Origin of the sequence: Shewanella sp. c952, assembly GCF_019654975.1 — a bacterium.
GTDB lineage: Bacteria > Pseudomonadota > Gammaproteobacteria > Enterobacterales > Shewanellaceae > Shewanella.
In genome coordinates this window covers 1-97,786 of sequence record NZ_BPEW01000017.1, presented here as the reverse complement: position 1 = coordinate 97,786, position 97,786 = coordinate 1, and the positions used below count along the sequence as shown (strand labels likewise).

At 43.0% G+C, this 97,786-nt stretch carries 90 protein-coding genes, 1 tRNA gene and 1 pseudogene; 14 read left to right on the top strand and 78 right to left on the bottom strand.

Features of this window, described 5'->3' with window-relative positions; genetic code table 11:
* From K5R16_RS12870 to rfaH, 14 genes and pseudogenes are all read right to left on the bottom strand, one after another.
* Positions 1 to 384: pseudogene (locus K5R16_RS12870) on the bottom strand (hypothetical protein); the annotation flags it as partial.
* Positions 385 to 388: 4 nt separating this feature from the next.
* Entirely contained in the window at positions 389 to 1,492 is a 1,104-nt protein-coding gene (locus K5R16_RS12865) for a DegT/DnrJ/EryC1/StrS aminotransferase family protein (protein WP_220737962.1), read from the bottom strand.
* On the bottom strand, positions 1,493 to 2,458 hold the full coding sequence (locus tag K5R16_RS12860; RefSeq protein ID WP_220737961.1) for a GNAT family N-acetyltransferase: 966 nt from the start codon (positions 2,456 to 2,458) through the stop codon (positions 1,493 to 1,495). It lies immediately after the preceding gene.
* Positions 2,451 to 2,930 (bottom strand): DapH/DapD/GlmU-related protein, encoded by a 480-nt coding sequence (locus K5R16_RS12855; protein ID WP_220737960.1) that lies wholly within the window; start codon positions 2,928 to 2,930, stop codon positions 2,451 to 2,453. Before K5R16_RS12855 ends, K5R16_RS12860 begins: the two co-directional genes overlap by 8 nt.
* Positions 2,917 to 3,852: a DegT/DnrJ/EryC1/StrS family aminotransferase gene (locus K5R16_RS12850; RefSeq protein ID WP_220737959.1), complete on the bottom strand. Its 936-nt coding sequence runs from the start codon at positions 3,850 to 3,852 to the stop codon at positions 2,917 to 2,919. Before K5R16_RS12850 ends, K5R16_RS12855 begins: the two co-directional genes overlap by 14 nt.
* Positions 3,842 to 4,246: an FdtA/QdtA family cupin domain-containing protein gene (locus K5R16_RS12845; protein WP_220737958.1), complete on the bottom strand. Its 405-nt coding sequence runs from the start codon at positions 4,244 to 4,246 to the stop codon at positions 3,842 to 3,844. The genes K5R16_RS12850 and K5R16_RS12845 overlap by 11 nt, the downstream gene beginning before the upstream one ends.
* A complete protein-coding gene (gene rfbC, locus K5R16_RS12840) occupies positions 4,246 to 4,788 on the bottom strand; it encodes a dTDP-4-dehydrorhamnose 3,5-epimerase (protein ID WP_220737957.1) in 543 nt (180 codons plus the stop codon). The genes K5R16_RS12845 and rfbC overlap by 1 nt, the downstream gene beginning before the upstream one ends.
* Before the next feature lie 4 nt (positions 4,789 to 4,792).
* On the bottom strand, positions 4,793 to 5,674 hold the full coding sequence (rfbD, locus tag K5R16_RS12835; protein ID WP_220737956.1) for a dTDP-4-dehydrorhamnose reductase: 882 nt from the start codon (positions 5,672 to 5,674) through the stop codon (positions 4,793 to 4,795).
* Entirely contained in the window at positions 5,674 to 6,561 is an 888-nt protein-coding gene (gene rfbA / locus K5R16_RS12830) for a glucose-1-phosphate thymidylyltransferase RfbA (RefSeq protein ID WP_220737955.1), read from the bottom strand. The genes rfbD and rfbA overlap by 1 nt, the downstream gene beginning before the upstream one ends.
* 54 nt (positions 6,562 to 6,615) lie before the next feature.
* A complete protein-coding gene (gene rfbB, locus K5R16_RS12825) occupies positions 6,616 to 7,692 on the bottom strand; it encodes a dTDP-glucose 4,6-dehydratase (RefSeq protein ID WP_220737954.1) in 1,077 nt (358 codons plus the stop codon).
* A 208-nt stretch (positions 7,693 to 7,900) separates the two neighbouring features.
* Positions 7,901 to 8,863 (bottom strand): Wzz/FepE/Etk N-terminal domain-containing protein, encoded by a 963-nt coding sequence (locus tag K5R16_RS12820; RefSeq protein WP_220737953.1) that lies wholly within the window; start codon positions 8,861 to 8,863, stop codon positions 7,901 to 7,903.
* A 90-nt stretch (positions 8,864 to 8,953) separates the two neighbouring features.
* A complete protein-coding gene (locus tag K5R16_RS12815) occupies positions 8,954 to 9,331 on the bottom strand; it encodes a four helix bundle protein (RefSeq protein ID WP_220737952.1) in 378 nt (125 codons plus the stop codon).
* 238 nt (positions 9,332 to 9,569) lie between these two features.
* Positions 9,570 to 12,344 carry an SLBB domain-containing protein gene (locus tag K5R16_RS12810; protein WP_220737951.1) on the bottom strand — a complete coding sequence of 925 codons (2,775 nt, stop codon included), beginning with the start codon at positions 12,342 to 12,344 and terminating at the stop codon, positions 9,570 to 9,572.
* 758 nt (positions 12,345 to 13,102) lie between these two features.
* Positions 13,103 to 13,627, bottom strand: coding sequence for a transcription/translation regulatory transformer protein RfaH (gene rfaH, locus K5R16_RS12805; protein WP_220737950.1), 525 nt, complete (start codon positions 13,625 to 13,627; stop codon positions 13,103 to 13,105).
* A 429-nt stretch (positions 13,628 to 14,056) separates the two neighbouring features.
* On the opposite strand from rfaH, the gene K5R16_RS12800 reads away from it, so the two are divergent.
* Positions 14,057 to 15,526 carry a peptide MFS transporter gene (locus tag K5R16_RS12800; RefSeq protein ID WP_220737949.1) on the top strand — a complete coding sequence of 490 codons (1,470 nt, stop codon included), beginning with the start codon at positions 14,057 to 14,059 and terminating at the stop codon, positions 15,524 to 15,526.
* 500 nt (positions 15,527 to 16,026) lie between these two features.
* On the opposite strand, the gene K5R16_RS12795 is transcribed toward K5R16_RS12800, so the two are convergent.
* Together K5R16_RS12795 and K5R16_RS12790 are read right to left on the bottom strand one after the other, a co-directional pair.
* Positions 16,027 to 17,133, bottom strand: a complete 1,107-nt coding sequence (locus K5R16_RS12795; protein WP_220737948.1) for a response regulator — start codon at positions 17,131 to 17,133, stop codon at positions 16,027 to 16,029.
* A 101-nt stretch (positions 17,134 to 17,234) separates the two neighbouring features.
* A complete protein-coding gene (locus tag K5R16_RS12790) occupies positions 17,235 to 17,999 on the bottom strand; it encodes a VacJ family lipoprotein (RefSeq protein ID WP_220737947.1) in 765 nt (254 codons plus the stop codon).
* A gap of 231 nt (positions 18,000 to 18,230) precedes the next feature.
* Here K5R16_RS12790 and K5R16_RS12785 point away from each other — a divergent pair, with 231 nt between their 5' ends.
* Together K5R16_RS12785 and K5R16_RS12780 are read left to right on the top strand one after the other, a co-directional pair.
* Entirely contained in the window at positions 18,231 to 19,832 is a 1,602-nt protein-coding gene (locus tag K5R16_RS12785) for a hypothetical protein (RefSeq protein WP_220737946.1), read from the top strand.
* An 86-nt stretch (positions 19,833 to 19,918) separates the two neighbouring features.
* Positions 19,919 to 20,227 (top strand): EscU/YscU/HrcU family type III secretion system export apparatus switch protein, encoded by a 309-nt coding sequence (locus K5R16_RS12780; RefSeq protein WP_220737945.1) that lies wholly within the window; start codon positions 19,919 to 19,921, stop codon positions 20,225 to 20,227.
* A gap of 189 nt (positions 20,228 to 20,416) precedes the next feature.
* Here the strand turns inward: K5R16_RS12780 and K5R16_RS12775 are convergent, their stop codons facing one another.
* The 50 genes from K5R16_RS12775 to K5R16_RS12530 all read right to left on the bottom strand — a co-directional run bounded on the left by K5R16_RS12775 (position 20,417) and on the right by K5R16_RS12530 (position 72,493).
* Positions 20,417 to 20,818 (bottom strand): DUF2802 domain-containing protein, encoded by a 402-nt coding sequence (locus tag K5R16_RS12775; RefSeq protein WP_220737967.1) that lies wholly within the window; start codon positions 20,816 to 20,818, stop codon positions 20,417 to 20,419.
* A 158-nt stretch (positions 20,819 to 20,976) separates the two neighbouring features.
* On the bottom strand, positions 20,977 to 21,468 hold the full coding sequence (locus K5R16_RS12770) for a chemotaxis protein CheW (protein ID WP_020911709.1): 492 nt from the start codon (positions 21,466 to 21,468) through the stop codon (positions 20,977 to 20,979).
* Between the two features lie 360 nt (positions 21,469 to 21,828).
* Complete coding sequence (locus K5R16_RS12765; protein ID WP_220737944.1) at positions 21,829 to 22,728, bottom strand: chemotaxis protein CheW; 900 nt, start codon at positions 22,726 to 22,728, stop codon at positions 21,829 to 21,831.
* Positions 22,712 to 23,503, bottom strand: a complete 792-nt coding sequence (locus K5R16_RS12760) for a ParA family protein (protein ID WP_220737943.1) — start codon at positions 23,501 to 23,503, stop codon at positions 22,712 to 22,714. The genes K5R16_RS12765 and K5R16_RS12760 overlap by 17 nt, the downstream gene beginning before the upstream one ends.
* Positions 23,504 to 23,566: 63 nt before the next feature.
* The gene (locus K5R16_RS12755; protein WP_220737942.1) at positions 23,567 to 24,256 is read right to left on the bottom strand and encodes a hypothetical protein; all 690 of its coding nucleotides are present in this window, start codon (positions 24,254 to 24,256) and stop codon (positions 23,567 to 23,569) included.
* The gene (locus tag K5R16_RS12750; RefSeq protein WP_220737941.1) at positions 24,249 to 25,391 is read right to left on the bottom strand and encodes a chemotaxis response regulator protein-glutamate methylesterase; all 1,143 of its coding nucleotides are present in this window, start codon (positions 25,389 to 25,391) and stop codon (positions 24,249 to 24,251) included. Before K5R16_RS12750 ends, K5R16_RS12755 begins: the two co-directional genes overlap by 8 nt.
* Before the next feature lie 93 nt (positions 25,392 to 25,484).
* Positions 25,485 to 27,671, bottom strand: a complete 2,187-nt coding sequence (locus K5R16_RS12745) for a chemotaxis protein CheA (protein WP_220737940.1) — start codon at positions 27,669 to 27,671, stop codon at positions 25,485 to 25,487.
* A 13-nt stretch (positions 27,672 to 27,684) separates the two neighbouring features.
* Positions 27,685 to 28,422 carry a protein phosphatase CheZ gene (locus tag K5R16_RS12740; protein ID WP_220737939.1) on the bottom strand — a complete coding sequence of 246 codons (738 nt, stop codon included), beginning with the start codon at positions 28,420 to 28,422 and terminating at the stop codon, positions 27,685 to 27,687.
* Between the two features lie 13 nt (positions 28,423 to 28,435).
* Positions 28,436 to 28,819, bottom strand: a complete 384-nt coding sequence (gene cheY / locus K5R16_RS12735; RefSeq protein WP_012143382.1) for a chemotaxis response regulator CheY — start codon at positions 28,817 to 28,819, stop codon at positions 28,436 to 28,438.
* Positions 28,820 to 28,859: 40 nt separating this feature from the next.
* Entirely contained in the window at positions 28,860 to 29,579 is a 720-nt protein-coding gene (locus tag K5R16_RS12730) for an RNA polymerase sigma factor FliA (protein ID WP_220737938.1), read from the bottom strand.
* The gene (locus K5R16_RS12725; protein WP_259649874.1) at positions 29,572 to 30,453 is read right to left on the bottom strand and encodes a MinD/ParA family protein; all 882 of its coding nucleotides are present in this window, start codon (positions 30,451 to 30,453) and stop codon (positions 29,572 to 29,574) included. Before K5R16_RS12725 ends, K5R16_RS12730 begins: the two co-directional genes overlap by 8 nt.
* Positions 30,454 to 30,457: 4 nt before the next feature.
* Complete coding sequence (flhF, locus tag K5R16_RS12720; RefSeq protein WP_220737937.1) at positions 30,458 to 31,858, bottom strand: flagellar biosynthesis protein FlhF; 1,401 nt, start codon at positions 31,856 to 31,858, stop codon at positions 30,458 to 30,460.
* Between the two features lie 11 nt (positions 31,859 to 31,869).
* Positions 31,870 to 33,969, bottom strand: a complete 2,100-nt coding sequence (gene flhA, locus K5R16_RS12715; protein ID WP_220737936.1) for a flagellar biosynthesis protein FlhA — start codon at positions 33,967 to 33,969, stop codon at positions 31,870 to 31,872.
* Positions 33,970 to 34,779: 810 nt separating this feature from the next.
* Positions 34,780 to 35,913: a flagellar biosynthesis protein FlhB gene (gene flhB, locus K5R16_RS12710; protein ID WP_220737935.1), complete on the bottom strand. Its 1,134-nt coding sequence runs from the start codon at positions 35,911 to 35,913 to the stop codon at positions 34,780 to 34,782.
* 54 nt (positions 35,914 to 35,967) lie between these two features.
* On the bottom strand, positions 35,968 to 36,771 hold the full coding sequence (gene fliR / locus K5R16_RS12705) for a flagellar biosynthetic protein FliR (RefSeq protein WP_220737934.1): 804 nt from the start codon (positions 36,769 to 36,771) through the stop codon (positions 35,968 to 35,970).
* 68 nt (positions 36,772 to 36,839) lie between these two features.
* The gene (locus tag K5R16_RS12700) at positions 36,840 to 37,109 is read right to left on the bottom strand and encodes a flagellar biosynthetic protein FliQ (RefSeq protein ID WP_220737933.1); all 270 of its coding nucleotides are present in this window, start codon (positions 37,107 to 37,109) and stop codon (positions 36,840 to 36,842) included.
* Between the two features lie 7 nt (positions 37,110 to 37,116).
* Positions 37,117 to 37,866 carry a flagellar type III secretion system pore protein FliP gene (gene fliP / locus K5R16_RS12695; RefSeq protein WP_220737932.1) on the bottom strand — a complete coding sequence of 250 codons (750 nt, stop codon included), beginning with the start codon at positions 37,864 to 37,866 and terminating at the stop codon, positions 37,117 to 37,119.
* The gene (gene fliO / locus K5R16_RS12690; RefSeq protein WP_220737931.1) at positions 37,863 to 38,237 is read right to left on the bottom strand and encodes a flagellar biosynthetic protein FliO; all 375 of its coding nucleotides are present in this window, start codon (positions 38,235 to 38,237) and stop codon (positions 37,863 to 37,865) included. The genes fliP and fliO overlap by 4 nt, the downstream gene beginning before the upstream one ends.
* Before the next feature lie 11 nt (positions 38,238 to 38,248).
* The gene (gene fliN, locus K5R16_RS12685; RefSeq protein WP_020911691.1) at positions 38,249 to 38,629 is read right to left on the bottom strand and encodes a flagellar motor switch protein FliN; all 381 of its coding nucleotides are present in this window, start codon (positions 38,627 to 38,629) and stop codon (positions 38,249 to 38,251) included.
* 12 nt (positions 38,630 to 38,641) lie between these two features.
* Positions 38,642 to 39,670: a flagellar motor switch protein FliM gene (fliM, locus tag K5R16_RS12680; protein WP_220737930.1), complete on the bottom strand. Its 1,029-nt coding sequence runs from the start codon at positions 39,668 to 39,670 to the stop codon at positions 38,642 to 38,644.
* Between the two features lie 55 nt (positions 39,671 to 39,725).
* The gene (gene fliL / locus K5R16_RS12675; protein ID WP_220737929.1) at positions 39,726 to 40,244 is read right to left on the bottom strand and encodes a flagellar basal body-associated protein FliL; all 519 of its coding nucleotides are present in this window, start codon (positions 40,242 to 40,244) and stop codon (positions 39,726 to 39,728) included.
* A 92-nt stretch (positions 40,245 to 40,336) separates the two neighbouring features.
* Entirely contained in the window at positions 40,337 to 41,905 is a 1,569-nt protein-coding gene (locus K5R16_RS12670; RefSeq protein ID WP_220737928.1) for a flagellar hook-length control protein FliK, read from the bottom strand.
* A gap of 185 nt (positions 41,906 to 42,090) precedes the next feature.
* Positions 42,091 to 42,537 carry a flagellar export protein FliJ gene (gene fliJ / locus K5R16_RS12665; RefSeq protein WP_220737927.1) on the bottom strand — a complete coding sequence of 149 codons (447 nt, stop codon included), beginning with the start codon at positions 42,535 to 42,537 and terminating at the stop codon, positions 42,091 to 42,093.
* A 30-nt stretch (positions 42,538 to 42,567) separates the two neighbouring features.
* Positions 42,568 to 43,908 carry a flagellar protein export ATPase FliI gene (gene fliI / locus K5R16_RS12660; protein WP_220737926.1) on the bottom strand — a complete coding sequence of 447 codons (1,341 nt, stop codon included), beginning with the start codon at positions 43,906 to 43,908 and terminating at the stop codon, positions 42,568 to 42,570.
* A complete protein-coding gene (gene fliH / locus K5R16_RS12655) occupies positions 43,877 to 44,839 on the bottom strand; it encodes a flagellar assembly protein FliH (protein WP_220737925.1) in 963 nt (320 codons plus the stop codon). Before fliH ends, fliI begins: the two co-directional genes overlap by 32 nt.
* Entirely contained in the window at positions 44,839 to 45,894 is a 1,056-nt protein-coding gene (gene fliG / locus K5R16_RS12650) for a flagellar motor switch protein FliG (RefSeq protein ID WP_220737924.1), read from the bottom strand. The genes fliH and fliG overlap by 1 nt, the downstream gene beginning before the upstream one ends.
* Positions 45,884 to 47,581, bottom strand: coding sequence for a flagellar basal-body MS-ring/collar protein FliF (gene fliF, locus K5R16_RS12645; protein WP_220737965.1), 1,698 nt, complete (start codon positions 47,579 to 47,581; stop codon positions 45,884 to 45,886). Before fliF ends, fliG begins: the two co-directional genes overlap by 11 nt.
* 34 nt (positions 47,582 to 47,615) lie before the next feature.
* On the bottom strand, positions 47,616 to 47,948 hold the full coding sequence (gene fliE, locus K5R16_RS12640; RefSeq protein WP_220737923.1) for a flagellar hook-basal body complex protein FliE: 333 nt from the start codon (positions 47,946 to 47,948) through the stop codon (positions 47,616 to 47,618).
* Positions 47,949 to 48,246: 298 nt separating this feature from the next.
* The gene (locus K5R16_RS12635; RefSeq protein ID WP_220737922.1) at positions 48,247 to 49,602 is read right to left on the bottom strand and encodes a sigma-54 dependent transcriptional regulator; all 1,356 of its coding nucleotides are present in this window, start codon (positions 49,600 to 49,602) and stop codon (positions 48,247 to 48,249) included.
* Positions 49,603 to 49,605: 3 nt separating this feature from the next.
* Complete coding sequence (locus tag K5R16_RS12630; RefSeq protein WP_220737921.1) at positions 49,606 to 50,685, bottom strand: PAS domain-containing sensor histidine kinase; 1,080 nt, start codon at positions 50,683 to 50,685, stop codon at positions 49,606 to 49,608.
* 227 nt (positions 50,686 to 50,912) lie between these two features.
* Positions 50,913 to 52,346 (bottom strand): sigma-54-dependent Fis family transcriptional regulator, encoded by a 1,434-nt coding sequence (locus tag K5R16_RS12625; protein ID WP_308440822.1) that lies wholly within the window; start codon positions 52,344 to 52,346, stop codon positions 50,913 to 50,915.
* A gap of 287 nt (positions 52,347 to 52,633) precedes the next feature.
* The gene (gene fliS, locus K5R16_RS12620) at positions 52,634 to 53,035 is read right to left on the bottom strand and encodes a flagellar export chaperone FliS (protein WP_220737920.1); all 402 of its coding nucleotides are present in this window, start codon (positions 53,033 to 53,035) and stop codon (positions 52,634 to 52,636) included.
* A gap of 6 nt (positions 53,036 to 53,041) precedes the next feature.
* The gene (locus tag K5R16_RS12615; protein WP_220737919.1) at positions 53,042 to 53,395 is read right to left on the bottom strand and encodes a flagella biosynthesis chaperone for FliD, FliT; all 354 of its coding nucleotides are present in this window, start codon (positions 53,393 to 53,395) and stop codon (positions 53,042 to 53,044) included.
* Positions 53,396 to 53,595: 200 nt separating this feature from the next.
* Positions 53,596 to 54,960 carry a flagellar filament capping protein FliD gene (fliD, locus tag K5R16_RS12610; RefSeq protein ID WP_220737918.1) on the bottom strand — a complete coding sequence of 455 codons (1,365 nt, stop codon included), beginning with the start codon at positions 54,958 to 54,960 and terminating at the stop codon, positions 53,596 to 53,598.
* 83 nt (positions 54,961 to 55,043) lie between these two features.
* The gene (locus K5R16_RS12605) at positions 55,044 to 55,496 is read right to left on the bottom strand and encodes a flagellar protein FlaG (protein ID WP_220737917.1); all 453 of its coding nucleotides are present in this window, start codon (positions 55,494 to 55,496) and stop codon (positions 55,044 to 55,046) included.
* A gap of 248 nt (positions 55,497 to 55,744) precedes the next feature.
* Positions 55,745 to 57,133 (bottom strand): flagellin, encoded by a 1,389-nt coding sequence (locus tag K5R16_RS12600; protein ID WP_220737916.1) that lies wholly within the window; start codon positions 57,131 to 57,133, stop codon positions 55,745 to 55,747.
* Positions 57,134 to 57,636: 503 nt separating this feature from the next.
* The gene (locus K5R16_RS12595; protein WP_220737915.1) at positions 57,637 to 59,028 is read right to left on the bottom strand and encodes a flagellin; all 1,392 of its coding nucleotides are present in this window, start codon (positions 59,026 to 59,028) and stop codon (positions 57,637 to 57,639) included.
* A gap of 335 nt (positions 59,029 to 59,363) precedes the next feature.
* Positions 59,364 to 60,566 (bottom strand): flagellar hook-associated protein FlgL, encoded by a 1,203-nt coding sequence (gene flgL / locus K5R16_RS12590; RefSeq protein WP_220737914.1) that lies wholly within the window; start codon positions 60,564 to 60,566, stop codon positions 59,364 to 59,366.
* Between the two features lie 33 nt (positions 60,567 to 60,599).
* Positions 60,600 to 62,522 carry a flagellar hook-associated protein FlgK gene (gene flgK, locus K5R16_RS12585; protein ID WP_220737913.1) on the bottom strand — a complete coding sequence of 641 codons (1,923 nt, stop codon included), beginning with the start codon at positions 62,520 to 62,522 and terminating at the stop codon, positions 60,600 to 60,602.
* Between the two features lie 43 nt (positions 62,523 to 62,565).
* Positions 62,566 to 63,600 carry a flagellar assembly peptidoglycan hydrolase FlgJ gene (flgJ, locus tag K5R16_RS12580; RefSeq protein ID WP_220737912.1) on the bottom strand — a complete coding sequence of 345 codons (1,035 nt, stop codon included), beginning with the start codon at positions 63,598 to 63,600 and terminating at the stop codon, positions 62,566 to 62,568.
* A 28-nt stretch (positions 63,601 to 63,628) separates the two neighbouring features.
* A complete protein-coding gene (locus K5R16_RS12575) occupies positions 63,629 to 64,720 on the bottom strand; it encodes a flagellar basal body P-ring protein FlgI (RefSeq protein WP_220737963.1) in 1,092 nt (363 codons plus the stop codon).
* Between the two features lie 111 nt (positions 64,721 to 64,831).
* Entirely contained in the window at positions 64,832 to 65,506 is a 675-nt protein-coding gene (gene flgH, locus K5R16_RS12570; RefSeq protein WP_220737911.1) for a flagellar basal body L-ring protein FlgH, read from the bottom strand.
* Positions 65,507 to 65,600: 94 nt separating this feature from the next.
* Entirely contained in the window at positions 65,601 to 66,389 is a 789-nt protein-coding gene (flgG, locus tag K5R16_RS12565; RefSeq protein WP_220737910.1) for a flagellar basal-body rod protein FlgG, read from the bottom strand.
* 10 nt (positions 66,390 to 66,399) lie between these two features.
* Positions 66,400 to 67,143, bottom strand: a complete 744-nt coding sequence (gene flgF, locus K5R16_RS12560; RefSeq protein ID WP_220737909.1) for a flagellar basal-body rod protein FlgF — start codon at positions 67,141 to 67,143, stop codon at positions 66,400 to 66,402.
* A 196-nt stretch (positions 67,144 to 67,339) separates the two neighbouring features.
* Entirely contained in the window at positions 67,340 to 68,701 is a 1,362-nt protein-coding gene (gene flgE, locus K5R16_RS12555) for a flagellar hook protein FlgE (RefSeq protein WP_220737908.1), read from the bottom strand.
* 75 nt (positions 68,702 to 68,776) lie between these two features.
* The gene (gene flgD / locus K5R16_RS12550) at positions 68,777 to 69,580 is read right to left on the bottom strand and encodes a flagellar hook assembly protein FlgD (RefSeq protein ID WP_220737907.1); all 804 of its coding nucleotides are present in this window, start codon (positions 69,578 to 69,580) and stop codon (positions 68,777 to 68,779) included.
* Positions 69,581 to 69,604: 24 nt separating this feature from the next.
* Positions 69,605 to 70,021 (bottom strand): flagellar basal body rod protein FlgC, encoded by a 417-nt coding sequence (flgC, locus tag K5R16_RS12545; RefSeq protein WP_220737906.1) that lies wholly within the window; start codon positions 70,019 to 70,021, stop codon positions 69,605 to 69,607.
* Between the two features lie 2 nt (positions 70,022 to 70,023).
* Positions 70,024 to 70,422: a flagellar basal body rod protein FlgB gene (gene flgB / locus K5R16_RS12540; RefSeq protein ID WP_220737905.1), complete on the bottom strand. Its 399-nt coding sequence runs from the start codon at positions 70,420 to 70,422 to the stop codon at positions 70,024 to 70,026.
* A 175-nt stretch (positions 70,423 to 70,597) separates the two neighbouring features.
* Positions 70,598 to 71,431 carry a protein-glutamate O-methyltransferase CheR gene (locus K5R16_RS12535; RefSeq protein ID WP_220737904.1) on the bottom strand — a complete coding sequence of 278 codons (834 nt, stop codon included), beginning with the start codon at positions 71,429 to 71,431 and terminating at the stop codon, positions 70,598 to 70,600.
* A gap of 141 nt (positions 71,432 to 71,572) precedes the next feature.
* Positions 71,573 to 72,493 (bottom strand): chemotaxis protein CheV, encoded by a 921-nt coding sequence (locus K5R16_RS12530; RefSeq protein ID WP_220737903.1) that lies wholly within the window; start codon positions 72,491 to 72,493, stop codon positions 71,573 to 71,575.
* Between the two features lie 282 nt (positions 72,494 to 72,775).
* On the opposite strand from K5R16_RS12530, the gene flgA reads away from it, so the two are divergent.
* The 3 genes from flgA to K5R16_RS12515 all read left to right on the top strand — a co-directional run bounded on the left by flgA (position 72,776) and on the right by K5R16_RS12515 (position 74,360).
* A complete protein-coding gene (gene flgA / locus K5R16_RS12525) occupies positions 72,776 to 73,489 on the top strand; it encodes a flagellar basal body P-ring formation chaperone FlgA (RefSeq protein WP_220737902.1) in 714 nt (237 codons plus the stop codon).
* Positions 73,490 to 73,565: 76 nt separating this feature from the next.
* A complete protein-coding gene (flgM, locus tag K5R16_RS12520; protein WP_220737901.1) occupies positions 73,566 to 73,889 on the top strand; it encodes a flagellar biosynthesis anti-sigma factor FlgM in 324 nt (107 codons plus the stop codon).
* Positions 73,890 to 73,934: 45 nt separating this feature from the next.
* The gene (locus tag K5R16_RS12515) at positions 73,935 to 74,360 is read left to right on the top strand and encodes a flagella synthesis protein FlgN (RefSeq protein WP_220737900.1); all 426 of its coding nucleotides are present in this window, start codon (positions 73,935 to 73,937) and stop codon (positions 74,358 to 74,360) included.
* A 168-nt stretch (positions 74,361 to 74,528) separates the two neighbouring features.
* On the opposite strand, the gene K5R16_RS12510 is transcribed toward K5R16_RS12515, so the two are convergent.
* Positions 74,529 to 74,987, bottom strand: coding sequence for an LPP20 family lipoprotein (locus K5R16_RS12510; protein ID WP_220737899.1), 459 nt, complete (start codon positions 74,985 to 74,987; stop codon positions 74,529 to 74,531).
* Positions 74,988 to 75,617 carry a FlgO family outer membrane protein gene (locus K5R16_RS12505; protein WP_220737898.1) on the bottom strand — a complete coding sequence of 210 codons (630 nt, stop codon included), beginning with the start codon at positions 75,615 to 75,617 and terminating at the stop codon, positions 74,988 to 74,990. It abuts the gene before it with no gap.
* A 264-nt stretch (positions 75,618 to 75,881) separates the two neighbouring features.
* Here K5R16_RS12505 and K5R16_RS12500 point away from each other — a divergent pair, with 264 nt between their 5' ends.
* Together K5R16_RS12500 and K5R16_RS12495 are read left to right on the top strand one after the other, a co-directional pair.
* The gene (locus tag K5R16_RS12500) at positions 75,882 to 77,051 is read left to right on the top strand and encodes a flagellar assembly protein FlgT (RefSeq protein ID WP_220737897.1); all 1,170 of its coding nucleotides are present in this window, start codon (positions 75,882 to 75,884) and stop codon (positions 77,049 to 77,051) included.
* An 83-nt stretch (positions 77,052 to 77,134) separates the two neighbouring features.
* Positions 77,135 to 77,210 (top strand) — tRNA-Arg (locus K5R16_RS12495).
* 288 nt (positions 77,211 to 77,498) lie between these two features.
* Here K5R16_RS12495 and K5R16_RS12490 read toward each other — a convergent pair.
* The 5 genes from K5R16_RS12490 to K5R16_RS12470 all read right to left on the bottom strand — a co-directional run bounded on the left by K5R16_RS12490 (position 77,499) and on the right by K5R16_RS12470 (position 83,894).
* Complete coding sequence (locus tag K5R16_RS12490; protein WP_220737896.1) at positions 77,499 to 77,801, bottom strand: hypothetical protein; 303 nt, start codon at positions 77,799 to 77,801, stop codon at positions 77,499 to 77,501.
* A gap of 2 nt (positions 77,802 to 77,803) precedes the next feature.
* On the bottom strand, positions 77,804 to 77,989 hold the full coding sequence (locus K5R16_RS12485; protein ID WP_220737895.1) for a hypothetical protein: 186 nt from the start codon (positions 77,987 to 77,989) through the stop codon (positions 77,804 to 77,806).
* Positions 77,986 to 80,583, bottom strand: a complete 2,598-nt coding sequence (locus tag K5R16_RS12480) for a hypothetical protein (protein WP_220737894.1) — start codon at positions 80,581 to 80,583, stop codon at positions 77,986 to 77,988. The genes K5R16_RS12485 and K5R16_RS12480 overlap by 4 nt, the downstream gene beginning before the upstream one ends.
* Positions 80,580 to 81,470: a hypothetical protein gene (locus K5R16_RS12475; RefSeq protein ID WP_220737893.1), complete on the bottom strand. Its 891-nt coding sequence runs from the start codon at positions 81,468 to 81,470 to the stop codon at positions 80,580 to 80,582. The genes K5R16_RS12480 and K5R16_RS12475 overlap by 4 nt, the downstream gene beginning before the upstream one ends.
* A 441-nt stretch (positions 81,471 to 81,911) precedes the next feature.
* Positions 81,912 to 83,894, bottom strand: coding sequence for a methyl-accepting chemotaxis protein (locus K5R16_RS12470; RefSeq protein ID WP_220737892.1), 1,983 nt, complete (start codon positions 83,892 to 83,894; stop codon positions 81,912 to 81,914).
* A 497-nt stretch (positions 83,895 to 84,391) separates the two neighbouring features.
* Between K5R16_RS12470 and K5R16_RS12465 the strand changes: the two genes are divergently transcribed.
* On the top strand, positions 84,392 to 84,871 hold the full coding sequence (locus tag K5R16_RS12465) for a DUF2947 domain-containing protein (RefSeq protein ID WP_220737891.1): 480 nt from the start codon (positions 84,392 to 84,394) through the stop codon (positions 84,869 to 84,871).
* Positions 84,872 to 84,893: 22 nt separating this feature from the next.
* The gene (locus K5R16_RS12460) at positions 84,894 to 85,454 is read left to right on the top strand and encodes a chalcone isomerase family protein (RefSeq protein ID WP_220737890.1); all 561 of its coding nucleotides are present in this window, start codon (positions 84,894 to 84,896) and stop codon (positions 85,452 to 85,454) included.
* A 21-nt stretch (positions 85,455 to 85,475) separates the two neighbouring features.
* Here the strand turns inward: K5R16_RS12460 and K5R16_RS12455 are convergent, their stop codons facing one another.
* On the bottom strand, positions 85,476 to 86,360 hold the full coding sequence (locus K5R16_RS12455) for an autotransporter outer membrane beta-barrel domain-containing protein (protein WP_220737889.1): 885 nt from the start codon (positions 86,358 to 86,360) through the stop codon (positions 85,476 to 85,478).
* A gap of 109 nt (positions 86,361 to 86,469) precedes the next feature.
* Entirely contained in the window at positions 86,470 to 87,084 is a 615-nt protein-coding gene (locus K5R16_RS12450; protein ID WP_374758398.1) for a TetR/AcrR family transcriptional regulator, read from the bottom strand.
* Positions 87,085 to 87,247: 163 nt separating this feature from the next.
* On the opposite strand from K5R16_RS12450, the gene K5R16_RS12445 reads away from it, so the two are divergent.
* From K5R16_RS12445 to K5R16_RS12430, 4 genes are all read left to right on the top strand, one after another.
* Complete coding sequence (locus K5R16_RS12445; RefSeq protein ID WP_220737887.1) at positions 87,248 to 88,360, top strand: efflux RND transporter periplasmic adaptor subunit; 1,113 nt, start codon at positions 87,248 to 87,250, stop codon at positions 88,358 to 88,360.
* Between the two features lie 5 nt (positions 88,361 to 88,365).
* Positions 88,366 to 91,455, top strand: coding sequence for an efflux RND transporter permease subunit (locus tag K5R16_RS12440; RefSeq protein WP_220737886.1), 3,090 nt, complete (start codon positions 88,366 to 88,368; stop codon positions 91,453 to 91,455).
* A 244-nt stretch (positions 91,456 to 91,699) separates the two neighbouring features.
* Entirely contained in the window at positions 91,700 to 93,703 is a 2,004-nt protein-coding gene (locus K5R16_RS12435) for a methyl-accepting chemotaxis protein (protein ID WP_220737885.1), read from the top strand.
* A 262-nt stretch (positions 93,704 to 93,965) separates the two neighbouring features.
* Positions 93,966 to 94,289 carry a hypothetical protein gene (locus K5R16_RS12430; RefSeq protein WP_220737884.1) on the top strand — a complete coding sequence of 108 codons (324 nt, stop codon included), beginning with the start codon at positions 93,966 to 93,968 and terminating at the stop codon, positions 94,287 to 94,289.
* Positions 94,290 to 94,395: 106 nt separating this feature from the next.
* On the opposite strand, the gene cydX is transcribed toward K5R16_RS12430, so the two are convergent.
* The 3 genes from cydX to K5R16_RS12415 are packed head-to-tail and all read right to left on the bottom strand — an operon-like array spanning position 94,396 to position 97,238.
* Entirely contained in the window at positions 94,396 to 94,512 is a 117-nt protein-coding gene (gene cydX / locus K5R16_RS12425; protein WP_220737883.1) for a cytochrome bd-I oxidase subunit CydX, read from the bottom strand.
* A gap of 14 nt (positions 94,513 to 94,526) precedes the next feature.
* On the bottom strand, positions 94,527 to 95,666 hold the full coding sequence (gene cydB, locus K5R16_RS12420; protein ID WP_220737882.1) for a cytochrome d ubiquinol oxidase subunit II: 1,140 nt from the start codon (positions 95,664 to 95,666) through the stop codon (positions 94,527 to 94,529).
* A gap of 15 nt (positions 95,667 to 95,681) precedes the next feature.
* Positions 95,682 to 97,238, bottom strand: coding sequence for a cytochrome ubiquinol oxidase subunit I (locus K5R16_RS12415; RefSeq protein WP_220737881.1), 1,557 nt, complete (start codon positions 97,236 to 97,238; stop codon positions 95,682 to 95,684).
* Positions 97,239 to 97,786 lie beyond the last annotated feature (548 nt).

Sequence of the window (97,786 nt, the reverse complement as noted above, 5' to 3'; positions counted from 1 at the left end):
ATACAGATGAAAAAAAGGATAAACTAAAACTAAAAGAATATAGAGAAAGTTAAAGTCAGTTTTCTTAAAAAGAAAATTTGAAATATCCAAGCTGTAAAAACAAGTTATAAGAAGCAATATGTAAATAATGAAACACATCTGTATTGAAGAAAACCACCATGATAAATATGATATATTTGACTCATCTTTAACTGCAGCAGTATTACTAATAACACCATTAGATATTCCATTGGGTATATTTTGGAATAATGAAACTAACGATTGCAATTGACCAAATAACGCTACTCCACTAGGTCCCATATTCATCGCTACATATTTTGTTAAAATAAACCCAAAAGCCATTTTAAGGAGTACAACAATCACATTTAAAATAGAAACTAGCATATCTCTAGTAACTATTGATGATTTTAATTACATACTCAACTTCGGAACTGCTCATTACAGGCGAAATCGGAATTGATATTATTTCATTTTGAAGACTTTCTGTCACATCTAATGAGGTAGTTAATAGCTTATTAACATATGGTTTCTGTAAGTGTGGGGCCTTAGGGTAATGAACTACTGTTTCAATCCCATGTTCATCTAGGTAGGTTTTGAAATCATCTCTTTCACACGTTTTTATAACAAACAAATGCCAGCTATGATATGAAAGATCACTTTTTGAAGGCAATTTAACTTTTGGATTAGTAATATTATCTAGATATTTATTTGCAACCAAATTCCTCAATGCTATATCATCATCTAGTCCTTTCAGCTTTACAGATAAAATTGCAGCTTGTATTTCATCTAAGCGACTATTAGTTCCAATTAATTCATGTACATATTTTATGCTTGAACCATAGTTTCTTATTTTCAATAAGGCATCTTGCAGTTCGTCATCATTTGTACAAACAGCCCCTCCATCCCCTAATGCTCCAAGGTTTTTCCCTGGGTAAAAACTAAATGCACTAGCATCTCCATAAGAACCAAGTTTTTTATTTGCCCAAAGGCCACCATGTGCCTGAGCTGCATCTTCTAAAACTAATAAATTTGATAATCTAGCAATTTTCAATAACTCGTCCATATCACAAGACAAACCATATAAATGAACAGGACAAACCACTGTTGATTTTTTAGTTATTTTATTTTTCAAATCTGTTAACGATATTTGAAACGTAACCGGATCAGGTTCAACTAGTATAGGATTCAAGCCGCTTTCTGTAATCGCCATTATTGTTGCAATAAATGTATTAGCAGGTACCAAAACATCGTCCCCTATCGATATTTTACCTAAGTACAACCAAGATTTAAGCGTTAATGAAATAGCATCTAATCCGGTACCTACACCTACAGTATGTTTAACGCTAATGTATTTAGAAAAATCGGACTCAAATTCATTAACTTTATTTCCAAGTATATACCAACCGGAATCGATAACATCTAATACAGCTTTTTCAATTTTACTTTTGTATTTGCTATTAATTTTTTTTAAATCTAAAAATTTAACCTTCATTTATTGACACCCTTTTGTTAATGTTAGCTTTAAACTTTCAATGCACCCTAATTGTTTTTTAAAGTTCATCAACCCATAGTTTGGCTTTGAATTCTCTGTCGATATACCTATATCCAAATATCTTATTTTATTTTCTTTACAATATAGAGTTATACCTTCCGCTAATGCCAATATTGGTGACTCAGCCCTTTTGTCAGGAAGTTCAGCCCAATAAAAAACATATAGGGTATCTTCATTTATGTTTAAGCATATTGCACTCGCAACAATAACGTCATCTTTATGCACACAAAATAACTTTACATCGTGTCTAAAATGTTCTGATAAATCTACGACTGAATCTTCCGTCATTGTGACAGGATAACCTAATGCAGTTCTATTAATAGAGATAATATTATAAACACTCTTAACATTAAATTCATTCAACTCTAACGAATCAAAGCTATAATTATTTCTATTTAATTTATTTAAACATTTTCTTTTTGATGAGCTTATTAAACTTCTAAACTCAAAATTGTCACATATGTCAAAATGATAATTAACATCGTACTTTCCCGGAATCCAACCAAGATTAATTAGACAATTAATAACACTTGAGCTGTTAGCAAAATACAATGGAGGCAAAGCAATACTCAAGCTAATATTACCGTAAACATCTTTTAAATACTGTTCTATATCTATAAAGCATTCATTCAACATATTTGGTGTTAAAGAAGCATCCTGAAATACATCTGAGAATGCACCAGTCATTGGAGAGAAAAACAAGTTATTATCACTCCTAAAGCAAAATACACATTCAAAAATAATTTTATTTTTATTAGCATTTTTTAGTTTAAATGATAAATATTTTTTCTTCTGAGTTTTACTTTGATAAAACAAAAAGTCATTTCTTGAAAATAGATTATTAGATAATGAAGTATCAGATACTTCGAAAGTACGATCTGTGTATCTTTTAATAACTTCAGACATAGTTAATAACCTTAGCAGTTCTTGCTGGGCAACCCACAATAACACTACCTTCTTCGAAATGACCACTCACAACGCTATTAGCACCCACAACACAATAATCCTCTAATTTAGTTCCTGGTAAAATAACAACTCCAGCTCCAATCCAGCAATGCTGTCCAATATGAATTTCTTTTTTTTCTATTGGGAATACCGCTTGTAAAACCAAGCTCGCATTAGGCCCAGAATCACTCATAATATTTACATTTTGTGCAATACTTACATTATTTCCAATTGATATTTTCGCACTAAAACCATTAATAATAGTATTCATGCCTATATAAGTATCATGTCCTATAGTGAGTTGTTCTTTTTCAGAACCAAAAATAGAACAGTTTTTTGATATCTTTACATTGTTGTGTAGTTTTACATTATTAACTGATGTACTTGAATCCCAGTAAACATCACCTAATATTTGAATGTTAGCATGCTTCATTGTTAACCTTAATATTCACAAAAACATCGTAGATATACTGCATATCAACATAATCCAAAGTGTGGTTCACTGGAATAAAAAAAGATTGTTCCCCGTAAAAAATACTTGATTCAATTCCCATTGCTTGCATTTCATTTTTCAACAAATCAAGTTTCAACTCTTCACATTCATTATTTTTGAACATAAAAACAGATGGTGTTTCATTTTCACTATAATTGAACCTTGGGAAGAAGCCCACGTTTGAAAATAGTTCAGCTAATCTTTTAAAGTTCCGTTTCCTTAATGAGGAAAACTCACCAATATAGTCCCAATAATAATTTAAAACAGTACGTAAATATTGATTGCTATTTTCATTCAAAATATCATGAGCTTTGGGTAACTTGTTTTTAGATAGAACAAAACCACCATATTGAATAGGGAAGAATTTTGGTAGACTATATATTAAATAATCGCCTTTAACGGTTCGCTTATCATATGAATCAAATGAATGAGCATAATCCTCTATTATTGGAAGATTGTAGACAGAAAGTTCATCTATATTCTCATATAGCTTACCGAACTCATGAACTATAAATATAGCTTTAGTTTCTTTATTTACAACCCGATTCCACTTACAAAAGGTCTCAATTTCCTTTGTTACGCATCCACTTACATAGTTATTATTAGACGGTGTCAATATTGTAATAATATCGTCATGCTCAAGCGCTAAATCTGTCAATGCTACATTTATTGCAGATCGACCTCCTGACGTCATTAAAAAATTCCATCCGACACCATGCTTTTCTAGTATTTTAGTATCCAGCTCATCCTTAGACTTGGGGATATCTGCGTTAAACTTTATATCTCTTGTTGAAAATGGACTAATTCTATAACTTGGTATCATAAAAAAATCAGGATTTAAAATATATTTTTCATTTTTCATTTTTCATTTTAACCAAAAATTCAGAATAGTCCCTTATGTAATCATTTTCATCGTAAATATTATCGGCAAGCACAAGCAAAACACAATCCTCGGTGAAATTAGCCATTTCTCTCCAAATACAAGAGTCAATATAAAGGCCTTGTGCTGGATTATTTAATGATATAGTTACTCGTTCATTTCCATCATCCAATGTGAAATCACATGAGCCACTAACTACAATTACAAATTGCTTTAACTTTTTGTGCGCATGATAGCCTCGTATCACCCCAGCTAAAGTATTAAAAATGTAATAAACTCTTTTTATTTCAAAAGGAATATTTTCATCATGTTCAAGAGCAACTAAAGCTCCTCTGTCATCACAATGGTTTTGCAGTGGTATCAATTTAATATTCATTATAAATATATTCCGTTAAACTTAGAACCCAATTTATCTTTTTCTGACAGTTGAGGCTCACCATGTATTGGCCAATTTATCCCTAATAAAGGATCGTTCCACAAAATTGTTTGTTCAAATTTTGGATTGTAGTAATTAGTACATTTATATACTAATTCAGCATGCATGCTCGTAACATAAAATCCATGAGCAAAACCTTCTGGAACCCAGAGCTGAAGTTTATTCGTCTCTGATAAATAAACCCCAACCCATTCACCAAATGTTGGGGAACATTTTCTTATATCAACAGCAACATCGAATACTTCACCTGATATAACGCGAACCAATTTCCCTTGAGTATTCTCAGTTTGGTAATGTAGACCTCGTAAAACTCCTTTTGTCGATTTAGAATGATTATCTTGAACAAACCGTGTTTGCTTTCCAGTTACTAAATCTTCAAATCGTTCTTGGTTCCAAGTTTCCATAAAAAAACCACGTTCGTCACCAAACACTCTTGGCTCTATAATTTTAACATCAGGAATACTGGTATTTGTGACTTTCATGTTCTTATCCTGTGTATGCTTGAATATTGTTTAATGCAATCTTCCAATCACTAGGTTCAATTAAGAATACATTGTTTATTTTTTCATTACTTAAACAAGAGTTACTTGGTCGTTTTGCTAGCGTTGGATATTGCTCAGTTGCAATACTAGTAAGATTAAGTTTTTTCTTCATCACACCTTGCTCGAATGCTGTATCAAAAATAGTTTCTGCAAACTCATACCAACTGACATGGGGTAAACCCGAAAAATGATAAACACCATATTCAATCGCATCACCCTGAGCAATACGCTCAGCAATTTGAATCAACGCTTTAGCGATATCACCTGCGTATGTTGGTCCACCAAACTGGTCTCCAACAATATTCAATGTATCTCTGGTTGCACCTAGACGCAGCATAGTTTTTACAAAATTATTACCATTTTCACCAAACACCCAAGCAGTTCGAAGAATGATGTATTTATCGCACGCCTCTGCGACGACAACTTCGCCGGCAAGCTTGCTTTCGCCATAAACGCCTTGGGGATTTGTGGTATCATTTTCTGCATATTCACCAACTTTATTACCATCAAAAACATAATCCGTTGAAATATGAAGTATTGCAGCTCCCAGATCTTGCGCGGCTTCTGCCAAGTATTTTGGTCCATCACGATTAATCGCATAAGAAAGTTCAACTTCCTCTTCTGCTTTATCAACCGCAGTATGTGCTGCAGCATTAATAATGATGCTTGGTTGAAATTCAGTAACAGCAGCTTTAACTGCAGCTTGATTAGTTATATCAAGACAATCTCTATCAAGTGCTAATACTGTAGTGTCTTTGTTTTTAGTTAGCTTCTCACTGAGGCTGTGTCCAACTTGTCCATGACACCCCGTAATCAACACGCGCATTAACTTACTGCCTTTTTCTGGTTTTCATTCACTAAACGAGTCAGATATTGACCGTATTCGTTCTTCATCATAGGCTTTGCAAGTGTTAACACTTGATCGCTACTCAACCAACCATTACGCCATGCAATTTCTTCTAAGCAGGCAACTTTTAAGCCTTGAACGTTTTCAATGGTTTGGACAAAAGAAGACGCTTCATGAAGGCTTTCGTGAGTGCCAGTATCTAGCCAAGCGAACCCTCGACCTAATAACTCGACGTTCAAACAGTCATCATTGAGATACATTTCATTTAATGTGGTAATTTCAAGTTCACCACGATGAGAAGGCTTAACTTTTTTTGCCATTTCAACTACTCGGTTATCATAGAAATACAAACCAGTAACTGCATAATTTGACTTCGGTGCCTCAGGCTTCTCTTCAATGGATACCGCTTTCATATCGTCATCAAACTCGACCACTCCAAAACGCTCAGGGTCTTTAACTTGATAACCAAATACTGTGGCCCCAGATTCACGTGAAGCTGCATTTTTTAGCGTTTTTGAAAAAGATTGACCATAGAAGATATTGTCACCAAGAACTAAACAAACACTGTCATCACCAATAAACTCTTCACCAATGATAAATGCTTGCGCTAAGCCATCAGGGCTTGGTTGAATGGCATACTCAAGGTTAATACCAAAATCTGAACCATCGCCCAATAAGCGCCTAAAGCCAGCATTATCTTCTGGAGTTGTGATGATTAAAATATCTTTAATGCCTGCTAGCATCAGAGTTGAAATAGGATAAAACACCATTGGCTTATCGTATATAGGTAACAACTGCTTTGATACTCCACGCGTTAATGGATACAAACGTGTACCTGAACCACCCGCCAAAATAATACCTTTCATAAATCCTCAACTTTAATATAGTAGACATACTTGAAAATAAAATAGCTTAATAAGCTAAATTTTAATGCCTAATCGCTCTCTTTGATAGCTGCCATCTTGAACATGCTTACACCATGTTTCGTTACTTAAATACCACTCGATAGTTTTACGCAAGCCGGTTTCAAAAGTTTCTTCTGGATCCCAATTTAGCTTGTTACTCATTTTTGTTGCATCAATAGCATAGCGACGGTCGTGGCCTAGTCTATCTGTCACATAAGTGATTTGTTTTGCATAAGCAGACTCTTTGGGCACTAAGGTGTCTAAAATATTGCAAATTGTTTTTACCACTTCAATATTTTGTTTTTCATTGTGACCACCAATATTATAGGTCTCACCAACTTTACCGATAGTAACAACTTTATATAATGCACGAGCATGGTCTTCAACATATAACCAATCACGAATTTGATCGCCTTTACCATAAATCGGTAAATCCTTGCCCTCTAATGCATTAAGAATAACCAATGGAATTAGCTTTTCAGGGAAATGGTAAGGACCGTAGTTGTTAGAGCAATTAGTGACAATAGTTGGTAAGCCATAGGTACGTAACCAAGAGCGAACTAAGTGGTCGCTAGACGCCTTAGAAGCTGAATAAGGACTGCTTGGTGCATAAGGGGTTGTTTCAGTGAATAGAGTTAAGTCTTCTGCACTTATAATATCATCAGGATGAGGTAAATCACCATATACTTCATCTGTTGAAATATGATGAAAACGAAAGGCTATTTTAGCTTCGACAGACAATTCGTTCCAATATGCACGAGTGGCTTCAAGAAGGGTATAGGTGCCAACAATGTTAGTTTGAATGAAGTCTGACGGACCTGTGATGGAACGATCTACGTGAGACTCTGCTGCGAGATGCATAACTGCATCTGGTTGATGTTCTTTAAATACACGTTCAAGTTCAACTGCATCACAGATATCAACTTGTTCAAATGCATATCTATCGTCATTTTTGATGCTAATCAAAGACTCTAGATTACCCGCATAAGTTAATTTATCAACATTAACTACGCTATCCTGAGTGTTTTTTATAATATGACGAACAACTGCAGAGCCAATAAAGCCTGCACCACCTGTAACTAGAATTTTCATTTTTTACTACCAAAATCGATGAAGATAACCACAATAAATGGTTATCTTTGAGTGACAAATACTGAAGGATTTCACTTCTGCATCTCAGCCTTTAAAACCCTGCTGAGACACTTTTCATCCGTTTTGAGACAGCTCTATTGCCGCTATCTACTATAAAGCCTCGGTTTCACTGTTTTTCGTTAAACAGTCCCAATAGGCCTTTTTATTTTTAATCTTCTTTTCTCATAAAATGTCTTACTAAAACTAGCATGACTGCCAGCATTCCACCGAGCATTGTTCCTAATACACAAATCAACGCGCGCTTAGGCCCCGCTTTTTCTTCAGGTACAAGTGCTGGATCGATTGTTTTAAAAACATACTCATCGCGAACTTCGGCAAACATAATGGTTTTTGTTTGTTCTTCTATAAGTTGGTAGAGAATAGTTCGAATATCAGCAACATTAGTTTGAGCTATTTGTTTCGACAAAAATTCACTACTACTATTCGCCTCTGCTACATCGCGCTCTTTCATCACCGTGTTGATATCTTCAACTAACCAAGTCACCCACTGTTGCGCGACCGCTGGCGATAAATGCTCTACAGATACGGTCACCATACTGGTATCTTTTGCTGAGCTGACTGAAACCACTTTAGTAAACTCTTTATAGGCTTCTTGCATTGAAGGTTGAGGCTTAAAGGGAGCCTTAGCTTTACGCTGCCATGTTTGTGTTTTTCCATCGTACAGCTCAGAGTCATAAGTTAGTGAGTTGTCACCTAGATTCCACTTTTTGACCGCCATTAACTCTGGAAGTATGTTGTGCTTTTGAATAAATTGGCTGGCGAATTGACGTGATTTCATCACCTCGATCGCCATTTGAGTTTTATCAACACCACCGCCGCCACCTAGGTTTATCCCTGCCATACTGGCAAGGCCACCAAACTGGCCAGCTAACGCACTTAGCCCTCCGCCTTGCTCTTCACTTGCTGGGGCTAATAAAGCTTCTGACTTATAAGTATTCGGTTGTGATAATGCGAATATTACAGAACCGATAGCGAAAATGGCTGTAATGGCGATGATTAGCCATTTACCTTTCCAGATGACGGAAAATAGTTCGCGGAGGTCGATTTCGTCGTCCGGTGCTGTTTGTAGGAACTGTGCATCAGTGTAGTTTTGTTGTATGTTTTTAGTCATTATTTTCTTCAGATTCGAGATTCTAGGACGCTTCGCAGATAGATCGCTACGCTGCTATAAGGGCAAGATTCGAAAGCTCTCGCCTGTAAATCAATCAACTTTGTAATCAGCGTTTTCTTCTTTAATCTGTGATTCCTTATTTTCAATTAGAGAACCTATGATTTTGGCTAACTCTTTAGCTTCTTTTATCATATCCATCGAAGACTGCCGATTTAGGTAGCCGATTTCAATTCCAATGTACAGCAGGGTAACCAACTCTCCGAGTGAGCCTTTTGCATAATACAAGAAGCGTACTTTCTCTTTGATAGTTTCACGCTCTTCACCTTCAGCAATATTCAAAGGCACCGATAAACCTGAGCGTGTAATTTGATCTTTAAAGCCCCAATTTTGTACGGCCTCTGTGGCTTTATATATTTCGCACGACAATCTTGAGGCTCTTTTCCAAACATCCAGTTGTTCGAATCGCATTAGCAACTCCCTTGCTTTGTGCCAGAGCGCTGTGCTTCTAAGACGTAACTTTTTCACGGCGAGAACGTCGCTTCGCTCCTTCTAGACTCAATACAATCAAGAGATAAAAGCTGCTCAACTTTTGCTTTCACCTTTTGACTTTATAGCAGACCGAAGTCAGCTCTATCAGAGTAGCGCTCTAGCCGTGAGCTTGCGAACGTTCTAGCAAGCCAACGGCGTTCTATGTCCGCTTTGCGGTCTAGAGATTTGCGACTGTGGCGAATGCGACTGCGGTGTTGTATATGATACTGGTAACTTGAGTCCAGAGCGTTAGGTTATCTTTATACTCTGTATCAAGCGGTACGATGATAGTATCGCCTGGTTGTAAGCTTGACTCACTGCTAAACCACATAGACTTATTTGGGAGCATTACAGAGCCATCGGCTTTAATGATATAAGTTCTATCATCATCAGCACGCTCTCTAGCGCCGCCAGACATCGCTAGGTATTGGTCAACAGTTTGGCCATCTTTGAATCTATGCGTTGCAGCATGTTGCACTTCGCCCATTACAGCAATGGTTTGTTTAGTAGATGGTATATAGAGTACATCTTTGTCTTCAAGTTGAAGATCCGCCTGAGAGATACCAATTGAAATTGCAGAAAGGTCAACCACTAAACGGCCTACTGCTTGGATGGTCTCAAGGTCTGTCAGCATCATCTGAGCATCGCTGTAATTTACAACGTTGCCATCTTTCGATACACCACGTGTTGCAATATCTCGACGAAGTTGATCAGCAAGCTTTTTAATCTCTAACTGTTCTTGTTGACGCACTGACTCGCGTACAAAAACGGTTGAAGGGAGGTATGCATACTCGGTAAAGCCACCCGCGCGGGTAAGCACGTCACCTAATGTCTCTCCACGGCGAATGTTATAAGTGCCAGGGAACTTCACTTCACCACGAATTTCTACTGACTTATTTTCTTGCCAATCAGGCGTAGTCATAACAGTAAGAATATCGCGGCCTTTAAGTAGCAGGTTTTGTGAAACATCACCTTGCAGAGCGACATCCAGTGCGATGTTTTTGTGGCTAATTGAAGAGCCATCGACAGTTGTGTGTGTACTAGTCAATTCTGCTCGGGTCGTGTAAGCACCTTCTTCAAGACCGCCTGCTGCAATCACTAGGTCTTGAACTCTAGCATTTACTGCCAGAGGATAAATGCCAGGGTTATTAACCTTGCCATTAACCGCAACAGCTTGAACGCCTGTACCCGCGCGCCCTTGGCTATTTAGCTTCATTATTACAGGGTAAAGCAGCTCACCGCGGTTCATTACAGAACTAAGTTTTATCAAGTCGCGGTCTTCAAAAAGGTTAACCAACATTTTGTTGACCTCACCTTTTATCGCCGTACTTTCATCCTCTTCAGCTTTACTGTTAATCGCCACGCCGCCAAGTTCAGCTCGATCAGCGAATTTCTGTTGATTTAGCTGAGAGAAACCCGCCTTAAATAGATCGTTACCGATAAGTGAATCGCCAGCCAATGACTGAACCTTCTCTACTCGCTCTTTTACAAGTTTATTCAACTCATAACGATTTTGCGTCATATCGCTAAAATTGAAAAATATAACTTTATCGCGAGGAGCCAATGTGAGGTTTTCAGATAATACATTGCCGTTTATCGCCTTTGATGGTGAAAACTGGTAAACCTGAATATCTCCTTGTTTATTAATCTCACGTACAACAACTGCGTATTCTAAATCTGCAGATACAGTTAGATCTCCCCAAATAGAAGGAACTAAATCGCTAACTTTCTGACCTTCAAACCATTGATATTTGCCAGGTCGAACAACCGCCCCTACAACGGTAAGCGCATCTTCGTACTGTGAAGTTGCATTTTTGACTCGAATCACATCGCCAGCGAGTGCTTTAGTTCGTTTTCCGGCATCAGATGTAAGATCGACATTAACAATGGTTCTAAGACTATTTTTGTTAAAGCGCTCTACACTACTGCGCTTTGGGTATGCGCCAGGTTTAACGCCAGCGGCCATCTCAATGACTTGCGCCATTGTTTCGTGTTTCTTAAGTTCATAAATAGCAGGCCGTCTGACTTCACCGGTAACACTAACCAGTCCGCCAACCGACGGTATAAATACCACGTCACCAGAGCGTAGACGTACATCACCCGATGCATCACCACGCAGTAAGAGGTCATACAAGTCCATTGAACCAACTAGCTTACCATTGCGTTTCACCTGAATATTACGCAGTGAGCCAATTTCATTAACGCCACCAGCAACAAATAATGCTTGAGTGATTGTCGAAAGACTTGAAACCGTATATGACCCAGGCTTATATGCATCACCAGCAACAAAAATACGAATAGAGCGAAGCTCGCCCATCGTGATATTGGACTCGATACCAATCATCTGCTTCTTAATGCGTTGCGATAAAGATGTTCTCAATTCGCTAAAGCTTAACCCTGATACGTTAACAGGCCCTAGTTCCGGAAACTGAATCACACCTTCGCGGTTGATGACTAAGTCATATTCTTTGTTATCTTTGCCATATAGCTGGACCTTTATGTTGTCCCCAGGGCCTACTAGGTACTCACTCGGCACCGGCACGTCGGATACAGGTGCAAAAGTAGTCGGCTCGCCAGCAAACAAATCATAACCAAATCGCTTCAGTTCAGTTTTTGCCGCGTCTTCTTCAAAGGTAAGCTCTTTCTCTTTATTAGGGTTATTTGAGAAGTTCGGATTTTGGTTAGAGTTTGGGATCAAGTTTCCGTTGCGATCATATTCACCACGAGAGTTAACCACTTGTGGGTTTTCTAATTGCTGTTGTGAGCCACTACTGCCACCTAACATTGATGGGTCAATGCCATATTGTTTAGCTAAACGCTGCTGCTCTGACGCTGGTAAGTTTTTAAACTGCTCGATCATCTGCGGAGACGGGGTTACAGCTTGCACTTGCCCGCACCATAGTAGCAATGCACTAGCACCTGCGATGACAATTTTTTTGGTTTTATGTAACACCGAGTTTTATCTCCAAACAAAAATAAAGAATAATATTGATTAAGACAACAAACACTAATCGATATATCTAATTAAAAATATGACGTGATCGACATATAGAGGGTGCGAGTAAGGGCTCAAAACTAAGTGAGTTAGCCTTAAAGCAAGGTTATAAAATAAATTTCAGACACGCTACCGCCCATGGATTACGGCTTCCAAATTGCCCTTCCGACTGGCGGAAAATTCACTTTATCTGATAGTAGGAACATCTATTTATTGACTAAAATTAAGAGCAAGTACAATAGCCGGCCACTTAATTAACAATAAAACAACAACTAATATGTTCTATTCCAAATTAATCTTAAGCGCGAGATTATACATCAGCGAAATGGTCAGAACAGTAACTCCGTACTATTCTCTTGCCAAATGCTTAAAAAAAAAACATTACGTTACTTTTATGACACTCGTCAAAAAGCCTTAAAGGTATACAGCGACCCTTTAATCACTAAAGGACAATAAAAAATGCAGCAAAGGTCTCTATTTGTATCAAGTAAATCAGCAAATTTAAGCTTGCCTCGAAGCTATAACGTTAACAAAAGGATTACTTTGTAGTTTTAATCTAATCCGTAGACGCATTTTCAGCATCAATTTAACAAAAGACCGCCCATTCCATATTTCACTAATTGCAACTGGAGGAAAAAACATCGGTCTAAAATCTGAACTAAAACTATGGCTAATGTCTCACATACGAAGTGGTTTATCGACTACAACCAATAATATCAGCCAGCGAGTTTGACGGTAGAACGATCTACAGAGACCCGTTGCTGTTTGCCCATGATATCGAATAGAACATAACAACGCTTCTCGCCATTTTTCTCCTGAAAAATACCTTCAAGCTCCGCAAATGGTCCTTCAACAAATTTAACTTTATCTCCAGATTGTATAGGCGAAACGAGTTCTTCTTTACTGCTAGACTCTGGTAACAGTTCGTTTATCCACTTATGTTCACGTGCTTTAATAGCACTAATGACACCTTCATCTATTGGCGTCATTAACTCTTTACAGCCCACAATACGGATCACTCCACGTGTATTGTGTACGCGGGAAACACTCGTGACTTGAGGGTCAAAATGGATAAAAAGATAACTTGGAAATAAAGACACACGTCTGACAGTGACCTTACCGTTATGCTTCTTTTCTTCGGGGTATGTCGGAATATAGGTTTCAATCTCTTGAAGAGCCAAGTTTTGTTGTGCCCGAGCTTCTCCACGGGGCTTACAATATAACAAATACCAAGCTTTCATTAAAATTAACTCCAATCATCAAAAAATAGTGACGTCCTTTCACGGTATTGCATTTTATCAAAAAACAAACGGGGAACCAATGCAAATTTAAACAGACATATCTGCTTGGCTGGCAATTATACAGAACGAGAACAGCTTCACTTTATAGTGTTCATTAAGTCAGCAGTCGCTCCCTTAAAATTGACTTAAGCCACCTTAAAAGGGTATATAAGGTAGGCTTTATCGCATTTGGCGCTATTTTTAGCTTCAAATAATAAAAATTAGAATATAAGCCCATAACAGAGCGACCAAAACCGCTACATATACACATTAAAAATAACATTTTGAGTGTGTATATCCCGCAGATTTGGTACGTGACAATTTATAAAAATATATTTCTGTGGCGTTTATTGACTCACAGGCAATCACAAGCTGAAGGTGGAAGAACAAATGAGCGGAGTAAAACCCCAGGGGACGATGCTTGGGCATCCGAAGGGATTGTTCCTGTTGTTTACAACAGAGCTATGGGAACGGTTTAGTTATTATGCAATGCGCGCCATTTTGGTGTTATATCTTGTAGATAAAGTACAAACTGAAGGTGGGCATGGTTTAGGTTGGACTCAGGGTGATGCTATATCACTCTATGGTACCTTTACAGGTCTTGTTTATTTAACCCCGCTTATTGGTGGCTGGTTGGCTGATGCTTATTTAGGCCAACGTAAAGCAATTATGATTGGTGGCGCGTTAATGGCTGCAGGCCAATTCATTCTAGCACTACCACATAGCTGGATCCCAGGTTCTGAAACCATGGTATTCTATATTGGTCTTGGTACGTTAATCATTGGTAATGGTCTATTTAAGCCAAACATCTCAACCATGGTTGGTGACTTATATGAAGAGGGTGACCATCGTCGTGACGGCGCGTTCACTATCTTCTATATGGGTATTAACGTTGGTGCATTCCTTTCAGGTATTATCGTAGGCTCAGTTGTTGCAGCTTATGATGGTAACTTCCAAATGGGCTTCTTGTGTGCAGGTATCGGTATGGTACTTTCACTTATCATCCAGTTCATATTCGCGCAGAAACTTCTAGGTGATATTGGACGCTACCCAGCTGCCAAGCTCGAAAAAGAGAAGAACGAAGCCGCTGGTGATGTTCGTAAAGAACCACTAACAAAAATCGAACGTGATCGCATTAAAGTTATTATGATCATGGGTCTGTTTACTATTATCTTCTGGGCTGGTTTTGAACAAGCCGGTGGTTTGATGAACCTGTTCACTAACGACTTTACTGACCGTATGATTGGTGGATGGGAAGTTCCTACCACTTGGTTCCAGTCGCTTAACGCAATGTTCATTGTAATTTTCGCGCCTGTTATCGCCTCTATCTGGATCCGTTTAGGAAAGAATGAACCTAACTCACCGGTGAAGTTTGCTTTAGGCCTTGTGCTTCTAGGTATTGGTTTCCTATTCATGATCGGTGCTGTTTTAGAGATGGGCGGCGACGCTAATGCTAAATCAAGCATGTGGTGGTTAGTAGGTGCATACTTCTTCCACACCATGGGTGAACTTTGTTTATCTCCTATTGGTCTTTCAATGGTAACTAAATTGGCTCCACTGCGTATCGCATCATTAATGATGGGTGCATGGTTCCTATTCGTTGCTATCGCTAATAAGATTGGCGGTGTAGTCGGTTCATTTATTGGACATGGCGGCGCAAAAGAGGAGCAACTTGCTAATGCAATGGCGATCTTCGCTGGTATCGCAATCACTTCAGCTATTTCAGGTGTCATCCTATACTTCATGGCTGACAAGCTTGTTGATTGGATGCACGGCGCTGAAGGTCATGCAGAAACTGAAGAGGAAGCTCTTGAGCAAGAGATTGCAGTTACAGCTGAGCATGAAGGAATAAAACAGTAAATTCTAGATTCTTCTAGAGTTGAGTATAAATGCCTCGTAGTAATACGAGGCATTTTTGTATCGATGACATTAAAAGAGTTAGCCTATAGGCTTCTCATCATAATTAGCGCTGTTAGTCATATTGATGAAAGCTGCTTTGCTTCATCTATGAGTTCTAAAGTGCTTTTCAAATCAAAGAAGCCAATTTCTATTGCGATATAGTTCGACAGTCGTGGGGTTTGAACTAATAGTTGCAGGGGTTGATAGCGCTGCTCCAGTAACTTACTCTTTATAAACATAACCTTTTAAATCAGAATGTTTAAACCGTTGAGCAACTTATAAGCGTTACAAGTTAGCTTAGATGCCCTCCTCCACACTTCTAACAGTTCCAGCTTGTTCCAAGCTGATAATATCCATTGCTCTAAACGGATTGTTATTTACTTACGCTAGAAATATATTAGCTGTGTGTTCACAAGAAGCCGATACCCTAGAGCCAATAGCCCTATTTTCTCAGAAACTACCTAAGTAGCAGAGAGCTGGATAAACCCGCCTGCAGGCATATTCTCGTCGTGCACAAGTCCATGAAACTCATTATTGAGCAGTTGAAGTTTATGCTCACTAACATTGGTTAAAATACAAAGCTGTTCGCCGGGCATTAATGTTCGAAATTGCACTGAAGGGGCTCCCCAATTACTGACTCCTAGCTGCATAGAGTCTGCAATGGCTAGTGGTGCAAGCCCTTCTCTGTTGCGAAGGTAACAGCGAAACTCGCTCCCAGCTTGCGCAATTGCTACCCGATAACTCGACAAGTCAATCACCACGTAAGTCATATCAACATAAATGTCTAAACCAGACTTTGACATTCGATCGTTAAGGTAAGTAAGCATGTTGTATGGCTCAGCAATAACCAGGGACTGTTGGTTACGATATCGCTTGAGCTTATGGTTGACGAAGCTCTTTAGTAGCACGCTAGCGAATGCCGCTCGGTTGTCATGCGGATAAAAGTGCGCCATATACATCATAATATGCGAATCATCGAGCATGGCAGTATCAATAAAATGAGCACTAACTTCATTGGTGTTAAATAGACTATAGTCGATCTCGGCTTTGGAATACTCAATCCGACTCGGCGGGAATAGCTGTTGTTGAACACTTTTAGCGGCTTGCTCACTTTGCGCTAATAATTCAAGATTTTGATTGAGTTCCATATAAGACAGAGATTCTAACTCGTCAAACTGCAATGACTCTTCAAGTGTGCCATTAATACATTCTTTGATAGCGTTTTCGATAACAAAAAGGTCTGCGACGGGTTTCACCAGATAATCATTGGCACCATGTCTAAGCGCATCTACCACATCTGACATTGCTTGATTACCCGATATGATAATCGAGGGTGTGCCGGGGCTATATTGATTCATCGCTTTCAGCATTTCTAAGCCGCCAAGCTTTGGCATACTTAAATCAGCTAATACAACATCAAAGCGTTGCTTTTTAAAGTAATTTAAACCGAGTTCACCATTATCAGCCTCGTGAACTATTGCTCCTCGACTCTCTAAAAAGGCCGTAACAATCTTGCGGAAAACGGGATCGTCTTCCACCAGCAGAATAGTTAGTTCTTTTAGCGCCATTTGCTGTCCTTAACTCACAACAGCGTAAACTCACATCCTTGTTTTCGATGTTTCCGCTTATTATCGACTCTTCTTTTATTAGTTGCCGACAAATTCATTATTTAATCAAGCTCCTGCATATATTCATCAAGCAATTCATCGTCATCTTCGCTCTGAGGAATATCACCATCATATACTTTGTAGTCCATGTGTTGAAAATACGCGTCTTTGACGAAAGTATATGGGTCTAAAGCATTATCAACCAACCTCTCCTGATCGATTGCTGATGCTCGACTATGCAGATTTTTAAGGCCCCACTTTAACACTGACTGCCAAAATGTCAGCTCTGATAATGGGAAGTATAGATCATCAACCCAATCAGAGGCGAGTTCTCTGGTAACATAAGGTCCAAAGAATGGTGCCATGAAATACGGTCCATTGGGCACACCGTAATAACCAAGCACCTCATTAAAGTCATCTTGCTTACGTGTCATACCCATCATTTCAGCTACATCAATAACGCCGAGTAAGCCAAGAGTAGTATTGACAGTAAAACGCCCCCCCGCATTTGCAGCCCAACCCCATTTACCTTGCAATGTGTTATTGACGATGCTGCTAGGCTCTTCGAGGTTAAGCACGAAGTTGTTAATGCCACTTTTAACCGGACGAGGGATATAATCATTATAGCCATGCGCTACAGGTCGATAAAAGTACCGATCCATATACAAATAGTTGAGATCCCACATCGCTCGGTTAAACCCTTCTATAGGGTCACGAGGATCATTATAGGTGACAGTGACGCTCTCACCGTCCTTGATGTCATCTTCTGCAGCTATGGTAGAAAACCCAAATATCGCCAGAGAAAGCACAATCCATTTACACTTCATAATTGTCTCTTTGAATAGGTCTGTATTTCTTACTGTTGGTTTCACTAAAGCCTTTGTATGTTACTGCCGATACAGTCATAAGAGCGCGTAATTGCGCTAAATATAAGGTTATCGACTAACAAAGTTGTAAAATTCCAGTAAGACGACTAAGGATACTCAGTAACACAATAAGATCAAACATAATTTTGTGATAAAACATGTCTATTTAATTGGATAAAACAGGGCTCTCTTTTGGATAACATTACCCATTCAGCGTTAAGTCATGCAAGTAGCGCTAATGCGCCCGAAAAAGTACCGCTATCAGCTCGGCCAACGTCACTGATCCCGGTTACCGCTACACTTAATAAAAATGGTGTATTAGTGCACTTTTCAGGGCACACATATAACGTAAAACTAGCAACGCCGTTAAGCCCACATCAGTTTACGAAGGCCCAAGCATTCCTATTGAATATAGTGCAGCAAAGCGCTCTCGTCAGTAATACCACTCAAATGCAACTGCTTACCTTAGGCCAAGCGCTTTATTTCCCAATGCCAAAAGCGATGCTTGCGCTAGCTAATCGTAATAATGTCTCCGAGCGAAAATTAATCAAACTAGGGAATAAGAGTGAAGGTTACTTGCTACCAAATGCAAAGGTTTCAGGTTCCGAACTCCAATTTAATAATGGCTCTAGGCTAACTCTGTCGATGTTGGTTTCATTAGCTAGTGGGGAGTATTCAGTCGCAGTGAAAACACGAGAGCAACAGCTATTCCTTAAGCTCACACCGATCCAAGCAAAAATACCGATAACTCTCGACGGTTCTCATAGCAATAATGAGGAACCGGCTCCACGGCCAGAAGCGTTAACTCACAGCAAAACCAACGTTAATCACCAGTACAGGACGCTCTTTAAACAGCTAGAAAGTACACCACTGCCGCAAGAGCAAGAATCAACGCCATTGACTCCTAAATTGCCAGCAGATATTGCCGACAAAAACAACAAACCTGAACCGAAAAATTTTCTAACCACGGCATTAGCAAAGGCGGGAGCCCTGCCTAGGGCATCAATTAAACAAAGCTTGCCAACGACTAGCCTAGCAAGTGAGATGTTTAAACGACTGCCCATGCTCAATCCCGAATCGCTGTCGTCATTGAGTGAGCCCAACAGATTACAACAAGCGCTACTTAGCCTAAATTTGCTCAATATCGCCCCATCAAACTGGCTGTCGGCGGCACCAAGCCACGTCAATACCTTAAGCTTAGTCTGCCAGCTTTTATTAGGCCGAAGTGCGATGGAGCGCGCTATAGCACCTCTAAGCAATGAGTTAACAAATAGATTGGCAGCCTTACAAACTCGCTTAGGGTTGTCTCCACAGATATTATCGATACTAGCAGCCACAGAGGCTCAAAAGCCTTTAGCGGAATTACTCAATAATCTAAGCTTATATCAGCAACAATCAGGTGCTGTTGATGGCAATAATCATTGGTATTTCGCTCTGCCCTATTCAATCAATCATTACCAAGAACAGTTTGAGGGGCATTTTGAACAATCTAATGACCCACAAAAGCGTACTAACCATTGGAAGCTGAGACTGAAATTCAACCTTTCATCGAGTCCACTATTGATTACTGCCAAGGCAAGTGGTGTAGATAGGCTTGATAATGCATTACGTATTACCGTTGATTTTGCCAGTGATAATCAAAATCTATTAAATAAAGTTAACTTACTCAGCCCTAAACTTAGCAGTAAGATTGAACAGTTGGGGTTATCGGTAGTGGCAATAAACACGCAAAAGCAGGCAGTTGCGGCTACTTTGCTACCAGGCGAACATTACTTGGTGAAAGTAAAAGTCTAACAACTGCAATAAGAAGTAATAACCAAGTTACAGCCATCAACTAGAGCCGGATAGATATATCAGTATGAGATTAAAAGGGAGAGCCAATGAGCCAGCATGAACAGCCTAGCAAGGCTGTGGCAGTTAAATACGAACAAGGCACAGCTCCAAGTATTTCAGCAAAAGCCGAAGGTGAATTAGCGCAAGAGATGATTGCGCTTGCTGAAGAGGCTGGGATATTCATCCATAAGGACGAGCACCTATGCGAGTTTTTACAAAAAATGGAAGTTGGAGAGGCTATTCCTAAAGAGCTCTATTTACTCATCGCCGAGCTGATTGCTTTCGCCTATGTACTTGACGGTAAATTCCCTGAAAAGTGGAATGGCATGCATGAAAAGATCATGGAAGAGGTTTAGAGGTTTATTAAGGGACTAAAGAGACAAACAACCTGTAGTTTTACGGCTACAAAAGATTTGGCTAGGCTTGTGTATTTCAGACTATAGGTTCTAGTAAAGGGCATTTTGGAGGCCTAAAACTAAAGCTTTGCGCTGTTCATTTTTTAGCTAGAAACGAAGTGCCTTCAAAGTGACCTTAGCGACGCCTTCTTACTTCCTATGTAGGCGGATCAATAACTCAGCTTCGGCCTTTGGTAATTCGCACTCTTGAATAAGTTCATCAATGCCTGCACCTAAGTCGACCATTTTCATCGCTCTGGAATACAATCTAGCTTGTGGATCTTGCTGATTTGTCTCTTCAAGTTTGGCATCTTGCTGTTGCAGCTTCTTTTCAAGTTCCAGCACTCTGCGGCCAACCCCAATAGTGCCACTTCTAAGCTCTTGCAGTTCACGCTTTACCGCTTCTCTTTGCTTATCGCCATCTTTGACCAATAATGTTAACGCTTCAACTTTCGCGCGTAGCTTCTTAGCTTGCTTACTGATAAGCACAACCGTGCCAATGGATAACACCACAAACACTAACGCAGTACCGATTAAAATCTCTTCAGCAATCATTTATGGCTCTTTTCAATTAAAGGGAGTTGAAGGCAAACATGAAAAAACTAAAACAAACGCTCCGCTTACAGCTAGCGGAACGTTTGTAAATTCACTGACGGTAAAAGCTAATCCAGCTTTTCCATCCCAGCTTGAACCGTCTAAACGGCGTGTAATTATATCTGCGTCAGTTCCATCCACTCTTCATCTGAGAGTAGCTTATCAAGGTCAACTAAGATTAATAGTTCGCTATCGCGATTACTCACGCCTTGAATAAACTTAGCGCTTTCTTCTGTGCCAACATTTGGCGCATTATCAATCTCAGAGCGACGTAAATAGACAACTTCTGCAACGCTATCGACTAAAATACCAATAACTTGTTTTTCAGCTTCGATGATGACAATACGTGTTGAATCATTGACGTCTGCAGACGCAAGCCCAAAACGCGAACGCGTGTCGATAACTGTCACAACGTTACCACGTAAATTGATAATCCCAAGTACGTAATGCGGCGCACCTGGTACTGGTGCAATTTCAGTGTAACGCAGTACTTCTTGAACCTGCATGACGTTGATGCCATACGTTTCATTATCTAACTTGAAAGTCACCCATTGTAACACTGCATCATCATTGCCAGCCGCTACGGCTACACTATTTGAACTTGTCATAATCGCCTCAATCAATAGTTCTGTGACTATCTATTTAAATATTATATTAATACCAATCGTAGTAAATAACTGCTCACTCTAGCTTGTCAAAATACTCGATAACGTCGTTAAGAATTTTAATTGTAGAATAACTACTTATCGAAAATTCCTGCCTTGTTTTCAAGTGTTTTTCCTGCGCTATTTCTGAACACTTACTTACTGTGATTGGTATAATCATATCTTTCTATGCGCTTCAAACCAATCACTTTAATATCGAAATACTACAAACCTATGCACTTTATCGGCATTTGGTATTTTTTCTAAACTAGCAATTGCAAATTTTGCCAACCTACCGCCTTGGAGACATAGAGTCACCTAGAGCTAGCCTTGACTGCCAAGCCCTGAATCGAGCATAGCAATTAACGCATCAACATTTAAAATACCGCACATCTGCTCTTTGACTACCCCAGCAAGCCAAGGTCTTTTGCCCGCTTGGCTGCGCCAATTAACTTGAGACTTGTGTATTTTAACAGTATTCACCAATGACTCGCAGGTTAAGCCCCAGCTACTGTTTTGCAGTAGCACGATATACTGATAGTTAACGCTTTGTGCTAAGTCATCGTATTTTTCAGGCATTACCCAAGCGCAAGTATCAACAACGTTAAGTTGGGACTCCCTGTGCTGCTGGACACCGAGATACCAACTTGGCCGCCCCATTAAGTGGTTAATGCGATCAAGGTTTACGATGCCGCCTAAACTCACTAAGGGCACAGCCAACGTCAGTCCGGCAACGTTAAAGAAAAGCACCTGAAACTCATCATCTAACTGCTCTATCAAATCTTTTGTGACGCTAGGAGGCGCCGGTGGAGATTTAAATAGCGGTTTATGGCTAACAGAGTCAATATCTTCGGCCTCTGTTGCTGTCGCTGCTATGGCATTACTCATTAATGAGTCAGCAGCGACTTCATCAATTACTTTAGCTTTAGCCTTTTCCGCCACCAAAGTCTGTTGTACTTGAGCTTGTTCTAGCTTGTTATCTACGACTGTCTCGCTGGGCTGCACTGCAGAGACTGGCGCTAATAGCTGTTCCAATGCTTGGCTACTAACCCGCTCTTTAACTGCATATTCTTTAACTTCAGCCTTTGAATGACGCTCAAGTTGCCTATTAGGCACTTCTGCGGCTGCTGACATTAATGGCTCAGCGGCCACTATCTCTTCAGCATTATCAGTTAACAATAAAGAGAAGTAATCACTTACTGCATCATCAACCAATTTTGACATGGGAGAGGTCCTTCGCTAGCAAGTCATCAAGTAGTCTGTCGTAAGCTTTAACGCCGCGACTACGAGGCGCATAATGTGAAGCGGGTAAATGGCTCAAACTTGCATCTCTAAATTTAGTATCCACCGGAATAACATCAGTCCAGAGGTTGTTTTGATAATCTTGATTCAGCTGTTGCAAGGCTACGGTGGCAGCTCGGGTTCTTTTATCAAACATGGTTGGCACGATTGTGTAGCTATACTGGACTTTCTTGGATCGTCCCATGAGGATCATGGTTTTAACCATTCTATCCAGTCCTTTAATCGCCAAAAACTCAGTTTGAACCGGTACGATAATATGCTGACTAGCTGCAAGAGCATTAACCATTAATACGCCAAGTACTGGTGGACAATCGATAAGAACCACATCGTATTGGTCTTCTAATAGCGCTAACGCTTTAGTTAAAATTAGCCCCATGCCTTCTTGATGCCCGAGACTACGATCTAACGTAGCTAACGCCATTGTAGAGGGAATTAAATCAAGGTTTGGCACATTGGTCGGCACGATATAATTGCCAATAGTCTCTTTGGTTAACTTTGTATTGGCTAAGAAAAGTTCATACAAAGAGCTCGGTAACTCTTCACTGTCAATTCCTAAGTAATAGCCTAATGATGCATGAGGATCGGTATCGACCATGAGCACTCGTTTACCACGCTTGGTAAATGCGCCAGCTAAACTAGCAACAGTCGTTGTCTTACCAACGCCGCCTTTCTGGTTTGCTATGGTCCAAATTTTCAAAATGATCCTTATGATGGCTACGCCACCGTCTTTGAGAGACTTTAACTCACACTTAGCTGACAGTTACTCTTCTAACGCTCGAGTTGTGATCCTGATCCCGCCATGGGGCAGACTTATCAGCTTTACGCCTTCTTCAGTAATATTGAGCATTTGAGCTTTGTCAGGAAGAGTGTAAACCGTCTCTGGGATTATCTCACTAGCGTCATACTTAGCAGTACTAGGATCTTCTAGTAATACAGTTGCCTGCTCGGTATTAACACTTGGAGAGTCATCCTGTTGCAACAAACGATTATCGCTAGCAGGTACTACGACGTCTTCAGAATCGATAGTTAACGGATCAGCAGCTGTATTATCAATACTCTTATCTGCGGTAACGCCATTTTTGGGTTTCGCCTGATCAGATTGTACTGTAGAGCTTTGAGTGAGTTGCTCAACGCTACCATCACCTATCGGCATTGACGTAAGCTCTCCTGCACGTGCGCGAGCGACAAATGACTGCACAAGCACTGGATTTTCCGCCATCCAATTGGCCATAACCTCAGCTTGTTCATCGGGCACCATAAACAAAATCTGACTATCTTTTAATTCGGCAACTTGATCGAGCAGTAATTGATTTTTATATCTGAGTTCAAAATAAAGTGAGCCTAAAACAAAAGCGGCAATACTGAGTAAAAACATCACCAACAATGACACAGTGTTCACTGCACCTTTGCTGTTAGCTTTACAATCATATTGCCGTTGTTTATTAGCCATGTGCAGTCTCTTTGAGGATTGACTCAGCCATCTGCTCAATACTAATCGATTTAGTCGCAATGCCGGCATTGGTTACCGCTTGGGGCATGCCATACACCACACAGCTTGCTTCATCTTGCGCCCAGATATTAGCGCCAACAGACTTGAGCATACGAGCGCCTTCACGACCGTCAGCACCCATGCCAGTGAGTACCACCGCTAATACATCGCCACCGAATAACTTAGATGCTGATGCAAAGGTGATATCAACACTGGGCTTATAGTTCATCTCTGGTTTACCTGCGAGCACTTTAATACGCCCAAAACTACCACTGCGTTCAAGCATCATCTGCATGCCGCCAGGAGCTAGATACGCGCAACCCGCACGTAATTGATCGCCAGTTTGAGCCTCTTTTACTTCAATTTTGCACAAGCTATTTAAACGAGTCGCAAACGTAGGGGTAAATGCTGCTGGCATATGCTGGATCAGCAAAATCGGGTGCGGGTAATTTGCCGGCAATTGAGTTAACACTTTTTGCAGTGCAACAGGTCCGCCCGTCGAGGTACCAATAAGCAAGGCTTTATACTTCTTGCCACTTGCACGAGCCACTGCCGTTGAACGACTCGTGGGTTTATCTGTTACCTGCGGCTGTAGAGGCTTATTCGAAGCTGCAGTTCGAGTTAACGCTGACGATTGCGCCGAAGTTGTACGCGGTTTTGCCGTAGCGGTTGAGGGGCGAACAGCAGGCCTAAATAGACGACGGCGACCTAAGGTTTTAATACGCTGCTGCAGCAATGCGATTGCGTCATCTTTATTGGTGGCAATATCTTCGAATCGTTTAGGCAAAAAATCAAGAGCGCCAGCTTCCAGCGCATCTAACGTTGCTTTGGCGCCGTCATGGGTTAATGATGAAAACATCAAAATTGGCACTGGACTGCTGGCCATTATTTGCTTAACCGCAGTGATCCCGTCCATCACTGGCATCTCTATATCCATGGTTATCACTTGCGGCTTAAGCTCTGCCGCGAGTTTAACGGCTTCAGCACCATTAACCGCAGTACCAACCACTTCTAACTCTGGATCTTGACTGACAATCTCACTTACACGTCGCCGAAAAAAACTTGAATCGTCGACAACTAGTACTTTAATGCCCATTTAAATTCCTATAACGCATGGGGTTCCTGCATTCACACAACGCAAAAAGGACAAGTCGAAAATTAATTTTCTTGTTGTCCCTTAAATAAGACGTTAGCCTTTATTGCGAGCGTAATGCTTTAGTAGTCCTGGAACGTCCAAAATCAGCGCGATACCACCGTCGGAGGTAATAGTAGCCCCAGCCATTCCCGGCGTACCATGTAACAAGGTGCCTAGTGGTTTAATCACCACCTCTTCCTGTCCAATAAGTGAATCAACAACAAACCCTATCTGCATCGTGCCTAGTTGCACAATAACCACGTGTCCATGCTGTCTATCTCCATGGATTGCGCCAGTTTGTGTTCGAGTGAGCCAACTTTCTAAATAAAACAGTGGTACGGCTTTATCACGAACAATAACGGTCAGTTGACCATCTACCACATTGGTTTTAGTTAGATCTAAGTGGAATATCTCGTTCACGCTAGACAGAGGCAGTGCGAATACTTGCTCAGCCACTTCCACCATTAACGTTGGCATGATAGCCAGTGTTAATGGCACTTTAATCTCTAGACGTGTGCCCTTGCCTTTAAGCGAATCAATAAAGATGGTGCCGTTTAGCTGAGTAATCCGTGTTTTAACCACGTCCATTCCTACGCCACGACCTGAAATATCAGATATTTCGACCTTGGTTGAAAAGCCTGGTGCAAAAATCAGATTATAAGCTTCTTCATCTGTCATGCGGGCTGCAGCATCTTCGTCAAGTACACCGCGATCTATCGCGATATTCTTAAGCCTTTCGGGATCCATTCCAGCGCCATCATCCTCAATTTTTAGTAGGATATGATCGCCTTCTTGGCTCGCCGACAGAGTAATCGTTCCGCTACGCGCTTTTCCGTTAGCTTCACGGTCATCAGGCATCTCAATACCATGATCGACTGAGTTTCTCACCAAATGCACCAGTGGATCGGCTAACGCTTCGACTAAGTTCTTATCGAGGTCGGTATCTTCACCTACCATAACAAGATCAATCTCTTTATTGAGACTACGAGCTAAATCTCTAACAACACGCGGGAAGCGGCCAAACACTTTCTTAATTGGCTGCATACGTGTTTTCATGACTGCGCCTTGAAGATCCGCTGTCACTAAGTCTAAATTTGCTAAAGCCTTTGACATCTCTTCGTCATCACGTGAGATCCCAAGGCTCAACAAACGATTACGGACTAATACCAGCTCACCAACCATATTCATGATCTGGTCAAGTCTTGAGGTATCAACACGTACCGTGGTTTCAGCTTGTGGCATATTATTGCCAGCAGCTTTCGGTGCAGCTTTTACCACAGGCTTTGCTTCCGCTTTTACCTCAGTCTTAGCAACTGGAGCAGTAACGGCTTTTTGCTGTGAAGTGGTTATAGCTTGAACCACTGGAGCTTGTGCAGCTGGTGTTGTCACAGCTGGCGCTGGTTTTTCGACCGCAGCAGGAGCGGTTCCAGAACCATGTAGTTCATCCAGCAAACGCTCAAACTCATCATCGGTTATTTCATCGGAGTCAACAACATGTGTTGCCTCTTCGGCAGCAGGCACGTCTGGTGCCTTAAACTGACCCGAACCATGCAGTTCATCGAGTAACGATTCAAACTCATCATCGGTAATGTCATCAGAGCTTTGTGCAGCATCAACATTGCCTGCTGGAGCATCCACACCAGGGCCGTTGCCGCTGCCGTGCAATGCGTCGAGTAATGCTTCAAATTCTGCGTCGTTGATGTCATCGATACTGCCGCCAGCTGTCATATCACCAGCTTGTGGAGCCGCGGCTTCTACAACAACCTCTTCAACTGTTGGCTCTTCAACTACTGTCACGCTTTCGACTGTGGCTGCGCTCGCTTGAGTATCAACCAGCTCTGAAGGCAGTAATTGTCCAGCGCTCAAGGTTTTTAGCTGTGCTAACAAATTGGAGTCGGCTGGAGATTGAGGCTGGCCTGCTTGAGTTTCTGCAAACATTGAGTTAATCGCATCCACTGCCTGTAGGATAACATCCATAAGGTTAGCGCTAACTTGTCGTTTGCCTGTGCGTAGTAGATCGAAGGTATTTTCTGCTTCGTGGCAGACATCGACCATTGGCGTCAAGCTGAGGAAACCAGCACCACCTTTTACGGTGTGAAAGCCTCTAAAAATGGCGTTAAGCAGATCGGTATCGTCAGGATTATTTTCTAACGTGACCAGTTGTTCCTGTAGAAGCTCTAAAATTTCACCAGCTTCGATCAAAAAGTCCTGCAGTATCTCTTCATCAACATCAAAGGACATAATTTTGACTCCCTTAAAAACCTAAACTCGAAAGCAGATCGTCAACTTCATCTTGACCCGTCACGACATCCTGACGTTTTTCTGCGTTCATAATAGGACCTTCGGCTTCAACATCTAGCAATGGTGCGCTTTCAGCAGCAGTTGCTGGTTGCTCACCAAAGACGGTCAACATCGATACTAAGCTGTTCTCAACTTCTCTGACGAGATCAATCACTCGGCGGATCATTTGTCCAGTTAGATCTTGAAAATCTTGTGCTAGCAATATCTGATTAAGAAGTTCTCTTACTCGGTTTGCATCCGATTCGCTTCTTTCTACAAATTGCTGAATATCATGGCATAGCACTTTGAATTCATTAAGTGGCAATTCACGACGCATGAGTTTATCCCATGCTGGTTTGACCGCTTGAATATTACTGCTTAATGCATTCGCTAAAGGTAAACACTCTTCTACCGCATCCATGGTCTTATTCGCTGCTTGCTCCGTCATATCAATAACGTAAGTTAAGCGCTCTTTCGCGTCAGGGATTTCGGTGTTTGCAAGTTCAATCAAGCGGTTATCCACTTGAAAGTCGACAATTGCACTGTGGAGTTGGCGGGTTAAACGGCCAACTTCATCGAAGAGTTCTTTCTGGATCGGTGAGGCTATGTCTCTCACCAATTCATCGGCTTTGGCTTGCTCGCCATCGCGAAGTAACGCGACGAGGCTCTCAGCTTGCTCGAGAGTAATGAGCCCTGAAGTATGTTGCTGCATTGCTCATCCTTGCTTAACCGAGTCGCTCGAAAATTTTATCTAACTTTTCTTTAAGCGTTGCTGCGGTAAAAGGTTTAACTACGTACCCGTTCACACCAGCTTGAGCGGCTGCAATAATTTGCTCCCGCTTAGCTTCGGCCGTCACCATCAGAACTGGTAAGTGCTTTAGCTCATCGTCGGCACGTATCGCCTTTAAGAGATCAATGCCTTGCATTCCTGGCATGTTCCAGTCGGTTACGACAAAATCAAAATCGCCCTTCTGCAACATAGGTAAGGCTGTTGAACCGTCATCTGCTTCTTGAGTGTTGTTGAACCCCAAGTCTCGCAACAAGTTCTTGATGATACGTCTCATTGTTGAAAAGTCATCAACAACAAGAATCTTCATATTCTTGTCCAAGGTTTCCTCCGCGGAACTTATTTTTAGTGTTTGTTTATTGTTATGTTTGCGTCCAGTGCTTGAGTTTACCTTTGAGTCTTAGCATCGCCTGACTATGGATCTGGCTAACTCTAGACTCACTGACCTCAAGAATGGCCCCAATCTCTTTTAAATTTAATGCTTCATCGTAATACAGTGACAATACCAGAGCATCACGTTCTGGTAATAGTTTTATCGCTGCCACTAACGCTGAATGAAATTCAACTTCAGCCAGCGACTCATAAGCCACGTCATCATGATTATCTTCGTGGTTTACCACATCAACTGCGACACCTAAATCTTCAATGCCAACAATTTTGCCCACTGAGACATCATTTAGAATGCTGTAATACTCATCGAGCGACATCTCTAATCGCTCTGCAATCTCTGGATCTCGTGCATCACGACCAAGCTCTTGCCCTAGCTCATCAATCACTTGCGCAACACGACGCTGATTGCGATGCACCGATCGCGGAACCCAATCACCGCGTCTTATTTCATCTAACATAGAGCCACGAATTCGAATACCGGCGAAGGTTTCAAATTTCGCGCCTTTACTGCCATCAAACTTTGATGATGCCTCTAACAGCCCCATCATACCCGCTTGCAGCAAATCATCTAACTGCACTGACGCCGGTAAACGCGCCAATAAATGATGGGCAATTCTTTTTACTAACGGTGCATACTGTTCAACGATAGAGGTCTTATTATCTAAACTAGTATACGCGGCCGCTTTATTCACCTGATTTATCCTCTTTATAATCAGGACGTTGGACCAATCGTTCTACAAAGAACTCCAAGTGTCCACCAGGTTGAGAAGGTATCGGCCAACTCATTATCTTGTTCGCAAGCCCGTGGTAAGCAATCGCAGCGGGAGACTTAGGGAACGCCTCAACAATCAGCTTTTGCTTTCTTACTGACTTACGTAAATTCTCATCGAAAGGCACTGTAGCTACCAGTTCAAGCGCAACATCTAAAAATCTATCCGTCACTTTACTTAACTTGGCAAACAACTCCATCCCTTCGCGTAAACTGCGCACCATGTTAGCAACAATCTTAAAACGGAACACACCGTGTTCTCGGCTCAAAATTTTAATCAGTGCATAAGCATCGGTTATCGATGTTGGTTCATCACAAACAACGATTAATACATCTTGTGATGCCCGAGAGAAACTAAGCACCATGTCTGAGATCCCCGCTGCAGTATCAACGATTAAAATATCAAACTGGGTTCTCATTTCACTAAATGCGCGGATTAAACCTGCATGTTGAGCTTGAGTCAATTCAACCATTGACTGGCTACCTGAGGTTGCCGGAATGATCCCAATGCCCTTTGGTCCTCTTAAGATGACATCATCTAATTCGGCATCTCCGGACAAAACATGAGATAAATTTTTCTCAGCACGTAAACCTAACATCACATCGACGTTCGCTAAACCCAAATCGGCGTCTAAAACGAGCACGCGTTTGCCCTTTTCAGCTAACGCTACGGCGGTGTTAATTGACACGCTGGTTTTACCAACGCCACCTTTACCACCAGACACGGCGATAACTTTTACTTTCTCATTATTTGGCTGATTCATCATACGTAAACCACTTGCTTGATCGGGAGTCATGTTTTTACTCAAATGCATGGGTCATTTCTCGTGACCGCTCGCTGTTCTGTAATGGTTCTAATTCTTGGTTATCTAACACGGCTAATGCTCGATTGGCTAAAGCTAACGTGTCAGCCACTTGCATATCTTCAGGAACACGTTGTCCATCAGTCACATAACTCAAAGGTAACCCACTTTGGATCAGTACACTTAGCGCTGGCGCCAATGACACTGATTCATCTAACTTAGTCAGTACCGCGCCAGAAAGCGGGATACGGGTAAACTGTTTTACGGCGTCTTCAAGTACTCGACGCTGGCCTGTTGCAGACATTACCAGATAACTACGAATAGGTATTCTGCTATTTGCAGTTAAATTATCGAGTTGCTGGAATAGACGTAAATCTCTCTGGCCCATACCTGCCGTATCAATCAAAACTAACTTACGGTTTCTAAACTGATACAAAATCTGTTCTAACTCATTAAAATCATGAGCCTGCTTAACTGGGCATCCCATTATTTTGCCATAAGTTGCCAATTGCTCAAAGGCTCCAATGCGATAATGATCCGTTGTAATCAACGCAACTTGATCTGAACCATGATGCGCGGCAAATCTAGCGGCTAATTTGGCAACAGTCGTGGTTTTACCAACACCTGTTGGCCCCACAAATGCTACCACACCACCTTGACGAACAATGTCGTCGCCTTGGTTGTCTAGCATATTGGCTAAACTGCGCGGCAATGAAGCAACTAATTCTGCTGGTGAATAGTGTTCACTCAAATTTGACAGCTTTTTGGCGACGGCCGGTGAAAACTCAGCTTCTAGTAGCTTGCTCTCTAGCATCGCGCCAACGGGATCCGTGCGCTTCTTCTGCTCAGACATTAAGGTGCTGACTTGATGAGTCAATAAGCTACGAATTGACGCTAGCTCCTCTTTCATCGCATCCATTTCTGCGCTGCTATTTTGTTTCTGTGGTGCAAAGCTGTCCGGCGCTCTATTCGGAGTAAATTCGGCCTTTGCAGGCTCTTTCGATTTAGCAACTTGTGCCTGTAAACCTTTAGCCCACTCAGGCATATCGAGCTCTTCGCTACGCGTGGCTGAGGTGTGCTGGTTTACTCTGCTTTGTTGACGTTCAAGCAACGCTTGCAGCGAATCTGGCGCTGGCGTTGGTTTAGCGCGAGACTCTGACTTTACATTCGCTCGCGACCCTAATGTCACTTTTTCATCGCTAAGGTCAGTAAAGGCCGCTGGAGACGGCGCCGCTGCCGCAATTTGAGGCTTAGGATCGTCATAGTCCACTGCCGCGACGATCTCTATTCCGCCAGTGACTTTTTTATTCGACATGATGACAGCATCTGAACCCAAAGTTTCTTTAACTTGAGCTAGGGCCGAGCGCATATCTTTTGCTAAAAACCTTTTAATCTTCAATTATTCGCCCTCTACTGTCCAACAGCGGATACGATGCGTATCTGTTTCTCATCAGGTACCTCTTGATAGGAGATCACCCTCAGATTTGGAATCGTATGCTTAACAAATCTAGATAATGTTGAACGTAGCATGCCTGATGTTAATAAAATTGCTGGTTGACCGACCATTTCTTGGCGCTGTGTGGCATCAACCAGTGACTTCTGCATACGCTCTGCAAGGCTTGGCTCAATATTAGGGCCGTCACCTCCAGTTGCTTGCATAGACTGATGCAACATCTGTTCCAACTCTGGCGCCAAAGTAATGACAGGGATCTCAAGTTCAGGTCCGCTGATCTCTTGTACAATCATTCTCTTCAAGGCTATACGCACTGCAGCTGTGAGTACTTCAGTATCAGCACTCTTTGGTCCGTACTCTAACAATGTCTGCACTATGGTCTTCATATCGCGAATCGATACGCCTTCATTAAGCAGGTTCTGCATCACCTTCACCACTGTGCCTAGTGGCATAACATCTGGAATGAAGCCATCAACCAATTTAGGTGAGTTCTTCGCCAGCATATCTAATAGCTGCTGCACCTCTTCATAACCGAGCAACTTAGACGCATTGTTGGTCAATAGCTGGCTGATGTGAGTGGCCACTACCGTTGCAGAGTCTACAACAGTGTAACCTAGAGTCTGAGCATGCTCTCTGAGCTCCGGAGCTATCCATACCGCTTCTAAACCAAAGGCTGGATCTGTCGTTTCGATCCCTTCTAACTTACCAAATACTTGGCCAGGATTAATCGCAAGTTCGCAATCATGGCGAATTTCACCTTCACCAGAGGAAACCCCCATTAGGGAGATCCTATATGCATTGGGCGATAAGTCTAAATTGTCACGAATATGCACTGCTGGCACCAAAAAACCAAGTTCTTGAGATAACTTCTTACGCACCCCTTTAATTCTGCCGAGCAGCTCGCCGCCTTGACCTTTATCAACTAATGGGATCAAGCGATAACCCACTTCAAGACCAATAGTGTCAACATGTTGAACATCGTCCCAACTGAGCTCTTTAGGCTGGGCATCACGTTTTTCAACCGGCCCTGATTTAGCAAGTTCGACTGCTCGCTCTCTGTCTGTCTCTTTCTTTTTATTGATAAAGTAAGCAGAAGCGCCTGCTATAAGGGCAAGCGATATGAATACGAAGTGAGGCATGCCAGGTACGATGCCCATCACAAACATAACAGCGGCAGCGATGGCGAGAGCCTTGGGGCTGTCAAACATCTGACTCATCATCATTTCGCCCATATCGCCAGATTCATTTTGACGAGTCACCATTAAGGCTGCTGCGATTGATAATAGAAGACCGGGTATTTGCGCAACAAGACCATCACCAATGGTCAGTAGCGTGTAAATCTCAATAGCATCGGAAAAACTAAGCCCATGCTGAGCCATACCAATGACGAAACCGCCAAGAATGTTAATCACCAAGATTAATATCCCTGCAATTGCATCACCTTTTACAAATTTCGACGCACCATCCATCGCACCGTAAAAATCAGCTTCACGGGTCACTTCCGCACGTCTTGCACGGGCTTCCTCTTGACTAAGCAATCCAGCATTCAAATCCGCATCAATTGCCATCTGTTTACCAGGCATTGCATCAAGGGTAAAGCGAGCACTCACTTCTGAAATACGCCCTGCACCTTTGGTGACTACTGCGAAGTTAATGATAATCAAGATTAAAAATACGACTAGACCGACAGCGTAATTACCACCAATGACTACTGAGCCAAAAGCTTCAATCACTTTACCAGCAGCATCTCCGCCGTTGTGACCTTCGAGCAATACCACGCGAGTGGAGGCAACGTTTAGTGCTAGTCGCAGCAATGTGGCAACTAATAAAACACTGGGAAAGGCGGCAAAATCTAACGGACGGTCGCTGTAGATAGCAACGAGTAGGACGACTAATGCTAGGGCGATATTGAATGCAAACAGAATATCCAGCAGAAAGGCAGGCATGGGCAAAATGATCATAGCCAATGCGGCTAAAACCAATAAAGGGGTACCCACTCCTTTAAAATGTGCGGGCTTTAATTGTTTTAATTGCCCAAGTCTTGCGTTAAATTCCATTCACCCTAAGTCCAATCTTTGACGCCTATTGGCTGTACTGCAAATTTAGTACCAAAAGTTGTATTAATACCAATTGCATTAAGTATTTGACCAGTTCAGAGCCCCTCAGTCTTTTCAATTCAAAGCGCATTGGTAAAGAAATGGTTATTCCCTTTTAAGCCAATGCAAAGCAGAAGTGGAAAGACTGAGCGGCTCACGTAGTGCGGGTTTCAAAACACTGTATGCTTCGCTATGAGATTTGGATATAGAATAACTATTAGCTCAAATCCCACTACTTGCCTACAGCGTTTTGAATTCCCGCTGAATGGTCAAACTTTTAATGCAATTGGTATAAAACATTAGCCAGTAACAAAACCAACAGAGACGACCTGCTCTCATTGTAGAGCGTGGACACTATAACCTGAAAAGAATGGCCAAAGAATGAAAAGCCAAGTAAGTGCTTATTTATTATGCACTTCAAGCTTTAAAATGAGACTTCAATACTAGGCTATGTACTTAGGCCTTTAATATTATGTCTACTTTGGGATTGTTGATCTTTCATGGTTATTTTTTCCGCAGTTTATTGGCTATTTTAACAAGGCAGAGGTTATGCGGTTTAGTCATTCTCCACAAATAACCTGTAACACAGTAAAAGTAGCCAAGCAGCGCGGGCATTTGGATTCGTTTCAATGCTTTTATTCTTTTATGACTAGAATCCGTACGCGCTTTTCACTTAGCTCGCTAAGCACCATCGCTTAAGCCTTGCCCTAAAAGCATTATTCCTTACGGTAAAGAATCGAATAAAAACTAAACTCTAAAGATCAACAGCCCCTAGTGTTTTAGCTCATCAGGAATCGGTTGTTTTGTTGGAATAGCATTGGGGCGGCGGCCTTTACCTTTTTGGTACTGACGCAATTGAAATACATAGGCAAGCACTTGTGCTACCGCAGTAAAAAGCCCTTCTGGGATCTCTTGATCTATTTTGGTGGTATGGTAAATAGCACGGGCTAAAGGCGGCGCAGTTACAATAGCCACATCATGTTCTCGGGCAATTTCACGGATTTTAAAGGCCACTTCATCCACCCCTTTAGCAACGACAAACGGTGCGGTTGATTTAGCAGCATCATATTTTACCGCTACCGCGTAATGCTCAGGGTTAACCACTATGACATCAGCATTAGGCACTTCGCCCATCATTCGCCTTTGTGCCATCTCTTGTTGTAGCTGACGAATACGTCCCTTAACTTCGGGCTTACCTTCGGTATCTTTGTACTCATCTTTAACTTCTTGCTTGGTCATCTTTAACTGTTTGGCGTGATGCCAAATTTGGTAAGGTACATCGATAGCAACAATAATAAACGTCGATGCACACAGTAAGATGAAAATCCAAGAAACTAGATCTAATGCATGATAAATATTGCCGGGAAGATGATCTTGCGACAACATCAAAATATCATTCAGGTAAATATTGAGTACCAGATAAGCAGTAATTGCCACCACTGAAAATTTAGCAATACCTTTTGTGAGCTCAACCACGGCTTGAACGCCAAACATACGCTTCAAACCAGCAACTGGACTCATCTTACTCGGTTTGGGCATACAGGCTTTGGCCGAAAAAGACATTCCCCCCAGCGCGACGTTACCAGCAAATGCGATCAGTGCAAGCAATAAGATAAAACCTAACAACGGCGCAGCTAATTCATTGCCCACCATGCTCCAAATGTTCATCATCTGCCGCGTGTCGAAGATCTCTTCACGGGTTAATGTAAATAGGTTAGTCATAATGGTGTGCATTGCTTTAGCAATGCTTGGTCCGGTCATAACAAGCCCAACTGAAGCGGCAATAAGAACTGCAGAAGTCCCTAAATCTTTGGAGCGTGCAACCTGCCCTTTATCTTTGGCCTGTTGCAACTTTCTGGAGGTTGCTTCCTCTGTTTTTTCTTGGCTACTGTCATTTTCAGCCATGACAGTCCTCCATAATAAGTGGAGGTAACACTATGATAAAAGACGTTAGTAATGTCATAGGTTAAGCCCACCATCTAAACTGCACTGCAGTTCAAGGACATTACACAGCAGAATTTGCACCTCACGCCACACTTCATCAAAGTGAGCCATGATTGGGGTCAATGTCAGCCATAGAATAAACAAACCACTGACCATGGTTACAGGAAAACCAATCGAGAAAATATTCAACTGCGGTGAGGCGCGCGTCATAACCCCAAAAGAAAGGTTAATAGTTAAAAGAGCCACAATAGCTGACAGTGACATGGTCAGCGCAGCGCCAAACATATAACCGACAAATTCGGTAAACATACGATAACTTGCGAGGCTTAGACCTTCCATTGATACTGGAATTGAATCAAAACTGGCAACCACCATTTTAATCAGTATTAGATGCCCATCTACGGCCAAAAAAATCATCGTTGTTAGCAAAAGAAAGAAGTTAGCGACGACTGGTGTTTGTTGTCCAGAACCAGGGTCTATCATTGAAGCAAAGCCCAGACTGGTCTGCATACCGATGATTTGTCCAGTTAACACAAACGTCTGCATTAACAGCAGGGTTGAAAACCCCATGGAAACGCCGATGATGATCTGCTGAAAAGTAACAAACACGGCGCTCAAGGAAAATAGCTCAATATCTGGCATTGGCGGTAGCACGGGCACTACTGCAGCAGTGACGGTCAGGGATAACAATAGTCTAACTCGCGATGGAGTGGTATTAGCACCAAATACCGCCATCACCATAAACATGCTAGAGATCCTTGTTAATGGCCACATGTAGCCAGCAATCCCACCCATTATAGTATCAAGTAAGATATTCATAATTTACAGCACAGCGCTTGAATGCTGACGATGTAACACAGGGGGTTCAAACAGTTGCAATAGCATGATTAACCGATAACCTGCGGGATCATATTCACCATTTGTAGAAAAAATTCCATCATCGTTTGTACAAGCAGATGTCCCATCAACATTAAACCTAATAAGGTTGTTAGCAGACGAGGTAGAAAACTCAATGTTTGTTCATTAATCGAAGTCGCAGCCTGAAATACCGCAACAATTAAGCCGACGATGAGTCCAGGCACAATGATCATCGAAACAATAGTGACAATAACCGCTAAGGCTTCTCGAAAAATATCAATCAGTGCTTCAGGAGTCATAAGCTACCTACAACCCAAAACTGTTAGCTAGTGTGCCCATCACTAGGCTCCAACCATCAACGAGCACAAACAGCATGATCTTAAACGGCAAAGAGACAATCATAGGCGATAACATCATCATACCCATAGCCATCAAGATACTGGCGACCACTAAATCTAATACCAAAAATGGTACGAATAGCATAAAGCCGATCTGAAATGCCGTCTTGAGTTCACTGGTGATAAAGGCCGGAATAATCACACTCATCGGCGCATCTTCTGGCTCATTGATATTTTGGTAACCCGAAATCTCGATAAAGGTATCTAAATCGGTTAAACGAGTCTGCGACAACATGAAATCTTTCAGCGGCCCCTTACCTGTATTAAAGGCATCCTGAAGCGGCATTCCCTGCTCAATATAGGGTTTAACCGCCTGATCATATATCTTATCGAATACCGGAGACATAATAAAAAATGTCATGAACATGCTGATACCGATTAAGATTTGATTAGAGGGTGCTTGCTGTAATCCGATTGCTTGGCGCAAAATCGACAAAACCACAATAATACGAGTAAACGAGGTCAACATAATGACAGCGGCAGGGATAAAGCTCAGCGCGGTCATCAGCAGTAAAATCTGCATGGTTACCGAATACTGCGTAGAACCATCAGCCCCCGTAGAGACAGTTACAGCTGGCAAAATTCCTGTTTCAGCTAACACTGTAGGGGATATTAGTGACAGCGCGAGGCCACCAAATAACACAATCCATTTTATCATTGGGATGACTTCGCTTGACGTAAACGACTCGCAAAGGAGTCAGTGGAGATCTCAACGGGTTCGCTAAGCTTATCAACCAAATTAACTTGATGCGGGGTAACCCCAAGTAAATACTGTTGGCCGTCAACCTCTACCAGTACCAGCTTCTCTTTTTGACCTAGAGGCGTAACAGCAAGTGTTTTCAACACTCCTTGGCTGCTGGGTACCAAATTAAGTCGCTTCACCATATAAGCAAGAGCAAAAATTAATAGCAGGACAACAATCAGTCCCCCTACCATACTGGCAAGTGTGGCAACACTTGAAGGCGCCGCTGATTTATCTGCGGCAGCAGCAACCGTGCCAAGACTAGCTAATGCAAGCTGAAAACTCATTGCTAATCCCTTTATTTAAGCTTTTTAATACGCTCAGTCTGGCTGATAACGTCGGTTAAACGAATACCGAATTTGTCGTTAACAACAACCACTTCACCATGGGCGATTAGTGTGCCATTAACCATTACATCGAGTGGTTCACCTGCAACACGGTCTAACTCAACAACTGAGCCCTGGTTTAGTTGCAGCAGATTACGGATATTAATAAAGCTGCGACCCACTTCCATTGAAATGGTGACAGGAATATCCATAATCGCATCAAGTTTTGATGCTTCCTCTTCGCTTAGCGGAGCGGCATCGCTGCTAAATTCGTCTAGTTCTACAGCTTGTGCTTCTTCAATTGCTTGCTCTGCCATTGCTGCAGCCCAGTCATCGCCTGTATCTGTACTCATTTACTTATCACCTTATATATCAGAGCGTTCGCGTGGCTTACCTTTATGGGTAACCAACTGCAGTTCCGACTTAACCGTTTCTGGCCTTTGTATTTGTTCACAAATCTTTAATGCAAGATTCTCTTTAGTTTTCCCCATCTTACAACGATAAGTGGGAAGATCTTCAACTTTCAAAATAATGTGTTCAGGCAACTCAACAGGGATCACATCCCCAGCCTTAAATTCAAGCACATCACGTAATGTCACCTGATGTTCTACAACGGTAGCGTCGATACCAACATCAACATCCATGATCTCGTCTCGCAGTGCCTGTGACCAACGCATATCAGTATCTTGAGTATCACTTTGCACACCCGCATCGAGCAACTCTCGAATAGGTTCAATCATCGAATACGGCATAGTAATATGGAAATCTCCACCGCCACCATCGACTTCAATATGGAATGAACTCACGACCACCACTTCGGTTGGGCTGACAATATTCGCCATTGCTGGGTTTACTTCTGAGTCAAGATAATCAAACTCAACATCCATCACCGGCGCCCAAGCTTCTTTATAATCTTCAAAGATAATTTTAAGCAGCAGTTGCACAATTCTGCGTTCAGTGGGAGTAAATTCTCGTCCCTCAATCTTTGCGTGGAAACGTCCATCACCACCAAAGAAGTTATCTACAAGGATAAAAACTAGCCTTGCTTCCATGGTGATAAGCGCAGTCCCTTTTAACGGACTAAAACGCACCATGTTTAAGCTTGTCGGTACAAAAAGAGTGTGAACATACTCACCGAACTTGAGCATTTGTACGCCGTTAATTGACACTTCAGCCGCACGGCGCATCATGTTAAACATGCTAATTCGCAGGTGGCGAGCAAAACGCTCGTTAACAATCTCCAGCGTTGGCATTCGGCCACGCACAATACGGTCTTGCGAAGAGAAATCATAAGAACGAGCATCAAGCTCACCGTCCTCAATCATGTCCTCTTCGACATCATCTACACCGTGTAGTAGCGCATCAATTTCGTCTTGGCTTAATAAATCACTCACGATATTGCCTTTGCCTATATAAAAACGTTTGGTTTACAAAAAGAGCTGTGCAAATTTACTGCATCACAAAGCCGGTAAATAATACTTTTTCAACGACTTTACGCCCAATAATCGGTTGCAGAGTATTTTGTACATTGAGCAATGCCAAAAGTCGCAGTTCATCTTTGCCAGCTAAAGTACTGAGTTTTTGCACATCCGCACCGCTAAAAGTAGTCAATAACGCATCTTCAATTAATGGGATATGTTTTTTAATCAATACATCATCATCTTTTCCACGCACCATCAGCTGTACTTTAATCTCGACAAGTCGAGTACGGCCATTGCCCGGCAAGTTAAACAGAAACGGTCGTGGCATTGCCGCGTAAAAGGCTTCCCTTTTATCCGATAGATTCTCTTCAGCAACAACTTCCCCATTGCCCGTTTGCTCTGCTGCATCATCGCCACTTAATAGCAACCAGAGTGTTGCTGCGATAATGACGATAAGTACCGCTGCAATGCTGCCAAATAGCACTAACTTCTTCTTACTTTTAGGCTTGTCGCTGACTTCAAGCTCTAATGATTCTTCTTCTGCCATCTGCTTTCCCTAACTGGACCTCTATGCACTTGCTTAACTCGGCCAACATCACAAGTTAAGCTAAGTTTTTAACTGTGCTATAGGTTACCTGCTTATGCGTAATAATCTATACCTGAAGCAGAACTTGTTGCCTGATTTGCGCCAACAATCAGCTCTTCTGCTGAAATTTCATCCATTTCACCGTGACTATTGCCTCGGCTGTCTCTATCACCTTGGAATGATTGGTCGTTACCTCGGTCGCCTTGCGATACTTGGCCATCTGTTAATTGCATACCTTGCTCGGCCAGCATTTCACGTAATCGAGGCATTGCTTGTTCAACGAGATCTCGAGTTTGATGTTGGCTCACTTGGAATTGCACTTGAGTGGTATCACCCTGAACTTGGATCCGCACCATCATACTGCCTAACTCTGCTGGATCGAGTCTGATCTCAGCATGTTGCACGCCTTGACTAACCATCGTCATCAACTGCTGCTTCATTACCGGAGAAAAACGTTGGATCATCTCCTGCATCTGAGAGGCTTGATCAGCATGTTGTTTCAGCGCCAACTGGATCTGCTGCGGTTCAACACGGGTTAAACTCTGCTGAATTTGTAGATTATGAGCTTGCAGGCCTGATACCGTCTTAATATCTTGGGTAGAAAGCTCTTCATTACCGCTAGCAAGGTTTGCTTCCAACCCCATTTGAATCGGGGTCAACCTCACTGACAACTCTGCACCTTTAAGCTGTTCTGCCGCCATAGTATTGGCTGTATTGCTAAGTTTTCCATTACTGTTATTTTCTATATCAGCTCGCTTGGAAACCGCTTCAGCAGTGCTTGTTGCTGCCCCTGCTTGAATGGCTGCTTCTTTGCCGAGAATATCGCGGCTTTCGGCTTTAGTGTTCGGATCGATAGACCGCTGAGTTAACACATCTGCCGCAGGAATATTGCTTGTTTGTTTGGGGCCATTGTTAGTGTTGCTGTTTACTTCAGAGCCATTTGCGTTATCAACTTTATTAGCAGAGGCGTTAAGTCCATCTGCAGAATTTATGGTTGCCATACTTGGAGCCGCTGCGATGGCGTATTGCGCTAGTAGCTTACCGTCGGCATCTAAAATCTTACTTTGTGCTAGCAACGCTTCAAGCTCAGCTTCGGGCATTTCATTTAACGCTTGTTCAGAGAGGCCAGTTTGAAGGCTTAATGCTTGTAAAATCTCATCAGATAATGCGATGGATTCATCAGAGTCACTGTTGTCAGTTGCTTCGCTGCCAGCCTTCAATGTGGCAAGCTCTGCTGCTGTATCATTGTCTAACGGCAAACCTTCGCCGTCAGCGGCAATCATCGAGTCACTTTGAGCATCCACATCTGCGCTAACAGGAAAATTGTTAGCAAGATTAATTTGATCCAACACCTGATTGACATCATCACTGTTGCTTGGCTCTTGATTACTGTTTGCGTCTTTTATGTCGCTTTGTTTTTGCTCACCTGTCGTTGCAGTGGTTAATGCTGCGTTTCCATCTATTTTTTGTTGCTCAGCAGTAGCACCCTCTTTGCTGGCCTTTGCAAGAGCCGCAGAGAAATTATCACCTTCCGCGCTCAGCTCGGGCTTTGCGCTTACCGCTGTTTTTTTAGCACTGGCGGCATCGGCACTACTGAGTAAAATATTGGTCATCTGCTGCATAACTTCTCCGTCAGCGTTCCCATCAAAGCAAAAATAGATCGTTAGGTTGGGTAATTAGCGTCAAAATATCGGCTCAAGCGTCCGCTTAAATTACCTATTATCTAGTTAAAAGCAAATATGATGCCAACAAAGCGGCAGATATTGAACAGCCTGAAACCTACTGTTTTACATTTAGTGTTTTAAATCTAGCGGCGGGATTTACGGTAAAACTGCTGCGAGGCAAACTCATCAACCATTTTCTGTTCTCTGCGTTGTTCAGCAAGCTGGGCTTTCTCAGCTTTATTCGCCAATAGCAGCTCTACAGCTTTACGCTTTTGTTGTTTCTCTTGCCAATGAGTTTGTCGATGTTGTTGTTGGGTGTGTGCTTCTTGGACCGAATTGACTTGCTGCACAATGGCATCATCGACCTGACGCACGAATTGATGAAACTGATGATAGTAACTCGCGCTGATATTTTTACCTTGCTGCTGCTCCATCTGTTTCATGTAATCTAAACGATAATCTTGCAACGCCTTTAACTGGCTTTGTCTGCGCTGTAACTCTAATTGAGCGGCACGCAGTTGCAGTGATGCTTGCTCTTCGGCTTCTTGGGTTAATTTTAGTACGGTAAAAAGTGGGTCAGCTTTAGCCATTTATCTATTACTCATTGATTCTGCTCAATTCTAAACATGACACTGCGCGCCCAATTGGCTCAACATAAGCGTACTACTGTCGAAGGTAATAGCATCTTTCATGGTTTGGCGTAAAAAAGCATTCATAGCGGGTTGCAGGCGAATTGCATTATCAATTCGAGGATCACTTCCCTGCGTATAAGCGCCAATAGAGATCAGATCTTTGTTCTGCTGATAAAGCGAATAAACCTGCTTTACTCGGCGCATCGCCTCTAAGTGCTCTGTCGTTATCACCATAGGTGCGACACGACTAATCGACGCTTCGATATCTATCGCAGGATAATGGCCAGAATCAGCCAGTGAACGAGAAAGGACAATATGCCCGTCAAGGATTGCTCGTGATGCATCGGCAATAGGATCTTGTAAATCGTCGCCCTCTGTCAGTACCGTGTAAAAAGCAGTAATCGAGCCCTGTTTACCACCACCATTGCCAGCTCTTTCCACCAGTTTAGGCAGCTTGGCAAATACTGAAGGCGGATAACCTTTAGTTGCAGGTGGCTCGCCGACGGCCAACGCTATTTCGCGCTGCGCCTGAGCGTAACGGGTTAAACTATCCATCAGTAGCAGTACGCTGTAACCCATGTCGCGAAAGTACTCCGCGATTCGTGTCGATGTTTCACAGGCGCGCAGTCGCATCAATGGCGAGGTATCTGCCGGCGCGGCAACAACGACTGAGCGTGCACGGCCTTCAGGGCCTAAAATCTCTTCAATGAATTCTTTGACTTCGCGGCCACGCTCTCCGACCAGCCCCACTACAATGATGTCGGCGGTAGTGCCTCTGGTCATCATGCCTAACAGCACACTTTTACCAACACCAGAACCTGCAAATAGCCCCATTCGCTGACCTTTACCTACGGTCAACATTGAGTTAATCGCACGCACACCTACATCAAGCGGTTCGCTAATGGCACGTCTTGCTAAAGGGTTTATTGCAGGAGCATGAGTCGGGGCTTTTTGGTCTGTTTGCAGGTTACCTAAGCCATCAATCGGCAGGCCACTACCATCAAGCACTCGACCTAATAATGCCAATCCAACGCTTAAACCTGACTGCTGTCCAAGTGGAGTCACTTTAGCACCAGGTAACACGCCACTTAACTCTTCAATCGGCATTAAATAAAGCAGGTCATCATCAAAACCAATCACTTCTGCGACAAGCTCACCAGACATGGTTTCTATCGAGCAAAGGCTGCCAACTGAAGCACGGCAACCGGTGGCTTCTAGCGTTAAACCCACCACACGAACTAGCTGTCCGCTGGCTTCGGCCACAAAAGGATTCACCTTACTATGGTGCTGCGCAAGTTTACTGCGCAGTCGGTGTTGGCGTGTTGGCATGTTCACCTTCGGCGACTGGGACGGGTTCTTGAGCTTGCTGTTCTTGTTGTGTCTCTATTGCTTGAGTCGAATTAGGCTCTTGCTCGTCAATAGCCACTTGTTTACTCGCTCGTTCACTAAGCAACGTTTGCTGTTGCTGCTCTTTTTTCTGCAATAGATCTTGCTGACTTTTTTCTAACTCAAAAAAGACGTGTTGAATACGGGTATCGACTGTCATATCTATATGGCTGCGCCCGCTGCTGATAATGCAATCACCTGGGGATAAGCTTGGATCGGCTTCAATATCCCAGCGATTTTTTTCTAACTGCGCAGTGCTATAGAGGCCTGAAATCAATGTTTCATCGGCTGGTGTCACTCTGATATTGACTTTTTGCTCTTTAATCGGCAGCGAATCAACACCTTGGCGCAGCGCACTTAATATATGTTCAGGGTGTGTTCTAAGCTCATGGCCGATAACGGCCTTTGCAAGACTCATAGAGGTAGATAGCAACTCTTTCTCAATTTCGGTATCGAGTATGCTCAACGGTTTCTCGAATTGCTCAAGTAATGCCTCAAAACGTTGTAACATCTCCGCAGCAGCTTGGAGACCAGCCTCATGCCCCTGCTCTTTTCCTTGTTCAAAACCTTCGCTATGACCCTGTTCTAACCCTGCCAAACGGCCTTTTTCAAGCCCTTCAGCATGACCGGCCTCTTGCCCTTGAACAAAACCTTCTCGTTCAGCATCGGCGCGGATATCTTCAATCTCGGTCAATGTCGGCGGTAAAATGGCTTCGGCTTCACCATCGTCTTCAATGTCAATAGTAGAGCCATGTCGACCAAACATATTCAATGATGAAGTATCTACTGCTTGGCTAATATCAGGCAGATCCCAGTGACCAAATTCATCGGTGGTATTAACCGTCGCCCCTTTGGGCTCTTTTGGGTCATTCATTATAAGAACTCTTCACCACTGCCACCACCAAGCATCAGCTCACCGCTTTCACTTAGACGACGTGCAATCGATAAGATCTCTTTTTGTGCCACTTCAACTTCACTGATCCTAATCGGCCCCATCGCTTCTAAGTCATCTCGGAGCAATTCTGCTGCGCGTTTAGACATGTTACCAAGGAGCTTCTCTTTGAGTTGATCATCAGTGCCTTTTAGTGCCTTCATCAGTACATCTTGCTGCACTTCTCTAAGCAGCACTTGAATGCCCATGTCATCGACATCACTTAAGTTCTCAAACACGAACATAAGGTCTTGGATCTGTTGCGCCATCTCTTCATCAGACTCTCGCATCGTTTCCATAAGATGGCTTTCGACGCCCGTATCAAGATAGTTCATGATATTTGCTGCCGCTTTAAGACCACCCATCTTAGCCGCTTGTGCGCCGCCTTGACCGGCAAACTGTTTCTCCATGATATCGTTTAGCTCTTGCAGTGCTGCAGGCTGCACTTCCTCAAGGTTAGCGATTCGCATCATGAGATCTAAGCGTGTATTTTCAGGGAATTGAGCAAATATTTCTGCGGCTTGATCCGGCTCCAAATATGACAAAACAATGGTTTGGATCTGCGGATGTTCGTTTTGAATGATAGTCGCTACTTGGCGTGCATCCATCCACTTAAGGGAGTCGAGGCCTTTGGCGCCACTACCCATAATGATCTGTTCAATCAGGTTGCCCGCTTTATCTTCACCTAGCGCAGCAGTCAATGCCTTACGAACGAATTCTTCACTGTTGAAACCGATAGAAGAGTATTTTTGAATATCGTCCAAAAACAGCTTATGCACTCCGATGACCTTTTCTTGGCCAAAATCCTGCATTGCCGCCATCGCCATGCCGACCTTCTGCACCTGTTTGGGCTCTAGGTGTTTCAATATAGAAGCAGCATCACTTTCACTGAGGCTCAACAACAATATGGCTGTTTTTTCAATACCATTTAAATCTTCTGGCTTAAACCCTGGTGCAGGTGCTACTGCTTGCCCCTCTAAGGGAGTATTATTTGTCATCTTCAATTAACCAATTTTTCACGACTTGAGTCGATAGTTCAGGTTCATTCGCGACAATCGCGCGGATGGCTTTAATCATGTCATCGTCTTTATGCAAGTCAGGAATTAGAATCGAGCCGTCATCAGCATAGCTGTATTCAGCTTCTGGGCGCTCTAACATGCCTAATGTATCAGCAGCATATTGGTCTTCTATCTCAGCCAGTTCATCACCCATCTTTGGCTCTTCTGGCAGTTTAGCGCTATCTGGATAGACAATACGCTTTAGCATTGGGCTGATGATAAACATTACTATCGCTAGTGCGACTAAGGTACCTAAGCCTAATTTTACTGCACGCCAAAACCAAGGTTGTTCCCACATTTCTGGTGCTGGCGCGTCTTCTATTAACTGATCCATAAACGGTACTGTGACAACTTCAATCATGTCACCGCGTTGAGTGTTAAAACCAACGGCACCTTCGAGTAAACGACGAATGTTTGCCAACTCTTGCTCAGTGCGAGGGACCCGCGTGACGCTACCATCTTCAGCAGCAGGCGCATTTTTAAAATCGACCGCAACAGAGACACTAACACGCCTTAATGTGCCGATTTGTTGGCGCGTGTGACTGATAGTGGTATCAAGCTCAAAGTTTCGCGTGGCTTCTTTGTGGCTGCTACCATTGCTAACAGACGTTGTTTCTGTACCCACCTCTTGTGGAATATCAGAATTCATCGGAGGCTGATTAGACAGTGCCCCAGGGATCCCGCCAGTGGCACCGCCATTAGAGTTGTTCTCAACGACCATCTCACTGCGCAGTGCCGGTAAGTCGGGGTTATAACGCTTAGCGGTTTGCTCTACGGCTGTAAAGTCCATGCTAACGTCAACTTGCGAGGTAAAGTTTTCTGGCCCTAGAATCGGCATCAAAATTGACTCTACCTTGTTACGGTATTCAGACTCTTTTTGTTGAACGATTTCCAGTTCACGTCGCGCAATGGCTGACACGCCATCTTGGCTACCTGAATTCAATAGGCGACCATTTGAATCAGTGACGGTGACTTTATTTGGCTCTAGATTATGAACCGCGGATGCGACGATATCGACTATCGAATCGACCTCTTCTTGGCCTAGGCCACCACGGCGAGTATTAACAACTACTGTTGCGCTTGGCTTAGAGCGATTACGAGCAAAAACATTCTCTTTTGGCAGCGCTAAGATAACTTTGGCGCGGCTAACACTTTTAAGCTCTTCAATAGCACGAGCAAGGTTCTGTTCCTGGCTGTGTTTAAGGCGGGCTTGCTCCATACGCTGGCTGACGCCAAAACCACTGTCTTTACTTAAGTAGTCATCATTGGCAGCGGCTTGATCTAAACCAGCACGGCTTAGCATCATTTTTACATCTTGATATTTATCTTCAGGCACTTTTACCACATCACCTTGGATCTGGTATTTAATTTTATTTTTATCGAGTTCGTCGAGTACTTGAACCATCTCTTGCGTACTCATTTGCCCCAACGGACGATATTCAGGCTCTTGTGCCCAAATCATCACAAAAACAGCTAATGCTAAGCAGATAGCCAAGGCTAATATCATGGTCACTTGACGTAACATGTCGATATTGCCAATCGATCCCATCACACCTGGCTTATGTTCTTCTTGAACACCACCAGACTGCCCACCGACAGCGACGTTTGAACCTGTACCTACGACCATTTCTGTACTCACAATTGCTACCTGCTGTTAGGGCCTAAACAGGCATACTCATAATGTCTTTATAAGCTTCTACGAGCTTATTTCTTACTTGCACGGTTGCTTCAAAAGCAACGCTCGATTTTTCACGCGCGATAACCGTATCAGATAATGTCACTGTGGTATCGCCCATATCAAGGCGAGTGGCCAAATTAGATGCATTTGACTGAAGTTCGCTCACATTTCCAACAGCTTGAGAGAGAAGTTGACCAAAATCAGCGCCTGAAGTGTTGTTCACTTGGCGGGCAACACTTGTTTGAGTGCCTTGAGTACCGATTTGACCGTTAAGTGACTGCATCTCTTGCAGTAAAGAATTAGCGCCGATTTGCATAACTATCTCCCAATGTCGTTTTCTTGACGAAAATCTTAATTGAACTAGATAAAGCAGAAATCGTGCCAGTTTATAGAAAGGTATTAATAAGGTTTGAAGTAGTGGATTTAGCTTCAGGCCATAACGGCAAAGCAAAGCGACGGCATAAATGCCGACCTACGTTTACAGCAGCGACTCATTATGGAGAAAGCAACAGTAAAAATCTGACACTTTTACTGTTACTGCTCTTTGCTAACAAGACTGAGAACACTCAAATAGCAGACTGCGTATTAGCTAGCCAATGCGTCCTTGTCAGCGCTTAAGCCGGAATTTCAATCCCAGAGTCACGCATTTTTGCCATTTTATAGCGTAAAGTACGCGCGCTGATCCCCAGTTTTTCAGCAACCTCTTTACGACTGCCGTTGCACTGGCTCAGAGTCTCTAAAATGATCACATGTTCTTGCGCTTTAAGTTCATTTCCTAAGCCGTCAAGCTCATTGCTCTTAGTCTCCTCTTCTACCGAGTTAACCTCCGCAGTTAAGGAGATATCGCAAGAATCGATAATAATGTCAGCAATGGTGATTGCATTCCCTACACTCAAAATAAGCGCTCGCTGCACGACATTATCAAGTTCTCGTACGTTACCAGGCCAGCGGTGTGTCAATAGTCGGCGTGAGGCACATTCTGCCAATTCAGGGACTTCCGTTTTGTTCATCGCCGTTGCATGGCGACTAATTAAGTGTCTTGCCAAAGGTAAAATATCAGCTGGACGCTGATTCAGTGCAGGCCATGTGAGCGGAAAGACATTAATTCGATAGTAAAGATCTTCTCTAAATTCGCCAGCCTCAGCCAACGCTTTTAGATCTCGGTTAGAGGTTGCTAGTACCCGCACATTCAATTTAATGGTTTTTCGCCCGCCTAAACGCTCAACTTCACGCTCTTGAAGCACGCGCAATAACTTAGCTTGCAGACCCACTTCCATCTCAGAAATTTCATCCAGCAGTAACGTACCGCCTTGTGCTTGCTCAAACTTTCCGGGGCAAGCTTGATATGCGCCAGTAAACGCCCCTTTCTCGTAGCCAAACAAAGTCGCTTCCAGCATATTTTCTGGAATTGCCGCACAGTTAATTGCTACAAATGGCTCTGTCGCACGCTGGCTGTGTTGGTGTATATAGCGCGCTAATACCTCTTTACCACTACCACTTGGTCCCATGATCATCACCGACGCATCAGATACCGCAACTCGCTGCGCTAAAGATAACAGTGCTAGGCTCTTTTCATCGGCAACCACAGGACTGCCTTCAATAGATTTTGCAGGTAGATAACGCGATACTTGATTAAGCAGTACTTCTGGCGAAAATGGTTTAGCTAAATAATCTACAGCGCCCAATTTCATAGCATTGACGGCGTTATCGATGGTCGCGTAAGCCGTCATCAATAACATTGGTACTTTAGGATGGTGCTGCTGCAGGTAATTGAGTAGCCCAAGGCCACCAATCCCCTCCATTTGGACATCGCTTATCACCATGTCAAAGCGGTCATTTTTAAGCGCTAAAATACCCGCTTCAGCCGACTCGACATCAACGCAATCATATTGTGCCAACATTAAGGTATCTAACAATGCCTCTCTTAATGAGGCATCATCTTCAACTAACAGTAATCTTCCTTCAGACATGCTCTACGCTCCAACCACTGTATCAGTGATAACTTGTGGTTTCGCCAGTGGGAATTTAAGCGCAGCGGTGCAGCCTTTACCAACATGGCAGCTAAACTGCATCATGCCGCCATGGTTATTAACCACTGACTGCACAACCGCTAATCCGAGCCCCGTTCCCTGCGCTTTAGTAGTAAAGAAAGGTTCAAGCACTTGTTGCTGCATGTCGCTATCTAATCCCTTGCCGTTATCAATCACATCAACATGCAACGCGGTTTCGGTGTCGTAGGTCTTTATAGTAATTGTTGTTGCGCCCGCCTCGATACTGTTAACGACCAAGTTGTTGATGGCCGAACTTAAAGCTGAATCATTGGCACGTATAGGCTGAGTGGCATGGTTAATAAATTCGAGCTGACAGCCTTTTTGAGCTGCGATTGGCAGACAGTTATTCAACACACTGTCGATAACCTCTTCGATACTGACGATGACGTCTAACTCCTGTTGACGGCCTTTTGCCATCAACAGCATGTCATTAACTTGGTGTTCGAGCTCATTAAGCCTATCAACTAACTTGCCTTGAAAACGTTGTCTGGCGCTATCTGAAATCTTCGGGCTTGCAAGGTTTGATGCATACAATAATGCGGCGCTCAGAGGCGTACGGACTTGGTGAGCAAGTGTTGCCACCATTTTGCCTAATGCTGATAACCGCTGCAGATGAGACAAGTTTTTTTGCAGTAAACGAGTCTCTGTCAGATCGGTTAATACAATCAGCTGACCAGGCTCAGGCGTTAGCGGCGTTATCGCAAGCTTTACCCGCCGACCATTACGCAGTGACACTTCATGGCCATCATCATCTTTCGGTGAGAAAGCTTGGTTGATCACTTTAAACCAGCGCAGTCCCTCTAACGGTCCACCAAGCAGTTCAATTGCAACTGGATTCGCATCTGTCACAATTCCGTCGCCATTAATGATCACCACACCTGACGGCATCGCCTGCAGAATATGCTCCATACGATTGGACATATTAGCGGCTTGCTGAACATCGACCAGTTGCGGGCGATTGCTAGTAAGCGGATCAAAATTTGGCTGGGGAACTGCGGACATAAAGACTCCGTCAAAAAACTGTATATAGCGGAGTTAAAGCAGGTTTTGTGCCAATAAGCAGGAAAGACAGGAAATCTAGAACAACAAAATCGAGCGCGTTTTAAAATTCAATACTCGAGCCTTTTCTGCTTAGTATCGTTTGAGCTTGAACCGTTCGAACTTTAAAACAAAAAAAGCTGCAACACCTAAGGTGTAGCAGCTTCTATAAAGTATCGATTAGTTTAAAATTAATCTTTTCCTAAACCATACTTACGCATCTTCTCAACCAAAGTAGTACGGCGTATACCGAGCATTTCAGCAGCACGAGCAACAACGCTGTCTTGCTGGTCTAATGCTTGCCTAATCATGTCAATTTCAAGTTCTGCGAGCAGATCTTTTAAATTAACACCTTCAGGTGGTAGTTCACTCGGGAAGCGAGACTCAGGGATATCAATCGGTTCTTCATCATTAAAGATAGAAGCTAGTGCATCACGCTCTAATTGCTCTTCACTGATCTCAACGCAATATTCAGGTACATCAATATGGCGATATTTAATCGGTAAATCGTTAACATCTACCAAGCCACCTGGATACAAAATCGTTAAACGTTCGACTAGATTAGATAACTCCCGAACATTACCAGACCAAGCATGCTCTTTAAGCGACTCTATCGCTCTTTGAGTAAAGCGAACACGTCCACGCCCTTCGTTATAGACACGGCTAACAAGTTCTTGCAGCAGCAATGGAATATCTTCTTTGCGTTCACACAAAGCAGGCATTTCAATTGGGAATACGTTCAGACGGTAGTAGAGGTCTTCTCTAAATTCGCCCTCTTCGATCATGTTTTCAAGATTGCGATGGGTTGCTGCAACCACGCGAACGTCTGCAGCAATAGATTTGCTACCACCTACACGTTCAAACATACGCTCTTGTAGCACGCGCAAAAGCTTAACCTGCATTTGCAGTGGCATATCACCAATTTCATCAAGAAACAGCGTGCCTTTTTCAGCGAGTTCGAAGCGACCTTTACGGGCACTAATCGCGCCAGTGAAAGAGCCTTTTTCATGGCCAAATAGTTCACTCTCAAGTAACTCTGGCGGAATTGCACCACAGTTAACCGGAATAAACGGGCCGTCACGACGCTCTGAAATATAGTGGATATTACGGGCAACAACTTCCTTGCCAGTGCCTGATTGACCCAGTACTAGCACTGTGGCATCGGAGCTGGCAACCTGGCTAATGAGGTGACGCACGTTGGCTACGCCCTCACTGCGCCCCACAAGACTGCGAAACAGTTTCGTTTGATTGGCACTCGTAGGCACATCTGCTCGCTTCACTTGGCCATAAACCTGGCAGAAGTGAAGCAACTCAGTGAGTTGCGGATAATTAAGTGGTTCTTCGATACAGCCAAGAATATTAGACGCTTTAAGGTCTGCAACTTCTCCTAACAGCAAAAATGGCTGCCATGGAAGCGCTCCAGCCAAAGACTGGATAAGTTCTTTAGATTGATTTTCAGCAGGTAAAACAATCGCACGAAAACGCGTTTGCTTAGTATGCAATTCAAGTTTATCGAAACCGATCAACTCGACTTGCTCACCTAAAAATTCAAATACACAAGACAAGCGATTAATTCGCTCTGACTGGTTACCGACAAGTAGAATTCGTTGATCTGTTTGCATCATTCCGAAGGCCGTTAGGCTTATATGTATCAGCGCATTAATTATTAGTGTTGGTTGCTTATTTCAAGCCAGTAGCTTCTCTCAAAGAAATCTTATCAAATTCACTACCAGATTGAATAGTGTATTATCGGCTCGCCATTAGCAAGCCTCTGATGAATATTATGAGAAACCAAAACGTTTTTGCTTAAAAACTCATCAACCACTAATTTTATGATGACAAGTTTTTGACGGGTGCCAAAAAGGAGTGCACTTACACTCCTTTTCTAGCCTCTTTAACAGAGGCACTCTGATTAGCTTTCAGACGATAACTCATGAAGTTCAGTTGGGATAGCATCCCAAGCTTCTTTGATAACACGTAAAATATCTGTTGCGTCATCAATTGCTTGAACATCATTATTAATGTTTGCATCAGAGATTTTTTGCAGCATAAAGTCATACAGTGAACTCAAATTACTCGCTACATCCCCTTCTGCATCCATGTTAAGACTGCTATTGAGTCCAGCAACAATGCTTACAGCTTTGCCTAAACTCACACCTTTAAGTTCAAGGTTATTCTGTTCAATGGCATAACGCCCTTGTGCTAAACGCTCCAAGGCACCAGAGAACATCATTTGAATCACTTTATGGGGTGATGCAACAGCAATACTGCTATCAAGAGAAACTTTACGATATGATTGAAGCGAACCTCTCATAAATACCTACCTATTTGAATCTATTGTTTTATATAAATTAGTTTGGCGTTTCCCTTTACGTATTCCGCGTAATAAGGCTTCGCGATCAGCTAATACTTTTTTGGCTCGATGTTCAAATTCTGTTGTCTTATCTGCCTGTGCTTGCAGGTAGATTCGATCTTCAAATTGATTATCGGTCACTAGCTGACCAATCAAAATTTGACGCGCACTAATCACGTCTTGCAATTTAAGTACCAGAGTGTCAGTTTCGTCTTCTTCAAATTGAATTTTTTCTAGGCTATCGAGCAAGTCTGTCATTGCACAATCAACTGTCGCTAGCTGCTCAACAATATCAGTTGTGGGGATAAGAGGTGTATTCATAGGGTATTCACTTCAATCATTTCTCGTCATGACGACTGGCTTTAATGCTGGATTCGAGTTTGGGCACATTCTTGAGTATGGCGAACCACTTTCATCTAATAAGCAACCGGCCACGTGCGCTTTTGCCACTTCTGTTAAGACATATTATTGGTTTGCATAAATGGCAACAATTAAATCATCCGATAACTGTTAACTCACTGCTATTTTTTTTGTGGAACCACACCTGGCAGTGAGGCTAACCGCTTAGTTAAGTCAGTAGCTTGTGCATTCATTTTCGCAACGACTAAATCCATCGCGTTAAATTGTTTTAATAGCCTAGCTTCGAACGAGGCCATTTTCTGAGTTAATGAGGTTCTACTGTCTGTAATACGTGTAATCTGATTATCTAAGGTTTCATCTCGGCTATCTATTGTTCCGCCTGTTTGGACATATGTTCCCACTAAACCATCAAGTCTTGCAGCAAGACCTGTATCCTCAGTGCTAAACATATCTTTGATTTGCGTCATATCGTTTTCAAGGGCGTTATTGAGAATTTTGCCATCAATTTCTAACGTCCCTTGTTGAGTAGTTTTAACCCCAATATTGGCCAGCATAGTGTTACCATCTTCAGTATCATAGCGACTAGATAACACTCCACGAAGTTGGCTTTGAATACTGCGGATCATTGAATCGCCCTGCAAAATACCCGCTTTCTTGGTATCAGCATCATAACCAGACATTTCTGACATGGTCGACATCAACGCGTTATAAGACTCAACAAATCCTTCTACACTACTTTTAACTTTACTGCTATCAGAAGACACTGTGAGCGTAGTGCTTTTACTCATGTCGGCATCAGTTAAGGTTAAACTAACCCCGGTTATCACGTTTTCAACACTATTACTGTTTGAAGTCACTTTAAGACCGTCGACGTAGAGCACGGCATCTTTAGCTGCACTCAGTTCAGTCATTGTGAAGGTATCCGTGATCCCTGTTCCGCCATCGGTATCGGTTGCGGTCACCGTTATCTGTTTGTCAGTACCAGTTTTATCCGATGTCATCACCAACTGTGGGCCGTTATCACCATTAATTATGGTCGCAGTCACGCCAACGTTATCTTCTGCGTCATTTATTTTTTGCATCACGGATTCAAGGCTATCACCCGCTTCAACTGCCACACTGAATTCTTCACCATCCACAGCAAAAGTTAACGAGCCCTCTCCAAGCGCTGCAGTAGCATCTGTAACAGCTACAGAGCCAAGTTTTTGACTCTCGGCTAACTGTTCAACTTCAATTTTATAACTACCTGCCACCGCATTTTCATCTGCGCTAGCACCAATATAATTGCCATCAGAAAGCTTGGTTTTACGGGCAATAAATGTCTCGGGGTCAGTAAGTTTTTCAAGGCTATCTTGAAATTCAGTTAATGCACTTTTAAGTGCACCCATTGCTGAAATTTCAGCGTTAAGCTTACCTTCATCGGCATCAAACTTAGCGACCTTAGGTGCACTTTCAGCTTTCACGAGCGCTGATACAATGCCATTAATGTCTATTCCAGAACCGATACCAACGGATGTTAAACCCATAATAACCTCAATACTTCAATGCTAAAAAAACCAATACTGCAGACCTGAATCAACAAAACTTACTTTTACCACAAAATGCCAGCTTATACTTCAGTAGACATCAATAGGCCATCCATCTCTGCCATTTTCTCATGCAATTTAATGGCCAACTCTAACGCTTCTTCGTTGGGAATCTGCCTAATGAGTTCACCAGTGTCAATATCTAACACGCTCACCACCTGAGTACCCAGTGAATCATCAACTTTAAAAGTAAGCCCTTTACGGAGCATCGCCATCATATCAGAGAGTTTTGCCGTTACCTCCTCCATCTCCTCTGGCGTTCTAGCTTCCTTTTCCTCTTGCAACTGTTCTTTAACTTGTTCTTCTATTGATTGCTGCTGCACATTAACCGTACTGCCATCTTGCAGTTTATTAACGGTTTCAGTGCTAGCTAACACATTATTCTCTTCTAACTTTTCATTTACATTAAGGCTCTGCACCTTTGGCGTATCTATCCCTACCGGAGTAACAGAGTTGCTGGTTACATTAAGTTCCATTATCACCACTCCTGTTTTTATTATCTATTAATAGTACTGCTATTATTACGATTAAATAATGCTAAAGCTCTAGCTAAAGCCAATAAACTTTAACAAAATATTCAGGAATACTTTGACCCAAACTGGCATTAACAAATAAAAACAACAAAGGGAGAGCCGTTACCGGCTCTCCCTTTTATCAAAAAGCTAAATGATATCAGCTCTTTTTATCAACATAAGGCCAAACCTTACTTCGTCGCTGTTAAAGCTTACAGTAGTGACAATGCAGCTTGTGGCAACTGGTTAGCTTGTGCAAGCATAGCCGAAGACGTTTGCGACAGAATTTGCTGCTTAGTTAGCTCAGCGGTTTCTTTTGCAAAATCGACATCTTGAATACGACCACGAGCATCAGACACGTTAGACTGTACATTGCTTAAGTTGTTGATGGTAAAATTCATACGGTTTTGCACCGCACCTAAATCTGCGCGGTCGCCATCGATACCCGCAATTGCGGCATCAATTACGGCTAGCGCATTTTGAGCGCCATCAGCAGTACCAATATCAACACTGCTAATCGCATTAAGTGATGAACTCACTGTCGTTGCAGACGCACTTTTTAAAATCTCATCAACATGAGTACCAGTCACTGTAAAGTCATCAGATGAAGATAAACTCAGTTCTGCAGCTTTGCTCTGGCTGGCAGCTGCGGTTCCACCACCTAATTTCGCGGTACCTGCAGTTGCTATAATTTCAATACCATTAACATTTTTGGCAGTTATACTAATTTCACCAGTATCTGTATCATGGCTAACATCGTAACCCGCTTTGCCTAAATCAGCAGCCAGTTTTTCTGAATCACCTTTGTAGTCAGCTAAATCGTAACTATCCCTTTTACCATCCTCTGCAACAACTGAGAGTTTACCTACATCTGTTGAACTCATTGCTGATATTGTCGTTGTAACACTTGCTTCAGCTTTAACACCCGCACCAGACGCATTGATGTTCTTAGCAACCGTAGCCGCTCCATCACCGGCAGTAACAGTTACCGATTTACCATTAACATCTAGAGTGTCACCTGTAGTTCCTGGTGTTAATGCTGATGCAGCTTCTACACCAAATTTAGTACCTACACCCGATACTGCATTATTACCAATTTTATTAGCTGCAACATCAGTCAATGAAACTGAAATCGTTTGGTTAGCATCTGAGCCAACTTGAAACTTCTGCGTGCCGTAGCTACCATCGAGTAGTTTTTGGCCACCAAAAGACGTGGTGTCAGCAATACGGGTTAATTCAGTTTGAAGAGAAGAAATCTCTTTTTGCATCGCACTGCGGTCTTCTGCAGAGTTAGAACCGTTAGCTGATTGCAGTGATAAATCACGCATACGCTGCAAGATGTTGGTCGACTCTTGCATCGCACCTTCAGCGGTTTGCGCGATTGATATACCATCATTGGCGTTACGCATTGCAACACCAATACCGTTGATCTGGCTCGTCATACGGTTAGAAATTTGTAGACCCGCTGCATCATCTTTTGCACTATTAATACGTAGACCAGATGCTAAACGCTCCATCGACGTCTTCTGATTGCTCGTAGCGCTGTTTAAATTATTCTGCGCTTTCATTGAGGTGACGTTCGTATTTACTGAAATAGCCATTATTAATTCCCTCTTACCTTGCTTTAGACTGTACTAATTAACAGTACTTATATTAGTGCCTGTCTTTCTAAAGCCAGGCGAATCATGTTGGTTACAGTATATGTAACGGCACGTTATTTTTAAGCTTTAGTATTTATTTTGTGATTTCGCAAAATAAATTTTAAGCCATTAAAAATCAACAACTTAACCCCCCTCTTTTATTAACTAGATATGCTCGAAATACGAAAACAACCAAAACAAACTCAATAGGTTAAACCTAGAAAAGCGCCTGTCGGCCTGAGCCGTATTTGAAAAGTGTGACAAAGATTGCCAACGATGACTCATATATTAAAGAGTTAGAAGCGATAGGAAAAAGAAACTGTTAAGAGGCACTGGCAGTTCGAGAACATTAACAATCAAAGTAAGGCTTATACAAAATAAAAAAGCTTCGATATTACTACCGAAGCTCTATATAATCTCAATTTAAACACGCTGTAGCCACTCTAAGCTACCAACCGCTTATCTTAACCCAGTAATGAAAGCGCCGCTTGTGGCAATTGGTTGGCCTGTGCAAGCATGGCTGAAGAGGTTTGCGATAGAATTTGCTGCTTAGTTAGCTCAGCAGTTTCTTTTGCAAAATCTACATCTTGAATACGACTACGAGCATCCGACACGTTAGTTTGTACGTTACTCAAGTTGTTGATGGTAAAACTCATACGGTTTTGTACCGCACCTAAATCTGCACGTTCACCATCGATACCCGCAATTGCGGCATCAATTACGGCTAGCGCATTTTGAGCACCTTCTGAAGTGCCAACATCTATGCCACTTACGGCATTAAGTGATGAACTCACTGTCGTTGCAGACGCACTTTTTAAAATCTCATCAACATGAGTACCAGTCACTGTAAAGTCATCAGATGAAGATAAACTCAGTTCTGCAGCTTTGCTCTGGCTGGCAGCTGCGGTTCCACCACCTAATTTCGCGGTACCTGCAGTTGCTATAATTTCAATACCATTAACATTTTTGGCAGTTATACTAATTTCACCAGTATCTGTATCATGGCTAACATCGTAACCCGCTTTGCCTAAATCAGCAGCCAGTTTTTCTGAATCACCTTTGTAGTCAGCTAAATCGTAACTATCCCTTTTACCATCCTCTGCAACAACTGAGAGTTTACCTACATCTGTTGAACTCATTGCTGATATTGTCGTTGTAACACTTGCTTCAGCTTTAACACCCGCACCAGACGCATTGATGTTCTTAGCAACCGTAGCCGCTCCATCACCGGCAGTAACAGTTACCGATTTACCATTAACATCTAGAGTGTCACCTGTAGTTCCTGGTGTTAATGCTGATGCAGCTTCTACACCAAATTTAGTACCTACACCCGATACTGCATTATTACCAATTTTATTAGCTGCAACATCAGTCAATGAAACTGAAATCGTTTGGTTAGCATCTGAGCCAACTTGAAACTTCTGCGTGCCGTAGCTACCATCGAGTAGTTTTTGGCCACCAAAAGACGTGGTGTCAGCAATACGGGTTAATTCAGTTTGAAGAGAAGAAATCTCTTTTTGCATCGCACTGCGATCTTCTGCAGAGTTAGAACCGTTAGCTGATTGCAGTGATAAATCACGCATACGCTGCAAGATGTTGGTCGACTCTTGCATCGCGCCTTCAGCAGTTTGCGCAATAGAGATACCGTCATTAGCGTTACGCATGGCGACACCGATACCATTGATTTGGCTAGTCATACGATTAGAGATTTGCAAGCCCGCAGCATCGTCTTTAGCGCTGTTAATGCGCAAACCAGAAGACAAACGCTCCATAGAGGTTTGTTGACTTGAACTTGCCTTGTTCATGTTCGTCTGGGCTTTCATTGATGTGACATTAGTATTAACGCTAATAGCCATGGTGTAATCCTCTTCTTAGTTGGTTTGCCAAGGTTGGTTACTTGGCTAAAATTGTTAATATTTCAATTATCAAACTGAATCTGTATCACTTTTACCGCGGATTACGGTAAAGTGTTTTTTATTTGACTCGTCTACCGTGTAGTCAACTTTATACTTTAACGAATATTAACAAACACTTAACTGTCAATTTTTTATCTTATTAGCTGTATCTAAATATCTCAGGTTTATTAATGCTTTTTTTGTGCCAACATTTAAACCAAATCAAAAATATTCAATATTTTGTTTACCTATTACTTACAAGCCGTATCACTTAGTGCGTGATAAACAGCGAGCTCTTATAAATAGTCAAAAAGCGACATAGAGCCAACCTTACTAAATACGCTAGATACCGCATTAAGCGACATCTGCTGCTTTTCAAATTCAGTTATCGCTTCGGCGTAATCTAAATCTTCGAGCAGTGACAGTGCAGACTGGTTGACCAACTGTTCCTCTTTATGCGTGCTGGTATAGTTTTCTAGACTCTTTAAACTATTACCTGCCACACTGCGGCTGGTTGCCATCTGCTCTTGACCGCTACTTACGTTATTCAATAACTGTGCCATTTCTGCTTGACCTTGCGGAGAATTCAATTTACCACCGTCTTCAAGCAGTGCTATCGCGCTATTTAAGGTATCGAATATGTTTGAATTTTGCTCAGGAGCTAACTCAAAAGTATCACCCACTTCAGGTGTACCTTTCAGCTGCAGCTCAATGCCATCGACCGTTAGAGGTTGAGTCGCATCAAAATTTGGAATTGTGGTTACCGTGCCGGCAGAATCTGTCACATTGACATCAAGCCCTCCCGCCCCATTATCAACAAAGTCAAAGGTATAGTTGCCCGCAACAGGTAAAGTGAGATCCGTTATCTTTGCGCTTTCGACGCTAAAGCTACCTTGTTGGGTTGACGAATAATTGACGCTGTAGTCACCAATGGCATTGGCGGCATTAATAAACACACTATCACCTGGCAAATTACTGCCGACCGTTACGCCCGATGCCACCACGGAATCTCTAACCCCAGAATCACCGCTGTAATCTATCTTGCCGCTGTTATTAAAAGCAAAAGGCTCTGAATTGGTTTTAAATCCTGCAAATAAACTATTACCTGACTCATCCTTACTATTGGCAATGGACAGCAGTTCTTCTAAGCTGCCGCGCATCTCATCGGCAATTGTTTGCCGATCGGCATCAGTGAGTGTGCCGTTTACTGAACGCAGCATCTGTTCACGCATGCTCTCTACAACATTTTCAGCATTGCCAATTTTACTTTCGCTTACCGCTAAGCGATTTGAAGCGTAATCAATGTTCTTTAAAAACTGATCGACCACAGCGCCTTGTTGTTTAAGGTTATCAATGCCGATAGCAGCAACGGGATCATCACCTGCTGTGTTGACCTTTTTCCCGGTGGCTAACTGCTCCAGGATTTTGCTAGTCGCTGACTGGCTTTTCATCACGTTAGTCGTGGTTTGGTTAAACATTTGCGCCGTTGAGATTCTCATGCAGTTTTCCTTTCTCTACTCTTTAATGCCGAATTAGCGTAGTGAGCTAAATAAGGTATTAAAAATTTCCGTCGCGGTGGTCATGATCCGCGCCGACGCTTGATAAGATTGTTGAAAGCGCATCAAATTTGCCGCTTCTTCATCTAGGTTAACCCCAGATACACTTTGCACTCGGGTATAAGCCTGATTGTAAATAGCACCTGCTGAGCCCACTGCAATTTCAGCAGACTTTGTTTTGCCGCCAATATCGAGTTTGGTATTTTCAAATACGTCAGTCAGAGTTGTGCTACCACCATTCATGATTTTACTTTCGTTTAGCTTCGCCATATTCACTAAGTTGCTGTTGTCACCTTCGGCAAATGACAGGTCAAAAGTAAACTGTTCTTTGGTGGTTGCGGTGGAATCAACTTCAAAAGTGAAACCGTTAGCGGTTATGCTTGGTGGCGTATATGGCGCTGCAGGGCCTAAAGATGTGCCTTGAGCGTCGAACACTTCAAAAGTAGGGGGCACGGCCGATGGGTCAATTTCGAAAGTTAGCTCAGAACCTGTCGTTGGAAAGCCTGCAGCATTACGATTGTCGATGCTGACAAGATTGATACTGGTATTACCCGAGTTTGCCTCGTCCGCGGTAATTTTTGGTGCTGCAGCGGCAATGCCTTTGCCATCAGTCATGGTAACGGATAATGCCGTTGCAGCACTTGATGTTGGGCGGATCTCAAACTTGTCACCCGAGAGCATCGCGCCGCCTGTAATATCAATGCTAAAGCCGTTTGCACCTTCCAGCGTAGAGCCATTGAGTATTAATGGTGTAACGTTGCCACTTTGTGCATCTTTAAGCGCATAAGTTGATGGCGCGGTAAAACTAAGCTCATAACTATTACCTGTTAGCGAACCAACATCATCGATATTGACGGCTAGGTTTGCATTGCCGGTATTAGTTGATAATGCCCCGACTCTGCCTAACTGCATTGATGGATCATTAATATCGGTGAAGATATTGCTTCCCACTTGACCGTTAAGATCAAAACCTTGAGATTGCGCTTGGTTAAATGCATCGGCAACGCCTAAAGCAAACTGACCAAGCTCAAGCTGTGCTGGCATCAGAGTATCATCTCGATAGTTAACCAGAGCGCCGAGCTGACCACCAATTTTTGACCCATCAACCACTAAGCTTTTACTTCCAGATGATGCGGTTATCTGTAACTCGTTTGCATGTGGGTCGCCGGGTTTTGTACCAACTTGCATTGACACTTCACCAGAGACCAGCATGATTGAGCCGCCCAACATAACACTTTTGGATCCAGACTCCAGTGGTACCACATTAACCTCAGCATATTCGCTCAGCTCAAGGATCAGCGCATCTTGCTTATCCAGTAGCTGCATATCTTGCCCTTGAGACTTCATTAGCTCACGGTTGATATTGCCAAGTTCATTACTGATCTCATTAATACGGTCGGTGACAGCTGAGATTTGGTCGTTGGTTTGATTCATCTGACCATCTAGATGCTGCTGCATTTGGTTGACATTGTTCGCCAATTGGTTGGCATTGGTCAGCAGTGAATCACGCAGACCTAGATCATCAGGAATATCAGATAGGCTATTAATACCTGAGAAAAAATCGTTAAGTGATGCAGGCACAGCCTTGCCTATTTGTGAGAAAAGCTGGTCGAGTTCTGACATTTTACTGTAGCTAGTCTGTGCTTCGCTCGCCGCTGTCGTACCAATACGCAGTTCTCGTGTCGCATAATCGTTATAGACTCGCTTAACGTCAGAGACATAAGTCCCTGCTCCAAAAAAGCTATTTCCCAATCGCTGAGATTCTAAACTCGATTGTGAAACTACCTGGCGGTTGTAGCCTTCAGTATTGGCATTGGCAATATTATTACTGGTAATCGCCAGTTGCGATTGTGACGCTAGCACTCCGGTGCGAGCAATACTAAGCAAGTCCATTGACATTAGTGACAACTCCCCATTACAAACGGCTCTGCGAATTGATTAATCATTGCTTCACCCCTTGTAAAACATCATTAAAATCTCGTGTGATTGTTTTCATGACCTGCATGACTTTATCGGCATATTTTGGGTCGGTTGCGTAACCCGCATCTTGCAGCGACTGTACAAACGCGCCTGGATTGGCCGCCTTTTTCATCGCATCTTGGTAGCGCTCGCTGTTAGAAACAAACGATACAAAGTCATTAAAGCTCTGGCCGATATCCTCATAAACGCGAAAATCTGCTTTTTGCTTGACCGCCACTCCCTGCTCATACTCAAGGGTGCTAACTTGTGCTTTATCACCTTGCCAGCGGTTATCAGCCTTAATATTGAATAGATTATTGCTTTGTTGACCGCCCGCGCCTTTCACCATCTTCTGGCCCCAACCGGTTTCCAATGCTGATTGAGCAATTAGCACCTCTGGTGTTGTACCGAGCTCTTTGGCAGCTTTCTCTGCATGAGGATAAAGCCGACTTACGAATTCATCTTGGCTAGTAAAATCAGCTTGTGATTTATCAGCAGTTAATGCCGCCGACGGCAATACCTTGCCACTTAATAGAGAGTCTAAGGTTTGCGGTGCTATCGTTGCATTTGCCGATGAATCAACAGGTACTGCAGTAACAGTGCGAGTGTTTGGCATTTGCATCGCATGTGGATTATCAAGCGTGAAAGCATTCGATTTTGCTGAGCTGTTGCTGTCGCCTCTTAATACGGACGCTGGCGTCATAGGACTGTTAGCAGGGTCGAGTTGTTGCACCATTAAATCAGCTAAACCCAGCATGCCTTCACCAGACAGATTGAGCGACATCTGTTGATCGTGCATCTGCTCGTAAAACTTGGTGTATTGGCTGTTCATTGGGCTGTCGGATTCAAACACCGCATTGGCATCGCGCATACTAGTCATCAGCATCTGTACAAAAATACCTTCGAACTGTTGTGCTACTTCTTTTAGCGCACTATTTTCGCCATTCCGGGCTTTGGATCTGAGTGAGTCCAACCCTCCCAGATCCAAAAATTGCGATGCATTCGACAGCTTATCCATGACTACTTCCCACTCAAACCGACAATTTTTAGATTATTATCAGTTCTCCATGCAAAGCCCCTGCCATCTTTAACGCTTCCAGTATTGCTAACACATCTGATGGCGCAGCACCCACTAGGTTAACTGCCCGTACTAGCTCGTCTAGCGTTGTACCAGGGTTAAACATAAACATGCGGCTATCATCTTCAGAAACATCGATAGTACTGTCGGTTGTGACGACGGTTTGACCACCTGCAAACGGATTTGGCTGCGAAACCTGCGTGGCTTCTGCAATCGTCACAGTTAGACCACCATGAGTCACGGCTGCTGGCAGTAATTTGACGTTTTGGCCAACAACAATGGTGCCAGTGCGTGAATTAACAATCACCTTTGCCGACTCCGAAGCTGGTTCCACTTCGATATTTTCCAGTGTTGCAAGGAAAGACACTCGCTGAGACACGTCGCGCGGTGCGCTTACTTGTACAGATGCGGCATCGAGTGGCCGCGCCATCCCAGGACCTAATAGGTCATTGATAGCATCAGATAATCTTTTTGCCGTTGAAAAGTCTGCCCGGCGTAAGTTGAAGGTAAGGTAATCACCGGTTGAAAATGGTGTGGCTACCGTACGCTCGATAATGGCACCGTTTGGAATACGGCCAACTGTAGGTGTATTTTGAATCACTTTAGAGCCATCTTGCCCCTCAGCACTGAAACCACTCACCACCATGCTGCCCTGAGCAATCGCATAGACGTTACCGTCAACACCTTTCAGAAACGTTTGTAGCAACATACCGCCGCGTAAGCTCTTAGCTTCACCCAAACTTGAAACCGAAACATCTAGTGTTTGACCGGGTTTAATAAACGGTGGCATATTGGCACTAACCGCTACTACCGCGACATTCTTAATTTTAGGTCTGAAATTATCAGGCAAGTTAATGCCAAAGTTCTTCAGCATCGTTTTGAAGGTTTGTTCGGTATAACGGGTTTTTTCACCTGTTCCGGGTAAACCAACCACTAAGCCATAACCTATCAACTGGTTACTTCGCACCCCTTGAACATTGGCAATGTCCTTGATGCGCTGTGCATGTACCGGTGATGCAATCACTAAAATTGCACACAGTAATGCCAGTTTAAGTTTCATCATGAAAAGTCCTTAGCTCAGTTAACTCGCTTAAAATTGCTCAACAGCTGCCCTACTCGGCGGTGAAGTACTACAGTCCGCGCAGTACGTTAATACTTATTGTTAGAAAATCTAAAACGGCCACCAACTACCCATAAAGAATGAGCTTAGCCAACCGACTTTTTGAACCTCTGCAAAGGTTCCAGTGCCACTATATTGAATACGTGCATTAGCAACACGAGGAGAGTCAATGGTGTTATCTGGGCGAATATCTTGAGCTCGCACAATACCGGTAATACGCACAAATTCGTCACCGTTGTTGATACTTATCCATTTCTCGCCGCGAATAACCAAGTTGCCATTATTGAGCACCTGCATCACGTTGGCAGAGATACTGCCCGACAAGCTATTGCTTTGGTCGGCATCAGACTCGCGCTTGGTGTTCATGCTGTCTTTGTAACGCAGGTCGATAGGGTTGCCACCAATAGTGACATTTCCACCACCAGCATAAATGGGGTCAAGTGACAGGTCAGTGCCTTTTTTAATCTCGTTATTGGCGCTCTTTTTAGCTTGAGTCGATTCCATTAGCATTACGGTAATAATATCGCCAACTTTCAATGCCTTAATATCTGAATAAAGGCTAGAGGCTTGGCTGTCTTGATACATTGACCCAGTAGCGGCAATTTTCGTAGGCGGCGCTTCAGGGTAAACAGGCGCATAATAAGGATCGTCTGCAATCGGCTTTTCATTGGTTGAACTACAACCTGATAGCGCGGCTATAACGAGTAAAATCCAGTAACGACTCATAAAAACTCTCTTAATATTACGGGCAAATCGAATGCCAAAACCCTTGAAAAAAACCTAACGAGCGAGTTGCTGTGCCACTCAATTAGCCTTAGGCCTATAAATTCTGATTCACGTACGACAGCATTTGATCGACTGCCGAGATAACCTTGGAGTTCATCTCGTAAATACGCTGGCTCTCAATAAGATTGACCAGCTCTTCGGTAACATTCACGTTTGAGGTTTCAAGCGCCCCTTGGCGAATTGCGCCCATGCCGTCAAGTGAGGCAGTACCTTGAATAGGCGTGCCACTTGCACCGGTTTCCATGTAGAGGTTTTGCCCCATTGGATCCAGACCAGCAGGGTTAATAAAGTCTGACATCGCTAGCTGTCCAACCACTTGGTTCTCAGCATTGCCCGGTGTCTTTACCGAGACTTCCCCCTCTGCCGACACCGTAATACTAGAGGCGTCATCTGGGATAGTAATGGCTGGTTGCACCACGTACCCCGAACCAGGAGTGACTATTTGGCCAGTATCATCGAGACTAAACTGACCAGTACGAGTATATGCTGCGGTGCCATCTGGCATTTGAACTTCAAAAAAGCCTGGACCTTCAACCATCAAATCAAGCGAATTGTCAGTAGTTAGCATGTTGCCTTGAGTAAAGACTTTTTGCGTTGCTACCACTTGGGTACCCGCACCAATATTCAAACCGTTTGGCAGCTTGGTATTTGATGCACTCACCCCACCCGCTTGGTTAACGTTTTGATACAGGAGATCTTCAAATACTGCACGGCTCTTTTTAAAGCCAACAGTACTGGCGTTAGCAACGTTATTTGAAATAACAGAAATATCAGTCTGCTGTGCGTCTAAACCTGTCTTACTTATCCATAAAGCGGGATGCATATTCTATCTCCTAGCTAATGCGCATTAATGAAGCGGAAGCTTTATCAATTTCTTCAGCTGTTTTCATCATTTTGACTTGCATCTCAAACTGACGTTGAATGTCAATCATCGATACCATCTCGTGTACAGCATTGACGTTGCTGCCTTCAACTGCGCCACTCAGTAAGCCAACGGAAAGATCGGCTACAGCAGGTTCACCCGACATCTGACGGAACAATCCATCTTTGCCGCGCATTAGATTTTCATTACCTGGATTGACCAATTTAATGCGGCCAACCTCTTCAATGACCTCAGCGGTTGCCCCTGTTGGACGAACAGAGACGATGCCATCTTGAGATATTTCAATTTTTTCGATTGGAAGGGGTAACACGATAGGTCCGTTGTCACCCATTAACGGTGTGCCTTTATCGTTACGGAGTACACCAGTGGTATCGAAACTCAAGCTACCAGAACGTGTATAAGCTTCGCCGCCATCATCAGCTTGAACCGCAATCCAGCCATCACCTTTAACGGCAATATCCAGATCTCGGCCAGTGGTCTTGATTGGGCCATTAGCAAAATCTGCTGACGGACTCTCTGTCATAGCGAACACACGTGTTGGCAGGCCCTCACCAAAGGCTTGCATTGAACGCGCTTGAGCGAGATCAGATTTAAAACCATCAGTGTTAGCATTTGCCAAATTGTTGGCACTAATAGCCAACGAATTCATATTCTGTTTCGCGCCGCTCATAGCGACATAGAGTAACTTGTCCACGTAACGCTCCGTCAAACTTCCGTCTAACGTATTAATTAGCAAGCATCGTGCCAGAAATTGAATTTATAAATTGAGTATAAATAGAAAGGCTTACGAATATGGCGGTCAATGATGAGGAGAGAGAGGAAACACGTTGCCGCTGCGGCAACGTGTTTTACTTTATCGCAGTTAAAAACCGGGATAGAGGCTTTATTGATTAGCGGATCTGTAAGACGGTTTGTTGCAACGTATTATTGACTTCCAGTGTACGAGAGTTAGCTTGGAAGTTACGTTGCGCCGAGATCAAATCAACAAGTTCAGTGGTTAAGTCCACGTTTGATTGTTCAAGTGCCGATGAACGAATACTACCAAAGGTACCACTGTTAGCTTCACCTGCTAATGCAGGACCAGAATCAAGGCTTGCTTTCCAAGAGGTGTTGCCTGCTTGTGATAAACCTTGTTCATTTGCAAAACGGACCAATGCTACACGAGCTAGTGGTACTGTTGAACCATTACTGTAGCTTGCGTTAATCAGGCCATCTGCGCCCACTTCAACGTTCGTTAATCGCCCAACAGTCGTACCGTCTTGAGTCAGTTCAGTCACTTCAAATGGTGAAGCATACTGAGTTGGATTATTAAAAGTTAGATTGAGTGTTTGCGAGCCATCAGCGCCTGGGCCGAGCACATTTGCGCCGCCAACACCAAGCGCTTCAGTTTGAATTGTCGCTGGATTACTACTTGTGTAAGCGCCTGTATCATTAAATGAAATAGCCGCGCCTTTCCAGCCACCTGCCGTTTCAGCACTTTTGTTGCCATCGACAAGGCCATCACCGCTAGTATCAACATCATAGGTTCCAGCCGCAGGGTCGACATTGACTTTTTTACCATCAACTGCATAAAACGCAACCCAGTTACTCTCGCCAGTATGCGCTGCATTAGGAGGGCGAACAAAGTAAGTCGTCATCACATGCGGCTCACCTAATGAGTCATACATGGTTACTGATGTTGAGTTATTGAATGTATCTGGGTCATCAGGATCAAAGTTTGCAGGGTCAAAGGTTTTATCACCCGCATTTAAGTTCATCTGCATGCCGATATTATCGGTTTTTACAGGGCTACCGGCAGTATCTGGAATTTGTACTGGTTGAGTCGTTGTTAAACTGACAGAGGTTGAATTGCCATCTTTATCAACTGGGAAGGTTTGCAGGAAATTACCTGCTGAGTCGACCATATAATTGTTCGAGTCAAATTTGAATGCGCCGGCACGGGTAAATGAGTGGTCTTGTGAACCCACTTCTGACGAAGTCACGAAGAATCCGCCACCGTTAATCGCCATATCAAGCGAGTTATTGGTGAACTGCAAACTCCCTTGATGGAACTGCTGCGCCACTTGACTGGTTGCAACACCGCCACCAACGGTTGTTTTGCTGTTCGCAAAAATAGAGCTGGCATAAACATCCGCAAATTCAGCGCGAGACTCTTTAAAACCGGTAGTGTTTACGTTAGCGATATTGTTTGCTGTTGTATTTAGATCTTTTTGCGCAGACGATATACCGCTCAAAGCAATGTTAAATGACATAGTTCACCTCAATCCTTGTTCAATTCGTTTTAAGAGCGGCTATACCCGCCTCTCTTATTAATATCTGTCGGGCGTTTACGATTCTGATACCGCTAATACATCACTAATCTTAATGCCACCCACACCACGCAAATTCAAAATTGCGCCGGTTGCCGCTGTACCTAATGATACGCTGGTCACGTGAGCGTAAGTTGAAACGGGTAACTCTTCACTTTTACCGTCAACGTTGCCGGTCACTTTAAGGGTATAACTACCTTCAGCAACCGGTTCGCCATTTTTACCCATACCATCCCAGGTAATGTCGACGTTGCCGCCGGCACTGCCGTCAACGGCAAAGGTTGAAATAAGTTGACCCGATTCATCTTCGACGCGAACCGTTAAGTCCTTAATCGATTCAGGTGTGCTGACAATAGCTTTTATATTGGGTTCATCAGCTGATACATAACCAGTATCCGATGGAATTAACACTTTTTGACCCACTAATCCCGAAGCCTGTAGCGCTTGGCTTGAGGTCGTTAACGCATTGAGATTAACAATCTCCTCGTTAAGCTTGCTGATGCCGTCAACGGTTGAAAACGATGCCATCTGCTGGATCATCTGGTCATTATCAACCGGTTTAAAGGGATCTTGCATCGACAACTGTTGACTCAATAACGAGAAGAAATCTTCTTGAGATAGCTCCTGACTATTAGGCTCAGGTATTGAGTTCTCTGCCGGCAATCGAAGGCTATCTAAGAAAGGATTACCCGTCGTAGATGTCTGCTCTGTCGACGCGCTACTTTGGGTCGTCGCCTGCGATGCTTGCGGCGTAACAGCTCCAGCCTGTTGTGGCTGACCCGTTGCCGATTGCGTGTTATTGAGCGGATTAATCAGGCTCAAAATTTACCTCCAGCTTTCACTGAGTTACTTGCCAATTCTAAGAGTTTGTTGAAGCATTGATTTTGCCGCTTCAGTCACTTGTACATTCATCTGATATGAGCGAGAGGCAGAGATCATATTGGCCATCTCCTCCATCACATTGACATTGGGCTTATAGATAAAGCCATCAGTGTCTGCCATTGGATGACCTGGCGAAAATTCTTTATTCAAAGGTAAGTCACTTTCAACAATACCTTTGACAGCCACAGATTGTGACGCGCTTTGATGCTGTTGCGCCTTGCTCATTTCAGCTTCGAAAATAGGATGACGTGCACGGTAGGTTTCACCCACACTGCTTGATACAGCATCGGCGTTAGCAATATTACTGGCCGTGGTATTGAGTCTGACCGATTGCGCAGACATGCCTGAACCTGCGACGTTAAAGATATTAAATAAACTCATAATTAATCGCCTCTAATCGCTTTTTTCATGCCTGAGAACTTACCGTCTAGAAAACCGAGAGACATTTGATATTCAAGCGCATTTTGCATAAACGCAGACTGTTCCTCTTGAATATCAACTGTGTTGCCATCACCAGTATCGGGTTGATTAGGCACACGGTAAGACACATTTTGCTGAGTTAATGCTGCCAAATCAAAATGCTTACCGTCGCTCTTAGCCATTGCTAAGCCCGACTGTCGTGACTGCGCTGAATTCATTGCTTTGGCAAAATCCACATCACGTGCTTTGTAGTTTGGTGTGTCGGCATTGGCAATATTTGAAGATAGGACTTCAGCACGTTGGGAACGCACGCCCAATGTGTATTGATGAACTCCTAATGCTTTATCAAAACTAATCGCCATAAAATTGCCTCCTCAGCTCGGTATCTGAAATAAAGCAATTGGTGTGCCAGATTAGTTAAAACAAGTAAAAATAGAGGTATATCTAGGATGCAGCGATGTCAAAAGGAAGGTTTTACAAGATAAGAGGGTGTCAAAATTGCGTTAAACGCCGTTGAAACACCCTGAGTGCAACAGCTTAACTGCGCTTTTGGTAATAGATCCCTGGGTTGCAACGGATCATGTCAAACTCTTCAGATAACCCAGCAATAGACTCCGAGGCACCTAGAAATAGAATACCATTTGGGTTTAATGCGGCAGCAAATTGCCGCAGTATTTTCCGCTTTGCCTCTGGCGAAAAATAGATCAATACGTTACGGCAAAAAATAATGTCAAACTTGCCGAGTAAAGTATAATTCTCAAGTAAGTTATGTGCTCTGAAGTTCACCAACTGCTTGACATTATTCTTAATCACCATGTTGCCTGAAGGCAAAGTATCAAAAAACTGACGTTTCCTTTCATCTGACAAGCCACGCCCTAACGCTAAATTGTCATACTCTGCTTTTTTACAGCGTTCTAGCATTGAAGGAGACAGATCTGTCGCCAGAATGCTTGCCCCACTCGGTAATTTACCGGGACGACGTTGCTGGTGCTCAAGAATGGTCATGCTTAACGAGTACGGCTCTTGCCCCGAGGAACATGCCGCCGACCAAATTTTAATCGGTCTACCCAGTCGGCTGTAATTTGGCAATAAAGTATTGGCCAGCAGCTCAAAAGGGTAACGGTCGCGAAACCATAAGGTTTCATTGGTGGTCATGGCATCAATCACTTCGGTGCGAAGTTGGCGCTCAGTCGGTTTCATCGAATGTTTTACCACATCCGACAAAGAAGGAAGATTATACTTGCCCATCAGCGGCGCCAATCGGCTGCGCACTAGGTATTGCTTGTTTTCACCTAGCACAATACCGCTATGCTGCTCTAGAAATAGCCTGAATTGATGGTACTCGTTTTCAGCAAGTGATTTATTCGGCACTCTAGTATCCTAAATATCTATAAAACAAAGCCACGCAGTAGCTGCAGCTTAACAACAATCGCAGGTTTATACATTAGCCCCCAAGGAAACACAAGCAGGAGTTGGCTCCCTTGGGCCTACGATACGTTGTAAGATCGCGGATTATAAGCTTAAGTGCTTGTTTACAGCCGCTGCTAGCTCATCTGGATTAAATTTCGCGATAAAATCATTAGCGCCTACTTTCTGAACCATAGCTTGGTTGAATACGCCGCTGAGCGAAGTATGTAACACAACTTTGATGTTTCTCAATTTAGGATCATCACGTATTTCTGCGGTTAAGGTATAGCCATCCATTTCTGGCATTTCAATATCTGAAATGATCAACGGGATCTCTGTAGAGACATCATCCAACTCAGCGGCCATCACCCGTAACTTGTCTAACGCCTCTTTACCATCTTTTGCGGTGTCGATTTGTAGATCGAGCGAGCTCAACGCACGAATAATCTGTTTACGTGCCACCGATGAATCATCTATCACCATGATGTGATGGTGCAGATCTCTATCAATAGTCAGTTTTTCATCAAGCTCTTTACTGATATTAGTGTTAACGGGCGAGATCTCATCTAAGATTTTTTCAACGTCTAAAATCTCTACCAGTTCGTTTTCTATCTCGGTAACGGCCGTTAAGTAAGAGCCGCGGCCAGCGCCTTGAGGTGGCGGCATGATGGCTTCCCAGTTCATATTGATAATACGCTCAACAGAACTGACCAAGAAGCCTTGCACACTGCGGTTGTACTCAGAGATGATAATAAAACAGTTCTCAATGTTCTCAATTGGGCGACCACCTGTGGCAGCACTTAAATCGATCACTGAAATTGTCATTCCGCGAACATGAGCAATGCCACGTACGTTTGAATTGAGCCTAGGTAAGCTGGTTAATGGAGGGCATTGCAACACCTCTTTTACCTTAAATACGTTAATGCCGAACCGTTGACGTCCATTAAGTTTAAATAACAATAACTCTAGTCGGTTCTGTCCAACCAATTGCGTTCGCTTATTTACTGATTCAAGAATGTTCGACATGAAAATTTGCCTTGTACTTATTTTTATCGATTAAATCTAAAAGATTCAATTTAGTTGAGTGACCACTTATTACGTTGATTTAGCGCATCGTTGCTGCCGATACTGATCAATATAATTAACACCTACATTTAGGCATGCTACTTGCTTAGTTTGTACAATCTGATTTTAGCGTTGCGATTTTAGTCAACTTTATGACACCCGACGATTTAATGAGTTCGCTACAGAAATTCTAAAATAACACGACTTAGGTGCATTCTAGCGAATCAAGCTGGTGTATTCATTATGAAAATAATTTTTTGGCTCTTTTTAACCGTATTATTTGTACCCATCGCCGCTATTGCAAATACAGATCAACTTGCTAGCGTACCTTCTATATCGACCATTTCTCGATTAGCTATAGCCGCAGTTGAAGAAAAAATAGAAGCGCCTGATAAAGCTAAGATAAATATCACCCCTCAGAGTCTCGATAGTCGAGTCAGCTTACCTAACTGCTACTTGCCGATTAAAGCTGAAATAGCCAGTGACCGTGCAATTAGACGTAATAACACCATTAAGGTCAGTTGCGACAGCCCAGATTTAAGTTACCCGTGGCAAATATTTTTATCGGTGAGAGTCGATATTCTCTACCCAGTGGTGGTGGCAAAATCCACCTTAGGTCCAGGCGACCTGCTATCAAGCAGTGATGTCGAAATCGATTATGTAGAGCAGACCACACTGCGCGGTCAACAATTTGACCAAATAGATCAAGTGGTAGGTGCGAGATTAAAGCGCCGTGTTGCGCCGCAGCAACCCATTTTCAATAACCACCTTTGCATTGTTTGTAAGGGAGATACAGTTTCTATATTCGCTCGCTCTGAAAACTTTGAAATTAAAACCGTTGGCGAAGCCTTACACGATGGTAATCTGGGCGACAAAATCCGTATTAAGAACACTCATTCGCAAAAAACATTGAATGCAAAAGTCACTGCTGTTGGCCAAGTTGAAGTAAGAATGTAAAATAATACTAAAGTTAACAGCTATCACGCCGATAGCATGTGTAAGAAAGTCTCTTTATTCAATGTTGGATACCAAAATGGCTATGGATATTAAACAAGTAAATAGCGCTGCAACAGCGCGTATTAACACCAGTAATGCGGGCAAAGGTTCTGCAGCACAAAGTGCCCCCGCAGCCCCCGCGCAAACTGCAGCAGCACAAAAAGCCGACTCTGTGTCAATTACGCCACAGGCTCAACAGCTCCAGAACGTACAGACGAAGATGGCTGATATGCCTGATATAGACCAAAAGAAAGTTGACGAAATTAAAGCTGCTATCGCTGAAGGTCGTTACAAAATCGATCCAGATAAACTTGCAACTAATATCGCAAACTTCGAGAATGATCTCAGCGATTTAAACTAAATGTCGCCGCTAAATGCGGATTAAGGCAAAACAGATAAGGCCATTATGACAAATTTATCTCATCTTTTAAGCTCACAACATACCGTGTTGACTGAGCTTAAAGCCGTTATCAGTCAAGAAAAGCAAGCATTACAGTCGCAAGATGCTGACACCTTGTTAGCGCTAGCGAGCACCAAAGCGAGCTTACTTGATAATTTAAAGCATAACGATGAGATGATAGCCGCACAGCCTGATAAAAGTATATTAGAGACCGATGCTACATTATCTCAGCAAGTTAGCGAAGCAAAGGGGTTGCTCGCTGAGTGCCAACAACTCAACGCTGAGAACGAATCTTTAATTGAATTGAGCCTAGCCAGCTTAAATCGCTTTTCTCAAGCACTGCAGGTCAGTCGAAGTTCTACCAGCCTCACCTATGATGGCAAAGGCCGCACCTCAAGTATTTCTAGCTTAGGTAACAATTTAAAAGCTTAAACACCTAAAGTATCGAAACAAAAAGCGAAGCTAATGCTTCGCTTTTTGGGTTCTAGCTGTAGCAAGCTAACCCAGCCGCTAGTTTTCCTTGTATCTAATTCCTATAAACGCGCGTTCTTGTCATCAGGCCCGCGGACGTTCTAATAAAAAGCTTGCGAACACCCTATCTTAAAAATAAGTGATCTCTTTCACTTTTTGAGAACGGTTCTGTTGCTGATATAACGCCCAAACCTGTTCAAAGTCCAACTCTAGCTCTGTGACATAGTGCTCACCGGCTGGATAACTCTTCACTACCCTTGCGCCCCGAATAACCCCAGAAACCGATGCTTTAATCTCATCACTCGATAACATCCAATCACTCATCTGGCTTGATGCAGTTAAGTGCTGACCATACACCTGCTCGGCGAGCTCTCGATAAGCAGCAATTTTAGAGGCTTGCATCGCCATAAGGACACGCTGCGCGGGATCATTCGAAGGCTGACTGTCTAATGTCGCATAACCAATCGCGGTTAATGTCGGAAAGGATTCGGGCGCTTCGGTCTCGTATTGCACATAGCGGTCTTGTGCTGCGCAACCAGCAAATATGCTCGCAATTAATAAGCTTGCAATGACTATTATCGCTCTCATCTATTTGGCTCCCCCAAGATTTACCGCTTTCTGGCCTGCATGTTCTGAGCGATACAATAAACCATTTTCAGACACGACTTTCTCTGAAGGGGTTAACATATCTGGCATCGCGGTTATTGGTACAAAGCTCTGAGCCACTGATATCACTCGATTGTTACTGACATCCACAATGCGGCTATAAACAACGACTCCCTCTTTACTTGGACTCATCGTTGACACCACCACATGCCTAACATCTATATTGGCGGGTAATTGCTGCCAATCGCGAGTCAGAATGAAATCGCCTTCCTGAGTCACTCGCAGTGTTTCCGCCACATTCATGTCGATCAAATTAAATTGATGATCATGTAATGCCGCGATTAGCCCTTGTTGATATTGCAGACCCAGCTCATTAGTGGTTACGAGATCGCTTAGCATGACCGGCGTAGCCACTAACAAAGGTTGAGTGGGCTTTAAGCTGTCATTTTGTCTTACCAACTCATTGACCATCTGCTGAGCCAAATGGTTAATTGACGACAAATGTGGCAAGCCATTGCCACTGGCAAGAGCTTGTTCGTCAGTCGCTTCTTCCTGCGTCATCGCGCAGCCAAGCAGCATTAACAATGGTAGCAAGCTTAATATCTTATACATCGTTGTATTCCTGTCTTTCAGAAACCCAAATTGGCCTAAAAGCATATCCAAAAGAATATGATTATCTAATGCTGTTATCGGCGTACAGCTGAATAACTTTACGGCTAAATGTGCTGCCACAGATTTATAAAAGGCACGATTATTGCTTAATTCTAGACATATCAATACGACTGTCATTTTGCCGGCATTAATTGCCCCTCTCATTACAGCAAACAGTCACCCTTTTATTCGTTGCTCTGCAGCGTAAAGACCTGGAAAATTAATATGAAACTTGGCTCACTTATTATCACTAACATTATTTTAGCCTGCACACTTTTTATCACCTCCCCCGTGCAAGCACAGTGGATCCAGGCCAGTGGCCAGGCCAAGATCATTGACAACAACTTAGTCAAAGCACGCCAAGAGGCCATTGAACAAGCAGTCAGTTACGCCACTTTAAAATCTGGCGCACGCTTTTCAAGTGAACAAACGGTTATAAATGGCCAACTGGTCAACGATAGCTTTACCCTCAGCCACAATGCACAGAGCCAACAAGTAGAGATGGTGAGTGAGCAAGTAGAGGACGGTTACATTACGGTTAATGTTCGGATAGATATGATTGAGCCATTCGAACAAGCCTGTGAAAACAGTAAACTAAAAGCCTCTATTTTGGTGCCGCAAGCATTAATTAAAGACCGAGCACAATTGAGATATGGCAACTTAGGCTTATTCGAACAAAACTTGTCAGAGCAATTGGCACAGACTATTGAAAACCACTCCAGCAGCAGCTTTACTCACCTTCATGCCAACGAACGTTTAGATGTTGATCAAGCACTCGTCGATGTTCGCGGCTATAGACTACCAAGTTGGTTAGGCGAAATCACTGATAGCCAATATATTTTACTACCTGAAATTATCGATATCTCCCCCGAGCAATCTACTCGCACCTTTGGCTTATGGGAAAATGATCCAATGCGCGTGTTCCAGTTTAGGTTATCACTATTCCATGCCATTAGTGGTGAGAAGGTTTGGAGTAAACAGTATAGCCAAACCGCAGAGTGGGAGTTTTCATTACAGCAAACCGTCAACTCTAATAGCGACCAATTTTGGCGATCTGAGTACGGTGAAATGATAAAGGGTGTGTTAGTCGAAGCTAGCGAAGATATAGACAGTACGCTAAATTGCCGCCCGCTATTAGGACAAGTCATTGCCAGACAGGCCAACAGAGTGATCCTTAACCTTGGACGTCGTAATGGCATTCGAGTCGGCGACACGATGCAACTGGTACTGCAACAGAATATGCCCGATAGACTCGAAAATATGCGCGCGGTAGCGGGTAAGAGTAAAGCCACCATCACTATCGACCAAGTGACCGAAGAAAGCGCAACAGCAGTGCTCAAAGGTGTGAGCGCATCACTGAACATTCAGCTCAATGATCTAGTGATAAAACTCTAACCGATTAAAAACCAAGCAGATAAAGCCAAAGAGTTTTCATACACTCTTTCTATCTAGAGTAAAACCAGTATAATCACTGGCGTCTCCCTATAGCTCAACAGGATAGAGCAGTCGCCTCCTAAGCGATCGATCGGGGTTCGAGTCCCTGTGGGGAGACCATATACAGCTTTTGTATATGCAATTAAAAAACAGTAAATATCAGTTTTTCACTAAAAGCTGTAATTCCTGTTAGCTATTTCGTCTATTGCTTTACTTTCATCTTTAGCTACCTTCCAGCCATTTATCAGTCAAAGCGACTAAACTTAACACTATGTCCCCCAAATAGAGTAAAGATCTCAAGCTTGATATTTACCTATAAAAAAACCTCCAAGTGGAGGTTTTATTCTCTTTAGGGATAATCTCTACTGGAACTATTAAAGCCAATAGCGACTAACTAGATAGACATCGTTAAAGAGTATTTTTCTTTCTATCGATTTCAAGCAAGGCCAGCATCAGTTCCTTCTCTTTAGGCGACAGTGACTGCACCGCTTTTTTGACATTCTTTTGGTAACGATCCAAAGTCACTTTATCATTGGCAATCGCCGCATCAAGAGTTTGTTCGTACTTACTCAGCAGGCCATTTAACTTTTCGGCATTTTTCATATTAGTCATGTGAGCACTGTAGGCTAGATATAAAACGGCAGCTAGCGTCAGTAGGCTAAACACATCAAATTCAAAAGAGAAGCGCTTGCTCTTAGTTTCCGTGGTCATAGTTATTGTTCCGTAATCATTGAAAGTTTAATTTTTATCATTTCAGCTTGCTTTGCTGCATCGCTTATTGCTTGATGCTCTCGCGCATTAAAAAATTGAATGCTGGCAAATAGAACACCGACCATAAACAGCAGCACTAAATTCTTCGTCAGCCACTCTATAATCTTATTAGAAATACTCTTTATCATAGGACAGCCTTACATTTAGGAAGCTCTTGGTAATCGAAAAAATTGACATTAATCGAGTCACTGATCATCTGTGCATCAACAACACCGAGCACAAAACAGCGGTACTTTTTGTTGCGCTCTAATTCAAGCAAAATCAGATTATTCTGCCCTTTCTTATTTAAGGTATTGAGCAGTGCTAAAGTGGATGCTTTGCTATTAAGGTACGCAGTCATATTCAATTCAAGCTTCTGCATTAATGACTGTTTACCGATATTGCCTTGGCTCAGTTGTAACCAATATTGTGGATCGTCATAGTTAGAGGAGAACTCTTCAACCAACCCTTTGACATCTGGTTTATAGAAAAACTTTTGATCGGCTAGCAACCCAATGTCAGAATTTTGCATGAAATTAGGCATATTAACGGCAGCCACTTTTTCATTCTCTAACCGAACGCCCATATATGCACCTACGTTCATGTCTTGTTTTAGCACGGTAATATTAGTGTCGAAAGGTTTAATCACCTCGCCAAAACCAAAGTATTTAGGCAAGAATGACAGCCAGTTATAGGCAAAGTCATCATAGCTTCTTAATAGATGCTCGTCATGATCAGCGATAACCTCAGTTGGCATATCTTCAGTGTTGTCTGCTTGAGATGGTGGCTGGTATTTAATGACTTTACCGACTAACCTAACAACCTTAAGACCACGGTAGGTTTGGAAAATACCATTTTCAATATCAAGTACATAACCAAAGCCGACAGTGAAAAACTTATCGAAAGGGTCAACCGTGCTGAATGCTTTTGCGAAATTGCCCATCATAGTGTGGTAGGCATTTTTATTCGCGATCGAGGCGCCTACAGGCAAGGCAAATGCCAATATACCGGCGAGCATTGCCAGCGTTAAATACCCCTTATTCTTAGGCCATAGATACACAGCAAGCTTAATAAACAGCAAAAATATAGCTATTAAGCTCGCCGCTATACTCATAGGCGGAATAACCGCTAGCTTAACGGCATCTTTTCCTAGCATGAACATGCTCCCACCAGGCGAAAATGCCGCAGTGGCCGCTGTAGAGGTCACCATTTTAATAAAGGAGATATTGTCCTGCTTGTTGAGCCATAATTTCTTATATTTACTCTCAGAAATACTGGGGCTAAATTCTGCTAAATAGTAACTCCCAAGGGTTTTCTGGGCGTATTGGGTTACTTGTGGCAAACGAGCAAAACCCACTCGATCTAAACGAGGTTTAGCCACTGCAAAGCGAGAGTTTTTACGGTACTCAGCCCAAAGCGCTTTAGCACGGCCCTTGTACTTAGCTTCAATCGCCTGATGCAAGGCTCTTTCATTATTAAAACTCCAGTTATCAGCAACCTTAACGCCCTGCTCTTTAAATTGAGAGACTGCGATTTTTAATGCCTGAGATGACCGGTTGTATTCCTCATACTCCATATCTTCTGGAATACCGTATACGCGGTGAATATAGTTGATACGGCCACGCTCAAACATTGCCATGAGGTAGTATTTCGACTTCAACATTTTGGCGACAGTAATATCATCAGCAGTCAAATAAACGCCGAACGATTCACCCGTGTCATATTTAAGCGTCGTTAGGTACTGTGCAAAATCAACTTTAAGTTGCCGGCGGCATGCTGAATTACAGTTTGAGCTAAAATAGTCATCTTTGATTGAGCTATAACCCTTTCTAATCGCGTTAGTGGAGTCCTCTGCGACCTCTTTTTTATAGTTATCGGCATCTAGCAATGCCTGTGAGTAGCTCTTCCAATGATTATTTATTTTGTTGTTGGCTTTATTTTGTAAAGTAACTCGCTCTCGCTCAATCAACGAGTAGTTATTCTCTTTCTTTAGCGCCTCAAGGTAGCCTTTGCTCGCCTTTTGGTAACTTGCCAACTCCTGTTTATAGGTACGGTCAAACTGCCGAATTCGAGGAATAGCGTCTTTAATGAAATACTCCTCTTGGCGGTTAAGCAAGAACTGATCAGCCATGTTCTCTAAGTTAGATTCGATCAACTGATTAAATCCGCGAGAAAAATAAGCCAAAGATGGAATAAGCGCCACCATCAAATCTCTACGTTTCGGGTCGCTAACAATTTCATCAAACTGCGGGAATCCGTCAATGGCGACGGTTTCTGCTAAATACGCCTCTTTATAGACAATGGCTCGCACTGCGCCCAATTTCTTCTCATTTGAAGTTGTATCGACAATGCCATCGACCGCAATCCTTAAACAAGGGATAATTAACGCCCAAACAACCACAAGCAACAACGGACGAAAAAAACCGTTTATAAGTCGAGCTGTTTTAGGTGTTAACGCTGTATTTTCTGTTACTTTCTGGCTTTTATCACGAATAAGTAAATTAAACTGTTTGGCTGGAATAAAGGTGGCAACAGCCAGTGCTAAACCAAAACCAGACAGGGTTCGACCAAACAACTCTAGCCGCTCTGCCGTAATTAGATGTTCCCCAAAAACAGCCTGGATCGGCTGAGCATACATATCAATCAATAAGATGTTTAGCGATAACTCTAAACAGACATAAACGATAAATAGACCGAGCAACATCCAGATTTTTGCATGATTTGAAAACTTACTTTGCTTCATTTCTGTTTCTTCATAATGTATTTTTTCGTCGTGATGACCGTGTCGCCATCTTGTTGTCTGTCTATGCAGTATTGATAATTTTCATCGCCTTTCTTTAGCAAACTGCAGCGATTACTCAACGGTTTGTTACCCACACGGTAACTCAGTTGCTGGTTATTAATGCTGAGATATTGGCCTTGGCTGAGCAGCTGTTGCTGCTCAGATAAACGGTTAAAGTCGGCATTAGTTGGCAAAACACTGGCCAGTAAAACTGCATCGACTTTAAGTGGCGCTGCAGTTACGTTTTGCGTTGGCGACAAAATGGCATGCTTATTAGCTTGCATACAGGCAATTAGCGGTTGGGAATCCACAACGATGGCTGTCGGGTCTGCAACATCAAAACTATCCATGGTCATTAGCATACGCTTACGCGCATCTGAGGTTTGATTCGTCGCGGCGATAAAACCATAGGATTGCGAGGGGGTTGTAGATAGTGGCTCAACAGCTAAGTTATTCACTAATGCAAGTTGATGTTTCGCGACGACAAATTGTAGTCTATGACCTAAGAAAAGCGATTTGGCGGTTTGCACTAAATCAGTCAAGCTGGAGCTATCAAGACCGGGTTCAGGCCTAATAACGATGGTGTCTTGTCGCATCATTTTAGGCATTAGGCTTGCAGCGACTTCGGTCAGATCTTGTTGGTTGCTGACCGCTGAGAAGTCATTGTCCGTGTCGACCACCAGCCAGCGATGATCCACTCGCGCGACATCGATATAGAAGCCTGACAGTAGATCTTGATGTTTGCCTACATACTGAGGAAATGAGGCTTGAGTGACACGATAGAAAAGCGCAGCATTACAAACACTCTGATTAATAGGTAATATTTGGCCCGCATCAGTTACGCTCAAATTTCTATACTTTAGCGCTTTTTGTAAGTCCTTATATTGGGAAAGGTGACTGGCATGAGCAGATATAGATCCGCTTACTGCAATAGCGCTGGTGTATTGATCAGGCCTTTTATCGACCGCACAGCCCCAGAGTATAAATATGAGCAGGCCGTATAGCCCAACCGTCCTTAGTAACAACACAAAAAATCCCTCTTTAGTTTTATGTTGGCAAAGTAATACACCTCCTAAAGAATTGCAACGAATAGTAATAAAATTAGTGCGTTAAGTATAGAAACTGTGCACTAGTGAACAGGTAAATAACAAATGACCGACAAAGGGCGATTGACTAAACTGATGATGACTAAAACGATAGCAATCATCAATAAAGTGCCACAACGAGGGTGGCACTTTATTGTAGTTAGTGTTTTAATTTTAAACGTCGAGAATAGCCGTTACCCTTGGCTAACAGTTGATTTTAAATTGTGCGGTTAACGCACTTAGCTGCTTTGATAGCTGATCAATATGTTCGCTTGCCGCCGCAACTTGCTCAGAACCCGCTGCATTTTGCGCCGCAGTGTCATTAATCGCCGTGATACTCTGGCTTATCTCTTGGGCCGCTAATGATTGTTGGCTCGTGGCAGTTGCGATCTGCTCCGCATTGGCTGAGATACTTAGCATCTCCTCCATTGCAAGTTGGATAGACTCTTTACTGCTGATAGCCGCTTTGATCGTCTTTTGCGTGTGTTCGCTGCTCTGCTTCATCACCGCGACGGCATTTTGTGTATCTAGCTGAAGTTGTGCAATCATCTCTTCGATATCGGTAGTAGAGAGCTGTGTTTTCTGCGCTAATTGACGCACTTCATCGGCAACAACAGCAAAGCCTCGTCCCTGCTCTCCAGCCCTAGCAGCTTCAATTGCTGCATTAAGTGCTAATAGATTAGTTTGCTCAGAGATCCCTCGAATGACCTCTAAGATAGAGCCAATGCCTTGGCTTTTTGATTCAATATCTGCAATCACTTCCGTGGCGGTCCCCACCTCATCCACTAACTCATGTAGCTCTTCAATCGTATTGCTAACATTGTGGCTGGCAAGCTTTGATGTCTCAGTGGCGTTATTTGACAAGTCAGCCACTGAACGAGCATTTTCAGATACACTTTCGATAGTTTCTGACATTTCATACATAGCAGATGAGACCGTTTCAATGCTCGCTTGCTGCTCTTGTAAGCTAGCGCTGGCTTGCACACTGGTGCTACTGGTTTGCTCAGCAGCGCTTGATAACTCAGAAGTTACATGAGTCAAAGAGCCCATCATGCGAGTCAAGCTCTGCGTCATTGAAACCATCGACGCGTATACGCCAGTATGGTTAGAGTTGCTATTAAAGTGAGTCGTCAAGTCACCCTCAGCAATTTTTCGGGTTAATGATTCCATCTCTACAGGCTCACCCCCTATTGGTTTAAGTATCGATTTAGCAATAAAAAAAGTCACCAATATGATCCCGACAACAGTTAGTAAACAGATAATAGTGATTATTGTTTGCAGGTAATTTAGCGCAGCAAAGGCTTCCGACTCATCAATCTCTGCCAGTAACACCCAAGATAAGTCTAGAAACTCCACTGGAGTGTAAGATGATAAAACCGGATTACCGTTATAGTCGATAACGATATCGGTACTCGATTGGCCTCTAATGCCCGCGCTAACCGCTTCAGTTTGCACGCCATTATTTCGGACGTTCCCCGCGAAACTGGCCACGACAGAGTGTCCGATAGGATCTAAGAAGGAGTCTGAACGCATCTTGAAGTCATCGCCAACAACGTAGGTTTCACCGGTTTGTCCCATCCCCTGACGAAATTGCATAATTTGGTTTATTTTTTCTATGGATAGCTGCAGAGCAATGACCCCAATCACCCTGCCGTTAACCTCGATAGGTTCGGCGATAAAGCTCGCGGGTTCATCATTACTGGGGGCATAAGCCGCAAAATCTTCTATTTCAACCTTTTGACTCAAGCTCACCTTTTGGAATAATCGTCCTAAACCTGAGTTTCTATAAGGCCCTGTCTTTAAGTTTGTTTTATAGTCAGCTTCTTTTGCGACGCTATAAAATATCTCACCAGTTTCATCAATAATAAATAGATCGTAATAGTTGTACTCTTTGATAAAAGACGCAAAGAAGTCATGCTTTAGCTGGGCTAACAACTCAGGTCTCAACTCCGAATCGAGCTTTAAGTTATCCGACCATACTGTGTTAATTAAAGAAAGATCTTTCTGAGTTTGCAGGAAGTATTCTTCCAGCTGGTTTTTCTTGATTTCTCTCATTGAAGTTAACTGATCGTAAGCTTGCTCTTCAATACTGCCGCTAGCGATATACAAAGCAAAAAAAGCAATGATGGCAGCGGGAACCATCCCCAATACAATAAACGAATATAGTAATTTGTATTTTAGTGTCATAGACGTATTTTTAATTATCCCTTTTTAATCAATTGATTTTCATGTAAATAAAAGTACATGGAAAGCAAAATAATAATGTGCAATACGACAGGAACACATTTTGCACATTATATCCAATGAAGCAGTATTGTAACTTGTGTCACAAAAAAAGTAGACCAACCGCGGCAAATGTTAAAAAATCGTGTCCTTTATAAAGTCAAAATGAGATTTTGAAGTAACTTACTCTAAATTAGGGCCAATTAGTCTGCTTCAGCAGAGTATTAAGCTGTTGACCATTAGGAGTTATACCCTTGTAAATTATAGTGTTAATTGATTTCATATTCTTCTTTAGCATTTTTATGCCGAAACAATATCCATACCGGATAACGATTTTTCAATGTTCAACAGAGCTCATTACCGCAATTAAAAAACGAGCTCCTATATGCCCCTAGAGTTAGTTTGCGTATATAATGTCGAGCACTGCATGTTTAGCAAAATAAATTCAACAGAGAGGCCGTGTGTCAGACACCTATATTCCGTTAGCACAATACAAACGTAAGTGGATTTTCAATCATAAAGACTTACCTGTTACCGATGAAGATAAAGCGCTGATTAAGCCACTTTCTCAAAAAGCGTCTATGGAAGTTTGGAATAAATGGATCAGCAATAAAAGCAGCTATGCAGAGCAATTTGGTAAGGGCGACTGGGCCGCTAAAGACAGTGCTTGGAGCGATACTGAACATTGGCAAAGTGCCTGGGACAGTGAAGAAGCCGCCATTCCTGAGCCAATAGCGCTGCACATTGACTGGCAAGATACTGCTAAAGTTTACTTTTGTTATGAGAAATACCAAGTCATTGAAACACGTTGGGATGTGTTTGTAAGGAACTGGAAGTGCTTCCTGTTTTTTGATGATGGTCCACTGCTTATTTCACCTAAACAAAAACAAGCAATCATGTTTTTACAAAGCGGCCAGTACAAGCTGGGATCACGCGGCTAACGTACATCGACTTGAGGTTATTATGAAATTTGTTTCTAGATTAGCGCTTACTACTGCGTTGCTGCTTCCCCTTAGCTTGCAAGCGAAAGAAGTATCAGGGGTTCAACTTGAGGACTCTGTGACGCTGAATGAACAAACACTGGTACTCAATGGCGCAGGCGTTCGCAGTAAGTTTTTTATCGATCTCTATGTCGGTAGTCTTTACGTACCTAACACCATAGATACCACCGCCGCAGTTTTGTCGGCTGAGAATGCAGCCGTTAGGTTGAACATTACTTCAGGTATGATCACCGCAGAGAAAATGGCTGATGCGATTAATGAAGGTTTTGATGATGCGACTGATGGCAATACAGCGCCAATCCAAAATCAAATAGATCAGTTTATGGGATTATTCAGTGACGAGATTATTGAGGGCGATCAGTTCACCCTGCTAGCAAGTAAGGCGCTTGGTGTTACCGCATTTAAAAATGGTACCGCTCAGGCAACCATTACTAGCGAGCCGTTTCGCCAAGCGTTGTTAAACATATGGTTAGGTGATGCACCCGCCCAAAAAAGCTTAAAGAAAGCGATGTTGGGCAAGTAATACCTTTTAAGCAAAATTGGCTTAGAATTTGTAAGTGAGATCCAAGGCCAATGCGCCTTGGCTTTCAATCTCTTCTTTACTGTTTTGCGGATTCAATTCAAGTTCACCATTAAAGAAGTAACCAGCGTAACCGTTAACACTAAATGATGAGTTCACCTTCCAACCGACTCGTGCAAAACTAACCCATTCATCGATCTCCGCCGTCTCTTCATCATCAGCAATCAAGAAGCGGTTAGTTCTTTTAGATGTTCCCACCCCAAAATCCCAGTCAGGATTCATTGCATAACTGAGTTCAAGACCAGCAGGGCCGCTAAATCCAGCTGAGAATGGATTGCCTAGCTTAAGCTTGTCGGTTATTTGCCAGTTAACGGCAATAAACGGCACCGTTCTAACCTCATCAATATCATTAAGGTAGCCCACACCAAAACCAATCATATTGCCGGAGCCAAAACGGTACATTGCTGATAGAAATGCACCATAACTCTGCGCATTACTCAGTGAAGCGTTGTCTGATGCAGCGTATTGGATCTTAGGGGCTAATATGAACATCCAATGGTCATCTGGGCGGTAAGACAAAGAGACACTTGCGCGGTAACGTTCAATCTTGTCCCAAGTCTGTCGACCGGCAATACTGGTCGATGTCCAATCATAATCGAGGTTGTCGTAACCGAGCTTGGCGCCAATCATCCACTGCTTATTGAGCGGCATGCCAGTCTTTAAATCAAACATCCACTGATCGCGTTGTAATTCATTACCTTGCTCGCCAACCTCTGCGGTTCCAGTGGCAATTCTCGATACACTAACGCTTAACGGTGAATATTGTTTGCTGGGTTTGGCAAAAGCATATGACGACAGCGCCATAGTGGAGACAACCATTGAGGTCATTAATATCGGTTTTATTTGCATGCTAACTCCATTAGCGGAAAAGGAGACAATCTTTAATTGTTATTCTGACTCTAACTTACGTTTGTTAATGAAAATAGGATCACTTTGTAACAGAAAGAAAAATTAACACTTAATTTACCTTATAAGCACTTAAAAACATTTCAACGCTACCACTTAGATACGCCTCTCTATCAGCCAATAGTTCAGTGATATCTAAACCCAGTTCCAGTTTCATTCTCATCTCACCAAACATCAATAAGCAAAAACGAACAGCACAATGATGCGGGTTATCAAACTGGAAAATTCCTAGTTCGGCCACCTTAATAAAATAGTCACTTAACAAGTCCAGTATGTTTTCAGGACCTGCACTATAAAATAACCGGGAGATCTCAGGGTGGGTATCGGCTTGTGATACACAGGCTTTAAATACGGTAATCGCTTCGGGACTGGTGATCACCTCACCGAAGTGTTTAGCAAACAAGGCTAAGGTGGTTTCCGGTGTCGATGGATCTGCCAACATCTCATCGTTAACCCCATGCATGATGCATTTAGATTCAATCGAAGCCACAAACAGATCATCTTTACAGCCAAAGTGGGAGTACACCGTTTGCTTAGATACCCCAGCAAGCTTTGCGACTTCATCCATACTGGTATTAGGAAAGCCTTGTTCACAAAAGAGTTCTTTAGCAGCAAGTAGAATTTGCTCTCTTTTTTGCTCACTACGGCTCATCACTGGAGTATTCATTGGCATTTACGCTCTTTTTAGGCTGCTGAAAAATATCAGTTAAGCTATTTAATCACAAAATGGACTGGACAGTCTAGTTCTTACAAAATAGACTAGACAGTCTAGTTTAACGTTTCCTTTACGCTGTGTTAACCATTTACTTAACTCAAACGGATTTTATAAAATGGATATTATGAGAGTTTTGACTCGTCGTAGGCTTATTACCGGCTTAGTTGCAGTTAGCTTATTAACTGCATGCCAAGATGCCCCCGTTGCAACTTTAGATGCCCCGAGTTATCAATCCGTAAGTAGCAGTGAATTAGTGGCAGAATCTTCTTACCCTTACTCGCAAGAATTTTCAGGCACCATTCGCGCAGGAAATACCACTGGCGTAGGTTTTGAATTAGCAGGGAAAATTAATGCACTTTTGGTCGACAGTGGAGACAGTGTCGCCAAAGGACAATTATTAGCTCAACTAGACACCCGATTATTGCAAGCAGAGAAGAATGAACTCAACGCCAGTCTTGCACAAAATAAGGCGGATCTAGACTTAGCGACAGCAACCTTAAACAGAAGCTTAAAATTAAAGAAACAGGGCTACGCTTCAGAGCAACAACTAGATGAACAAAAGGGTCAGCTCAATAGCTTATTAGCAGCAAAAAGTCGCCTCGCCGCTTCATTCCAAGCCAATCAACTCAAAATACAAAAATCAGATCTGTTAGCTCCTTTTAGTGGCAGTATCAGTAAACGCCGCCATAACCTTGGCGAAGTGATTAGTATCGGCAGCCCTGTATTTACCTTAATTGAGCACAACAATGTACAAGCCTATATTGGTGTCCCTGTGGCGGTATCAAATAGTTTAAGCAGTGGCCAAACCGTTGATTTGCGCGTTAGAGATAAGTTTTATCAAGCCATTATTGCCGGTATAGGCGCTGAGCTAGACCCGGTAACCCGCACCGTAGAGCTTCGAGTGACACTGCCTGCTAATGCAGACGTCATCAATGGTGAACTGAGTTACCTTGCATACCAACACGCGATACAAGCAGACGGTTACTGGGTGCCTATCTCGGCATTAACTGATGGCGTTCGCGGCTTATGGAACATCTATGTTATTAGCCAAGATGATGAGCAACGCGACAGAATTGAGCGCAGAGATGTAGAGATCATCTATACCGCAAAAGACAAAGCCTTTATAAATGGTGCCATTAGCGCTAACGAATCCTATGTTGACCAAGGTTTGCATAAGTTGGTCGCGGGTCAAATCGTCACTCGCCAAACTAGCTTAGCAACGAGGTAGTCGAAATGGTTAAGGCATTAGTAGAAAATGGCCGCTTAATTAGCTTAGTCATCGCACTGTTATTAGTTGCAGGTTTAGGCGCAATATCAAGCCTCCCCCGTATGGAAGATCCGGATATTACCAACCGCTTTGCCTCTGTTATCACTCACTACCCTGGTGCATCTGCTGAACGCGTTGAAGCACTGGTCACCGAAGTACTCGAAAGTGAACTACGCCGTTTAGAAGAGCTAAAGCTGGTGCAGTCCACGTCTCGACCTGGGATCTCAGTGATCCAACTTGAGCTTAAAGATAATGTGTTAGAAACTGCGCCAGTTTGGTCACGTGCAAGAGATATGATCTCTGATGCAAAAGGTCTACTGCCAACCTCAGCGCAGAATGCCATTCTCGATGATAAAGTTGGCTACGCCAATACCGCTATTCTAGGCATTGCTTGGCGTGGAGAAGGCGCCGTACGCACCGACATGTTAAACCGCTATGCCAAAGAACTTCAAAGCCGACTACGGCTGTTAAATGGCACCAATTTTGTCAAACTTTACGGCCAACCCACTGAGGAAATTTTAGTTCAGCTTGATGGCCATAAGGTTAATCAACTGCAATTGACGCCCAAGGGAATCGCTCAAATATTACAGAACGCTGACGCGAAAGTGGCCGCTGGCGAAATCAACAACAATAATTTTCGAGCGCTAGTAGAAGTCTCTGGCGAACTCGACTCCATGGCACGTGTTAGAGAAGTACCTTTAAAAGTCACCAACAGCGGCCAAATCATTCGTTTAGGCGATATCGCAGCCATTAGCAGACAACCGAAAATGCCAGCCACCAGTATTGCATTGGTTGAGCAACAACAAGGGGTGATGGTTGCAGCCCGTATGCTTAACAATACCCGCGTCGATCTTTGGCTTGAAAAAGTGCGTCTTGTTGTCGATGAGATGCAAGCTGGGATCCCCGCCAATATTGAAATAGAGTGGTTATTTGATCAAGAGCATTACACCACAGACAGACTGAGCGGATTAGTCGGTAGCCTGCTACTGGGCTTTGTGATAATTCTTGCGGTACTGATGTTAACCCTTGGCCTCAGAAATGCCGTTATTGTCTCGCTATCACTGCCACTCACAGCGCTATTCACCCTCGCCTGCATGAAGTATATCGGCTTACCTATTCATCAAATGTCAGTCACAGGTTTGGTCGTAGCGCTTGGGATCATGGTTGATAACGCTATTGTTATTGTTGATGCCATTTCTCAGCGACGCCAGCAAGGGCAAGACAGAATTCGCGCCGTAAAAGAGACGCTACAGCATTTGTGGTTGCCACTGGCAGGCTCCACTATTACCACCATGCTAGCTTTCGCGCCGATAGTATTGATGCCTGGCGCTGCCGGCGAGTTTGTTGGTGGTATTGCCATCTCAGTCATGTTCGCCCTACTCGGCTCATTTATTATCTCGCACACCATCATTGCAGGACTGGCGGGTCGCTTTGGTGTTGATGGCAAAGGTACGCGCTGGTACCACCACGGTATAAAGCTGCCACTAATGAGCAATGCCTTTAGGCGCAGTTTATCTTTTGCACTGTCTCGCCCGCTACTATCAGCCGTTGTCATCGGTATTCTCCCCGTTATGGGCTTTATTGCCGCGGGCAAGATGACCGAGCAATTCTTTCCGCCTTCAGATCGCGATATGTTTCAAATAGAAGTTTATTTAGCGCCCCATGTCAGTGTCGACAATACTCGTATTCAAGTAGAGTTGATGGATAAGGCCCTAAGAGAAACTGACGGCATCACCCGAATAGATTGGGTGATTGGCGGTAACGCTCCCTCTTTTTACTACAATCTACTGCAGCGTCAACAAGGGGCGAGTCATTATGCCCAAGCAATGGTAAAGGTCAGTGACTTTGATACCGCAAACAAACTTATTCCACAGCTACAAAAATCGCTCGATATTGATTTTCCACAAGCTCAGGTCATTGTCAGAAAGCTTGAACAAGGACCGCCGTTTAATGCTCCGGTAGAGCTGCGAATTTTTGGCCCGAACCTCGACCAACTAAAATTACTCGGTGAGCAAGTAAGGAAAGTTCTCAGTGACACTACTGACGTTATCCACACTCGCGCGACTTTAAGTGCTGGTGCGCCTAAGGTTTGGTTACAGGTCAATGAAGATGCCAGCCTGATGAGCGGCTTGTCATTAACGGATATTGCCAAGCAAGTTGAAATGGCCACCACCGGGATTTACGGCGGCAGTATATTAGAGCAAACAGAATCTCTACCTATAAGAGTACGGTTACACGACAGTACTCGCGAAGAGCAAACAAAACTATCTGGATTAATGTTGGTGTCGGGCAATGGCAATGGTATTCCGTTGTCGGCGATATCAAGCAACAAAATTGAGGTGAGCCGCGGCGCGATTCCGCGTAGAGACGGACAAAGAGTCAACACGATTGAGGCATACATCACCAGCGGTGTCTTGCCGCAAGAAGTACTCGATCGCGCTAAAGATAAGCTAGACGCTATTGCCTTACCTGGAGGCTATCGTATTGAGGTCGGCGGCGAAAGCGCAAAACGTAATGAAGCAGTCGGCAATTTGATGTCCAACCTAGTGTTAGTGGTTACCCTGCTCTTTGCCACTGTGGTGTTGTCATTCAACTCATTCAGACTAACCGGCATTATACTGTTTAGCGCGATGCAATCTGCGGGGCTTGGATTACTTGCCGTTTATACTTTTGGTTACCCGTTCGGTTTTACCGTGATAATTGGTCTGCTGGGTTTGATGGGACTTGCGATTAATGCAGCGATTGTTATTTTAGCTGAGTTGGAAGAGGTGGCCGCCGCTAGAAAAGGCGATACAGATGTAATTGTTGATCTTGTCGCCAGCTGTGGTCGTCATATCGGTTCGACCACCATTACCACTATTGGTGGGTTTCTGCCATTGATTATCGCCGGCGGTGGGTTTTGGCCCCCCTTCGCAATCGCTATTGCAGGTGGAACACTGCTAACAACACTTCTATCGTTAGTTTGGGTGCCAACTATGTATCACTTAATCATGCGACCTAAAAAAAGCATTATTAATAAACCGATTCCAAACGTGGACACCATTTCTGCAAGTTAGATTTTTATTTCATTGCCACTCTGTAATAAAAAAGACAAAAATACAAAGCCCTCTCAGCAGAGGGCTTTATTACATTACGCTTATATAAACTTGAAAATTAGATACTTACCGCACACTCATTAGATTAAAAACTTATTATTAGCATTTTTAGCTAAATTCGATAACTAATAGACCTATATCAAATTTATTGTTTGAAAATTCGATTAAATTAACCGCTACTTTCTAACTATAACTAGAAGCCGTTATGAATTATAAAAACTGGCCAGTAGCCAAACAGATCGGATTGGTCGCATTTATTCTCACTATTATCGTTTTTGGCATTTTAGGCAGCATCTCCTATATGTCTGCTTCAAATGTGCTAACAGAAAAAGCCGAAACGGCGCTGCAAGCACAAATGCATGGCACCGCTGACCTTATCGAACTGCAATACGACAGCTTATTAGCGCTTGCTCATCGTAATGCCGATGTTTTTAGAGCCATGTATCCAGGTAATTTTCATAAGCCTGATAGAACGGTTCGAGTCATGGGAAAAGCCACCCCCGCACTGGTTCATGAACGTGAACAGATCAACTCCTCTAAGAGTAAAGTCGATCGTTATTCAAAACTAACAGGCGGTAACGCAACGGTATTTGTAAGGGATGGCGAAGATTTTATGCGTATCGCTACCTCCTTGAAAAAGGCTGATGGCAAGCGAGCGCTCGGGACTCATCTAGGTAAAAGCCATCCGGGTTACGCTACATTGCTTAAAGGGCAAGTCTATGAGGGATACGCTCGTCTCTTTGGTAAAGACTACATGACCGTATACCGTCCAATAAAAAGCGCTTCTGGCGTAGTTATTGGTATTCTCTATATCGGTTTTGATATCAGTGCTTCGCTAGAGCAACTTCGTAAAGCCACTAACAGCTTACGTTTAGAAGAATCAGGTAGCTTCCTTATCATTCGTAAGTCAGACAATACTATTGTGGCTCACCCAGGTGATGAGGTCGGCGCTGAAGTCGGTAATCAGGTGCTAAACGGTATCACCATTGAGCAAGCATTAATGGACAGAGGCTCATTTGAGTACCGCAATAATAATGGCTCAATGTCATACGCTTACACCATTAATATACCAGGCTGGAACTGGGCATTAGTGGGTCAAGTGCCTATGAAAGAACTTAATGAAGAGAGTGGTCAGCTACTGTCTATAAACTTTACCGTCAGTGTTATTGGGTTACTGGTGATTACTCTATTGCTGTCATTAATCTTACTTAGAACACTAAAACCTCTTAGAGTGTTGGAAGTACAGCTAGACAACTTGGGTAAAGGCGATCTTTCGCAGTCTTTTGCTAAAACAGATACTAACTCAAAAAATGAGGTTGACCAGATCACCCAAAGTGCCTCGCGCATGGCGACAAACTTAAGCGAGTTAATTATTTCGCTGCAGCAATCAGTAACCTCTTTGCAAGCGCACGCTATGCAAACTCAAGAAACAGCCAGATTAAATGGCGAAGAGTCTCAAGCATTAATGGCGCAAACGGACCAAATAGCCACCGCAATCGAAGAGATGTCAGCATCGGTTCGTGATGTCGCTAATCATGCAAGTGAAGGCGCAAGCATGAGCCAGCAAGTTGATATCGCGAGCCAAGACGGTAAGCAACACTTAGAGCAGCTCTTACATGGTTTAGAAGCACTGAGCCAGCAGCTAGCAACCAGCCATACGAGTGTCGAACTTGTTAGTAAAGAAAGCATCGCCATTAGCCAGGTCACTGAAGTCATTAATAGCATCGCAGAACAAACTAACTTACTGGCACTCAATGCCGCCATTGAAGCTGCAAGAGCTGGAGAACAAGGTCGAGGCTTTGCTGTTGTTGCTGATGAAGTGCGTACGTTAGCTCAACGTACGCAAACGTCGACCTCTGAGATCTCGCAAACTATTGGTCAGTTGCAAACTCAAGTAAAAGCCACTGCGACGCAAATGAACCAAAGCAATGAGCTTGGTGATCGCTCAGCAATACAGGGCAAGGAAGCTACAGAGCTATTAATCACTATTACCGAAAGTATTGGTGAACTTGCAACAGCTTCAAGCAGTATTGCCAGCGCAACTGAACAACAAAGTGCAGTGGCTGAAGAGATCACTCGAAATCTGCACCAAATAACGGAGCTTGCTAGAGATGGTGAGCAGCGCTCAGGTGACACGGTTAATTCAGCGGAAGATCTCGCGGTAATTGCCGATGATATTAAACAAAAAATCAGCGTATTTAAGGCTTAGCGTATTGCTACCAGCCCTATAATCACCCTATAGTCAGGGGCTTATAAATATAGCGTTCCGCCTAAAGGCAACAGCATTATTACTGTTGCCTTTTCTTTTGAACAACAGTTGATGGCCATCAGTAATCACTCGGCAGCTTCTATCTGAAAAGCATTCACTTCAGAAAAATAACTAAAAATGCTAGTGTAAGAATACGCTTATAGCTGATTGTCACCATTAAAAAAACAATATTAACAAGATGATAGATTAACAAGGAGTGTTAATGCCAGATTTGCATTTTAAAGATATATTAATAACTACCTTCTGCTGGGGCACCAGCTTTATCCTTGCAAGCGCAGCAAGTTATAACTACCTCAGCTCCGATCTGAAATTCGATAGTCTGTTGATCCATATAGGTGCTTCAGTCACGCTATTTTGTGCCGGCTTATTGCCAAAGATGTTCTTTATCCCCTTAAAACAGACGCTAAGCTGTACCATGAAACCACTGTTATTCTCACCTAAAAGCCATCTGTACTTAACTTATCTAGGCATCTTCATCACAGCGATCGGGATTGTTTTGCAGACCTTACGTTTTAGCAATTTCTAACTTCATAGATAAATATCTAAAGGGTCGATTAATCTCAGAGTGAAGCCATAACAAACAAAAAGCCCCGCGATTGCGGGGCTTTTACTGTGCGTCATTGAGTTAGATATTAATCTTCAGTCTCAGTTTCACGGTCCATATTTTCAGTATTTTCTAACCAAAGAGCATTAATAATACCGAAAGAACAGGCTAACAATACGCCTAAAATCCAAGCAAAATACCACATAATTTAGGCTCCTATTAGTAAAGTGAGGTCTTGTTCTTTTCAATGAACTGACGCGATAAGCGGCCAAACATCTTCAAGTAAGTATACACTGTATAGCTCAATACAATCGGTACAAAGATGATTGCAGCCCATGTCATTACCGTTAGTGATACTTCACTCGCCGTTGCATCCCACATAGTCAAACTCACGTTTGGCTCTAGTGACGACGGCATAACGAATGGGAACATCGCTGCGCCACACGTTAAGATAACAGCGGCAATACCTATTGAGCTAAAGAAGAACGCAAAACCTGAACGATTCATGCGGCTTGATAGCAAAACCAAAATAGGCATCAGTAGACCCAATACAGGGAACAGCATAGTCACAGGGTACTTATCGTAGTTAACTAACCATGCACCCGCTTCTACTGCAACAGTCTTCAAGGTTGGATCTGATAAGCCAGCCGTGTCGATTGCAGAGGTAATCACATAGCCATCAATTCCGTTGATTAACCATACGCCAGCAGCGCCAAAGAACACAAACAATAGCACAGACAGTAACTGCGACATCTTGGCAGCACGTTCGCGTAGCTCGCCTTCTGTCTTCATCTGTAACCAAGTAGAACCTTGCAACATAAACATGCTTACACACACTAAGCCAGCAAGTATCCCAAATGGATTCAGTAGACCGAAGAAGCCACCGTGGTAGGTTGCACGAAGGTATTCGTCAAAGTTAAACGGCACCCCTTGCAATAAATTACCAAATGCCACACCGATAATCAGTGGCGGTACAAAACCACCAACAAATAACGCCCAGTCCCAAGACTTACGCCATCTTGGATCTTCAATCTTAGAACGGTAGTCAAAGCCTACAGGTCTTAGGAACAACGCAAATAATACCAACATCATTGCGACGTAAAAACCCGAGAAAGACACACCGTAGACCATAGGCCAAGCAGCAAACAGCGCGCCACCAGCGGTGATCAACCAAACTTGGTTACCATCCCAGTGAGGCGCGATAGAGTTAATCATAATACGTCTGTCAGTATCGTCTTTACCAATAATTGGCAGCAACGCACCCACACCCATATCAAAACCGTCGGTGACAGCAAAACCGATGAACAGCACGCCAATCAGTGCCCACCAGATGAATCTTAACATTTCATAATCAAACATAATCAGATCTCCAGTTTAGGCATCAAGCTTTTCAAAGTGATAACGACCCGTCTTCAAACAACTAGGTCCTTTTCGAGCAAACTTAATCATTAGATAGAGCTCAATCACAAGCAAGATTGAATAGAATACGGTAATCGAAATGATACTGAACAATAGATCATTAACCGACAAACTAGAAGCTGACATAAAGGTCGGTAATACTTCAGAAATCGTCCACGGTTGACGGCCATACTCAGCAACGAACCAACCACATTCAATGGCGATCCATGGCAGAGGTAGACTGTAAAGCGCCGCTTTTAGTACCCATTTTTTCTCTTCGATTTGATGACGTGTGCTTTGCCAGAATGCTGCTGCAAACACTAACAACATGATCATCCCTGCGCCAACCATGACACGGAAAGACCAGAACATAGGCGCTACGTTTGGAATAGAGTCATCAGCTGCCGCTTTAATCTGTTCATCCGTTGCATCAACCACTTTATCGGTATAACGCTTCAACAATAGACCATAGCCAAGATCCACTTTTGACTCTTCAAATGCAGCTCTAATCTCAGGTGTTTCATTGCCAGCACGAAGCTGTTCAAGCAGGCCGTATGCCACCATACCGTTGCGAATACGCACTTCGTGATCAGCAATCAGATCTTTAATCCCGATAACTTCTTCATCCAGTGAACGCGTAGCGATAATACCCATCGCGTACGGGATTTTGATTGCATAATCGGTGTGCTGTGTTTCTTGATTAGGGAAACCTACCGCAGTAAATGCAGCTGGTGCTGGCTCAGTGTGCCATTCAGCTTCAATTGCAGCCAACTTAACACGTTGTACTTCACCGACTTTATAGCCTGATTCATCACCCAGTACGATAACTGAAAGGATAGAAGCCATACCGAAGCTTGCTGCAATAGCAAATGAGCGACGGGCAAACGGCAAGTCACGCTTCTTCAAGATGTAGTAAGCACTAATCGACAACACGAACATTGCGCCAGCAACATAACCAGAGGCAACAGTGTGAACAAACTTCACCTGCGCTACAGGGTTAAATATTACTTCAGCAAAACTGGTCATCTCCATACGCATGGTTTCATAGTTAAATACTGACCCAACTGGGTTTTGCATCCAACCGTTAGCAACCAAGATCCACAATGCTGACATGTTTGAGCCTAAAGCGACTAACCAAGTTACAGCAAGATGTTGGCGTTTGCTAAAGCGATCCCAACCAAAGAAGAACATACCGACTAGCGTCGATTCGAGGAAGAAAGCCATCAAGCCTTCAATCGCAAGTGGTGCACCAAAAATGTCCCCGACGTAATGCGAATAGTATGACCAGTTCGTACCGAACTGGAACTCCATCGCCAAACCGGTTGCTACGCCAAGTGCAAAGTTGATACCGAATAATTTACCCCAGAACTTGGTCATATCTTTATAGATTTGCTTATTGGTCATCACATAAAGTGATTCCATAATGGCTAGCAAAAATGCTAACCCCAAGGTCAAGGGAACAAATAGGAAGTGATACATGGCTGTCATCGCAAACTGAAAGCGCGACAGCTCAACAACCTCTTCTAAAATCATTTGTGACTCCTTAGGTGGTGCGTCCAATTATTATTGTTAGATCCCCATCAACAATCATAACTGCCTATATAGGAATATTAATGCAGACACTTAGGCACTCTTCTTCAAAAAAGGCCTACTTGGCTACGTTTCGTTGTTTAATTCATAATTTGTGTAATTTAAAGCCAAAAATACTGACAAGCTGCAGCGTAACATCTCAATAAAAGCAATTATTGTGACCACCATCCCATTCGAGCAGGTATTTTGATAACAAATAAGTAATATCAGTTACTTGCAATACATAACGGGGGCTTCCAGTAGTGAATTTATACCATTCAAAATTGATTCAAATCAATCAATGCATTTGCTTTGCATGGGTTTTGAGGGGGAGCACACAAATCCACCCACCCCACCATTGACAGCACAACAAACCCATGGTAGGAAAAAGGCCGAGAGCTCGAAGACACTTATTTTTAGACGTTTACAGTAAATATTATCACCAAAACTATATTTAACAATTTATTATCAAATTAAGGGTCAGTTTAATTAACCCTAAATACTACAGTTAT

Excerpts from the sequence above, each read along its gene's own strand:
- K5R16_RS12615 (WP_220737919.1), bottom strand. The coding sequence starts at position 53,395 with ATGAATACACCTCTTATCCCCACAACTGATATTGTTGAGCAGCTAGCG.
- fliI (WP_220737926.1), bottom strand. The coding sequence starts at position 43,908 with ATGCCAACACGCCAACACCGACTGCGCAGTAAACTTGCGCAGCACCAT.
- fliG (WP_220737924.1), bottom strand. The coding sequence starts at position 45,894 with ATGACAAATAATACTCCCTTAGAGGGGCAAGCAGTAGCACCTGCACCA.
- K5R16_RS12505 (WP_220737898.1), bottom strand. The coding sequence starts at position 75,617 with ATGTATAAGATATTAAGCTTGCTACCATTGTTAATGCTGCTTGGCTGC.
- K5R16_RS12415 (WP_220737881.1), bottom strand. The coding sequence starts at position 97,238 with ATGATTTTAGAAGAGGTTGTTGAGCTGTCGCGCTTTCAGTTTGCGATG.
- rfbA (WP_220737955.1), bottom strand. The coding sequence starts at position 6,561 with ATGAAAGGTATTATTTTGGCGGGTGGTTCAGGTACACGTTTGTATCCA.
- flgG (WP_220737910.1), bottom strand. The coding sequence starts at position 66,389 with ATGCATCCCGCTTTATGGATAAGTAAGACAGGTTTAGACGCACAGCAG.
- K5R16_RS12470 (WP_220737892.1), bottom strand. The coding sequence starts at position 83,894 with ATGACACTAAAATACAAATTACTATATTCGTTTATTGTATTGGGGATG.
- fliR (WP_220737934.1), bottom strand. The coding sequence starts at position 36,771 with ATGAATATCTTACTTGATACTATAATGGGTGGGATTGCTGGCTACATG.
- rfbD (WP_220737956.1), bottom strand. The coding sequence starts at position 5,674 with ATGCGCGTGTTGATTACGGGGTGTCATGGACAAGTTGGACACAGCCTC.
- K5R16_RS12600 (WP_220737916.1), bottom strand. The coding sequence starts at position 57,133 with ATGGCTATTTCAGTAAATACGAACGTCACCTCAATGAAAGCGCAGAAT.
- flhA (WP_220737936.1), bottom strand. The coding sequence starts at position 33,969 with ATGGAATTTAACGCAAGACTTGGGCAATTAAAACAATTAAAGCCCGCA.
- K5R16_RS12460 (WP_220737890.1), top strand. The coding sequence starts at position 84,894 with ATGAAATTTGTTTCTAGATTAGCGCTTACTACTGCGTTGCTGCTTCCC.
- K5R16_RS12455 (WP_220737889.1), bottom strand. The coding sequence starts at position 86,360 with ATGCAAATAAAACCGATATTAATGACCTCAATGGTTGTCTCCACTATG.
- K5R16_RS12670 (WP_220737928.1), bottom strand. The coding sequence starts at position 41,905 with ATGCAGCAGATGACCAATATTTTACTCAGTAGTGCCGATGCCGCCAGT.
- K5R16_RS12780 (WP_220737945.1), top strand. The coding sequence starts at position 19,919 with ATGAGCCAGCATGAACAGCCTAGCAAGGCTGTGGCAGTTAAATACGAA.
- fliJ (WP_220737927.1), bottom strand. The coding sequence starts at position 42,537 with ATGGCTAAAGCTGACCCACTTTTTACCGTACTAAAATTAACCCAAGAA.
- K5R16_RS12530 (WP_220737903.1), bottom strand. The coding sequence starts at position 72,493 with ATGTCGAACATTCTTGAATCAGTAAATAAGCGAACGCAATTGGTTGGA.
- flgA (WP_220737902.1), top strand. The coding sequence starts at position 72,776 with ATGAAAATAATTTTTTGGCTCTTTTTAACCGTATTATTTGTACCCATC.
- flhB (WP_220737935.1), bottom strand. The coding sequence starts at position 35,913 with ATGGCTGAAAATGACAGTAGCCAAGAAAAAACAGAGGAAGCAACCTCC.
- K5R16_RS12435 (WP_220737885.1), top strand. The coding sequence starts at position 91,700 with ATGAATTATAAAAACTGGCCAGTAGCCAAACAGATCGGATTGGTCGCA.
- K5R16_RS12625 (WP_308440822.1), bottom strand. The coding sequence starts at position 52,346 with ATGATGCAAACAGATCAACGAATTCTACTTGTCGGTAACCAGTCAGAG.
- K5R16_RS12480 (WP_220737894.1), bottom strand. The coding sequence starts at position 80,583 with ATGAAGCAAAGTAAGTTTTCAAATCATGCAAAAATCTGGATGTTGCTC.
- K5R16_RS12595 (WP_220737915.1), bottom strand. The coding sequence starts at position 59,028 with ATGGCTATTAGCGTTAATACTAATGTCACATCAATGAAAGCCCAGACG.
- flgJ (WP_220737912.1), bottom strand. The coding sequence starts at position 63,600 with ATGGATAAGCTGTCGAATGCATCGCAATTTTTGGATCTGGGAGGGTTG.
- K5R16_RS12510 (WP_220737899.1), bottom strand. The coding sequence starts at position 74,987 with ATGAGAGCGATAATAGTCATTGCAAGCTTATTAATTGCGAGCATATTT.
- flgH (WP_220737911.1), bottom strand. The coding sequence starts at position 65,506 with ATGAGTCGTTACTGGATTTTACTCGTTATAGCCGCGCTATCAGGTTGT.
- K5R16_RS12440 (WP_220737886.1), top strand. The coding sequence starts at position 88,366 with ATGGTTAAGGCATTAGTAGAAAATGGCCGCTTAATTAGCTTAGTCATC.
- fliF (WP_220737965.1), bottom strand. The coding sequence starts at position 47,581 with ATGGTCGTAGGTACAGGTTCAAACGTCGCTGTCGGTGGGCAGTCTGGT.
- K5R16_RS12855 (WP_220737960.1), bottom strand. The coding sequence starts at position 2,930 with ATGAAGCATGCTAACATTCAAATATTAGGTGATGTTTACTGGGATTCA.
- fliL (WP_220737929.1), bottom strand. The coding sequence starts at position 40,244 with ATGGCAGAAGAAGAATCATTAGAGCTTGAAGTCAGCGACAAGCCTAAA.
- K5R16_RS12750 (WP_220737941.1), bottom strand. The coding sequence starts at position 25,391 with ATGGGCATTAAAGTACTAGTTGTCGACGATTCAAGTTTTTTTCGGCGA.
- fliE (WP_220737923.1), bottom strand. The coding sequence starts at position 47,948 with ATGCAAATCGGCGCTAATTCTTTACTGCAAGAGATGCAGTCACTTAAC.
- flgL (WP_220737914.1), bottom strand. The coding sequence starts at position 60,566 with ATGAGAATCTCAACGGCGCAAATGTTTAACCAAACCACGACTAACGTG.
- K5R16_RS12500 (WP_220737897.1), top strand. The coding sequence starts at position 75,882 with ATGAAACTTGGCTCACTTATTATCACTAACATTATTTTAGCCTGCACA.
- K5R16_RS12850 (WP_220737959.1), bottom strand. The coding sequence starts at position 3,852 with ATGAAAAATGAAAAATATATTTTAAATCCTGATTTTTTTATGATACCA.
- K5R16_RS12795 (WP_220737948.1), bottom strand. The coding sequence starts at position 17,133 with ATGGCGCTAAAAGAACTAACTATTCTGCTGGTGGAAGACGATCCCGTT.
- flgC (WP_220737906.1), bottom strand. The coding sequence starts at position 70,021 with ATGAGTTTATTTAATATCTTTAACGTCGCAGGTTCAGGCATGTCTGCG.
- flgE (WP_220737908.1), bottom strand. The coding sequence starts at position 68,701 with ATGTCATTTAACATTGCTTTGAGCGGTATATCGTCTGCGCAAAAAGAT.
- fliN (WP_020911691.1), bottom strand. The coding sequence starts at position 38,629 with ATGAGTACAGATACAGGCGATGACTGGGCTGCAGCAATGGCAGAGCAA.
- cydB (WP_220737882.1), bottom strand. The coding sequence starts at position 95,666 with ATGTTTGATTATGAAATGTTAAGATTCATCTGGTGGGCACTGATTGGC.
- K5R16_RS12860 (WP_220737961.1), bottom strand. The coding sequence starts at position 2,458 with ATGTCTGAAGTTATTAAAAGATACACAGATCGTACTTTCGAAGTATCT.
- K5R16_RS12740 (WP_220737939.1), bottom strand. The coding sequence starts at position 28,422 with ATGCAGCAACATACTTCAGGGCTCATTACTCTCGAGCAAGCTGAGAGC.
- K5R16_RS12635 (WP_220737922.1), bottom strand. The coding sequence starts at position 49,602 with ATGTCTGAAGGAAGATTACTGTTAGTTGAAGATGATGCCTCATTAAGA.
- K5R16_RS12820 (WP_220737953.1), bottom strand. The coding sequence starts at position 8,863 with ATGACTAAAAACATACAACAAAACTACACTGATGCACAGTTCCTACAA.
- K5R16_RS12605 (WP_220737917.1), bottom strand. The coding sequence starts at position 55,496 with ATGGAACTTAATGTAACCAGCAACTCTGTTACTCCGGTAGGGATAGAT.
- K5R16_RS12725 (WP_259649874.1), bottom strand. The coding sequence starts at position 30,453 with ATGACTCCCGATCAAGCAAGTGGTTTACGTATGATGAATCAGCCAAAT.
- fliH (WP_220737925.1), bottom strand. The coding sequence starts at position 44,839 with ATGAATGACCCAAAAGAGCCCAAAGGGGCGACGGTTAATACCACCGAT.
- K5R16_RS12575 (WP_220737963.1), bottom strand. The coding sequence starts at position 64,720 with ATGAAACTTAAACTGGCATTACTGTGTGCAATTTTAGTGATTGCATCA.
- K5R16_RS12485 (WP_220737895.1), bottom strand. The coding sequence starts at position 77,989 with ATGATAAAGAGTATTTCTAATAAGATTATAGAGTGGCTGACGAAGAAT.
- flgK (WP_220737913.1), bottom strand. The coding sequence starts at position 62,522 with ATGTCAATGGACTTGCTTAGTATTGCTCGCACCGGAGTGCTAGCGTCA.
- fliD (WP_220737918.1), bottom strand. The coding sequence starts at position 54,960 with ATGGGTTTAACATCCGTTGGTATCGGTTCTGGAATAGACATTAATGGC.
- K5R16_RS12770 (WP_020911709.1), bottom strand. The coding sequence starts at position 21,468 with ATGACAAGTTCAAATAGTGTAGCCGTAGCGGCTGGCAATGATGATGCA.
- rfbB (WP_220737954.1), bottom strand. The coding sequence starts at position 7,692 with ATGAAAATTCTAGTTACAGGTGGTGCAGGCTTTATTGGCTCTGCAGTT.
- K5R16_RS12745 (WP_220737940.1), bottom strand. The coding sequence starts at position 27,671 with ATGTCCTTTGATGTTGATGAAGAGATACTGCAGGACTTTTTGATCGAA.
- K5R16_RS12815 (WP_220737952.1), bottom strand. The coding sequence starts at position 9,331 with ATGCGATTCGAACAACTGGATGTTTGGAAAAGAGCCTCAAGATTGTCG.
- K5R16_RS12755 (WP_220737942.1), bottom strand. The coding sequence starts at position 24,256 with ATGGCTAATAAACAACGGCAATATGATTGTAAAGCTAACAGCAAAGGT.
- K5R16_RS12515 (WP_220737900.1), top strand. The coding sequence starts at position 73,935 with ATGACAAATTTATCTCATCTTTTAAGCTCACAACATACCGTGTTGACT.
- fliS (WP_220737920.1), bottom strand. The coding sequence starts at position 53,035 with ATGAGAGGTTCGCTTCAATCATATCGTAAAGTTTCTCTTGATAGCAGT.
- K5R16_RS12845 (WP_220737958.1), bottom strand. The coding sequence starts at position 4,246 with ATGAATATTAAATTGATACCACTGCAAAACCATTGTGATGACAGAGGA.
- K5R16_RS12490 (WP_220737896.1), bottom strand. The coding sequence starts at position 77,801 with ATGACCACGGAAACTAAGAGCAAGCGCTTCTCTTTTGAATTTGATGTG.
- K5R16_RS12790 (WP_220737947.1), bottom strand. The coding sequence starts at position 17,999 with ATGAAGTGTAAATGGATTGTGCTTTCTCTGGCGATATTTGGGTTTTCT.
- K5R16_RS12865 (WP_220737962.1), bottom strand. The coding sequence starts at position 1,492 with ATGAAGGTTAAATTTTTAGATTTAAAAAAAATTAATAGCAAATACAAA.
- cydX (WP_220737883.1), bottom strand. The coding sequence starts at position 94,512 with ATGTGGTATTTTGCTTGGATTTTAGGCGTATTGTTAGCCTGTTCTTTC.
- fliO (WP_220737931.1), bottom strand. The coding sequence starts at position 38,237 with ATGAGTTTTCAGCTTGCATTAGCTAGTCTTGGCACGGTTGCTGCTGCC.
- fliP (WP_220737932.1), bottom strand. The coding sequence starts at position 37,866 with ATGATAAAATGGATTGTGTTATTTGGTGGCCTCGCGCTGTCACTAATA.
- K5R16_RS12445 (WP_220737887.1), top strand. The coding sequence starts at position 87,248 with ATGGATATTATGAGAGTTTTGACTCGTCGTAGGCTTATTACCGGCTTA.
- K5R16_RS12630 (WP_220737921.1), bottom strand. The coding sequence starts at position 50,685 with ATGTCCGCAGTTCCCCAGCCAAATTTTGATCCGCTTACTAGCAATCGC.
- K5R16_RS12700 (WP_220737933.1), bottom strand. The coding sequence starts at position 37,109 with ATGACTCCTGAAGCACTGATTGATATTTTTCGAGAAGCCTTAGCGGTT.
- K5R16_RS12430 (WP_220737884.1), top strand. The coding sequence starts at position 93,966 with ATGCCAGATTTGCATTTTAAAGATATATTAATAACTACCTTCTGCTGG.
- rfbC (WP_220737957.1), bottom strand. The coding sequence starts at position 4,788 with ATGAAAGTCACAAATACCAGTATTCCTGATGTTAAAATTATAGAGCCA.
- flgM (WP_220737901.1), top strand. The coding sequence starts at position 73,566 with ATGGCTATGGATATTAAACAAGTAAATAGCGCTGCAACAGCGCGTATT.
- rfaH (WP_220737950.1), bottom strand. The coding sequence starts at position 13,627 with ATGAAAGCTTGGTATTTGTTATATTGTAAGCCCCGTGGAGAAGCTCGG.
- K5R16_RS12800 (WP_220737949.1), top strand. The coding sequence starts at position 14,057 with ATGAGCGGAGTAAAACCCCAGGGGACGATGCTTGGGCATCCGAAGGGA.
- flgB (WP_220737905.1), bottom strand. The coding sequence starts at position 70,422 with ATGGCGATTAGTTTTGATAAAGCATTAGGAGTTCATCAATACACATTG.
- K5R16_RS12450 (WP_374758398.1), bottom strand. The coding sequence starts at position 87,084 with ATGAATACTCCAGTGATGAGCCGTAGTGAGCAAAAAAGAGAGCAAATT.
- K5R16_RS12765 (WP_220737944.1), bottom strand. The coding sequence starts at position 22,728 with ATGTCAAAATTGGTTGATGATGCAGTAAGTGATTACTTCTCTTTATTG.